The sequence below is a fragment of the Pseudomonas morbosilactucae genome (assembly GCF_023241715.1).
Taxonomy (GTDB): Bacteria; Pseudomonadota; Gammaproteobacteria; order Pseudomonadales; family Pseudomonadaceae; genus Aquipseudomonas; species Aquipseudomonas morbosilactucae.
In genome coordinates this window covers 56,110-138,860 of the sequence record NZ_JALQCW010000032.1, presented here as the reverse complement: position 1 = coordinate 138,860, position 82,751 = coordinate 56,110, and the positions used below count along the sequence as shown (strand labels likewise).

Genomic DNA, 82,751 nt, shown 5'->3' with positions numbered 1-82,751 from the left:
CAGCTCCTACACAAAGCCTCACCGCCGTACCCTTGTAGGAGCCGGCTCGCCGGCGATAGAGCCTTGAAGCTTGAAGCTTGAAGCTTGCAGCTTGCAGCTCTCGGCGCTATTGAACTCGCCATCGCTGGCGAGTTGTAGTCCTGACCGGCGGGCGACCATAATGCCGCCGGTTCTCTCCCTCAGAAGGCTGGATATGCAGGACGATTCCCCCAAGACCGCCAAGGATGCCGCCCCCACCGGTACCCAGACACTGCTCCGGGGCCTGGGCGTGGTCCAGGCCGTGGCCAGCGGTGCCCGTGACCTCAAGGAGATCGCCCGGCTGATCGGCACCACCCGAAGCACCACCCATCGCCTGGCCAGTTGCCTGGTGGAGGAACGCTACCTGCGGGTGGTGCCGCAAGTGGGCTACCTGCTGGGGCCGAAGCTGATCGAACTGGGTTTCCAGGCACGGGAAGCGCTGCCCCTGGTGACCCTGGCCACACCGTTTCTGGACGAGCTCTCGGCCCTGACCGGCGACACCATTCACCTGGCGATCCGTGAAGACGACGACGTGTTGTACCTGCACAAGAACCCGGGGCGTAACGGCCCGGAAATGCGTTCGAGGGTTGGCCATCGCATGCCGTTGGCACGCACCGGGATCGGCAAGGCCTTGATGCTGGACGATGGGGTCGAGGATTGGCGCCGGCTGTATCAGATCAGCCTGCCGGTGGGGGGCAAGAATGCGTTGTGGCCGGACCACGTGGAGCCGACATGGGAGCAGTTCCAGCAGCGCATGCTGGAGTACGTCAAGGGGGGCTACGCCTTCGACCTGGAAGACAACGAACCGTCGATCCGCTGTGTGGCGGCGCCGGTGCGTGATGCCAGCGGCGCGATCGTCGCCGGCATCAGTATCGCCAGTACCTTGCCTTATATGCCCTTGGAGAAAATGGCCGAGCTGATCCCCCTGGTGAAGCAGGTGACCGCTCGGCTGTCCGCAGAGTTGGGCGCCAAGGCCTGAATCAGACCTTGAGGGTGGCCATGTCGATGACGAAACGGTACTTCACGTCGCCGTTGATCATGCGGGTGTAAGCCTCGTTGATGTGGCGGATGTCGAGCATCTCGATGTCGCAGGTGATGTTGTGCTCGGCGCAGAAATCCAGGACTTCCTGGGTTTCGGCAATACCGCCGATCAAGGAGCCGGCCAGTACCCGGCGGCTCATCACCAGCTTGCCGGCGTGCACCGGCGGGTCAACCGGTTCGATCAGGCCCACGAGGATGTGCACGCCGTCAAAGCGCAGGGTGTCCAGGTAAGGGTTGAGGTCGTGCTGCACCGGAATGGTGTCCAGCAGGAAGTCGAAATGCCCGGCCACGGCCTTCATCTGTTCGGCATCGGTGGAGACGATCACATGGTCGGCACCCTGGCGACGGCCTTCCTCGGCCTTGCTCGCCGAGCGAGTGAACAGGGTGACTTCCGCGCCCAGGGCCTTGGCGAACTTGATGCCCATGTGGCCCAGGCCGCCCATGCCGAGAATCCCGACCTTGTCGCCCGCCTTCACCCCGTAGTGCTTGAGCGGCGAGTAGGTGGTGATGCCGGCGCACAGCAGCGGCGCGGCACTGGCCAGGTCGAGCTTCTCGGGGATGCGCACCACGAAGTGCTCGCTGACCACGATGCTGTCGGAGTAGCCGCCCATGGTGTTGCTGCCATCGACCCGATCCGGGGTGGCGTAGGTCATGGTCGGGCCTTCCAGGCAGTACTGCTCCAGGTCCGATTGGCAGGCGGCGCATTGGCGGCACGAGTCCACCATGCAGCCGACGCCCACCAGGTCGCCCACCTTGTGCGCAGTGACGCTGGCGCCGACGGCCGTGACTTTGCCGACAATCTCGTGGCCCGGCATCAAGGGATAGACGGCGATCCCCCATTCGTTGCGTGCCTGGTGAATGTCGGAGTGGCACACGCCGCAGTAGAGGATCTCGATGGCGACGTCATCGGCACGTGGGCTGCGACGCTGGAAACTCATGGGGGCGAGGGGAGTGGTGGCCGACTGGGCGGCATAACCGATGGCGGTGTACATGAAGAACCTCGCAAAAGCGCTGAAAAGTGAGGCGGGCCATTTTCCCCATCGCGCCGGGGTGCGGCCATGGCGATTGCTCCGAGTCTTATGCCTAAAGCTCCGGGGGAGCCGCTGAAAGCGGCAAGCGACAAGCTGCAGGCTATAAACTGTGTGCCCACGCTCGCCGCTTGCGACTCACCGCTTGTAGCTTGCCGCTCTCCACAATCCGAGAAGTGCTCCAATGCTTTTGACCCGCCATGTCGATGCCAACGCCACGCTGGTTTCCCTGATCGAGGGGCTGACGCCCTGCGATGGTTTCTCGCCAACCCATTTGCCGGGCGTGCAGGTGCTGCGTGCCAGTTGCGACGTGGCGCGGGGGCCGCAGATCTACGAGCCGAGCCTGATGATCGTGGCCCAGGGCAGCAAGGTCGCGTACCTGGGCCCGCGCACCCTGGAATATGGCGCCGGGCACTACTTGATCCAGGCGATGCCGGTGCCCTTCGAATGCGAGACCTTTGCCTTGCCCAATGCACCCTTGCTGGGGGTGACCGTGGGCATTGATCGGGTGGTGTTGGGGGAGTTGGTAATGGCCATGGGCATTCAGGCTGGGCCACCGCCGGCGGCGCAGACCCTGGAGTCGATGAGTTCGGTGGTGCTGGATGACGCCATGCGCGGCTGCGTCGAGCGGTTGTTGCAGTGTTTGCACGATCCGCTGGAGAGCCGGATCCTGGGGCCGGCGCGGGTCCGGGAATTACTGTTCACCGCGTTGCGTGGACCCCAGGCCGATGTATTGCGGGCGTTGGTGGAGCAGCAGGGGCAGTTTTCCCGGGTGGCGACGTCGTTGAGCCATCTGCACGCCCATTACGCCGAACCCCTGAACATCGAAACCCTGGCGGGTTATGCGCACATGAGTGCCTCAACCTTTCATGAGCATTTCAAGCGCTGCACCTTGCTGTCGCCGGTGCAGTACCTCAAGCGCTTGCGGCTGCTCAAGGCCCAGCAGTTGCTGCTGGTGGACGGCATGGGCGTGGCACAGGCGGCGCACAGCGTGGGCTACCAGAGCACCTCGCAGTTCAGCCGCGAGTACAAACGTTATTTCGAGCGTAACCCTGGGGAAGAGCGCGTGGCGTAAGCCTTGATGTTGGCGGCTATCGCTGGCAAGCCAGCTCCTACGGGCGGGGGCGACGCGTTGGTTTTTTGTAGGCGCCGACTTGCCGGCGATGGAGTCTGCAAACATAAAAAGGCCCCCATATAGGGGGCCTCTCTTGGACGGTGGCGACTTACATGTTCGGGTAAGTCGGCCCGCCTGCACCTTCCGGGGTGACCCAGGTGATGTTCTGCGAAGGGTCCTTGATGTCACAGGTCTTGCAGTGCACGCAGTTCTGGGCGTTGATCTGGAAGCGCTTCTCGCCGTCTTCCTTGGTGATCACTTCATACACACCGGCCGGGCAGTAGCGCTGGGCAGGCTCATCGTACAGCGGCAGGTTCTTACCAATCGGGATGCTTGGGTCGGTCAGCTTCAGGTGGCACGGCTGTTCTTCTTCGTGGTTGGTACCAGAGATGAACACCGAGCTGAGTTTGTCGAAGCTGAGTTTGCCGTCGGGTTTCGGGTAGTCGATCTTCTTGCACTCGACCGCTGGCTTCAGGCACGCGAAGTCTGGCTTGGTGTCATGCAGGGTAAACGGCAGTTTGCCGCCGAAGAGGTTCTGGTCCACCCAGTTGAAACCGCCGCCGACGATAGCGCCGAACTTGTGGATCGCCGGGCCGAAGTTGCGGCTGGCGAACAGTTCTTCATACAGCCAACTGGCTTTGAAACCATCGACATAAGCGGTCAGTTCATCAGCGCCTTCGGAACCGGCGAACAGTGCATCGGCCACCGCATCGGCCGCGAGCATGCCGGACTTCATGGCGGTGTGGCTGCCCTTGATCTTGGCGAAGTTCAGGGTGCCCAGGTCGCAACCGATCAGGGCGCCGCCCTTGAATACCATCTTCGGCAGCGAGTTCAGGCCGCCTTTGCAGATGGCGCGGGCGCCGTAGCTGATGCGCTTGCCGCCTTCCAGGTACTGCTTGAGCACTGGGTGGTGCTTGAGGCGCTGGAATTCGTCGAACGGCGACAGGAACGTATTGCTGTAGGACAGGTCGACGATCAGGCCGACCACCACCTGGTTGTTTTCCAGGTGATAAAGGAAGGAGCCGCCGGTGTTCTCGTTGCCCATGATCTCCAACGGCCAGCCGGCGGTGTGGACCACCAGGCCCGGTTGGTGCTTGGCCGGATCGATTTCCCAGATTTCCTTCAGGCCGATGCCGTAGTGCTGGGCGTCAGCGTCACTGGCCAGGTTGAAGCGCTGGATCAGTTGCTTGCCGATATGGCCACGGCAGCCTTCGGCGAACAGGGTGTATTTGCCGCGCAGTTCCATACCGGGGGTGTAGAGGCCTTCTTTGGGTTGGCCTTCACGGTCCACGCCCAGGTCGCCGGTGATGATTCCGCGGACCACGCCGTTTTCGTCGAACAGGGCTTCCTGGGCGGCGAAGCCCGGGTAGATTTCCACACCCAGGTTCTCGGCCTGCTGGGCCAGCCAGCGGCACAGGTTGCCCAGGGAGATGATGTAGTTGCCTTCGTTGTGCATGGTCTTGGGCACAAAGAAGTCCGGAACCTTGGTGGCGCTCTCGGCGTTGCGCAGCACATAGATGTCATCGCGCTTGACCGGGGTGTTCAACGCGCGCCGAGTTCTTTCCAGTCCGGGAAGAGTTCGTTCAGGGCCCGTGGTTCGAACACCGCACCGGACAGGATGTGAGCACCGACTTCGGAGCCTTTCTCGACCACGCAGACGCTGATTTCCTTACCGGCTTCGGCGGCCTTCTGCTTCAGTCGGCAGGCGGCGGACAGGCCAGCGGGGCCGGCACCGACGATGACCACGTCGAATTCCATGTATTCGCGTTCCACTAGGCTATCTCCTACTCAAGGCTCTACGGTTTTTCTAATTTTGGAGGTTTGGCGGTATCGTCGCTTCGCACTGCTACGCAGGGGCGCGCGGGTGGCGAGTGACTCACCTTTCTCTCTGGGCGGCGCATTATATCTACACCACTGTCAGCGTCCAATACAAACGTTTGTTTGAAATTGCCGCAGGCCAGGTAAATCAAAGAGGGACGGCTTATAAGTGGCCGTTTTGCCGTATTGACCGGAAAAGGCGTTCCGGTCAAGATACGGTCGGTTTTGCGCTCGCCGTAGGCTGACTGTTGGTTTCAAGAGCACCTCTAAAGACAGGGCAAGGCAATAAAGGTGACGCAACGCGCAGCTGGGCAGTGCGCAGTTTACACGCCGCGATAATGAATGACTCGTCGGTCATCACTGACGAACGGTCATCACCCCGTGAGCAAGGTCATCCTTAATGACAAGCGCCAGCGTTTTTGGAGGTGCCCTTGTGCCGATGAGCATCAACCGCCAGGTTCTCGCCTAGGCGACTTTCTTTTCACCGGAGAGTAACGAGGAATCCATGAAGGTTCTTGTAGCTGTCAAACGCGTTGTCGATTACAACGTGAAAGTTCGCGTCAAGGCGGACAATTCCGGCGTCGACCTCGCTAACGTCAAGATGTCGATGAACCCTTTCTGCGAAATCGCCGTGGAAGAAGCCGTACGCCTGAAAGAGAAAGGCGTGGCGACTGAAATCGTCGTCGTCTCCATCGGTCCTGCTACTGCTCAAGAGCAACTGCGTACCGCCCTGGCACTGGGTGCCGATCGCGCCGTCCTCGTCGAATCCGCCGATGAATTGAACTCCCTGGCTGTGGCCAAGTTGCTCAAGGCCGTGGTCGACAAGGAACAGCCGCAGTTGGTGATCCTGGGCAAACAAGCCATCGACAGCGACAACAACCAGACCGGCCAGATGCTGGCTGCGCTGACCGGTTACGGTCAGGGCACCTTTGCTTCGAAAGTCGAAGTGAGTGGCGACAAGGTTGCCGTGACCCGTGAAATCGACGGCGGCGCGCAAACAGTCTCCCTGAGCCTGCCAGCCATCGTGACCACCGACCTGCGTTTGAACGAGCCGCGTTATGCGTCCCTGCCAAACATCATGAAAGCCAAGAAGAAGCCGCTTGAAGTGCTGACTCCGGATGCTTTGGGCGTTTCCACCGCCTCCACCAACAAGACCGTGAAAGTCGAAGCGCCGGCTGCACGCAGCGCGGGCATCAAGGTCAAGTCGGTGGCTGAACTGGTCGAGAAACTGAAAAACGAAGCGAAGGTAATCTGATCATGACTATCTTGGTAATCGCCGAACACGACAACAAGGTGCTGGCCCCGGCCACCCTGAACACCGTGGCCGCTGCCGCTAAAATCGGTGGTGATATCCACGTTCTGGTCGCTGGCCAAGGCGCTGGTGCCGTGGCTGAAGCTGCAGCAAAAATCGCTGGCGTGAGCAAAGTACTGGTTGCCGATAACGCCGCCTACGCTCACCAACTGCCGGAAAACGTTGCCCCTCTGGTAGCAGAGCTGGGCGCTGGCTACAGCCACATCCTGGCTGCCGCTACCTCCAACGGCAAAAACATCCTGCCGCGCGTTGCTGCGCAGCTGGACGTTGACCAGATCTCCGAGATCATCTCGGTGGAAAGCGCTGATACCTTCAAGCGCCCGATCTACGCCGGTAACGCCATCGCTACCGTACAGTCCAACGCTTCGGTAAAAGTCATCACCGTACGTGCAACCGGTTTCGACCCGGTGGCTGCTGAAGGTGGTTCGGCTGCTGTTGAAGCCGTTGCGGCTGCTCACGACGCAGGCACTTCGTCCTTCGTTGGCGAAGAGCTGGCCAAGTCCGATCGTCCTGAACTGACCGCTGCCAAAATCGTCGTTTCCGGCGGCCGCGGTATGCAGAACGGTGACAACTTCAAGCACCTGTACGCCCTGGCTGACAAGCTGGGCGCGGCGGTCGGCGCTTCCCGCGCTGCAGTCGACGCAGGCTTTGTGCCCAACGATATGCAGGTCGGCCAGACCGGCAAGATCGTTGCGCCACAGCTGTACATCGCCGTCGGTATCTCCGGCGCGATCCAGCATTTGGCCGGCATGAAGGACTCCAAAGTGATCGTCGCGATCAACAAGGACGAAGAAGCACCGATTTTCCAAGTGGCCGATTACGGCCTGGTGGCGGACTTGTTCGAAGCCATCCCTGAGCTGGAGAAGCTGGTCTAATCCAGCGGCTTCACTTATAAAGAGCCCGGCCTTTTGGCCGGGTTTTTTATTGTCTGCAATTTGTCGGGGAGACTGTGCTCATGGATCTGCGCCGCTTGAGTGGCTGGTCAGTGCTGTTGGGGCTGACGCTGTTGCCATCGTTGTCGATGGCGGCGGGCAAGTGCGAACGCCTGGTGGTGACCGGCAGCCCGGACGCGCCGCCCTATCTGTGGCGTGACCCGCAGAATCCCAAGCACTTGATGGGCGCCAGCGCCGACCTGTTGCAGCACGTAGCGGGTGAACTGGGAGTGAAGGTCGAGCTGCTGTACAGCGGCAAGCGCTCCGAAGCCCTGGACGAGGTGCGCAGCGGGCGCATGGACCTGCTGGCCGACGCGCCACTGACCCTGAGCGAGCTGGAGTCCCTGGACTACATTCATCCGGCCCTGGTGCAAAACGATTACCTGGTCTGGACCCGCAAAGACTCGACCCTGGTCTACAGCCAGATGGCCGACCTGCAAGGCCATGCCGGCGCCGTATCGGAAAAGGCCCGGCTGACCCAGCCCTTTGCTGCCTTGGCCAAGGAGCAACTGAGCCTCAAGCGCCTGCCCAACCTGACCCAGGTGTTCCAGAAGCTGCTGCTGGGGGAGGTGGAGTACGTGCTGGCCCCGCGTTATGCCGGCATGGCCATGGCGCAGTCCCTGGGCATGGCCAATGACCTGCAAGCCTTCCCCCAGGCGGTGGATAAACCCGGGCTGTTCCTGGCCATCTCTCACAACTCGGCCTGCAATGACCCCTGGTTGCGCGGACAGCTGGCGAAAAAGATGACAGAATTGCCCGCGTCCGGTCTGACGGAAGCCTTGCTGCAGCGCAATCTAGAGCTGTGGAAGGCGCAGTTGCAGCAACCCGTCAGCGCCCCAAAACAGTAGGAATCTTGTGTGAGTATTCGACCTCTTTTCGCTGCCCTGGCCGTTTTGGCTCTGGCGGGTTGTGCAGCCGATCCGGCGCCGAATGAACAATTGCGCCTGACCGAGCAAGCGCTGGAACAGGCCAAGGCGGTAGGCGCCTCGGCAGACGAAGTCCCGGAGTTGAAACTCGCCGAGGACAAGTTCACCCAGGCCCAGGCCGACATGCAGGACCAATCTTTCAAGGACGCGCGGATGCAAGCCGAACAGGCCGAGTTGGATGCGCGCTTGGCGGAAGCCCGGGTCCTGACCCTGAAAAGCCAGGAACAGTTGAAGGTGCTCAACACCCGCATCACTCGCCTGCGCAAGCAACTGGGAGATGCCCAATGAAGTTGATCAAGGGGGGAGTGGGCACAGCCCTGATTTTGGCGCTGGGCGGCCTTTATGGCTGCGCCGGCCAGCACGGCGACGCCGCCTTGCAACAAGCCAGCAGCGACTTCCAGAAGGTCAAGGAAGACGCCAATGTGCTGCGTATCGCGCCCAAGGACGTGATCCGCGCCGGTGAATCCCTGGCTCGCGCCGACCGTCTGTCCAGCTATTGGGGCAGTGGCGCCGACGTAGTGCATTACGCGTACCTGAGCCAGCGCTACAGCGAAATCGCCCGCGAGCACAGCGAGCAGGTGCTCAACCAGGAGCGTGCGACCAAGCTTGAACTGGAGCGCCAGCGCCTGCAGTTGGCCTTGCGCGAAGCCAAGTTGATCAGCGTGCAGCAGCAGGGCAAGTGGCTTGAAGAACAGATCATCAGCCTGGCCACCACCCAGACCGACCGCGGCCTGGTGATGACCCTGGGCGACGTGCTGTTCGACACCGGCGAAGCGGAGCTCAAGAGCTCGGCCAATCGCACCGTGCTCAAGGTGGTGCAGTTCCTGCAACTGAACCCCAAGCGCGTGGTGCGCATCGAGGGCTACACCGACAACACCGGCGACAAGCAGCACAATCTGCAACTGTCCCGTGATCGCGCGCAGTCGGTGGCGGATGTGCTGGTGGACCTGGGCATCGACGAGAAGCGGGTCCAGGTCGAAGGTTATGGCGACGATTACCCGGTGGAGGCGAATGCCTCGGAGCGGGGGCGGGCGCAGAACCGTCGGGTGGAGATTGTGTTCTCCGACGAAGCCGGCCAACTCGGCGCTGCCCGCTAAGGTTGGGGCGGTCAAAAAGACCCGGTTACCCTTGGCGGTGCCGGGTTTTTTAATGCCTGTGAAGAGCGTGGCAAAATCCAGCGGTTTTGCTTTTCACTGCACTGTATCCTCGACTATTGTAGAAACTGTCCCAGTACACTTCGTAACTGTTCCGGTATTGTTCCGGTATTGCTTCGCACAAAAATAAAATGCCCGTGAAACCGAGTGCCGCGTCATGACCAACCTCTTGCTCTATCAACGTATCGCCCAGCAACTGGCCGAAGACATCCGCCGTGGTGTCTATCAGCCCGGGGAGCGCGTGCCTTCCGTGCGCAAGATGAGCTCGCAGCTCAACGTCAGCCATGCCACGGTGCTTCAGGCCTACGCCAACCTTGAGGATCAGGGGCTGATCCGCGCGCGGCCGCAATCGGGTTACTACGTGCACCAGACGCCGGCGCTGACCGCGCCGACCCCGGACATCGCCCGGGTCGAGCGCCCGGGCCTGGTCACGCGTAGCAGCATCATCCAGCAGGTGCTGGTGGAGTCCCGGCGCGAAGGGGTGTTTCCTCTCGGGGCGGCGGTGCCCAGCGTGGATTACCTGCCCGTGCGGGCGCTGCACCAGCAACTGGCCAAGGTCACGCGGTTCCATAGCCCGCGGGCGTTCAGCTACATGTTCAGCCCGGGTTTCGAGCCGTTGCGCCGCCAAGTGGCGATTCGCATGCGCGATGCCGGCGTGGTGGTGGACCCGTCGGAAGTGGTGATTACCCACGGTTGTGTCGACGCCCTGCAGATGTCGCTGCGGGTTTTGACCCGCCCGGGCGACCTGATCGCCGCCGAGTCGCCGACCTATTACGGTTTGCTGCAACTGGCGGATCTGCTGGGTCTGAAGGTGATCGAGATCCCCAGTGACCCGGCCACCGGCATGAGCCTGGAGGCACTGCAACTGGCGGCCAACCAGTGGTCGATCAAGGCTTTGGTGCTGACCACGCGCCTGAGCAATCCCCTGGGCGGCACCATGCCCGAGGAGCGGCAGAAGCAGTTGCTGCGCCTGGCCTCGGATTTCGATATCCAGGTGGTTGAGGACGACATTTATGGCGAGCTGATGTTTGAAGTCGGCCGCACCAAGGCGCTGAAAGCCTACGACCGCCTGGACCGGGTGATCTATTGCTCGAGTTTTTCCAAGACCCTGTCGCCGGGCGTGCGGATCGGCTGGATGATTGCCGGTAAATATCAGCAGGAGATCCAGCGCCTGCAGACCTTCAGCACCCACTCCGCCTGCAGCGTGACCCAGATGGGCGTGGCCGCCTATCTGGAAAACGGCGGCTACGATCGGCACCTGCGGCATATCCGCCAGGAGTACCGCAAGAACCTCAGCGCCTTCCAGTTGGCGGTGCAGCAGTACTTTCCCGAAGGCACGCAGATCACTCGGCCCACCGGTGGCTTTATTCTCTGGGTCAGTTTGCCGGGGCGGGTCAACACCCAGGAACTGCATGTACGGGCCTTGCAGCAAGGCATCAGCATTGCCCCGGGGCTGATCTTCAGCAATACCGAGCAATTCAACCACTGCATCCGCCTCAATTGCGGCACCCCGTGGAATCGCGAGGCCGAGCGGGCATTGATGACCCTGGGCATGTTGGCCAGCCAATTGTGCCAGGAGGCGGCCGGCGGTTTTTAACGGGTCGGGTCTCAATGCTTGTCATGACGTCCGCAACGAGCGAGCATATGGCACCTTTGGTTGACCCTGCCTGTGTGTATGAACGTTTTTTCGCCTGCCTTATGGTTGTCGCTTTGCCTGCTCGGCGCCGTCAGTGCCGGCCCGGTACAGGCGGCGTCGGCCCAGGAAAAGACGCCAGCTCCCGCAGCGCAGCCGCAGCCATCGTCGAGCAGCCACTCCAGTGCTGCGAAGAAGGCCCCGGCAACCAAGGCTCCGGTGAAACCCAAGGCTAAGCCGGCCAAACCGGTGAAAAAGCGCGCGCCGATAGCCTCCAAGTCCAAATCCGCCAGCGAGATTGCCAAGACGCCTTTGCCGCCCGCCAAGCTCGATCTGAGCTTGCCTCAGGAGATGGTCAAGCACCTGCAGCCGATCGGTTCGGTCGATCTGCCCAAGCGTCAGCCATTGTTGCCGCAGATGTTTGGCGAGAAGCCCAAGGACACCAGTCCGTTTCAGCTCAACGGGCGCTTGTTGAGCAACGAAATGCAATTGCAGCTGCGTAACGAAGAGCGCCGTGATGTTGAAGGCGCGGCCCTGGATTTCGAGTTCAAACAGTAAAAATCCCCCTGAGTGTGACTGCCGGGACCGACACTTTGTCGGAGACTGATCAGTCACGCGTGGTTGAGCGCAAAAACCGTTCTTTGAGCAATTTAAAACGGCTGTTTTAGCGGTTACTCTTACTGCGCGTCATTCAACCCTTTGCCCGTCGCGAGGAGCTTTTCGCCATGAAATGCCGTGAAGGTTGTGGCGCTTGCTGCATTGCCCCCTCCATCAGTACGCCGATGCCCGGTATGCCCGATGGCAAGCCGGCCGGAGAACGTTGCATTCATCTCTCTGTCGAACACCTGTGTGCGTTGTTTGGCCGGCCCGAACGGCCTCCGGTGTGCGGGGCCTTTCAGGCGGACGTAGAAGTGTGTGGCGACAGCCGTGAAGAGGCCATCCGCTTGATCGGTTGGTGGGAGCAAGTGACGGCGGCCTGAGGTGTTGTCAATGAACGGAACTTCAACAATAAGGAATAAGACAATGGGTTCGTTGCATCGAGTGGCTGTGTTCTGTGGTTTGACCGTTCTGTTGGCGACCACGGCCCAGGCTGAAGACTGGCAAACCGCCAAGGATCAGGACGGCATCAAGGTCTCCTTGAGTGAAGTGGCCGGTTCCAAATACAAGGCTTACCGTGGTGTGACCACCATGAAAACCTCCATCGCCAAGCTGCGCAGCCTGCAGGACGATGTCGTTGGCGCCTGTGCCTGGATTCATGAGTGCAAGACGCAGAAGTTGCTCAAGCACGAAGGCGATCAAAGCTGGACTTACACCCAATTCAACACGCCCTGGCCGGTCACTGCCCGTGACTCGGTGCTGCATGTCACCACCACCCAGGGCGCCGATGGAAGCCTGACGCGCAAACTTGAAGGCGTGCCGACCTACATTCCGGAAGAGAGCGGTTTTGTCCGTGTGGCGCAGGTCGAGGGCTATTGGAGGTTCGTGCCCAAAGGCGCGGACCAGGTCGAAGTGACCTACCAGGTGCACACCGAGCCGGGTGGCAGCGTGCCGTCCTGGCTGGCCAACAAGTTTGTGGTCGATGCTCCGTTCAATACGCTGAAGGCGCTGAAGGAGCGTGCCGAGAAGCCTTGATCGGTATTGTGCTGTGCCCTGAGAGGCCACCTGCGGGTGGCCTTTTTATTGCCGGCAGATGAGGGGCGCGGAACGTTTGCCAGGGGCCCAGGGTCGAGATGTTGTGAGCCCATTCAGGGGCTTTATCGAGGAGGCACCGATGCAAAAGTGGCAAGTCACTTTCGTTGACGATCATGGCGTCCAGTCCGTGGAAGAGTTCGAGTGCGAACAACAACCCGACATGGAGCATGCGGCGCAACTGATCCGGGCCAAGCTGTTGCCGGTTCCGGCGACCCTGGATCTGAATGATCTGGAGGGCCGTACACTGGAGCCGACGGTCAAGAGCCTGAAAGATCAGAACAGTATTCAAATCCTCAGCATCACGCCGATTTAGTCACTTCTCTTGTTGGCCTCAAAGCAGTTCTTGGCAGCGCCCCATTCTTGGCGCTAATCTGCGAACGAGATCAGCGAACCCATCGCTAACCTCTGATCTTCTCAGCGACATGCTTGTTTCCTGGCGGCGATGTTCTCGCCGTATTGCCTGCACCGTTCGGTTGCAGGCAAGGGAGTACGGAAAGTCTATCCATCGGTTTTAGGAGGACGTTTCATGAGCACAGCCCATCAAGAAGACATCAGCAGCAACGTGCTGCGCCGCATGAAAGAAGGCGGCTTCGACTTTTCACGATTCCATCCCATCGAGTTCTACGCCATTTTCCCGGATGAGGAGCGGGCGCGCAGGGCGGCAGGACAATTTCGCGGTGAATCCTTGAATGCCCAGGTCAGTGCCCGTGATGACGGCGCCTGGTACTTGGAACTGAGCAAGGTGATGTACGCCACCTACGGCGGCATCGGGGATTTTGAACAGGACTTTGAGGCAGTGGTCGAACCCTTGGGTGGAATTATCGAAGGTTGGGGCGTGAAACAGGAGGTTCGAGGGCGGCCCATGTAAGCCTTTGGATCGGTAGTGCTGTTGATGATTGGCTGACCTTCGGGTCGGCCAATTTCGTTTCTGCGGGGTAAAAAAAGGCCACCTGCTTAGGGTGGCCGAAAGGGAAGAGCGTTGAAATCGGTGGCGCGGCGGGTAACGGGCAACCTGGGAAGTCAGTGCCAGCCATGGGGGGCTGGCTGTTCGAGGTGCGGCACGAGCCCGGTTATTTCGGGTTACGAAGTTTCTGCGCGATGGGGCGGATTATCGACAGCTTTGCCCGGGCAGTGAAATCAACTCTGACTATGCTGGTGATAGCCATGGCCTTTGCTTCGCAATGAAGCATGGGTGAACACCGTGGGGAGTTTGCTGCACAGCTCCGGTGCGTGGCCTTTGGGGACGTTATCCAACTGTCTGATATCAAAGCGTTTATGCCGATGGCACGGGCCTTGCGAAGCCTAGATGTCCGGGTGACAAGGAGTACGGCATGATCCGCACCTTTTATGACGAGATGTACGATTCCGGCGGCGTGGTTCGCCCGCATTACCGGGAGTTCGCCCGTTGGCTGGCAAGCACGCCCGACGAGCTCCTGGCGCAGCGCCGGCGTGAGGCCGACCTGCTCTTTCATCGTGCAGGCATCACCTTCACGCTCTATGGCGATGAGCAGGGCACCGAGCGGCTGATCCCGTTCGACACCATCCCTCGCAGCATCCCCGCCAGCGAGTGGCGGATTGTCGAGCGTGGCTGCATCCAGCGGGTCAAGGCGCTGAACATGTTTCTCGCCGACCTCTACCACCAGCAACGCATTATCAAAGCCGGGATCATCCCCGCCGAGCAGGTGCTGGCCAACGAGCAGTACCAGCTGGCGATGCAGGGCCTGAACCTGCACCGCGACATCTACTCGCATATTTCGGGCGTTGACCTGGTACGCGATGGCGACGGCACCTATTACGTGCTCGAAGACAACCTGCGCACCCCCAGCGGCGTGAGCTACATGCTCGAAGACCGCAAGATGATGATGCGTCTGTTCCCCGAGCTGTTCGCCGCCCAGCGCATCGCACCAATCGACCATTACCCCAACCTGTTGCTCGACACCCTGAAAAGCTCCAGCCCCCTGGATAACCCCAGCGTGGTGGTGCTGACCCCCGGGCGTTTCAACAGCGCGTTCTTCGAACATGCGTTCCTGGCCCGTGAAATGGGCGTCGAGCTGGTGGAGGGCGCCGACCTGTTTGTGCGGGATGAGCGGGTGTTCATGCGCACCACCGACGGGCCCAAGGCGGTGGATGTGATCTACCGCCGCCTCGACGATGCCTTCCTAGATCCCCTGGCCTTCAACCCACAATCGATGCTGGGCGTGCCCGGGCTGTTGTCGGCCTACCGCTCGGGCAATGTGGTGCTGGCCAACGCCATTGGCACCGGGGTCGCCGATGACAAGTCGGTGTACCCCTTTGTCACCGAGATGATCCGTTTCTACCTGGATGAAGAGCCGATCCTGAAAAACGTGCCCACCTGGCAATGCCGCAACCCCTCCGAGCTGTCCCATGTGCTGGCCCACCTGCCGGAGCTGGTGGTCAAGGAAACCCAAGGCTCGGGCGGCTACGGCATGCTCGTGGGCCCAGCGGCCACCACCGCGGAGATCGAAGCCTTCCGCGAGCGGATCAAGGCCAAGCCCCATGCCTATATCGCTCAGCCGACCCTGTCCCTGTCCACCTGCCCGACCTTTGTCGAGAACGGTATTGCCCCGCGCCATATCGATTTGCGGCCCTTTGTCTTGTCTGGCCGGGAAACCCGTGTGGTGCCGGGTGGTCTCACCCGTGTGGCCCTGCGTGAAGGCTCCCTGGTGGTGAATTCCTCCCAGGGCGGCGGAACCAAGGACACCTGGGTGGTCGAGGATTAAGGAAGCCTGTCATGTTGAGTAGAACTGCCTCGGATTTGTATTGGATGTCGCGGTATCTGGAGCGGGCGGAAAACCTCGCGCGGATGCTCGACGTCAGTTATTCGCTGTCGCTGATGCCCCAGGATGGGCGCGGTGACGGCCTGCACGAACTGGCCATGCCGCTGCTGATTACCGGCACCCTGGATGATTACCTGGAACGCCACGGCGAGCTGCACGCCGAGCGCCTGTTGCACTTTTTTGCCCTGGATGCCGCCAACCCGGCCAGCATCTACAGCTGCCTGGGCTCGGCCCGCGCCAGTGCCCATGCGGTGCGCGGGCGAATCACCGCCGACATGTGGGAAAACATCAACGCCACCTGGCTGGAGATTCGCGGCATCGCCGAGCAGGGCCTGAGCCGCTATGGCATGAGCCGTTTCTGCGAGTGGATCAAGGAGCGCTCCCACCTGTTTCGCGGGGCCACCTACGGCACCATCATGCGCAACGACGCCTTTCGCTTCATTCGCCTGGGGACCTTTATCGAGCGCGCCGACAACACCCTGCGTCTGCTCGATGCCCGTTATGAAATGGCCGGCGACCAGGCCGACGTGGTCAGCGATGGCACCGCCCATGCCTATTACCAGTGGAGCGCCTTGCTGCGAGCCCTGTCGTCCTTCGAGGCCTACACCGAGATCTACCGCGATGCCCCGGGCTCACGGCAGGTCGCCGAGCTGCTGCTGTTGCGCGCCGATGTGCCGCGCTCCCTGCGCGCCTGCACCGAGGAAATCGACCAGATCCTTGGCAGCCTGCCCGGAGCCAACGGTCGCCCGGCCCAGCGCCTGGCAGCGGAACTGGACGCACGCCTGCGTTACACCGGCATCCACGAGATTCTCGACGAAGGCTTGCACGCCTGGCTCACCGAATTCATCCCACTGGTGCGCCAGTTGGGCAACGCCATCTACACGTCGTACCTGGAGGCAGTATGAGACTCTCCATCAGCCATGAAACCGCCTATCACTATGAAGACCAGGTGCGCGCCAGCATCCAGTACCTGCGCTTGACGCCCCATGACAGCGAGCGTCAGCACGTGCTCAGTTGGCAACTGGACTTGCCGCGCCCGGTGCGTGCGCAGATCGATCCCTTCGGCAATATCTTCCATGTGCTGACGGTGGACGAACCCCATGAAGCGATCATCATCGGTGCCCGCGGCCAAGTGGACATCGACGAGTTGCGCGAGGCTGAACACGAAGATCGATCGGCGTTGCCTTTCCTGCGCTTCACTCGCCTGACCGAGGCTGACCCAGCGTTGCGCGCCTTTGCCGAGCAGCAGTGCCGCCAGCGTCGGGACCGCACCGGGTTGATCGACTTGATGCATGGGTTGAACCAGCACATGGTTTACCAGCCGGGCTCCACCGAGATTGAAACCAGCGCCGCCGAAGCCTTTGCCGGCGGTGCCGGGGTGTGCCAGGACCATACCCATGCCTTTCTCGCCTGCGCCCGCAGCCTGGGCATTCCCGCCCGGTTCGTCTCGGGTTACCTGTACAGCGAAAACAGTGAACACCTGGCCAGCCACGCCTGGGCGGAAGCCTGGCTGGACGACGCTTGGTACAGCTTTGACGTGACCAACGAACTGGCCCGGCCTGAGCGCCACTTGAAGCTGGCGGTGGGCCTGGATTACCTGGATGCCTGCCCGGTGCGGGGCATGCGGCGCGGCGGCGGGGGCGAGCAGATGCACGCCAAGGTGCGGGTGGCGCCAGCCATTGCGGTGCAGCGCCAGTAAGCTGCTTGCGTAACGAACGGCCGAGCTACGGGGCGCTTTGTTTGCGCCCTGCCATGTGCTTCAGGTACGCCACCAGCCGGTCCAGTTCAGGGTCGGTCAGCACGCTGCTGGAGAACCCTGGCATCTTCGCCTGGGGCCAGCGGCGCAGGCTCTGTGGGTCGCGGATGTAGCGCTTGAGGAAGTCGCCGCCGAAGTACTCGGTGGGGCTGTAGGGGATGTTCAGGTCCGGGCCGAATTGCGAGTCGCCTGCGCCATTGAGGCGATGGCAGGCCAGGCAGTTTTTCTGAAACAGTGCAAAGCCCAGGTTCACCGGATCGTCGGCCGCCAGTTGCGGGGCCGGGCGCAGTGCCGGGAAGCGTTCGGCCACCGGCGCCAGGCGCTTGATGCTGGCGACCTCGAAGGGCCATTGTTCGGGGCTGATGTGCCCGGCCTGGGGGTTGCTCCAGACCAGGTAGAACGGCCCTGCGCTGTGTTTGCCTTCACCGAGTGCCGGCCAGGGCTGGGCCGGGTCTTCAATCGCCAGCCAGGCTTGTGCGCCTTGGCGATTGAGCAGTGGCCCGGCGCTGAGTTCGGCGGCAAAGCCGTCCAGGGCAACCGCCTGCAGATGGTCTTCTGCCTTGATCCCATTGAGCAAGACGGCGATCGGCACCGCGCGATATTGCATGTCGCGTTTGTAGGAGACGTCATCCTTGATGCTGATGGTCCGGGCTTCGGGGTGCTTGAGCAGTTCTTCGGTCTGCCAGGTACGGCTGCCGGCCCCTAGGTCGATGACCAGTTGCGCGGCTGACAGGGAAGGGCTGAGGAGCAGGGCTGTGCAGAAAAGTAGAGGTTTCAATTGATCGCCGTCACATCGTCGTCGGTGGGTTCGTCGCCTGGCAGCACATCAATGGGTTGGGAGACGTGATCGAACAGGGCGTCTCGCAACTCTTCGTAGTTGCCGCCGTTGACGATACCGAAGTAGCCATGTTTGATCAGGGTGTCTTCGGCCTCGAGGGCGTGCTGGTTGGTGTCGCTGTAGATGACCACCGTGGCGTTGGGGTCCAGCACCATCTTGCGCAACTGGTAGGCCAGGCCCTCGGCGCTGATGCCGGTGCCGTCCTCCAGTTCAAGGTCGACCTGCAGTGAGTTGTGCACGTTGCCGGCGGCAAAGTCGCTGTTGTTGCGCAAGTCCAGGATCAGCGCGCCATCATTGATCTCGTCCACTGCACGGTTGACGTCAACGATGCCCGCCTGGGCGGTGAGGCAGCTGCAGAGTGCTGCGAGTGCAAGCCAATGGCGCATGAATCTTCCCCGTTCGATGGTGCAGGAAGACTGGCACACAAGTCCGTACCCCGGTAGTTGGCCGGGGTAAAAAGTTGCCGAAGTGGATGCAAGACCTGCCAGGCCCTAGCCAATCACCTTGGTGAGATTGGGCAAGATCAGCAGCAGTGTGGTTGCAAAAAGAATGAGCCCCGCCTGACGTACTTTCGAATGTTTAAACATGGCTGAGTGCCTTTTGTTGTTATTCCTGAGCATCTGATTCATGTCGCTCTACTTCACTATGAGCCGCCCATGTGTCCTTTTTCTTACGCGTTCCCCATAAAAACTCTTTCCAACATGCCGCCTTTCTACCTTAGGGGCCTTGTATCCTCTGGCTTAGATCCATTTCATATGAATTTATAAATCTAACTGCTTAAAAAGGCATGAGGCCTATTGCCACCTTCTTGGCCAGCCTTTGGCTAGACACTTTGCCGAGTGCCGCGCAGGGATCTGTTAGCCGGCTACCGTTCGTCTGAGCGTGACCGTCAAGGCCACTGAGCGTATCGGTCATTGAATCCACGGCGCTCGCGCTCAAAAGTGACGACTCGCCTTTCCCCCCCTGCACAGCGGTTCGAGGACGTCATGACCCAAGCGTTGATATTCGATGCGTTACGCACCCCCCGTGGCAAAGGCAAGGCCGATGGCGCCTTGCACGGCGTCAAACCGGTGAACCTGGTGGCCGGCCTGCTCGGCGCGTTGCAGCAGCGCACCGACCTCGATACCAGCCAGGTGGACGACATCGTCCTGGGCTGCGTGACCCCGGTGGGCGACCAAGGGGCGGACATCGCCAAGACCGCAGCGCTGGTGGCTGATTGGGATGTCAGCGTGGCTGGGGTGCAGATCAACCGTTTCTGCGCGTCGGGGCTGGAGGCGGTCAACCTCGGAGCAATGAAGGTGCGCTCCGGGTTCGAGGAACTGGTGGTGGTCGGGGGCGTCGAGTCGATGTCACGGGTGCCCATGGGCAGCGACGGCGGTGCCTGGGTGCTGGACCCGCAGACCAATCTGCACAGCCACTTCACGCCCCAGGGCATCGGCGCCGACCTGATTGCCACCCTGGAAGGCTTCAGCCGCGAAGACGTCGATAGCTTTGCCCTGCATTCCCAGCACAAAGCCGCCCGTGCGCGGGCCGCAGGCGCGTTCAGTAAGTCCCTGGTGGCGGTGCGGGACCAGAATGGCTTGGTGTTGCTGGACCATGATGAGTTCATTCGCGCTGACAGCTCCCTTGAAGGCCTGGGCAAGCTCAAGCCGAGTTTCGAGATGATCGGGCACATGGGTTTCGACGCCACCGCGTTGCGGGTCTACAGCCATGTCGAGCGCATCGACCATGTGCACACCCCGGGCAACAGTTCTGGGATCGTCGATGGTGCGGCCCTGATGCTGATCGGTTCCGAAGCCAAGGGCCGCGAACTGGGGCTCAAGCCGCGGGCACGGATCGTAGCCACGGCGGTGACCAGCACCGACCCGACCATCATGCTCACCGGCCCTGCGCCCGCCACGCGCAAGGCCTTGGCCAAGGCTGGATTGAGGGTCGAGGACATCGACTTGTTCGAGGTCAACGAAGCCTTTGCCTCGGTGGTGCTCAAGTTCATCAAGGACATGGCCATCGACCGGCCCGGGTCAACGTCAATGGCGGTTCCATCGCCATGGGCCACCCCTTGGGCGCCACCGGTTGCGCGATCCTCGGCACCCTGCTCGACGAACTGGAAGTCCGCCAGCAGCGCTATGGCCTGGCGACCCTCTGTGTCGGCGGCGGCATGGGCATCGCCACCATTCTCGAACGCCTCTGAGCCCCGACTTCAAGGACCTTTGTCATGACCGCAGCCATCCGTTACGAAAAAGGCCAGGACCAGATCGTGGTGCTGACCCTCGATATGCCGGGCCAGAGCGCCAACACCATGAATGCCGTGTACCGCGACGCCATGGCCGCCACGCTGGCGCGGCTACAGGCCGAACAGGCGTCGATTGCCGGGGTGATCATTACCTCGGCGAAAAAGACTTTCTTTGCCGGCGGCGACCTCAATGAATTGATCAAGGTGGGCAAGCCCGAGGCCCGTGCGTTCTACGACCATGTGCTGGACCTCAAGGGCCAGTTGCGCACCCTAGAAACCTTCGGCAAGCCGGTGGTGGCGGCGATCAATGGCACGGCCCTGGGTGGTGGTTGGGAAATCTGTCTGGCCTGTCATCACCGAATCGCCCTGGACGACAGCGGGCTGCGAATCGGGCTGCCGGAAGTCACCCTGGGGTTGTTGCCGGGCGGCGGCGGTGTGGTGCGCATGGTGCGTTTGCTGGGGCTGGAAAAGGCCCTGCCTTATCTGCTGGAGGGCCGGAAGGTACGGGCGCAGCAGGCGCTGCAGGCCGGCTTGATCGATGAGTTGGCGGCGGATCGCCCAGCGTTGCTGGATCAGGCGCGGGCCTGGATCCTGGCCAATCCCCAGGCCAGACAGCCTTGGGACATCAAGGGTTATCAGATCCCCGGCGGTACGCCTGCCCAGCCGAAAGTTGCCCAGATGCTGGCCATTGCGCCGTCGATCCTGCGGGCCAAAACCCAGGGCTGCTTTCCGGCACCGGAGAAGATCCTCTGCGCGGCGGTGGAGGGGGCTCAGGTGGACTTCGACACCGCGCAGTTGATTGAGGCCCGCTACTTCACCGAACTGGTCACGGGCCAGGTGGCGAAGAACATGATCGGTGCCTTCTGGTTCCAGCTCAATCAGGTCAATGCCGGCAGTTCTCGTCCCCAGGGCGTGGCGCCTTATGTGACGAAAAAGGTCGGGGTGCTGGGTGCCGGCATGATGGGCGCGGGGATCGCCCATGTCAGCGCCGTGGCCGGTGTTGAGGTGGTGCTCAAAGACATCAGCCTGGCGGCGGCCGAGAAGGGCAAGGCGCATTCGGCGGCCCTGCTGGACAAGCAAGTCGCCCGTGGCCAGTTGAACCAAGCGCAGCGCGAAACGACCCTGGCTCGCATTCACTGCAGCGAGGACGATGCGGACCTGGCGGGTTGCGACCTGATCATCGAAGCGGTGTTCGAGGACCGGGCGCTCAAGGCCAAGGTTTCGGCGGCCGCACGGGAGGTGGTAGGCGCGGAGGCGGTCATGGCCTCCAATACGTCGACCCTGCCCATTACCGGCCTGGCGACGGCGGTGCCCAACCCCGACAAGTTCATCGGCCTGCACTTCTTCAGCCCTGTGGAAAAAATGCCCCTGGTGGAAATCATCAAGGGCGCCCAGACCAGCGACGCGACCCTGGCCCGGGGCTTCGACTTTGTCCGGCAGATCAACAAGACGCCGATCGTGGTCAACGACCGCCGTGGTTTCTTCACCTCACGGGTGTTCGGCACCTTTACCAATGAAGGCATCGCCATGCTGGGCGAGGGAATTGCAGCGCCGATGATCGAGACCGAGGCGCGCAAGGCTGGCATGCCCGTCGGCCCCTTGGCGATTTCCGATGAGGTGTCGCTGAGCCTGATGAGCCATATCCGCGAGCAGACGACCAAGGACCTGCATGCCGAAGGCAAGGAGGCCACCCGTCACCCGGCCTTTGCGGTGATCGATGCGCTGGTCCATGAGTACCAGCGGCCCGGTAAAGCCGCGGGCGCTGGCTTCTACGATTACCCGGCGCCAGGCCAGAAACACCTGTGGCCAACCTTGCGCACGCGCTTTTACCAGGCCGATGCGCAGATCCCGCCCCAAGATGTACGGGACCGGCTGCTGTTCGTGCAGGCCATTGAAACCGTGCGCTGCCTGGAGGAGGGGGTGTTGCAGTCGACGGCCGACGCCAATATCGGTTCGATCCTCGGCATCGGCTTTGCCGCCTGGACCGGGGGCGCCTTGCAGTTCATCAATCAGTACGGGCTCAAGGACTTCATCGCGCGCGCGCAGTATTTGGCCGAGCAATATGGCCAGCGTTTTGCCCCACCGGCGCTGTTGCTGGAAAAGGCCAGCCAGGGCCTGTTGTTCTGACCTCGAAGGGCACAGAGTGATGCAGTGCGGGGCTTGCCTTGACGTGGCGTTTCAAGGCAGGCTCTGGGCGTTCATTTTTCCCTTCATCGTGTCAGGTATTTTTTATGTCGCTACGCATCTGCATCCTGGAAACCGACATTCTGCGCCCCGAGCTGGTCGATCAATATCAGGGTTACGGGCAGATGTTCCAGCGCCTGTTCTCGCGGCAACCGATCGCCGCCGAGTTCAGCATCTTCAACGTGATGCAAGGCGACTACCCGAGCGATGAGTTGAGCTTCGACGCTTACCTGGTGACGGGCAGCAAGGCCGACTCCTTTGGCAGCGATCCGTGGATTCAGACCCTCAAGACCTATCTGCTGGCGCGCTACGAGCGTGGCGACAAGCTGCTGGGCATCTGCTTCGGTCACCAACTGCTGGCGCTGTTGCTGGGTGGCAAAAGCGAGCGCGCGACCCAAGGCTGGGGTGTGGGTACCCACAACTATCAACTGGCCGCCAAGGCGCCGTGGATGAACCCGGTGGTGGAAGAATTGACGCTGTTGATCAGCCACCAGGACCAGGTGACGGCGTTGCCGGAAAACGCCACGGTGATTGCCTCCAGCGACTTCTGCCCGTTTGCCGCCTACCACATCAACGACCAGGTGCTGTGCTTCCAGGGCCACCCGGAATTCATTCACGACTACTCCCGGGCGTTGCTGGATATCCGCCAGCAGCACCTGGGGGAGCAGATTTACCAGAAGGGCATGGCCAGCCTTGAGCATGACCACCACGGCACCACGGTGGCGGAGTGGATGATGCGGTTCGTGGCCCACAAGCCCGAAGCCAAGTCGGCCTGACCTTGCGCCCGCTCCCTTGGCCGGGGCGGGCGTTTGAACCCTACAGCCAGCCGGAACGCTTGAAGCTGGCCCACAAGCCGATGCAGCCTACACCGATGAACCCCAGCACGCCGAAGTAGCCGTAGTGCCAGCTCAGCTCCGGCATGTTCTGGAAGTTCATCCCATAGATCCCCGCCACTGCGGTGGGGAACGCGAGGATCGCCGCCCAGGCGGCGAATTTGCGTTGCACCACACTTTGTCGCGAGGCTTCCAGCAGCACGCCGATCTCGATGGTCTGGCTGGCGATGTCGCGCAGGGTAGAAAGGTCCTCCATCTGCCGGGTCACGTGGATCTGCACATCGCGGAAATACGGGCGCATGTTTTTGTCGATAAACGGGAAGCTGAGCTTCTGCAGCTCTTCGCTGATTTCTACCATCGGCGCCACATGGCGACGCAGGCGCAACACATCGCGGCGCAGGCCGTGAAGGTGCTGGACATCCCGTTCGTTGAGTGAGTTGCACAGCACGTTGCGCTCCAGTTCGTCGATCTCGGCGTGAATGGCTTCGCTGACCGGCTGGTAGTTCTCGGTGACGAAATCCAGCAGCGCGTAGAGCACAAAATCTTCCCCATGCTCCAGCAGCAGCGGTCGCGCTTCACAGCGTTGGCGCACATAGCCGTAGGATTTGGAGTGACCGTTGCGGGCCGTGATGATGTAGCCGTTGCCAGCAAAGATATGGGTTTCGATGAACTCCAGCTTGCCGCCTTCGCGCACGGGCGAGTAGGTGACGATAAACAGCGCGTCGCCGAAGGTTTCCAGCTTCGGCCGGCTGTGTTTTTCCAGGGCATCCTCGATGGCCAGTTCGTGCAGGTTGAACTGGCGTTGCAGATTGGCCAACTCGTGGGCATTGGGCTCTTCAAGGCCGATCCACACAAAGTGCCCGGGCTTGGCCGCCCAGGCCGCGCCTTCATCCAGGGTGATATCCGTAACTTTCTTGCCCGCGCTATAAACGGCAGCAGCAACAACTCTACCCATGGTTCCGATTCGCTTCTTCTTATCAATATGAGGGTGACAGGCCTTGAGCAGCTTAGCCTGCAATGCCTGATCAGAGTCAGTGCGCGTGCAAGAGTTCGGGGCAATAAAAAACCCGCCAGCGGCGGGTTTGATCGACGAACAGTGGAATCAGGCGCCTTGCAACTGCCGATCCATGGCGGCGATGCAGTCGCGCATCTGCTCGCGGCACTGGGCCATCAGCTGCGGCATGTCGTCCATGCTCAGCCCAGCGGTAGGGATGGCGGGCAGTGAGCGAATCAGAATCTTGCCAGCGCGCCAGCGGTTCAGGCGCATGTGCTTGATGTAGGTGCTGGCGCACACAGGAATGATCGGCACACCGGCGGCGATTGCCATTTGGAACGCGCCCTTCTTGAGGGGCAACAGCTCCTCGCCGAGGTTGCGGGTGCCTTCAGGGAAGACCCAGATCGACGTCTCTTTGTGCTGCAGCGTGTGGGTGGTGGTCAGCATCGAGCGACGCGCCTTTTGCGCATTGCCGCGGTCAATCAGCACGTTGCCCGCCAGCCAGAACAACTGGCCAAAAAGTGGTACCCACTTCAGGCTCTTCTTGCCGATACACACGGTACGCCGCGGCACCACGTTGCCGAACACGAACAGGTCGTAGTTGGACTGGTGGTTGGCGATGATCACGCAGCCGTTTGGCTTGTCCATCAAGGGCCCGACTTCGGCCTTGACCCGCAGGCCGAGGAAGCACATCGCCGGCAACGCATAAAAGCGGGCGCACAGGCGGCTGTTGTCAGGGTTGAAGGGGCGGCACAGCCCGAGCAGCACGCCGAGCACACCGGCGGCGATAAAATGCAGGCCCATCAACAACATGCGAAACAGATACAGCATTTACAGGCCCACCGAGGCAAAAGGTGGCGCAGTGTACGGATGTGCACTATTTTCGGCAATTACCGCGAGTAGGGCGCAGATGGCCGATATTTAAGGGCATGTTTCCGAGGGCAATCGCAGCCCTGATCTAGAGCGGCGGGAGATGTGTGGCGAGTACCGGGCACAAAAAAGCCCCGCACATGGGGCGGGGCCTGTGGGTGCCGCCCTTACTTTCTCCTGGGCTGGGCTTTGGGGAAAAACAACGAACCGCTGACGACGGGCATTGCCCCTGAACGACTCTTGCCTGCTGAAGACCTGCTTGGCCGCTCTTCAACATTGTCTTCGAAAGCCGCTTGGCCGCAGCGCACCAGGTTGTTGATTGGGAACTCATCCCCGTTGTCCTCGATATAAGGAGTACTCATATCCCTGTTCCCTCCAACAACCGACCAGTACCGGCAAGCACCTGATTGCCTGGGTAATACTGGCCGTCACAGCTTTTGAGACTAGACGGTCATTTACAGACTTGCCGACCGCTCGGGCAAAGGCCGACGAATGGCGGCGAATTCAACAGGAGCGGCACGGGGCTCGAGTGGCGTTAATCGTTACCTGCCAACGCGCCCACTCTGAAATAATCGCCACTTTCAGGTCGGCCCCACTCCACAAGGATGAGTCCCATGCAATGCGTTCCCTTGATCGATGCCAGTGCCGAGGTACAAGCCCAGGTACGTGCGCTGCGCAACCAGGCGGATGTGCGCAAATACATGTACACCTCCCATGAAATCAGCGAACAAGAGCACGCCAATTGGTTGAACTCACTGGCAGGCAATCCGCGCCAGGCGGTTTTTGTGGTGATGCTGGAAGGGCAGGCCGCCGGTGTGGTTTCGCTGAACGCCATCAACCCGCAGCAGAGAACCGCCGACTGGGCGTTTTACCTGGACACGCAGTTACAAGGCAAAGGCCTGGGCAGCCTGGTGGAGTTCTGGATGCTCGACTATGCCTTCAATACGGCGCAGTTGGAAAAACTCAACTGCGAGGTCCTGGAAACCAACCCGGCGGTGATCAAGATGCACCAGAAGTTCGGCTTCCTGATAGAAGGCGTGCGGCGTCGCAATGTCATCAAGGACGGCCAGCGCATCGACGTCACCCTGCTGGGCATCACCCGGGACGAATGGGCCAGCAAGCGCCCGAGCCTGGAACCGCTGATTGCACGCTTGGGCGGACTCGGTCGAGGCTGATCGACAGGCAACAAAAAACCCCTGAGGCTTTGACGCCTTCAGGGGTTTTTTGTACATCGAATATGGCGGTGAAGGAGGGATTCGAAACTACCCGTGAGCGATTTTCGGAACCAGGCCCCCCGGTTTACAAGGGCTGTAGCCCAGCGGCTCGCATAGGATCTGTCCCATGGCGGTCCCATGGCTTAAATGCACCAGGTTGCAGAATGTGGTCGTATCAGGGGTTTTTCCCGTTTTATGTTGAGCCCTGGGAAAAAGGTAATTTTGGTAATGCGCTTTCAAAGTAGGGGATAAACCCCAATAAAATCAGGTGGTTGGTAGGTTTTTGTAGAGGTAATAATAAGGTAATAAGATGGTTAGAAAATTACCTTTAGCATGAGTAATACCGAGTCACCGCCAGGCCCAGTAAAATAAGGGCTTGAACAAAATATTACCTTTCGCCTTACCTAAAATTACCCTCTGAGGTAATGCCTGGAAGCCACGATTTACAAGGGCTCCAGCCGGTTTTCATCCATCGATTACCAAAATTACCTTTTTCCCAGCCCTCGTTTGGAAAATGCCCAGGCGATATTCGCTTTTCCGTCTTTTTCACAGGGGCGAAATAGGTACTGAGTGCCAGCAGATCTGTGGTGATGCGGTGCAATGACGAGAAACACCGGAGAGCCTTATGGGCCGCGCCTCACAGTGGTTTTTTCTATCTGATTGTGCTGTCTCTGAATCGCACCTGGTGAGAGCCGTTCCAAAAATGAAAACCTCGTCTTTCGCTAGTTTTCGCAGCTGTACCCCATGTAAACCGGGCGTCTCATCAATCTGACCATTTCCCCTTCGCCCCGTGCCGCTGTGTAAGGCCACTGCACTCCGTTGCAAAACCTTGCACTCAGTGCAAAGGGGATAAAGCTCACAGACCCCGCAGCGGGCTTGGGCGGGAGCATGATTTGCACCACCATCTGGCTTTGCACAAAAAAGGGACGCAAAGCCCGTCGGCGGGAGGGGGATAAGTGCTTTTTCAGATGATTTTTTATTCGCCAACGATTTTTCATAACCTGGCGGGACAGCATTTCATCAGGTCGCCGCCACTGCATCCAGAGCAGTACGTATACTGGTTGTGCGTACAGTGCTTTGCCGACCCATCAAGGGCTTAGGTTATGACCGAAATGAAAAACGAGTGTGGCGCTCTGAACGTGACTTCTACAGGCGCCTGGTACGTTCTCCTGCAGGACCAGGAGGCCCTGCTAAGAAATCCCGGTGCTCACCATAAAGCGCTGCTCACAACGGCCAATGAGCTGCATAGGGCCCAAGTGATTGACCGTGACGGACTCAGCGATCTACTCGAGCAAGCAGATGGCGCGCTTGCGTTCGCGGTGGAAGAACTGCTTGATTCGCGCTGCGGCGAATAGGGAGGGACATCCTATGTTCGTATTGGTAACCCCGATGCGCATCAAGGGCGTGGCTTTGGATCCCAACGAAAGAAGGCGTTACCCGGCAATACGGGGAGATGTTCGAGTGCGTGCACGAGTCGAAGAACAGCTTGGTCGCAGCTCAAATGTTGCGTACGTGCTGGGCAGCATGCCCCTCGATCCCGAACCTTTACCTCGGCTGCTGGATGCAACCTTGTCTGGTATGGCGCCTACAGGTTTTGTGTTGAGTGGCGTCGAGATCATCGACGGATGTGCCTATGCGCAATCATGGTGGTGTCGCTTGGCATAACCAAAAAATCTAGAGTGCGCCGCTAATCTATTGATTGTAGTACTCAAAGTACTTTCATAAGGCAATATGGCTCTAGAGTCTGTTTATTAGTTTTGCCGTTGTCGATATTGGAATGCCAATAGTTTCGAGTAACGCCATTACCAGCAGCCCTTCAATAAAATCACATTTATTACTTAGGTTTTCTTCCGTCTCAAAATATTCGTTCGCATGACTAATATCATTGCGAAGCTTGCAAACTGACGTTATATCTTTAGCAGCAAGAAGTAAGCCGCCTCTTAGCTCCTCTGGTATCTTTTTGTAAAACTCCAAAATGCACTTGGCAGTATTATATTTTGAGTTATTTAAGCGAGGTATTCCACTGAGAAGGCCTTCAACATCTTTTTTAGATCCGAAGAACTTTATCATTATAGGCTTAATTCTGCTGATGGAAGCCTCAAGACGCTTTTGGTCTAAATATCCTTTTTTTACTGTGGTTAAAGATTCCAGCTGTCTAAAATACCCAAGAAATCGATCTTCAACATTTATCATTCTTCGGTATTTTATATATTTTTCCCATTTCTCAGAAAAGTTATATGTTTGAGAAAAGTATTTACCAATAGAGTCAAGCGGGAGTTTTGGAAGCCCTAAACTATCCATCCTGAGCCCATTCCCCAAGGGAAAAAAACTGTAAGATTGAAATTGATAGTTCTTGAGTTTTGGCTGGGAGTAGTAAAGTGTTGCATCATTAAATATGGAGTTATTTACTATCAGTTTAATACGTTCAACTGGAAAGTCTGACCCGTGAAGAGTGCTTAAAAAAGCGTAGACCTTTTGATATAGGTTCATGATGTCTTTCTTTTCTACGCGCTCCTCAGTAATGACTTTAAAGGACGGCGGGAATTTCACTCCAACGTTGAACTCAAGAGGGGAAGCGGACGCCTGTATGTTATACCAGACCCCAACCTTTCCTAATCCATCAACGTCCAAGCTGAATTCAGCTGCGTCTATCGCATCTAGAGGTGCATGAATACCAACCCTCTGGCCTGCTACTTGATCTCTTACAATTTCTTCTTGTTTTTCGGTATAGCCAATCCAGTGTTCCAGGACGGGGGAAAGTAATTCCAGTCCATATAGCTCAACATCTCCCTTTAAAATCAACGCGTAGGAAGCGATATACTCCGCTTCATAATGACAATTGTATTCAGGCTTATAATCTAGAGCGCTTACAAAATGTTCAACGCAGTGAAGGTCGTACAACAAGTAAACTCTATCGAAGCCATTGCACTCTAATACGTCTAGTTTCCACTCAGTATTGCCAAACTGACGCCCTGCGTTCATATCTCCGCTGATTCTCAAAGTGATGTTTTGGGGTGAAAGCACCAACCTTCCGAAAAAAACACCACTTTCGCCAGTGACGGTGACCTTTACATCATAGCTTTTATCAAGATCATACTGAATTTTTTTTCCTAAGCGCATATTTCATCCTTGTTAAATGTGAATTTGTTCGCACTCCCCTGTATTCCAGGTGAGCAATACAATTGCTCATAAGTTTGAAGCAGTCAACGGTTTAATTGGTCCGCCGGTATGCTACTAAGCAGTTATCAGGCCGAGTTTTTTATACAAAATGTTAGCTTTAACTTCATTCGTAGTGAATGCAGCTGCGTTATTCGGTGGCGGTGTTGGCCCGTGATTATGTCCGGCCAACTGGGTATTCATCTCTTGCACTAAGTCGAGCAAATCACACAGCACCTGCAGCACGTTGACCGACTCCGACCCCAACCAGGTCTTGGGCGCCTGTAGACGCTGGCTGATCCCGGCCACGCTCTTGCGTAGGCCCTGGATCTGCTCCTGCATGTCGCCGCGCACCGTCGCGTTGTGCTTCTGACCCACCACCAGGTTCAGGTCGCGGCCGGTGGCCTGGTGCAGGTCATCCACGGCCGCGAGGCTTGCGGACCCACCCGACAGCAGCTTCATGGCGCCCAGCGCCTCGATCTTCTTGATCCCACCCACTGACTCGGTCGAATGGTCGTCCACCGTCCTGGTGTGGTTCTGGAAGCTCTCGGTGTTCTCCAGGGCTTCCACCTCGCGCTCGATCGCTTTGTCCTGGATCTTGCCATCTGTCTGGCGTAGCCAGTTGCCGTCGGCATCGACCCGTTGCTGGCAGGCCTCGCTGTGCTGCCACACCTGGTCGCCTTTCGGCACCCGGGGCAGGCTCAGGCCATGCGGCAGGATCTGGGTGATAAAGGGCTTATGGGGCAGGCCATAAGCGAAGCTGACCACCACCGTGGTGCCTTCCTCGGGGAAGCCGAACATGCCAGCTTCCTGGCCACCCATCGGCGCCGGCAGCGGCAGGCCGGTCAGGATCGGCAGTGCCGGATCTGGTTCACCATCGGGCAGCAGCACTTCGACGTCGACGCCGAAGCGTGGCCGGAAGTCGTCGCACAGCCCGGGCGACGCCGGCGCATCAGGCACGGCCACCACCCGGCCAAAGCGTGGCAGGTGGTAGCCGCCGGTGAGTTCGGGGAACTGGCGCTCTACGCTGCGCCGGATTGCGTCTTCCATTTGATTGCCATCTGGTTGCCGGCGAGGGTCACGCTGGTGATCCGCTCGCCCTGGTTGAAGGTGGCGCCCGGGCGAAGTCCTGGAAGAACCGCGATCATGGCGCTCTGATTGCCCTGGTACCGAGGGCCTAATGGTCCGTCTGCCCGATCCCGAGGCCCCCGATCCATTCACCAGGGCGGAGATCAAACAAATTCTCGAAACACCGACCAGCCGCACGCAAGAGCTGCTGATGGTTCAGTTCATGATGTGGGCCGGGCCCCGGGTATCCGAGACCATCGCCTTGGCTTGGGAGGATGTCGACCTGGAGCAGGGCACTGTGACCTTCCGTAGGTCAAAGGTGCGCGGTGCATACCGGGTGACGAAAACCCGTCGATCAACACGCAAGGTTCGCCTACTTGCACTCGCCTGGGATGCGCTGCAGAAGATCGATGCACTGAATCGGAAAAGGAAGGCTGAAACGGTCGACATCGTGGAGCGGGACAACAAGACGGTGCGGCAACACAAACTGCATTTTGTCTTCCTGAACACAAAAAACGGCCAGCCCCACGTCAACGACTTTGTGGTACGTGACAGGTTCTTCAAGGCTCACCTGCTCGCGGCCGGTGTTCGTTATCGTGGACCCGGTCAGTGCCGGCATACGTACGCCAGTCAGTTGCTGACCACTGGCGTAGCCTCAATCGACTGGATAGCCGAGCAGATGGGTCATACCAACGGGAACATGATCCGCCAGCACTATGGGATGTGGATTAATGAGGACGGACCAGATGTCATAGGAATGTTGCAACTGGCATTGAAGCTTGATCCGGATGTAGCCGCCAATTAGACCCAGTGGCTATTAGCTTCAACCGGTATCCAGATGGTTGAAAGCCCCCATACCCAGCTTAGCTGTGGAGGCTTTCATTTATTTAGCAGGCATTTTCAGATGCTCAACTCGTAACGGCCTTACTAGCTAACTCACATCCAAAGCCAAACGCCGCCGGCTGCGATGAGAATAGTTGACGCGATGATTACGATGATTGAGCCACGCTTGCCGCCTTGAAGCGTCTCTCCCACGCCCGCGTCCATGATGAGGTGTCTGACTCCTGCTACCAGGTGATAGATCAGCGCCGAATAAAGGACCCAAGCAATCATTTTGCCGAGAGGAGACGAAAGCAGATCTTTAATTTCGTTGAAGCCTTCCTCTGAGCTTAATGACTTACCCAAGGCGTAAAGCATTACAAAAAGACATAAGAAAAGCAGTATCCCGGACATGCGATGCAGAATCGAGGTTAGCGCCGTGACAGGGTACTTCATAGATTTTAGGTCGAGATTGACTGGCCGTTTTTTGTTCATATTCCCTCCAAATTTCTAATTTCGCGTCAGGCTGTCAGTTGTCAGCACGGTCGGTTTGGCAATGGTTAACTATCTGCCAGCGATTGATTTTAAACTAAACCACTCGGACTAGTTTAGGTTTTGGTACGTGGCGCATAGCTGATGATCTAAGATGGGAAAATTTTTCATCGAGACCGTTAATGCGAACAAAATCCGAGGCGCGACGAACCGCCATCCTCACCGCTGCTGGACAGATTTTTCACGATCAGGGTTTTGACGGGGCGTCCATGGCGCAAATTGCGCTGAGCCTCGGCTGCTCAAAGGCCACTCTTTATTCTTACTTTGAATCCAAGGAGGTGCTGTTTTACGAGGCGCTGATGGCAGCAGCGGGGGCGCAGATGCGTGAGACTTTTGCCGCAATTGAAAATTTGTCTTTACCGATTGCTGAATCCCTTCAGTCTCTGGGAGAGCAAGTGATATCTCTGCTTTATTCAGAAGAGGTAATGGCTGTCCGTCGGCTCTTGTTATCAGCTGCCGGCCGAAAGGCTGGACTGGGCAAGGCTTGCTATGACGCTGGGCCTGCACAATTTTTGGAGGTTATGTCCTCCTTGCTTAAACAGTACATGGATGAAGGATTACTTCGGAAGGCTGATCCTCAGGTGGCTGCCCTCCACCTACGTGCTCTTCTGGAGTCCGAGTGGCTCGACCTATTCTTGTTCTCCACCATGCAGGGTTTTGATCAAACCTTTTGCAAAGAAACCGCAAGTAGGGCTACACAGACTTTTTTAGCTGCCTACGGCACTGATTAACAGTTCGAACTCATAGAATCCAGGTGGGCCAGCGTTGGCCCATTCCGTGGTGCTCTCGCGACAAGGCTGGAAGCTCTCAAACCACCCTCCAGTCCCATATCTGTCCCATATCGTCCTTTTTCAGACTCCAGAAACCACAAACCCCCGACTTTCTCTAGGAAAATCAGGGGTTTGCGTTTTTCAAATATGGCGGTGAAGGAGGGATTCGAACCCTCGATACAGTTTCCTGTATACACACTTTCCAGGCGTGCTCCTTAAGCCTCTCGGACACCTCACCGTATCTCGTCAAACTTATTCAGTCTGTCGAGGCGCGCTAATGTAGTCGAAGTTCCTTTTGATGGCAAAGGTTTTTTTCAGAATTTTCATGCGCTTAAGGGATTTATTGATTTGGCGCCCGGCCGGCGAGGGGGCGGGGCAGGGCAAACCCGCCAATCTTCGGCCTTGAAACCGTCTATATAGAGAAGGCAATCACGGTGCGCCGTGGCTGGGCGTGCGGGTCGGGCGGTAAAAGCCTGACTCACCAGTCAGTCACCGCGCTTTACCTGATCTACGGCGCTGGGTAACGTCTGCTCCACTTCAATACAAGGAATTGCGTCATGAGTGAGTTGATTTCCTACCGCCTCGAAGACGGTATCGCGACCCTGACCTTGAGCAATGGCAAGGTCAATGCCATTTCCCCCGACGTGATTGCCGCTTTCAATGCCGCGCTGGATCAGGCCACGGCCGATCGCGCGGTGGTGATCATCACCGGCCAGCCGGGCATTCTGTCGGGGGGGTATGACTTGAAGGTGATGACCGCCGGGCCGAAAGAGGCCGTGAGCCTGGTAACGTCGGGTTCGACCCTGGCCCGCCGCCTGTTGTCCCACCCGTTCCCGGTGATCGTTGCCTGCCCCGGGCACGCCGTGGCCAAGGGGGCGTTCCTGCTGTTGTCCGCCGACTATCGGATTGGCGTCGAGGGTCCGTTCAGCATCGGCCTGAACGAAGTGCAGATTGGCATGACCATGCACCACGCCGGCATCGAGCTGGCCCGTGATCGCCTGCGTCGCTCGGCTTTCCATCGTTCGGTGATCAATGCCGAGATGTTTGACCCGGTGAGTGCCGTAGACGCGGGCTTCCTCGACAAGGTGGTCAGCGCCGAGCAATTGCAGGACACCGCCCTGGCTGCCGCGCGACAGTTGAAGAAGATCAACATGACGGCCCACAAGAACACCAAGCTGAAGGTTCGCAAGGCGCTGCTGGAAGCCCTGGACAACGCGATCATCCAGGACCAGGAATATCTGGGATGAGCCTTGGCGTTTCCACCTGCCCAGGCTCTTCACGAAACCTTCACATTTGATTGAGTAGTGTGAAGGCATCCGTTAAAGCAAAACTCCCTGCCCGTTCCCCAGCGGGCTTTTTTTTGCCTGGCTTAAAACTCTTGCGCAATTTGTGGTCCAATTCCCCCGAAGCGGCTGGGGCCGGTTGTGCCCGAGACTCGCTTCATTCCCTTTTTGTGACGCCGCCGCTGGCGCTGTCCGGTTTTCTTTTTTGAGGTTCATCTCATGCGTTTAACCCTGCCTGCCCTGATTGTTGGGCTTTTGGTCGCTCAAGGTGCGATGGCTGCTGGTGACGGTACGGCAGCTATCGGTGGCGGCCTGGGCGGCGTCCTGGGCAATGTGGTCGGTCAACAGATCGGCGGCAGCACCGGCGCGGCGATTGGCGCCGGCGTGGGCGGTGCGGCGGGCAGTGCGGTGGGGGCACGCAAGGGCAGCCGGACTCAGGCGGCCATCGGCGGTGGCTTGGGGTCGGCCGGCGGCTCGGTGATCGGCAACAAGCTGGGCGGCAGCACCGGTTCGACCATTGGTGCCGGCCTGGGTGGCGCTGCCGGCGTGCCTTGGGCAGCAACATGGGCAACGACAGCAACAAGCATTCCGGCAAGGGCCACAAGCGCAAGCACAAACATCGTTGAGGCAGCGCGCCCGACCTACAAGCCCGGCTGATTGCCGGGTTTTTTGTGGGTGAACGTTTTATGTATTTGCCCTCTCGAACCTTGTGTAGCCCTTCGCGATGGATGAGGCCGTGATGAAACCTGAGCCCCCCGATAAGAAAGAACCCGCCCCGACTGAGCCGCTGGTGATCAACGACCCGGGCAATGAAGACCCTGGCTCGCTCATGGACGATGCGCAAGTGCCCCTCAGGGAGCCCGAGGAAGACACCCCCGAGAGTGTGAAGCCTGGCCACTGAGATTGCCGCTGATCCGTATGCGCCGTTATGCTGCCCAGCCTCTTGATTGAACGATCAGGCGAGGGCGGTGGCTGCGCCGCTCCCGGACGTTTTCTTGTTAACGGATCAGATGCCATGAATGCACAGTTGAAGGATTTACCCCCGATCAAGGCGGTGATTTTCGATATGGACGGCTTGCTCCTGGACACCGAGGGCATCTATACCGAAGTCACCCGGTTGATCGCCGAGCGTTATGGCCGAACCTACGATTGGAGCATCAAGCAGCACATCATCGGCCGTGCGCCACGGACTTGGCGCGTTATGTGGTCGAGGCCCTGGACCTGCCGATCAGCCCGGAAGAGTTCCTGGTGATTCGCGAGCCGTTGATGCGTGAACGCTTTCCCCGGGCCCAGGCCATGCCGGGGGCGCAGGAGTTGGTGCGGCACCTCAAGGCCCATCAGGTGCCGATTGCCGTAGGCACCAGTTCGTCGCAACTGTCCTTTGGTCAGAAAACCACCCAGCACGGGGACTGGTTTGCCCTGTTCGACACTATCGTCACCGCGGATGACCCGGAGGTGGGGGCGGCCAAGCCGGCGCCGGACATTTTCCTCACCGCGGCGCGGCGCCTGGGCGTGGCCCCTGAGCATTGCCTGGTGTTCGAGGATTCGCCCTTCGGCGTGACTGCGGCCAAGGCGGCGGGGATGACCGCGATTGCCATTCCGGACCCGGCCATGGCCGACAGCAAGTTTGCCCATGCCGACGGGATTCTGCGGTCGTTGAAGGGGTTCCACCCGGCAGCCTGCGGTTTGCCGCAGCTTGAGTGGTCCTGAACGGCACCGGTGATTGCCTCGCGTCTGGCGGATACAACAACGCCGAGCGTCCTTTGACAGGGGCTCGGCGTTTTTTTTTGGCTGCGGTTCAGGCGCCGAAACCACCGTCGATGGTCAGGCTGGCACCGGTGATGTACGCCGCCTCCGGCCCCGCCAGATAGGCGACAAACCCGGCGATTTCTTCGACCTTGCCATAGCGACCCACCGCCATGAGCCCCATCAGGCTTTCCGCGAATTCGCTGTCGGCGGGGTTCATGTCGGTGTCCACCGGGCCGGGCTGCACGTTGTTGATGGTGATGCCCCGTGGGCCGAGGTCACGGGCCAGGCCTTTGGTCAGGCCCACCAGGGCGGCCTTGCTCATCGCATAGGGCCCACCACCGGCAAAGGGCATGCGGTCGGCATTGGTGCTGCCGATGTTGATGATGCGCCCACCGTTGCCCATGTGCTTGGCGGCTTCCTGGGTGGCGATAAACACGCTGCGCACGTTGATGGCCAGGGTCTGATCGAAGTCTTCCAGTTTGAAGTCTTCCAGTGGCGCCACCGCCAGCACGCCGGCGTTGTTCACCAGGATGTCCAGGCCACCGAAGGCGTCCACGGTGGCCTGGACGGCGTTACGGATGGCCTCGGCATCGGCGCTGTCGGCCTTGATCGCCAGGGCGTGGCCGCCGTTGGCAATGATGCTGTTCTGCAGGGCTTCGGCCTTGGCGGCAGAGCTGACGTAGGTGAAGGCGACGCGGGCGCCCTCGGCGGCCAGGCGTTGCACGATGGCGGCGCCGATGCCGCGGGAACCACCTTGAATCAGAGCGACTTTGCCGTTGAGGTGTTGAGTGGTCATGGTGATCTCCAAGTGTCCAAGGCGAGAGTGCCTTGTGGTTGGAGGAGAGTATCGACCGTTAATTACCCGGTGATTAGTGGGTAATCGAGATAGTCTGTGTAAACCAAAAGTTTAGAGTTGGGTGTCATGGACGCTTTCAGCAGCATCGATTGTTTTGTACGCAGCGCCGAAGTCGGCAGCTTTGCCGAGGCGGCGCGACGCCTGAGCCTGACCCCGGCCGCCGTCGGCAAAAGCGTGGCCAAGCTGGAGGCGCGCCTGGGCGTTCGCTTGTTTCAGCGCAGCACCCGGCGCCTGACGTTGACCGAAGCGGGCCAGCTGTTCCTGGATGAGGTCAGTGACAGTCTGCACACCATCCAGAATGCCGTGGCCAACCTGGCCAGTGTCCAGGGGCTGCCGGCGGGCACCTTGAAGGTCAGCATGGGGACGGTATTCGGGCGCCTGTTCGTGGTGCCGTTGTTGGCCGACTTTCTTCGCCGTTACCCGGCCATCAGCCCGGATTGGCATTTCGATAACCGCCAAGTGGACCTGATCGGCCAGGGCTTCGATGCGGCCATTGGCGGTGGTTTTGAATTGCCCCAGGGCGTGGTTGCTCGCAAGTTGACCCCGGCCCATCGGGTGTTGGTCGCGTCCCCGGCGTACCTGGCGCAGGGCGCGGTGATTGCCGGGCCCGAGGACTTGCGCAATCACGACGGCATCTTGATTCGTTCGCCGCAGACCGGGCGGGTACGTTCCTGGCAATTGACCAGCCGGACCCAGCAACAAAGCCCCCTTGAACTCAAGGCACGGATGACCATGAGCGACTCGGATGCCGCCTGTGCCAGCGCCGTCCAAGGCCTGGGAGTGGCCCTGGTCAGCCTGCCGTTTGCACTGGCTTACCTGCGGGCCGGCACCCTGCAGCGGGTATTGCCCGACTGGTACGTGGATGACGGCCACATTTCGATCTACTACGGGGAGCACAAGTTGTTGCCGGGCAAGACTCGAGCCTTTGTCGAGTTCGTGATCGAGCAGTTTGCCGAACAAGGATGGGCCCGGGCCTTCAGCGCCTTATAAGGTGATCCGGGCGATCGAGCGCGCCGTGGGCTAGCGGCCAAAGCGCCCCGGCCAGCCGACAATGGTCTTCGGCCGTGGCGTCGCGTAGGTGCGCACCTTGGAGGTGGACAGCCCCAGGCGTACCAGGGATTCGGCAATGGTCACGGCAGCCGTCACCCCATCCACCACCGGCACCCCGGTGCGCTGGCGGATCTGCTCGTCGAGCCCGGCCATGCCGCCGCAGCCCAGGCAGATCACTTCGGCCTTGTCCTGGCTGACCGCCAGTTCGGCCTGGCGCACGATGGATTCCACCGCGCGCTGCGGGTCTTCCTCCAGCTCCAGTACCGCCAGGCCGCTGGCCCGGACCGAGGCGCAACGATCGTAGAGGCCGGAAAGTTTCAGGCGGTCTTCGATCAGTGGCACGGTGCGGTCCAGGGTGGTCACCACCGAGTAGGCGTGGCCGAGGAACATCGCGGTGCTGGCGGCCGCGTCGGTGATGTCCACCACCGGCACATTGAGTAACTCCTGCAGGCCTTCGCGGCCATGTTCGCCGTAGCCGGCTTGAATCACGGCGTCGTAGGGCTGGTCGTAGGCCAGTACCCGGTCCATCACGGCGATGGCGGCCAGGTAGCTCTCGAAATTGCCTTCCACGGACTCGGCGCCGAAGTACGGGGTGAGCCCGACGATTTCGGTGCCCGGTGCGGCCACGCTTTGTGCCTGGCGGGCAATGGCCTGGGTGATGGAGTCGGTGGTGTTGACGTTGACCACGAGAATTCGCATGGGTGTTCCTTACAGGTTTGGCAATACAAAGGCCCGGCGGACCGGGCCGTTCACAATCAGTGGCTGACGTTGTCCACGGCGATGGACTCGCCGCTGACCTCTGCGTAATGGGGTTGGCGCTGGGCGATGATCAGGTACAGCAAGCCTGCAATACCGGCGCCAATCAGCCAGGAGAAGGGCGACACGCTGGCAAAGCCCGGCACCAGGGCCAGCACGATGGCGATCAGCGCCGAGGGCACAAAGGCGGCCACGGCCCGCAGGTTGACGCCGCGGCTGTAGAAGTAGGCGCCCTTGGGGTCTTCGCTGTACAGCTCGGGCACATTGACCCGGCCTTTGCGGATGATCCAGTAGTCCACCATGATCACCCCGTACAGCGGCCCCAGCAGGGCGCCGAGCCCGGACAGAAAATACACGATCACCAGCGGGCTGTTGTAGAGGTTCCACGGCAGGATCAGTACCGCGATCGCCGCGCTGATCAGCCCCGCCCGGCGGAAGGTCAGGTACTTGGGCGCCAGGTTGCTGAGAACAAACGCCGGGGCGACGAAGTTGGCCATGATGTTCACCGCAACGGTGACGATCAGGAAGGCCAGGCAGCCCAGCACCAGGAAGAAGGTGTTGGGGATCGACGCGATGATTTCCGTGGGGCTCTCGATGATCCGGCCATTGATCTGGAACTGCGCGCCGCACAGCAGCACGGTGATGGTGGCGAACACCAGGATGTTTACCGGCAGGCCCCAGAAGTTGCCGACCTTGATGGTTTTGCTGCACGGCGAGGAGCGGGCGAAATCGCAGAAGTTGAGGATCAGGGTGCCGTAGATTGCCAGCCACAGCGCGCCGCCGGCGAAGATCTGCCGCCACATTTCACCGCCGCTCAGGGGCTCGCGAATCGACCAGGCAATGGTCGCGTCGGCTTGGACGTACATCCAGGCGGCGAGGGCCGCCACCGTGACCAGGATCACCGGGCCGGCAAAGGCTTCGTAGCGACGGATCATTTCCATGCCGTAGGCGAGGATCACCAACTGCACCAGCCAGATGGTCACGAAGCAGGCCCAGCCCAGGCTCGACAGGCCGAGGATGGCGTTCTGGTCATAGTCGGCGAAGCCGGGGTGGATTGCCGTGAGCAGCACGCGAAACACCACCGAGGCCAGGTAGGTCTGGATGCCGAACCAGGCGATGGCGATCACCGCGCGAATCAGCGCCGGAATCTGTGCGCCGTGGATGCCGAAGCTGATGCGGCTGATGACCGGGAAGGGCACGCCGGTTTTCTGCCCCATAAAGCCGGAGAGGTTCATGAGGAAGTACACCAGGGCCGCGCCTATGCCCAGGGACAGGAGAATCTGCCAGCCGCCCAGGCCAAGGGCGTACAAGCCGATGGCAAAGGAGTAGTTGGCGATGTTGTGCACGTCGTTGGTCCACAGGGCAAAGATGCTGTAGCCGCCCCAGCGCCGCCCCTCGACCTTGGTCGGGGCCAGGTCTCGGTTGTGCAGGCGCGGGCTGAGGGCGACGCTGCCCGGGTGGGTATCGGCCACGGGTTGTTGAACGTTGTGTGAATGCAGCGCAGTGGGCAGATCCAGTGGGATGTCATTAGAAGGGCGGGTGTGCATTCCGGCATGCTCCTGATTCCGGCCCTGGATGACTGTGCTTGAGCGTGCGGCTCGACAATCTTCGTCGCAGGTGGGAATCACTGGGTTCGGGGCATCTGCAGCCTGAGTCGCAGGACTTGGCGTGCGGATATTAAGTGTATGTATGTTGTCGATGTTTTTGTATACAAAACACGAGTTCACTCAAGCCACTTCTATGCCAGTTTTGCAGCTATTAATCGGGCCGCTGATTTCGTTTTGTTATTGGTTTGGCGTAACTGTTTGAATTGGCGCTATTAAAAATTGACCAATCGAACAGGTATTTATTTTTCATTGAGAAAGGTGAGGAGCGGAGCGGGCGAGCGGCTGTAACCTTTTGGGGCGTAACAGGCGTCAAGTGCACACAAAAATGGCACCGATGGTGACATTTATGTGTACAGAATTTTTCGAGGGGGGCGCTGGCGTCAGCTAGGGCGCCAGCGGTGTTGAGGGGCGTTCGCCGGCAAGCCGGCTCCTGCAGGCGGGGTCAGGCTTTGCTGATGATGTTGCCGGCGTGCAGGCCGCATTCTTTCTGGGTGGCTTCTTCCCACCACCAACGGCCTTCGCGTTCGTGCTGGTTCGGCAGCACCGGGCGAGTGCAAGGCTCGCAGCCGATGCTGATAAACCCGCGCTCGTGCAGGCTGTTGTACGGCAGTTCAAGCATGCGGATGTAGCCCCAGATCTCTTCGCTGCTCATCTGTGCCAGGGGGTTGAACTTGTACAGCGTGCGCTCCGGGGTGGAGAAGGCGCTGTCGATTTCCAGTGCCGCCACCTGGCTGCGGGTGCCTGGGCTCTGGTCACGGCGCTGGCCGGTGGCCCAGGCGCTGACGGTGGACAGCTTGCGCCGCAGGGGCTCGATCTTGCGGATGCCGCAGCACTCGCCGTGGCCGTCCTTGTAGAAGCTGAACAGGCCCTTTTGCTTGACGAAGGGTTCGAGCTTGCTGTGGTCCGGCGAGATCAATTCGATGTCGATCTTGTAGTGCTCGCGCACCTGGTCGATGAACCGGTAGGTTTCCGGGTGCAGGCGGCCGGTGTCGAGGCTGAAGACTTTGACCTGCTTGTTGAGCTTCCAGGCCATGTCCACCAGCACCACGTCTTCGGCACCGCTGAAGGAGATCCACAGGTCGTCGCCGAACTGGGCGAAGGCCAGTTTGAGGATGTCCTGGGCAGATTTATTGGCATAGGTCGCGGCGAGCTCAGCGACGTCGAACGATGGGTTCATCAGGGCGGTTTCCTACAGGTCTATGGCGCTGGGCGCTCTATATGGCGGCGATGGTAACAAAATCTGTCGCCCCCTGGCGCACTCCTCTGCGTTGCGTGAGGGGTGGCGAGTCGCTAGAGTTCGGCAGTCTTTTTACTCGCTCAACTCAATAATCAAAGCAATGGGAGTGTCTTGTGGAAATTGCCTGTCTCGATCTGGAAGGTGTGCTGGTCCCGGAAATCTGGATCGCCTTTGCCGAAAAAACCGGGATTGAATCCCTCAAGGCAACCACCCGGGATATTCCCGATTACGACGTGTTGATGCAGCAGCGCCTGCGGATTCTCGACGAGCACGGCCTGAAGCTCTCGGACATTCAGGAAGTGATCGCCACCCTCAAGCCCCTGGACGGCGCCATCGAGTTCGTCGATTGGCTGCGCGAGCGCTTCCAGGTGGTGATTCTCTCCGACACCTTCTATGAATTCTCCCAGCCGCTGATGCGTCAGCTGGGTTTCCCGACCTTGCTCTGCCATCGCTTGATCACCGATGACAGCGGTCGGGTGACCGGCTATCAATTGCGCCAGAAAGACCCCAAGCGCCAATCGGTGCTGGCCTTCAAGAGCCTGTACTACCGAGTGATCGCTGCGGGGGACTCCTACAACGACACCACCATGCTCGGTGAAGCCGATGCGGGCATTCTGTTCCATGCGCCGGACAACGTGATTCGCGAGTTCCCGCAGTTCCCGGCGGTGCACACCTTTGCCGAGTTGAAGCAGGAATTCATCAAGGCTTCCAATCGCCCCCTGAGCCTGTAAACCGGTTCGCCGGCAAGCCGGCTCCTACAATCCTGGTAGGAGCCGGCTTGCCGGCGAAGACGCCCTAAAGCCCCTGCAATGTCTCCAGCAACACCCGCACCTTGGTGATGGACTCCTGATACTCCGCCTGCCAGTCCGAATCCGCGACGATCCCGCCCCCGCCCCAGCAGCAGACTTGCCCGTCCTTGACCAGCAGGCTGCGGATGGCAATCGAGCTGTCCATCTCTCCGCGTACGTCCAGGTACAGCAATGAACCGCAATACAGGCCCCGGCGCGTGGGCTCCAGTTCGTCGATGATCTGCATCGCGCGAATTTTCGGTGCGCCGGTGATGGAGCCGCCGGGGAAGCTGCCGGCAATCAGGTCCAGGGCATCTTTGTCCTGCGCCAGTTCGCCGGTCACGCTGCTCACCAGGTGATGCACGTTGGGGTAGCTCTCCAGGCTGAACAACTCCGGCACCCGCACCGAGCCGATGCGGCAGGTGCGGCCCAGGTCATTGCGCAGCAGGTCGACGATCATCAGGTTTTCCGCGCGGTCCTTGGGGCTGGCCAGCAGCTCGGCGGCGTTGGCCTGATCTTCTTCGGCGTCCCGGCCCCGGGGGCGGGTGCCTTTGATCGGGCGGGTTTCCACCTGGCCCTGGCTGACTTTGACAAAACGCTCCGGCGACAGGCTGAGGATCGCGCTGCCGTCGGGCAGGCTCTGGAAGCCCGAGAAAGGTGTCGGGCAGGCTTGGCGCAGTGCGCCGTAGGCCGCCCAGGGGTCGCCCTGGCAACGGGCGCGAAAGCGCTGGGTCAGGTTGACCTGATAGCAGTCGCCGGCCTGGATGTAGCGCTGGATCTGCTCGTGGGCCCGGTGGTAGTCCTCGGGGCTGAGGTCCGGCTGCATGGCGCCATTGAGCTTGAAGTCGCTCGCGTGCACGGGGGGTATCTGGCTGAACAGGTTCAGCAGGCGCTGGCGTTCGTCAGCCGCCAACTGCGGATGGAACACCAGTTGGCTGGTGCGTTCCTGGTGATCGCTGATCAAGGCCCAGGCGTACAAGCCCAGTTGGGCGTCCGGCAGTTGCAGGTCATCCAGCGCGCGGCTGGGCAGGCGCTCCAGGTGCCGGCCGAAGTCGTAGCTCAGGTAGCCGATCAGGCCGCCGGCAAAAGGCAGCGGACAGTCCGCGGGCAGGGCGGCCGGGCCCAGTTGCTTGAGGCTGTCGCGCAGGCGTTGCAGGAACTGGGCGCCGCTTTCGTCGGCCTGGGCCGTCAGTTGGGCCAGGGGCCAGGCGCTGAGCAGGTCGAAGCGGCCGCGCTCGGCACTGGGGCGGCCGCTGTCCAGCAGCACGGCGCCGGGGGCATGGCGAAGCGCCGCAAAATAGTCGGCGGGGTCGGGGCGATAGGGCAGCGGGTGCAGGGAGCAGGTCAACATGCGGGGCGGATCAGCCATGGGGAGCGCGGCTGGCGATTGTAGTCCTCTGCAAGGGGCGCTCCTAGGGGGATCTTGCGGGATGTCGGGCAGAGGCAAGGGCTGGGTCGGTGGCGAGGTCGTGAGGGCCTTCGCCACCTGGCGCGGTCAGCCTTCTACCGGGGGGATGTGGCCGAACAGCTCCTGGGCGAACTTCACCCGGTCCTCGACGGATTCGCTGATGCCCTTGGCTTTCAGTGTTTCCAGATGGGCTTCGACGGCGTGGGTGCGCAGGGTCAGGCCGCAGTCGTTGGCAATCTGGATGTTCAGGCCGGGGCGGGCATTGAGTTCAAGGATCAACGGGCCCTTTTCCTGGTCCAGGACCATGTCTACACCGATGTAACCCAGGCCGCACAGCTCGTAGCAACCCGCCGCGAGCTTCATGAAGCCGTCCCAGTAGGGCAGTTGCACGCCGTCCACGGCGTTGGTGGTGTCGGGGTGCTTGGTGATGATGTTGTTCAGCCAGGTGCCGCGCAGCGTCAGGCCGGTGGCCAGGTCGACGCCCACGCCGATGGCGCCCTGGTGCAGGTTGGCCTTGCCGCCGGACTGGCGGGTCGGCAGGCGCAGCATGGCCATCACCGGGTAGCCCATCAGTACGATGATGCGGATGTCCGGCACGCCTTCGTAGCTGATGCTCTTGAAGATCTGGTCCGGGGTCACCCGGTACTCGATCAGCGCCCGGTCGCGGTGGCCGCCCAGGGAGTACAGGCCGGTGAGGATGCTGGAGATATGGTGCTCGATCTCTTCGTGACTGATGATCTTGCCCGACACCGTGCGATAGCGGCCCTCGAAGCGGTCGGCAATCACAATGATGCCGTCACCGCCGGCGCCCTGGGCCGGCTTGATCACGAAGTCGCTGCGCCCGCCGATGATTTCGTCGAGCTTGTCGATTTCCTTCTCGGTGGAGATCACCCCGTACAGCTCCGGCACATGGATGCCGGCCTTGATCGCCCGTTCCTTGGTGATGATCTTGTCATCCACGATCGGGTACAGGCTGCGCTTGTTGTACTTGAGCACGTAGTCGGCATTACGCCGGTTGATGCCCATGATTCCTCGGGCTTCCAGGGCTTTCCAGGTTTTCCACAGGCCGAACATCAGGAATCAGCCTTGACGAAGGCTTTGAAACGCACCAGCTCCGTCAGGCGGTAGCCGCGGTAGCGACCCATCGCCAGCATGAAGCCCACCAGAATCAGCAGCATCGCCGGGAAGGTGAAGACGAAGTACACCAGCTCCGGCACGCTCATGATCAGGTGCGCCAGGGACGCAGCGAACAGGGTGCCGATGGCGACTTTCATCGCATGGCCGCCGCCACGTTCTTCCCAGGTGATGGACAGGCGTTCGATGGTCATGGTCAGGATTACCATCGGGAACAGCGCCACCGAGAGCCCGCGTTCCAGGCCCAGCTTGTGGCTGAACAGGCTGATGGCGGCGATCAGCACCACGACGAAGGTCAGCACCACCGACAGTCGCGGCAGCATCTGCAGCTTCAGGTGTTCCAGGTAGGAGCGCAGCGACAGGCCCAGGGCAGTAATCACCGTGAACAGGATGATGCCGAAGCCCAGTTGGGTTTCGCGGAAGGCCAGGGCGATCAGCACCGGGGTGAAGGTGCCCAGGGTCTGCAGGCCGATCAGGTTGCGCAGGATCAGGATCACCAGCACGCCAATCGGGATCATCACCATGATCATGAAGGTCTGCTGGGTCTGCAGTGGCAGGCCGTACAGCGAGTATTCGAGGAAGTTGGCGTCGGTGTTCTCGTCGGTCAGCTTGGCCAGGCGAATGGCGTTCATTTCGCTGTTGTTGAGGCTGAAGGTGACGTTGGCTTTCTTGCCGCCATCGACGGTGATCAGGTTGTCGTCACCGGTCCACCACAGCAGGCGGTCGCTGGGCATGCCCTGCTCGCCGGTTTCCGGGTTGAAGTACAGCCAGTCATTGCCGTTGAAGCTGCGCAGCCAGAGTTCCGGGGTTTGCGGCTGGTCGGCCACCAAGCGAATGGTGTGGACCTTTTCCACCGGCACGTGGGCGATGGACAGCAGCAGTTCGACGATCCGCGCCTTGTGGGCGGTGGACGGGTCGCCGGCGAGCAACAGCTTCACATTGTCGTCATTGAGGTTGTTGACCCGCTTGATGGCTTCGCCGATGAAGGTCTCGACGTCGGCCGAGTGCTGGCGGATCGGCGCCAGCAGGGCTTCGGCGGCGATTTTTTCCGGGCCTTCGACGGCGATGCTGTCGCGGAAGGTCGGCCCCTTGACCTTGGTTTTCTCGGCGCTGTAGCGCTTGGTCAGCACCAGGCGGTAGTACAGGGTCTGGTTGCCCTTGGCCCGGCGTGCCGACCAGGTGACCTTGCGGTTGCCGTCGACGCGGTTCACCGCGACCCCGTAGTTATTGGAGATGAAACTCTCGTTCAGGCTCACGTAGTCGCGGCTCAGCGGCGGCACGAACATCTGGATCTTGATCGGGTCCTTGCCGTTGGCGACGAACTCGACCTTGGCGTCGATGTTCCACAGGTCGTCGGTGGCGTCTTCGGTCACGGGAATGCCGAGCACGAAAATCTGATAGGCCGTGATCGAGATGCCCAACACCACCAGGACGGCGATCAGGATTTTCAGATGAAGGGTAAGAGAGCGCATTGGAATTACTCTGCGGTTTGAACGTTGATGGCGCAGGCGGGTTTGCCAGCAGCGTATTTAAGACTGGGGTCGACCAGCGCATCGAAGCGTTTCAGGGCTTCGGAGCCGATCAGCAGCGGGTATTGGAAGGCACTGCGGTCGGTCAAGTTCACTTCGATGCTGCGCAGCGCGGTGCCCATGCACACATCGAGGGTGATGACCGGACGGGCGGTGTACTTCTTGTCGTCTTCGGCATCGATGTCGCCGGCACGGCGCTTGATCTTGCTGACCCGGGCCAGCGGCCGTTCGATCGGGTGGGAGTGCGCGGCGTCGATGGCCAGGTAGAAACGTACCCAGGATTCGCCATTGCGCTTGAAGCGCTTGATGTCGCGGGCGCTGAGGGAGGCAGTCTTGGCCCCGGTGTCGAGCTTGGCCGCGACCTCCAGGTCGATGCCCGCCAGCCTCGCGTACTCATTGAGGCCGTACACGGTCTTGTCGGCGGCAGCGCTCATGCCGGGCAGGCAAAGGAGGCAGAGTAATGGGGGAAAGGCCTTGAGTCTCATAGATCCTGGTGCGTTGCATGGGTTCTTCAGTTCAAGGCGACTGGCATTGCTGCGCAAGCTCCCTCGTATGCCTGCCATATAAAGATGACAGGCAAATGCGGGCGGCATTCTAGCATGCTGGTTTTATGGCGCCAGCGTTGGGGGTTTGGGCTTTTGGGCGGTGACCTAACCTGGGGTTATTAGACGATTGTCGACAATGTCTATTTTTCCTTTGACTGCATGAGCTGATTTGGCTAGTTTTTGTCACATTGATTTTAAAGGTGTCGACAATATGCTGGATCAACTCGATCCCCCAGCGGTGGCGCAAGACGATTCCGAGACCTTATCCGAGAATGTCTTCCGTCGTATCCAGGCGGCCATCGTCAAGGGCGAGATCGCCCCGGGCAGCAAGATCTCCGAGCCGGAACTGGCGCGCACCTACGGCATCAGCCGCGGGCCGCTGCGCGAGGCCATCCACCGCCTGGAAGGCCAGCGCCTGCTGGTGCGGGTGCCTCATGTGGGCGCCCGGGTGGTGTCGCTGAGCCATGCCGAGCTGATCGAACTCTACGAAATCCGCGAATCCCTGGAAGGCATGGCCTGTCGCCTGGCGGCGGAGCGCATGACCACGGAAGACATCGACGAGCTGCGCCGGGTGCTCGATACCCATGAACGCGATGCCGCGTTCCAGGCCGGGGTCGGTTACTACCAGCAAGAAGGCGATTTCGACTTTCACTACCGGATCATCCAGGGCAGCGGCAACCGCACCCTGACCCAGATGCTCTGCGGCGAGCTGTATCAGCTGGTGCGCATGTACCGCATCCAGTTTTCTGCCACGCCCAACCGTCCACGCCAGGCCTTTGCCGAACACCACCGGATTCTCGATGCCATTGCCGATCGTGACGGCGAACTGGCCGAGCTACTGATGCGCCGCCACATCGGCGCGTCGAAACGCAACATTGCGCGTCACTTTCCAGAGTGCGCGCCCTAGAGAGGTGAGTCATGAGTTCCAATAACAAAAGCACTCCAGGCCAGCGTTTCCGCGATGCGGTCGCCAATGAACATCCACTGCAGGTGGTCGGTACCATCAACGCCAACCACGCGTTGCTGGCACAGCGCGCCGGGTTCAAGGCGATTTACCTGTCGGGTGGCGGAGTGGCGGCCGGCTCACTGGGCGTGCCGGACCTGGGCATCACCGGGCTGGATGATGTGCTGACCGACGTCCGCCGCATCACCGATGTCTGCGATTTGCCGCTGCTGGTGGACGTGGACACTGGCTTCGGCTCGTCGGCGTTCAACGTGGCGCGCACCGTGAAGTCGATGATCAAGTTCGGCGCCGCGGCGATCCACATCGAGGACCAGGTCGGCGCCAAGCGCTGTGGTCATCGTCCGAATAAAGAGATCGTCTCCCAGCAGGAAATGGTCGACCGCATCAAGGCCGCGGTCGATGCGCGCACTGATGACAGCTTCGTGATCATGGCGCGGACCGACGCCCTGGCAGTGGAGGGGTTGGAGTCGGCCCTGGATCGTGCTGCCGCGTGCATCGAGGCCGGTGCCGACATGGTGTTCCCGGAAGCCATCACTGAACTTGAGATGTACAAGATTTTCGCCGACCGGGTGAAAGCCCCGATCCTGGCCAACATCACCGAATTTGGCGCTACCCCGCTGTACACCACCGAGCAGCTCGGCTCCGTGGGCGTGTCCCTGGTGCTGTACCCGCTGTCGGCGTTCCGCGCCATGAACAAGGCGGCGGAAAATGTGTTCACCGCGATCCGCCGCGACGGCACCCAGCAAAACGTCATCGACACCATGCAAACTCGCATGGAGCTGTACGACCGCATCGACTACCACGTCTTCGAGCAGAAGCTCGATGCGCTGTTTGCGCAGAAGAAAGGCTGATCCGCGAACCACGACCTAACCGTTGATGAAGTTGCCAAGTCCCTAATAAATTCAAGATTGGAGAGAGCAATGGCCGAAGCAAAAGTATTGAGTGGCGCTGGCCTGCGTGGCCAGGTGGCCGGACAAACCGCATTGTCCACCGTGGGCCAGGCCGGTGCCGGGTTGACCTACCGCGGCTATGACGTGCGTGAACTGGCTGCCGACGCGCAGTTCGAAGAAATCGCCTACCTGCTGCTGTACGGCGACCTCCCGAGCCAGGCGCAACTGAGCGCTTACCAGGACAAACTCAGCACCCTGCGCGACCTGCCCCAGGCATTGAAAGAAGTGTTGGAGCGCATTCCTGCCCAGGCGCACCCGATGGACGTGATGCGCACCGGCTGCTCGTTCCTCGGCAACCTCGAACCGGAGAAGGACTTCTCCGAGCAACACGACGCCACCGACCGCCTGTTGGCCGCGTTCCCGGCGATCATGTGCTACTGGTACCGCTTCAGCCACGAGGGTGTGCGCATCAACTGCACCAGCGACGAGCCGTCCATCGGTGGTCACTTCCTGCACCTGCTGCATGGCAAGAAGCCCAGCGACTTGCATGTGAAGGTGATGAACGTGTCGCTGATCCTCTATGCGGAGCACGAGTTCAACGCCTCGACCTTTACCGCCCGGGTGTGCGCTTCGACCCTGTCTGACTTGTACTCCTGCGTCACTGCGGCCATCGGCTCGTTGCGCGGCCCGTTGCACGGCGGCGCCAACGAAGCGGCCATGGAAATGATCGAGCGCTTTGCCTCGCCGCAAGAAGCCGTCGAGGGCACCCTCGGCATGCTGGCGCGCAAGGACAAGATCATGGGCTTCGGTCACGCGATCTATAAGGACAACGACCCGCGCAACGAGGTGATCAAGGGCTGGTCGAAAAAGCTCGCCGACGAAGTGGGCGACACCGTGCTGTTCCCGGTGTCCGAAGCCATCGACCAGACCATGTGGGAGCAGAAGAAGCTGTTCCCCAACGCTGACTTCTACCATGCCTCGGCGTACCACTTCATGGGCATCCCGACCAAGCTGTTCACGCCGATTTTCGTCTGCTCGCGCTTGACCGGCTGGGCCGCCCACGTGTTCGAGCAGCGGGCCAACAACCGCATCATCCGTCCTAGCGCCGAGTACACCGGCGTTGAACAGCGCAAGTTCGTGCCAATCGAGCGTCGCTGAGCGGTATGACTCGCCCCTTGCAGGAGCTGGCTCGCCAGCGATAGGCCCAAGCGATTGCGTCAAGTCCTGAGACGTCATCGCCAGCCAGCTCCTGCAACGCCCATGGGTCGTACCTGAAACCTACCGTGACCGAGCCTTGACCATGAACACTGAATTTCGCAAAACGCTGCCCGGCAGCGCGCTGGATTATTTCGATGCCCGCGCGGCGGTCGACAGCATCCAGCCCGGCGCCTACGACACCTTGCCCTACACCTCACGGGTCCTGGCGGAGAACCTGGTGCGTCGCTGCGACCCGGCAACCCTGACGGATTCCCTGAAGCAGTTTATCGAGCGCAAGCGCGACCTCGATTTCCCTTGGTTCCCGGCGCGCGTAGTCTGCCATGACATCCTCGGCCAGACCGCCCTGGTGGACCTGGCGGCCTGCGCGATGCCATCGCCCTGCAAGGCGGTGATCCGGCGCAGGTGAACCCGGTGGTGCCGACCCAGTTGATCGTCGACCACTCCCTGGCGGTCGAGTCCGGCGGTTTCGATCCTCAGGCGTTCGAGAAAAACCGCGCCATCGAAGACCGGCGCAATGAAGACCGTTTCCACTTCATCAACTGGACCAAGAAGGCCTTCAAGAACGTCGATGTGATCCCGCCGGGCAACGGCATCATGCATCAGATCAACCTGGAGAAAATGTCCCCGGTGATTCAGGTGCGCGACGGCGTGGCCTTCCCGGATACCTGCGTCGGCACTGACAGCCACACCCCCCACGTCGATGCGCTGGGGGTGATCGCCATCGGCGTGGGCGGCCTGGAAGCGGAGAGCGTGATGCTCGGCCGCGCCTCGTGGATGCGCCTGCCGGAAAGCGTCGGCGTCGAGCTGACGGGCAAGCTGCAACCGGGCATTACCGCCACCGACATGGTGCTGGCCCTGACCGAATACCTGCGCAAGCAAAAAGTCGTCGGCGCTTGGCTGGAGTTCTTCGGTGAAGGTGCTGCGGCCCTGACCCTGGGCGATCGCGCGACCATCTCCAACATGGCCCCGGAATACGGCGCCACGGCGGCGATGTTCTACATCGACCAGCAAACCATCGACTACCTCAAGCTCACCGGCCGTGAAGACCAGCAGGTGCGCCTGGTGGAGCAATACGCCAAGCAGACCGGGCTCTGGGCCGACAGCCTGAAGGGCGCGCAATACGAGCGCGGCTTGAGCTTCGACCTGTCCTCGGTGGTGCGCAACATGGCCGGGCCGAGCAACCCGCACGCCCGGGTCGCCACCGCGGACCTCGCTGCCCAGGGCATTTCCGGCCACTGGGACGAAGTGCCGGGGCAGATGCCCGACGGCGCGGTGATCATCGCCGCCATCACCAGTTGCACCAACACCAGCAACCCGCGCAACGTGATTGCCGCCGGCCTGCTGGCGCGCAACGCCAACCGTCTTGGCCTGACCCGCAAACCCTGGGTCAAGTCGTCCCTGGCGCCGGGCTCCAAGACCGTGGCGCTGTACCTGGACGAAGCCGGCCTGACTTCTGAGCTGGAGCAGTTGGGCTTTGGCGTGGTGGCCTTTGCCTGCACCACGTGCAATGGCATGTCCGGCGCCCTGGACCCGGTGATCCAGCAAGAGATCATCGACCGCGACCTGTACGCCACGGCGGTGTTGTCGGGCAACCGCAACTTCGACGGGCGGATTCACCCCTATGCCAAGCAGGCGTTCCTCGCCTCGCCGCCATTGGTGGTGGCTTATGCGATTGCCGGGACCATCCGTTTCGACATCGAAAAAGACGTGTTGGGCGTGGACGCCTCCGGCGCTGAAATCCGCCTGAAAGACATCTGGCCCAGCGACGAAGAGATCGACGCAGTGGTCAAGTCTTCGGTCAAGCCGGAGCAGTTCCGCCAGGTCTACATCCCGATGTTCGCGATCCACGAAGACACCGGGCCGAAGGTCGCGCCGCTCTACGACTGGCGCGAGATGAGCACCTACATCCGCCGTCCACCGTATTGGGAAGGCGCCCTGGCCGGGGCTCGGCCGCTCAAGGGCATGCGCCCGCTGGCGGTGCTGCCGGACAACATCACCACCGACCACCTATCGCCGTCCAACGCCATCATGCTTGACAGCGCGGCGGGCGAATACCTGGCGAAAATGGGCCTGCCCGAGGAAGACTTCAACTCCTACGCCACCCACCGTGGCGACCACCTGACGGCGCAACGGGCGACCTTTGCCAACCCGAAACTGTTCAACGAAATGGTTCGGGAAAACGGCCAGGTCAAGCAGGGTTCCCTGGCACGGATCGAGCCGGAAGGCCAGGTCACGCGGATGTGGGAAGCCATCGAAACCTACATGGAACGCAAGCAGCCGCTGATCATCATCGCCGGCGCCGACTACGGCCAGGGCTCGTCCCGCGACTGGGCGGCCAAGGGCGTGCGGCTGGCGGGGGTGGAGGCGATTGCCGCTGAAGGGTTCGAGCGCATTCACCGGACCAACCTGGTGGGCATGGGCGTGCTGCCCCTGGAGTTCCTGCCGGGCACCGATCGCAAGACCCTGGGCATCGATGGCACCGAGACCTTCGATGTGCTCGGTGAGCGCACGCCGCGGGCGACGCTGACCCTGGTGATCAACCGTCACAACGGTGAACGCCTGGAAGTGCCCGTGACCTGCCGCCTGGATACCGCGGAAGAGGTGTCGATCTATGAAGCCGGTGGAGTGTTGCAACGTTTCGCCCAGGACTTCCTCGAATCGGCTGTTGCCAGTTAAGTGACGTACCGCGAGCGGGCCGCCAGGTGCCGCTCCCGGTCTTTATCAGGACCAGACATCCATGGCTTTTGTAGCGCAGATCAAGATTCCCGCCACCTACATGCGTGGTGGCACCAGCAAGGGCGTGTTCTTCCGCCTGCAGGATTTGCCCGAGGCGGCCCAACTGCCCGGCGCGGCCCGGGATGCCCTGCTGTTGCGGGTGATCGGCAGCCCCGACCCTTATGACAAGCAGATCGACGGCATGGGCGGCGCCACGTCCAGTACCAGCAAGACGGTGATCCTGTCGAAAAGCATCAAGGCCGATCACGATGTGGACTACCTGTTCGGCCAGGTCGCCATCGACAAGGCCTTCGTCGACTGGAGCGGCAATTGCGGCAACCTGTCGGCGGCGGTCGGCTCCTTCGCCATCAGCAGCGGCCTGGTGGACCCCAGCCGGATTCCCCAGGACGGCGTGGCCGTGGTGCGTATCTGGCAGGCCAACATCGGCAAGACCATCATTGCCCATGTGCCGATCACCCAGGGCGAGGTTCAGGAAACCGGTGACTTCGAGCTGGACGGCGTGACCTTTCCGGCCGCCGAAGTGCAGCTGGAGTTCATGGACCCGGCCGCCGAAGAGGAGGGCGCCGGCGGTTCGATGTTCCCCACCGGCAACCTGGTGGACGACCTGGAAGTGCCGGGTGTCGGCACCTTCAAGGCGACCCTGATCAATGCCGGGATCCCGACGATTTTTATCAACGCCGGCGATGTCGGTTACCAGGGCACTGAATTGCAGGGCGCCATCAACGGTGACCCCAAGGCCTTGGCAATGTTCGAGACCATTCGTGCCCACGGTGCCTTGCGCATGGGCCTGATCCAGAATCTGGAACAGGCCGCCCAGCGTCAGCACACGCCGAAAGTGGCCTTCGTCGCGGCCCCCGCCGATTACCAGGCGTCCAGCGGCAAGGCGGTCAAGGCGGCGGAGGTGGACTTGCTGGTGCGGGCCCTGTCCATGGGCAAGCTGCACCACGCGATGATGGGCACGGCGGCGGTGGCCATCGGCACGGCGGCGGCGATTCCCGGAACCCTGGTTAACCTGGCCGCCGGCGGCGGTGAGCGCAGCGCGGTGCGCTTCGGCCATCCATCGGGCACCTTGCGCGTCGGCGCCGAAGCCAGCCAGGCCAATGGCGAATGGCGCGTGCGCAAAGCCATCATGAGCCGCAGCGCCCGGGTGTTGATGGAAGGCTGGGTGCGAGTGCCCGGCGACAGTTTCTAAGGTTCCAACGCGACCTCCCTGACCAGGGCCGGCACGCCGGCCCTGGCGCACATAACGATAATCTGATCAGCCTGACCCCGAGGATTTCACCCACACCCAAACCCTTGCTGGAGTGAACCGAACATGAGCGCCAACGTTGACCTGAACAACCGCCCTGACTACGACCCGGTGCTGCAGGGCATTGCCGATTACGTCCTCGACTACCGCATCGACTCCCGGGAAGCCCTGGACACCGCCCGCAACTGCTTGATGGACACCCTGGGCTGCGGCTTGCTGGCCTTGCGCTTTCCCGAGTGCACCAAACATTTGGGACCGCTGGTGGAGGGCACCGTGGTGCCGTTCGGCGCCCGGGTGCCCGGCACCAGCTACCGCCTGGACCCGGTCAAGGCGGCCTGGGACATCGGCTGCATCGTGCGCTGGCTGGATTACAACGACACCTGGCTGGCGGCAGAGTGGGGCCACCCTTCGGACAACCTTGGCGGCATTCTCGCAGTGGCCGATCACCTGTCACAAAAACGCGTGGCCAATGGCGAAGCACCGTTGACCGTGCGCGCGGTGCTGGACGCCATGATAATGGCCCACGAGATCCAAGGCGTGATGGCCCTGGAAAACTCCTTCAACCGTGTCGGGCTCGACCATGTGCTGCTGGTGAAAGTCGCCTCCACCGCGGTCACGGCCAAGTTGATGGGGGCCAACCGTGAGCAATTGCTGGCGGCCCTGTCCCACGCCTTTGTCGACGGCCAGGCGCTGCGCACGTATCGGCATGCGCCCAACGCCGGGTCGCGCAAGTCCTGGGCGGCGGGGGATGCATCCAGCCGCGGTGTGCGCCTGGCGGACATCGCCATGCGCGGCGAAATGGGCATTCCCGGCGTGTTGAGTGCGCCGCAATGGGGCTTCTATGACGTGCTGTTCAGTCACACCAACAAGGACCTGGCGCTCAAGCCTGAAGAGCAGCGCCGGTTCAGCCTGTCGCAGACGTACGCCAGCTACGTGATGGAAAACGTGCTGTTCAAGATCAGCTTTCCGGCCGAGTTCCACGCGCAAACCGCCTGTGAGGCAGCGGTGACCCTGCATCCGCTGGTGCGCAATCGCCTGTCGGAGATCGAGCGGATTGTCATCACCACCCATGAGTCGGCGATCCGCATCATTTCCAAGGTCGGGCCCCTGGCCAATGCGGCCGACCGTGACCACTGCCTGCAGTACATGACCGCCGTGCCCCTGGCCTTTGGCAACCTGGTGGCCGAGCACTACGAAGACAGCTTCCACAGGGCGCACCCGATCATCGACCAGCTGCGCGAGAAGATGGTGATTGTCGAAGACCCGCGCTTCACCCGGGAATACCTGGAAGCCGACAAGCGCTCCATCGCCAACGTGGTGCAGGTGTTTTTCAAGGACGGTTCCAGCACCGAGCAGGTGGTGGTCGAGTACCCCATTGGCCATCGTCGGCGCCGGGCCGAAGGCATCCCGTTGCTGGAGGACAAGTTCAAGGCCAACCTGGCGACGCGGTTTACCGCCCAGCGTTCGGCGCAGATCTTTGCCCTGTGCAAAGACCCGGAGCAACTAGAGGCCACGCCGGTGCAGCGCTTTGTCGACCTGCTGGTGATTTGACCGCCGCGCCTGCAACAAGAAAGCCCGCATCAGCGGGCTTTTTTTCGTCTGGCGGTCAGCGTTCGCGACGCTTGAAGCGCCAGGTTTCCGCCGGCAGCTTGGTGATGGCGAACCCTGCCAGCAGCAGGCTGGAGTAGATCAGCAATTCCTGCGACAGGGCCTGGCCTTCGTACCAGGCGCCGATGATCACGGCGAACACCGGGAAGATGATGAACACGAAGGACAAGATGATCGGGCTCAAGCGCTTGAGCAGCATGAAGTACACGATAAAACCGCCCACCGACGCCACCAGCCCCAGGTACAGCAGGGCGCCCCACGAGCGCTGGGTGATGGCGTGGACGTCGGGGGTTTCCAGAAACCAGCCGGCGACAAACAGCATCAGCCCGGCGATGCCGATGGGCAGGGTGTTGTAGGTAATGACGCTGATGGCGCTGCCCTGTTTTTTGGTCATCACGTAGCACAGGGCATGCAGCACCGCGGCGGCGAGGATCGCCAGCACGCCGAAGAACTCCGCGTGATCCAGGCGCAGGCCCTGGCTGCGCAAAATCAGGTAGAGGCTGGTAAAGCCGATGGCGATGCCGAGCACTTGCGAGGCGTGGATTTTTTCCCGCAGAAAGATCGCCGAGAACATCAGGATAAACACCGGCATGCAACTGAACAGCAAGGCGGTGAGGCCGGAAGAAACATGCATTTCCCCGTAGTTCAGCAGGTAGTAAGGCACGCCGAAGTAGCACAGGGTGACGAACACCAGGAACCCGCGCTGTGGCCGGGGAAACATCAGCGGCTCGCGGCGCAGCAGGGCGAAGCCGAGGAACAGCGGAAAGGCGATCAGGAAGCGCAGGCCGGCAGCCGTCAGGGGTGGCACGCTTTCCACGGCGATCTTGATCCCCAGCCAGGTGGTGCCCCAACTCAGGCAGACCACCAGGAACAGCAGGCTGGTCACCAGCCCGGCCAGCGCCGGTCTGGAGCGACGGATCGTGCTGGGTTGGGCGGTTGAGGCGGTCATCCGACATTCCTTTCGTGGGGCGGAATTGACCTCTATATTGAGCGGGTCTGTTCCGGAAATTGAACCTGAAACCCACGCTATTAGGGAAAATGATGGCTGTCAAAGTAAGTATTGACACGGTGTCAATGATGCGCGCCGAGCTGCTCCAGGGTGTGGGCGCCAAGTACAAACGCCTGGCCCAGGCGATTGAAAAAGCCATCGCCGAGGGCACGTTCGAGCCCGCGGCCAAACTACCGCCCCATCGCTGGTTGGCGGATAAGCTGGGCGTGACCATCGGCACCATCAGCCGCGCCTACGCCGAGCTGGAGCGCCTGGGCCTGGTGGTGGCGCGGGTCGGCGACGGCACTTATGTGCGGCATTCAGGTCAGCAGCGCCCACGTGACAGCGGCTTTCGCAATGTCAGTGACGAGCCGCAGCCGTACTTCGACATGAGCCGCAACACCCATATCCCGGGCCCGGAAATTCGCTTCATGGCGCAGAGTCTGCACGCCCTGGCGGAGCAGCCGCAGCAGCTGCAGGAGATCAGCCGCTACAGCGACGAGGCTGGCCTGGGGTCTCACCGGGCGGCCGGTGCGCGCTGGCTGTCACAGGAGAATTTTGTCGCCCAACCTGAGCAGGTGATTTGCGTCAATGGTGCCCAGCATGGGCTGCACATTTCCCTGCTGGCGCTGCTCAAGGCGGGGGACACTCTGGTCACCGAGCAATTGACCTACCCCGGGTTGATCAGCACTGCACGGATGCTTGGCATCAAGCTGATCGGCCTGGCGATGGACGAGGAGGGCTTGTTGCCGGCGGCGCTGGACGAGGTGTGTCGCCAGCATCGGGTGGCAGCCTTGTTTTGCACCCCGACCATCCAGAACCCCACGGCCGCGGTGCAGTCACCGGCCCGGCGCGAGGCCATTGCCGAGCTGTGTCGCCAGCACAACCTGTTGATTCTGGAAGATGAAACCCATGCGCTGCTGGTGGATCGGCGCCCGGCGCCCCTGAGTCATTTCGCCCCCGAGCGCACGGTGCTTATCAGCAGCTTGAGCAAGGCGGTGTCGGCGGGGTTGCGAGTGGGGTTTGTGCATGGCCCGCTGCCCCTGGTCGGGCGGCTGGCGGCGGCGTTGCGCGCCACCTGCTGGATGGCCACGCCCCTGAGCCTGGAGCTGGCCACCCACTGGATCGACAGTGGCGTGGCCGAGCAGTTGCGGCAGGCGCAAATCAGCGAGATCGGCCGGCGCAAGGCGCTGGTCAGTGACCTGTTGGCGGGCTTCGAGTGGCGTAGCCCGCCGGGCAGTCCGCATTTCTGGATCAGGGTGCCCGAGCCGTGGCGGGCCTCGGAAATCGAGGCCGAATTGAAGCGCAATCACTACCTGGTGGCCACGGCTGAAGCCTTTGCCGTGGGCCAGGCCGCCGTGGCGCAGTACATTCGCGCCAGTGTCTGCAACACCCAGGCGGACGATGCTCGGCTAGAGGAAGGATTTGCGGCCCTGAGTCGGGCGTTGGCGCCTTTGTAGGCGCGGTTTTGCTGGTGAGGGGATTAGGGCGGGGCGGTTATTTGAAGCGCCGTTCCACGCCTTTTTCCACGAGGATCTTCGCCGAAATCTCTTCCACGGAAAAATGCGTGGAGTTGATGTGGGGAATGTTCTCGCGGCGGAACAGATTCTCCACTTCCCGCACTTCGAATTCGCACTGGGCGTAGCTGGAGTAGCGGCTGTTGGGCTTGCGCTCGTTGCGGATGGCGGTGAGGCGGTCCGGGTCGATGGTCAGGCCGAACAGCTTGTGCTGGTGGGCGCGCAGGGCTGCGGGCAATTGCAGGCGCTCCATGTCGTCTTCGGTCAGCGGGTAGTTGGCCGCGCGGATACCGAATTGCATGGCCATGTACAGGCAGGTCGGGGTCTTGCCGCAGCGCGATACGCCCACCAGGATCAGGTCGGCCTTGTCGTAATAGTGGGTGCGGGCACCGTCGTCGTTGTCCAGGGCGAAGTTCACCGCCTCGATGCGCTCCATGTAGTTGGAGTTGTGGCCGATGGAATGGGACTTGCCCACCGAGTACGACGAGTGCTCGGTCAGTTCCTGCTCCAGGGGCGCGAGGAAGGTGGAGAAGATGTCGATCATGAAACCATTGGAGGTCGCGAGGATCTCACGGATGTCTTGGTTGACGATGGTGTCGAAGATAATCGGCCGAAATCCGTCTTTTTCGGCGGCGATATTGATTTGTTGTACCATGGCCCGCGCTTTTTCCACGCTGTCGATGTAGGGCCGCGTGAATTTGTTGAAGGTAATGTTTTCGAACTGCGCCAACAGGCTTTGGCCCAGGGTTTCGGCTGTGATGCCGGTGCCGTCGGAAATAAAGAAAGCAGATCGTTTCATTTGCGGCTTGGGCCTTAAGCTGGTGACGATTCTTGGATATGATAGGCGCGATTTGTCGGCCGGGAATGGCCCGCATTCTCACTTATTTTCCAGGTCCAGGCCATACAGCGGGCGAACGCTCCAACGAGCAGCCCGCTTCTGAGCTTTTCCAACACAGTTAGTGGAGAGATCACCTTGGTAGAGTACGTAGTTTCCCTCGATAAGCTCGGCGTCCATGATGTAGAGCATGTGGGGGGCAAGAACGCATCCCTCGGCGAGATGATCAGCAACCTCGCGGGTGCGGGCGTATCGGTCCCTGGTGGCTTTGCCACGACGGCTCAGGCTTATCGTGATTTCCTCGAGCTGAGCGGCCTCAACGACCAGATCCACGCCGCGCTCGATGCGCTGGACGTCGACGACGTCAACGCCCTCGCCAAGACCGGCGCCCAGATCCGCCAGTGGATCATGGAAGCCGAATTCCCCGAGCAACTGAACGCCGAAATTCGCACTGCCTTCGCCGCGCTGTCGGCCGGCAACCCTGACATGGCGGTGGCCGTGCGCTCCTCGGCCACCGCCGAAGACCTGCCAGACGCTTCCTTTGCGGGCCAGCAGGAAACCTTCCTGAACATCCGTGGCGTCGAGAACGTCATCCGCGCGGCCAAGGAAGTGTTCGCTTCCCTGTTCAACGATCGGGCCATTTCCTACCGCGTGCACCAGGGCTTCGACCACAAACTGGTCGCCCTGTCTGCCGGCGTGCAGCGCATGGTGCGTTCGGAAACCGGCACAGCCGGCGTGATGTTCACCCTCGACACCGAGTCGGGCTTCCGTGACGTGGTGTTTATCACCGGCGCCTACGGCCTGGGCGAAACCGTCGTACAAGGCGCGGTCAACCCGGACGAATTCTACGTTCACAAAAACACCCTGGAAGCCGGTCGCCCTGCGATCCTGCGCCGCAACCTGGGCAGCAAAGCCATCAAGATGATCTACGGCGACGAAGCCAAGGCCGGCCGTTCGGTGAAAACCGTCGACGTCGACAAGGCTGATCGCGCCCGTTTCTGCCTGACCGACGCTGAAGTCAGCGAACTGGCCAAGCAGGCGATGATCATCGAGAAGCACTACAAGTGCCCGATGGACATCGAATGGGCCAAAGACGGCGATGACGGCAAGCTGTACATCGTCCAGGCCCGTCCTGAAACCGTGAAGAGCCGTACTTCGGCCAACGTTATGGAGCGCTACCTGCTCAAGGAAACCGGCACGGTGCTGGTGGAAGGCCGTGCCATCGGCCAGCGCATCGGCGCGGGCAAGGTGCGGATCATCAGGGACGTGTCGGAAATGGACAAAGTCCAGCCCGGCGACGTACTGGTTTCCGACATGACCGACCCGGACTGGGAACCGGTGATGAAGCGTGCCAGCGCCATCGTGACCAACCGTGGCGGTCGTACCTGCCACGCAGCGATCATCGCTCGCGAGTTGGGGATCCCGGCTGTTGTAGGTTGCGGCAACGCCACCCAACTGCTGAAGGATGGCCAGGGCGTGACTGTGTCCTGCGCTGAAGGCGACACCGGTTTCATCTTCGAAGGCGAACTGGGCTTCGACATCAAGCAGAACTCGGTGGATGCCATGCCGGACCTGCCGTTCAAGATCATGATGAACGTCGGCAACCCTGATCGTGCCTTCGACTTCGCCCAGTTGCCGAACGCCGGGGTGGGCCTGGCCCGTCTGGAGTTCATCATCAACCGCATGATCGGTGTGCACCCCAAGGCCTTGCTGAACTACGCCGGGCTGCCGCTGGACATCAAGGAAAGCGTCGACAAGCGCATTGCCGGCTACAACGACCCGGTGGACTTCTACGTCGACAAGCTGGTGGAAGGCATCAGCACCCTGGCTGCGGCATTCACGCCGAAGAAAGTCATCGTGCGCCTGTCGGACTTCAAGTCCAACGAATACGCCAACCTGATCGGCGGCAAGCTCTACGAGCCGGAAGAAGAAAACCCGATGCTGGGCTTCCGTGGTGCGTCGCGTTACATCAGCGAGTCCTTCCGTGACTGCTTCGAACTCGAGTGCCGCGCCCTCAAGCGCGTGCGCAACGAGATGGGCCTGACCAACGTCGAAATCATGGTGCCGTTCGTTCGTACCCTGGGCGAAGCCAGCCAAGTGGTGGATCTGTTGGCCGAGAACGGCCTCAAGCGCGGCGAAAACGGCCTGCGCGTGATCATGATGTGCGAGCTGCCGTCCAACGCGATCCTCGCCGAAGAGTTCCTCGAGTACTTCGACGGGTTCTCCATCGGTTCCAACGACCTGACCCAGCTGACCCTGGGCCTGGACCGTGACTCCGGGATCATTGCCCACCTGTTCGATGAGCGGAACCCGGCGGTGAAGAAGCTGCTGGCCAACGCCATTGCTGCCTGCAACAAGGCCGGCAAGTACATCGGCATTTGCGGCCAGGGCCCTTCGGACCACCCGGACCTGGCCAAGTGGCTGATGGAGCAGGGCATCGAAAGCGTTTCGTTGAACCCGGACTCCGTGTTGGAAACCTGGTTCTTCCTGGCTGAAGGTCAAGCCGCAGGCTGATCCGTGGAGCAAGTGCCGGTCGGTCTGAGCGCTGACCGGCACTTTACGATTCAAGCAGGGCGAGCTCCTTCCGGGTGCCGCCCTTTTTTGTGCAAGAAGATTATGCAAAGCAGCAGTGATTTGTTTCCCGTCGCCTTGATCAGTGCAGAACGTCGAGGCGACCTGAGTGAAGACGTCTACCGTCTGAAACCCGGCAACAGCCCGGACCCTTCTGTGGAGCTGGCCGTTACCCGTCTGGGCCTGGCCGATGAGCCCGAAGCCCGCGGGATTCCGGTGATTTTGCTTCACGGCAGTTTTTCCAACCGGCGCTTCTGGTATTCGCCTAAAGGGCTGGGGCTGGGGGCTTACCTGACGCGCGCCGGTTTCGACGTGTGGATTCCAGAGATGCGCGGTCATGGCCTGTCCCGGCGCAACGCCGATTACCGCAAGAATCGCGTGGCCGACTACGCCCGTTACGATTTGCCGGCCATCGGCGCCTTTGTGCGCGAGCAGAGCGGGCAGGTTCCCCACTGGATCGGCCATTCCCTGGGCGGCACCACCTTGGCCGCGGCCCTGGGCGGGCATTACCTGGGTGAGCCGGCTGTGGCGTCGGCGGCGTTTTTCGGCAGCCAGATCAGCCGTACTTACTGGCCGTTGAAAATTCCGCCGGTGGAATGGGGCGGGCGCTTGATCCTCAAGCGGTTTGCCCAACTGTCGGGGTCACGGCTCAAGCGCGGCCCGGAGGACGAGCCCATTGGCCTGGCCCTGGAAAGCATGCGCTGGCACGGCTTGTTTGGCCGCTTCGGCGACGCGCAGAAGGATTGGTGGGCGGGCTTGGCCGAGGTGACGGTTCCGGTCCTGGCAGTCAGTGCAGCCGGCGATCACCAAGACCCGACCTGGGCCTGCCGCAAGCTCTTCGAGCAGATGGGGGCCGAGCACAAGCAGTTCATCTGCCTGGGGCGTGAGCAGGGTTTCAGCGGTAATTTCGGTCATGTGGAGATGTTGGTGAGCAAAGAGGCGCAGACTGAGGTGTGGCCGCTGGTCGCGCGCTGGCTGCAGGAGCCACAGGTGCCGCTGTTGGCGACAGCCGTGGAGCAGCCGTTAACGGTTTGAGGCGAAGGCTCTGACAAGGGCATTTCGCTCTGTTCGGCTTGCGGCTAAGATATGACGCGTTACGCTTTTCTGGTCATATTCAGTTGTTTTGGCAACATTCTGTTCGTTCTTAAAGGGTGACGCCGGAGATCTACCTCACTTTCTATCGTGTTCTTTCTGCTACAGGAGTTTCTCGATGAACCATTACCTGACACCTGACCTGTGCGACGCCTACCCGGACCTGGTGCAAGTGGTTGAGCCCATGTTCAGCAACTTTGGTGGCCGCGATTCCTTTGGTGGCGAAATCGTCACCATCAAGTGCTTCGAGGACAACTCCCTGGTCAAGGAGCAGGTCGAGCTCAAGGGCAATGGCAAGGTGTTGGTGGTCGATGGCGGAGGCTCCCTGCGGCGGGCCTTGCTCGGCGACATGCTGGCCGAGAAAGCGGCGAAGAACGGTTGGGAAGGGCTGGTGGTCTATGGCTGCATTCGCGACGTGGACGTGATCGCTCAAACCGACCTGGGGGTCCAGGCCCTGGCTAGTCACCCGATGAAGACCGACAAGCGCGGCATTGGTGATCTGAACGTGGCGGTGACCTTTGCTGGTGTGACCTTCCGTCCGGGCGAGTATGTCTACGCCGACAACAACGGGGTGATTGTGTCGCCCAGCCCCCTGAAAATGCCTGAATAAACAGTCGACCTAGCAAGGGATGAGGATGTTCGAGGAAGAAAACGCGCAGTGGGGGCTGGTGCATGCCCTGGTGCTGGATGGTAAAGGCGGTGCGCGTTCGATTGCCCGGACTGAGCTCGACGATCTGCAACTGCAAGCCCATGAAAGCCTCTGGTTGCATTGGGATCGCAGTCATCCGCAAACCCAGACCTGGCTGCGCCGCTCCAGTGGCCTGAGTGCCTTCAGCTGTGACTTGCTGCTTGAGGAAAACACCCGGCCGCGCCTGTTGGCGTTGCCGGACTCCGAACTCTTGCTGTTCTTGCGCGGGATCAACCTCAACCCGGGGGCCGAGCCGGAAGACATGGTGTCGGTGCGTATCTTCGCCTCCGCCCAACGGGTGATCTCCCTGCGTTTGCGTCCCTTGCGCGCCACGGACGAATTGCTGGTGCAACTGGCCGAAGGCAAGGGGCCGAAAAACGCATCTGAACTCATCCTTTATATGGCTGAATACCTGACCCACAAAGTGCAGGATCTGGTCAGCGACCTGTCTGAAGTGGTCGATGAAGAAGAAGAAAAGCTGGACGCCGACGAACGGTATACCCCCGAGCACGGGAGCATTTTGCAGATCCGTCGTCGGGCTGCCGGACTCAAGCGCTTCCTGGCCCCGCAGCGGGATATTTTTGGTCAGTTGAGCCGCAGCAAATTGCCTTGGTTCGCCGATGACGATGGCGACTATTGGAACGAATTGAACAACAGCCTGACCCGCTACCTGGAAGAGCTGGAACTGACCCGAGAGCGCGTGGGGCTTGCGCTGGAGGCCGAAGACCGACGTTTGAGCGTGCGCATGAATCGCACCATGTACCGTTTTGGGGTAATCACCGGGATCTTTCTGCCGATGAGTTTTCTCACCGGTTTGTTGGGGATCAACGTGGGCGGTATTCCGTTCTCTTCGAGCCCCTACGGTTTTGCCATTGCCTGCCTGATGATGGTTTCGGTGGCGCTGGGGCAGTGGTGGTTATTCCGTCGTTTGCGCTGGGTCTGACACATGAGCCATGTGACCCGAATAAATTTGATCGCGTCTTTCACAGACATCACGAGAGGTGCGTATGCACGATCCGTTTGAACAGTCTTTGCGTGACATGCTCAAGGCCACGCCGTCCAGCCGCGACGACGATGCTTGCCTTGGCCGCGTACTGAAAACCGCCAACCGCCAGGTGGGTGCAGGCGACCTGTTCAGCTTGCTGGGCCGCTGGCTGCCGGCGCTGATGATCGCCCTCAATAACGGCTCGGCCCATATCGCGCCGGTGTCCCGTCGTAAACCTACTGCTCGCACTGCTGATAAGGCTGATTGAATATGGAACTTGATCTCTGGACTCAGAGCCTGGTCACTGCGATGACTGCCTTGTGGACCAAGGTGGCGAACTTCATTCCCAACCTGTTTGGCGCCCTGGTAGTGCTGCTGCTGGGCTTTGTCGTGGCCAAGCTGCTCGACACCTTGCTGTCCAAGCTGCTGGCCAAGTTGGGCCTGGATCGCCTGATGGGAGGCACCGGCTTGACCAAGCTGCTGTCGCGCGCCGGCCTCAAGGTGCCGATTTCCACGTTGATCGGCAAGATCGTGTATTGGTTCGTGTTGCTGATTTTCCTGGTTTCCGCTGCCGAATCCCTTGGTCTTGAGCGCGTTTCGGCTACGCTCGATATGCTCGCGCTGTATTTGCCGAAGGTTTTCGGCGCTGCGCTGGTGCTGCTGGTGGGTGTTTTGCTGGCGCAATTGGCCAATGGCCTGGTGCGCGGCGCGGCTGAAGGGGTAGGGCTGGACTACGCCAGCGGCCTGGGGCGAATTGCTCAGGGGCTGGTGATCATCATCAGTATTTCTGTAGCGATCAGTCAGTTGGAGGTCAAAACCGACCTGCTCAACCACGTGATCGTGATTGTGTTGATTACCGTTGGTCTGGCGGTTGCGCTGGCGATGGGCTTGGGAAGTCGGGAAATTGCCGGGCAGATTCTTGCCGGGATCTATGTGCGTGAGTTGTACCAGGTTGGGCAACAAGTGCGAGTTGGCGAGGTCGAAGGCCAGATCGAAGAGATCGGCACGGTTAAAACTACATTGCTGACCGACGAGGGTGAGCTAGTCTCTCTCTCCAATCGGATCCTGCTGGAACAGCATGTAAGTAGCCGCTAACCCGGCAAACCCTGCTAATGTATGCCGCCGCAAAAATGCCCCCCACCGGGCTGCGGCGGACATTGACCTGACTGTCGGCACGACTCGTTTTGAATAAAGCTCAATCGCTATCCACGCGCTACGACCCCCGCGAGCTCTCTGATGAGGAGTTGGTTGCGCGCTCGCATTCCGAGCTGTTTCACGTCACCCGCGCCTATGAAGAGTTGATGCGGCGCTATCAGAGAACCCTGTTTAATGTTTGTGCGCGTTATTTAGGGAACGATCGCGATGCGGACGATGTCTGTCAGGAAGTGATGCTGAAGGTGCTGTATGGCCTTAAGAACTTTGAGGGTAAATCGAAGTTCAAGACATGGCTATATAGCATCACCTACAACGAATGCATCACGCAGTATCGAAAGGAACGGCGCAAGCGTCGCTTGATGGACGCTTTAAGTCTTGACCCCCTCGAGGAGGCCTCTGAAGAAAAGGCGCCGAAACCTGAGGAAAAGGGCGGACTTGATCGCTGGTTGGTGCATGTCAACCCGATTGATCGGGAGATTCTGGTGCTACGTTTTGTCGCAGAGCTGGAGTTCCAAGAGATCGCGGACATCATGCACATGGGTTTGAGTGCTACAAAAATGCGTTACAAACGTGCTCTAGATAAATTGCGTGAGAAATTTGCAGGCATTGCTGAAACTTAGTTCGGCGCAAATATCTCTTACGTCTAGGTGAGTTCTGATAGACTTGCCGCCGAGTTGTCCCCCGGTATGTGGGACTGCTTTACAATCACCAGATGGGGATTTAACGGATGAAACTGAAAAACACCTTGGGCATTGCCATTGGTTCTATTGTTGCCGTGACTTCGTTCGGCGTTCTGGCGCAAGGCCAAGGCGCGGTCGAGGGTGAACTGTTTTACAAAAAACAGTACAACGACAGCGTTAATCACGTTGAAGACGGCTTCAACCCAGGCGCATCGATCGGTTACTTCCTGACCGACGACCTGTCGTTGAATGCTACCTACGACAAGACCAACCACACCCGTTCGAACGACGGTACTGGTAACCAGAAAATCAAGGGCGACAACTTCGGCCTGAACGCTCAGTACCACTTTGGTACCGTGGGTGACGCTCTGCGTCCATACGTTTCCGGCGGTGTTGCTCACAAGAGCATGACCAACGTGATCGCTGACGGTCACAGCGGCCGCGACCAGTCGACTTTCCTGACTGCAGGCGCCGGTGTTAAGTACTACTTCACCGACAACCTGTTCGCCCGCGCCGGTGTTGAAGCTGACTACAAACTGGACAACGGTAAGTGGGACTACGCTCCTACCGTTGGTCTGGGTGTGAACTTCGGCGGCAGCGGTGGCAAGGTTGCTCCAGCACCTGCCCCAGCACCAGCTCCAGTAGCTGAGCCAGCTCCAGAAGCTCCAGTAGCTGAAGTGGTTCGTGTTGAGCTGGACGTTAAGTTCGACTTCGACAAGTCCGTCGTTAAGCCTAATAGCTACGCTGACATCAAGAACCTGGCTGATTTCATGAATCAGTACCCACAAACCACCACCGTTGTTGAAGGTCACACTGACTCCGTCGGTCCTGACGCTTACAACCAGAAGCTGTCTGAGCGTCGCGCTAGCGCCGTTAAACAAGTTCTGGTCAACCAATACGGTGTTGGCGCTAACCGCGTTCAATCCGTTGGTTACGGTGAGTCCCGCCCAGTTGCTGACAACGCAACTGAAGCTGGCCGCGCTGTTAACCGTCGCGTAGAAGCGTCGGTAGAAGCTCAAGCTAAGTAATTAGCCTGCAGCTCTGAAAAACCCGGCCTAGGCCGGGTTTTTCTTTGCCTGAAATTTGGTCTCCAGGGCGCTGCGGGTGCGGCGCTGGGCTGGCTCAGGCAGACTGCATCGCCTCGGTCAGCGGCAGTGCCTGGCTCGCGGTCTCGGCCGCTACGGCACCGATCACCAGGATGGCCGGGCTCTTGAGTTGGAAGTGCAGCGCATCCTGCTCCATGGCTGTCAGGTCGCTGCGGCATTCCCGTTGGTGGGGCAACGAGGCGTTCTCGATCATCGCCACCGGGGTATCGGCCGCCAGGCCGCCTTTAAGCAGTTCCTGACGAATCTCCGCGAGTTTCGCCACCCCCATGTAGATCACCAGCGTCGTGCCGCTTTGCGCCAGTGCTTGCCAATTCAGGCTGCTGTCGTCCTGGGTGTGGGCGGTGACCAGGGTCACCCCGCGAGCGACCCCGCGCAGGGTCAGGGGAATATCGCAGCGGGTGGCGCCCGCCAACCCGGCAGTGATGCCGTTGACCAGTTCTACCTCGATGCCTTGGGCTTTCAGCCACTGGGCCTCTTCACCGCCGCGGCCGAAGATGCACGGGTCGCCGCCCTTGAGACGCACCACCGACTTACCCTGGCGGGCATAACGCAGCATCAGGCGATGGATGAACGCCTGGGGCGTGGAACGGCAGCCTCCGCGCTTGCCCACAGGAATGATCCGCGCGCCCTGGCAATGGCTCAGCACCTCGGTGTTCACCAGGTCGTCTACCAGCACCACGTCGGCTTCGTTCAGGGCGCGTACCGCTTTGAGGGTCAGCAGTTCGGGGTCACCCGGGCCTGCGCCCACCAACCAGACTTTTGCACTCATGTTCAGGTCCTCTCGACGGTGTATTCCGGGCCGGGTGCTGTTGGCGCACAAACAAAAAAGGCGTCCCGCCAGTAATCTAGCGAGGACGCCTTTGTCCGGTCCCGTGTTCGGGAACGCCCGTCCTTCGTCGTTGAAGGCCGGGCTTTATGTGTGTTGGTAATGCAGATGCAGCGCTTGTGCCAACCTGCACAGGGCAGGGTTTTTCTGTGTATTGGCCAGGTTTTATTCAGGTTAAAGGAACGGTTTTGCACCGTTTTGACGCGCGCTGCCTGGTTATCGAGCGAGGCTCCGAGTTGCCGTTAGCCTTGATGCAGCAGCGCGTACAGCAACAGCAGGTTGATCAGCAGCGAGCCCAGGGCCAGGGTGCGCCAGACTTTCAGCGGTTCCCGTTCCAGCAGCGGCCGGGGGCGCACGCTGAGGCTGTGGCGCTCGCCTTTCTCCAGTACCAGCAACCACTCTTCCGACGTTTCAAAGCGCTGCCCTGGGTCGGCGTTGACGGCCCGCTCCAGGCTGCGTTCCAGCCAGTCCGGCAGGTCCGGCCGATAGCGGCTAGGGCTGATGGGTTGGGCAAAGCGCGGGCGTTGGAAGGCTTCGATCTCGCCAAAAGGGTAATGCCCGGTCAGCAGGTAATACAGGGTCACGCCCACGCTGAAGAGGTCTTGCTGTGCGGTTGGCGCCTCGCCGTTAAAGGCTTCGGGTGCAATGTAACTGGGAGTGCCGGGCAGCAGATGGGCCTGGTCTTCCGACAGCCCCGGGCAGTAGGCGAGGCCGAAATCCAGCAGGCGCAATTCACCGTCGTCGCCCAGCAGCAGGTTGTCCGGCTTGATGTCGCGGTGGAGGATTTGCCGTCGGTGCAGCAGGCCCACTGCGCGCAGCAGGCGCTCGGCCACGTTCTGCCATTGCGGCAAGGGCAGTGGCCCGCTTTGCTTGAAAATATCGGCCAGGGTGGTGCCCGGGTATTCGCGCATCACGTAGTACAGGTGCTGGCGCGTGAGGGCCGAATGCACCTCGGGAAAATGGCGCCCTGCGACCCGCCGTAAAAACCACTCTTCTGACAGCAGGCTTTGCCCGGCGTGTGGGTCGTCGTGCAGGTGTTCGGGCAGGGTCTTCAGCAGCCAGGGCTGTTGCTGGGCATCACGTACCCGGTAGAGCAGCGATTGCTGGCTCTGGCCCAGCAGGCTTTCGACCTGCCAGCCCTCAAAGTCCTGGCCCGGTTTCAGCGCGGGTGGCAATGGCCATTGTTGCAGGTGGATCAAGGCGTCGCCGATGGTGCCCTCGCCGAGGGCGTCGACCTGTATCAGCAGCGCGCTGGCATTGTCCTGGCTGCCGGCCAGGTGGGCGGCGTTGACCAGGGTCTGCACTGCGCTGTCGAGGTCGGGCTGGTCCCGCAGAATGGCAGCGATGGCGGTGTCGCCCAGGGTGGCCCAGACACCGTCGCTGAGCATCAGGAAGCTCTCATCCTGGCGCAGTTCGCCGTCGAGGAAGTCCACCACCAGATGCTGATCCAGGCCCAGGGCGCGCTTGAGCACATGCTGCATGCCCTGTTGCTCCCAGACGTGGTCCACGCTGATCCGTTGCAACTGGTCGGCATGCCAGCGGTAAACCCGACAGTCGCCTACATGGGCCAGGGTAAAGCGCCGGCCACGCAGGATCAGGGCGCTGACGGTGGTCAGCAGAGGCTGGCCGCCGCCATTGGCCTGGAGCCAGCGATTCTGCGCCAGCAGCAGGCGTTCCAAGGCTTGGGCCACGCCCCAGGTTTCCGGGGTGGCGTAGTAATCCAGGGCCAGGGCTTGCAAGGTCGAACGGGCGGCCAGGCCGCCATCGGCGCATTGGCTGACGCCATCGGCGATGGCAAACAGCAGCCCTTTGCTGGCCGCCAGCCCCGGCTCGGGGGTCACCAGGCGCAGGGCGTCCTGGTTTTCCGTGCGGGGGCCAATGGCACTGGCCTGGGCGTGACGCAGTTGCAGGCTCATCGAAGGTTCAGACCCGCGCTGCGGTGACGGCGGCCGAGCCCCAAGTGGTTCTCCAGCGACGTTTCACCCCGTGCAGGCCGAACCAGGCCAGGATGCCCAGGGCGGCGAACAGCCACAGGGCCACTTGGTAGCTGCCGGTGCTTTGTTTGATCGCACCCATGCCCGCTGCCAGGGCGAAGCCACCGATGCCGCCAGCCATGCCGATCAGCCCGGTCATTACCCCGATTTCCCGGCGGAAGCGCTGCGGTACCAGTTGGAACACCGCACCGTTGCCGGCACCCAGGCCGAGCATGGTGCAGACGAACAAGGCCAGGGCCGCGTAGGAACTCGGCAGGTTGAAACCCACTGCGGCAATGCAGATCACGGCCACGCTGTACATCGCCAGCAAGGTGCGGATGCCACCGAAACGATCCGCCAGGGCGCCGCCCAGCGGGCGCATCAGGCTGCCACCAAAGACACAGGCAGCGGTGTAATAGCCGGCGGTCACCGGGCTCAGGCCGTATTGGTCGTTAAAGTAGCCGGGCAGGGCGCTGGCCAGGCCGATAAAGCCGCCGAAGGTCACGCAGTAGAAGAACATGAACCACCAGCTGTCGCGGTCGCCCAGGGCCTTGAAGTAATCAGCCATGGATTTGGCCTTGGGGCGTTCCGGGGCATTCTTGGCCAGCCAGGCAAACACGATCAGGGTCAGGATCAGCGGGATCAGGGCGAAACCGAACACGTTGCTCCAGCCGAAGGCGGCCGCCAGCACCGGGGCGATCAGCGCGGCCAGCACGGTGCCCGAGTTACCGGCGCCGGCGATGCCCATGGCCTTGCCCTGGTGCTGTGGCGGGTACCATTGCGACGCCAGGGGCAGGGCCACGGCGAAGGAGGCACCGGCCATGCCGAGGAATACCCCCAGCAGCAACGCTTGCTCGTAGCTGTGGATCCCCAGTTTCCAGGCGCCGAACAGGGCGCAGATGACAATCACCTGGCCGATCAGGCCGGCGGTCTTCGGCGACAGACGATCGGCCAGCAGGCCCATGGCGAAGCGCAGGATGGCGCCGGCGAGGATCGGCGTGGCCACCATCAGCCCGCGTTGCTGGGTGGTCAGTTGCAGGTCGGTGGCAATTTGTACGGCCAGCGGGCCGAGCAGGTACCAGACCATGAAGCTCAGGTCGAAGTACAGAAAGGCCGCGAACAGGGTCGGGGTATGGCCGGATTTCCAGAAGCTTGAATTCATCGCGCACCTCAGCTGATAAAAGTCTCGTAGGGAGTCATGAGCTTTCAGGTGGAGCGCCTTGGCGGCCGCACCACCGGCCCCGTTCTCTGGGGCCAAAACAAAAAAAACGCCGCAACCCGATTCGCCTGGGCGAGAAGGGTGTGCGACGTCTTTGTCGTAGGTGGGGCAACCGCCGTTGGTTACCTGTGAGGTTTACTTAGCAAGAGCTGAGCCAACAGCGTTGGTTAGCCGAGCAGCTCGCTCATGGCGATGATCTGCTCCGCCACCTGGATCAGCTTCTGCTGCCGGCTCATGGCCTGGCGACGCATCAGGGTGTAGGCCTGTTCTTCGTTGCAGTCTTTCATTTTCATCAGCAGCCCCTTGGCCAGCTCGATGCGCTTGCGCTCGGCCAGTTGCTGGTCGCGGGCCTGCAGCTGGGCGCGCAGGGCCTGGTCGCTTTCGAAGCGGGCCATGGCCACGTCGAGAATGGGTTGCAGGCGGTCGGCCTGGATGCCTTCGACTATATAAGCGCTGACCCCGGACTTGATGGCCTGGCGCATGACGCCGGGGTCGTGCTCGTCGGTGAACATCACGATCGGGTGCGGTTGGTCGCGGCTGACCAGCACCACTTGCTCCAGCACATCGCGGCTGGGTGACTCGGTATCGATCAGGATCACGTCCGGACGCACCGTTTCGACTCGCGCCGGCAGGTCGATGGTCAGGCCTGACTCGTCGATCACTTCAAAACCGGCTTCCACCAGAGCGGCCTTGAGACGGCCGACTTTCTTTGCGGTGTCGTTGATCAGCAGGATACGCAACATGGTCACAGGCTCCTGTCAGCGGCTGGCGAGCAGCGGGGTGCTGTCGTTCAAAGCGTGGAGCTTGAAGCTGCGGGCATAGGCGGCGGGGTCGCTGCCGTCCCAGACCTTGCCGTCGATCAATTGGCTGCTGCGCAGGTCTTGGCTGCCCGGGGCGACGCCGACCGCCGTGGCGGCTTCCCGATACAGTGGCAATTGCTGCACCTGCCGGGCCACGGCCAGGTAATCCGGGTCCTCGCGCAACAGGCCCCAGCGGCGGAACTGGGTCATGAACCACATCCCGTCGGACAGGTACGGCAGGTTCACCGCGCCGTCGTTATGAAAGCGCAGGGCGTGGGGGTCTTGCCACTGGTTGCCGAGGCCGTCGAGGTAGTGCCCGAGCAGTCGCGGCTCAATGCTCTCCAGCGGTGCATCCAGGTATTGGCTGGCGCTCAGCAACTGGGCGGTGCTCCGGCGGTTTTCCTGGTTTTCTTCGATAAACCGACTGGCCTCCAGAATCGCCATCACCAAGGCTCGGGCGGTGTTGGGGTATTGCTCGACAAAGGCGCGGGTGCAGCCCAGGACCTTTTCCGGGTGATCGGGCCAGATGGCCTGGCTGGTGGCCAAGGTGAAGCCCAGCTCCTGGTTCACCGCGCTGGCGCTCCAGGGCTCGCCCACGCAAAAGCCATCGATGCGTCCCGCTTGCAGGTGGGCGACCATTTGCGGCGGCGGCACCACCACGCTGTCGACATCCTGCAGCGGGTGAATACCCTGGGCGGCGAGCCAGTAATACAGCCACATGGCGTGGGTGCCGGTGGGGAAGGTCTGGGCGAACGTCAGCTTTGCCCTGCTTTGGCGCACGTGGCGATCCAGTGCTTCAGGACTGGTCACGTTCCGGCCCTGCAGCTCCCGGGACAGGTTGATGCTCTGGCCGTTCTGATTCAGCCCCATCAGCACGGCCATGTCGCAGGGGTTGACCCCGCCGATGCCCAGGTGCACGGCGTAGATCAGGCCGTACAGGCTGTGGGCGGCGTCCAGTTCACCGCTCACCAGTTTGTCCCGCAGGGTGGCCCACGAGGCCTGGCGCTTGAGGTTCAGGGTCAGGCCGTAAGGCTGGGCGAACCCCTGGGTTGCGGCGACCACCACCGAGGCGCAGTCGCTCAGGGCCATGAAACCGAGATTGATCTCGGTCTTTTCCGGGGCATCGCTGCCATTGACCCAAGCCAGTGGGCTGACGGGTAATTCATTCATGGGGTAGGCACCTTGCAAAAAAAAAGCGCCGCAGCCGGGCATCGGGTAATCCCAAGCCGGTGACGACGCCATTGTCCTCTTTCGTACAGCGAGAGACTCATGCCGTCGTTGGCATGAGTGTTGATGAGCAAGGTTGGTGCAAGGCATATGCCATTCAACGCTGATTTCACCCGGCGCCTCGCCTGGAGCCCTCGGGCCCGGCTATAATCACCGCCTCATTTCGCCGCCTACCGAGTCAATCCCGCCCATGTATACCCTGGCCCGCCAGCTGTTGTTCAAACTCTCCCCGGAAACTTCCCACGACCTGTCCCTGGACCTGATCGGTGCGGGCGGGCGCCTGGGGCTTAACGGTTTGCTGTGCAAGGCGCCGGCGCAGGTGCCGGTGAAGGTCATGGGCCTGGAGTTTCCCAACCCGGTGGGCTTGGCGGCCGGCCTGGACAAGAACGGTGCGGCCATCGACGGTTTCGCTCAGTTGGGTTTCGGCTTTGTCGAGATCGGCACCATCACCCCGCGTCCGCAGCCGGGCAACCCCAAGCCGCGGATTTTCCGCTTGCCCCAGGCTGAAGCCATCATCAACCGCATGGGCTTCAACAACCTCGGTGTGGACCACTTGCTGGCCCGTGTTGCCGCCGCCAAATACAAGGGCGTGCTGGGGATCAACATCGGCAAGAACTTCGACACGCCGGTGGAGCGTGCAGTGGACGACTACCTGATCTGCCTGGACAAGGTCTATGCCCACGCCAGTTACGTGACGGTCAACGTCAGCTCGCCCAACACCCCGGGCCTGCGCAGCCTGCAGTTCGGTGAGTCGCTAAAGCAATTGCTGGCGGCCTTGAGCGAGCGGCAGAAGGTCCTGGCCCTGCAACACGGCAAACACGTGCCCCTGGCGATCAAGATCGCCCCGGACATGACCGATGAAGAAACCGTTCAAGTGGCCCAGGCCCTGATTGAAACCGGCATGGACGCGGTCATTGCCACCAACACCACGTTGAGCCGGGTGGGTGTCGAAGGCATGGAGCATGGCGACGAGGCGGGCGGCCTGTCCGGCGCGCCAGTGCGCGACAAGAGCACCCACACGGTCAAGGTCCTGGCGGCGGAGCTGGGCGGGCGTTTGCCGATCATTGCCGTGGGCGGTATCACTGAAGGCAAGCACGCGGCAGAGAAAATCGCCGCCGGTGCCAGCCTGGTGCAGCTGTATTCGGGTTTTATCTACAAGGGCCCGGCGCTGATTCGCGAGTCGGTGGACGCCATTGCGGCGATGCGCTGAGGCTCGGAAGGGCGACTTGAATCGCAGGCATTAAAAAGGGCTCCTTGAAGGAGCCCCTGGGCCGAAGCCCGCCGCCCGGATAGGACGCGCATGGTTGATCGTTGTAACGCTTCAGAGGTAGGTGTCGGGATTGTTGCCCTGATTAGCCGACAGCACGAAGTTCGTTGAGTCTGTGGATGCCCGCAGTGCCTGTCATACCGTCCCAGTTGTCGCCGCGTCCTTCTCGCCAGCCGTTAATCCAGGCTTGGCGTACCGACGGTAGAGTAAATGGGCAAAGCTCACGGGACTTGCCGTTAACGCCATACTGATATCCGCGTAAAAATGCTCTTTCCAACGGATCACGCTTTAGTCTTCTCATAGGGTGTTTCCCTCACTTGTTGACTGTCTTATGTCCTGTCGACCTTCGCTGAGGTCGGGCAGATTGCTTCTGCCGTTGGTGCTCGCTGCCGGCGTCGCGAGCCTGATCGTTGACGTCATTGCGGCGTCAACCTGAGGTGAGTTCTAACCAATAGGTCACAGCAAGTGAATGATCGTTTTGTCATAAGGACGTCACGATTTGCGTGGTAAGGCCATAAGAATGGCGTGCCCCGGCACCGTGTTTTTTGCCCAAACCCCGCTATTATCAGCCTCTCGCTGGGATGGTAGGGTTAATGCTTTAGTGAGAATGGCGACCGCCTGCACTCGAGTACTATTCGACGAAGGGTCGAGTTATGACCATTTGTTGCGCTGACTTTTTTATCTGTTCCGGCCTCTAAGCTCTTTTGACCCGTGCGGTCGTGAGTTGGCCGGGGTGGGACGGCACAGTTTCGTGCCACGCGAGCGCTCTTGCAGAAAAGCGCTTGATTGAAAACCGAACGGGCGATGCGTTGCCCGTTCATTTATTGCCAAAGGCCCTGGAATTCCCATGTCGGATCGTTACGAACTCTTCCTCACTTGCCCCAAAGGCCTCGAAGGCCTGCTGATCGAGGAAGCCGTCGGGCTTGGCCTTGAGGAAGCGCGCGAGCACACCTCCGCTGTGCGCGGCATGGCCGACATGGAGACCGCTTATCGCCTGTGTCTCTGGTCGCGCCTGGCCAACCGCGTGCTGCTGGTGCTTAAACGCTTCCCGATGAAGGATGCCGAGGACCTCTACCACGGCGTACTGGACGTGGAATGGCAGGATCACATGCTGTCCGATGGCAGCCTGGCGGTGGAGTTCAGCGGCCATGGCTCGGGCATCGACAACACCCACTTCGGCGCCTTGAAGGTCAAGGACGCCATCGTCGACAAACTGCGCACGCCGTCCGGCGAGCGCCCGTCCGTGGACAAGCTCAACCCGGACCTGCGCATTCACCTGCGCCTGGACCGTGGCGAAGCCATCCTGTCCCTCGACCTCTCCGGCCACAGCCTGCACCAGCGCGGTTACCGCTTGCAGCAAGGCGCGGCGCCGTTGAAGGAAAACCTGGCGGCGGCGATCCTGATTCGCGCCGGTTGGCCGCGCATTGCGGCCGATGGCGGCGCACTGGCTGACCCAATGTGCGGTGTGGGCACCTTCCTGGTGGAAGCGGCGATGATCGCGGCCGACATGGCCCCCAACCTCAAGCGCGAACAGTGGGGCTTCACCGCCTGGCTCGGCCACGTGCCGGCCCTGTGGCGCAAGCTGCACGACGAGGCTTCGGCCCGGGCCCAGGCCGGACTGGCCAAGCCACCGCTGTGGATTCGTGGTTACGAGGCTGACCCGCGGCTGATCCAGCCGGGCCGCAACAACGTCGAACGTGCCGGCTTGAGCGAGTGGATCAAGATCTACCAGGGCGAAGTGGCGACCTTCGAGCCGCGCCCTGACCAGAACCAGAAAGGCCTGGTCATCTGCAACCCTCCGTACGGCGAGCGTCTGGGTGACGAGGCCAGCCTGCTGTACCTCTACCAGAACCTCGGCGAGCGCCTGCGCCAGGCCTGCCTGAACTGGGAAGCCGCGGTGTTCACCGGCGCCCCGGACCTGGGCAAGCGCATGGGCATCCGCAGCCACAAACAGTATTCGTTCTGGAACGGCGCCTTGCCTTGCAAGCTGCTGTTGATCAAAGTGCTGCCCGATCAGTTCGTCACCGGCGAGCGTCGCACCCCGGAACAGCGGCAGATCGAGCGCGAGCAGGCCCAGGCCGAGGCTGAGATCCAGGCCGCCCCGCAAGAGCGCCAGTACAACAAGAACGGCAACCCGATCAAACCCACGCCGGTGCCGGCACCGGTGGTGGAGCAGGCGCGCCTGAGCGAGGGCGGCCAGATGTTCGCCAACCGCCTGCAGAAGAACCTCAAGCTGCTGGGCAAGTGGGCCAAGCGCGAAGGCGTCGAGTGCTACCGCGTGTACGACGCCGACATGCCTGAGTACTCCCTGGCCATCGACCTGTATCACGATTGGGTGCATGTCCAGGAGTACGCTGCGCCCAAGTCGGTGGACCCGGAGAAGGCCCAGGCCCGTCTGTTCGACGCCCTGGCTGCCATCCCCCAGGCCCTGAACGTCGACAAGAGCCGCGTGGTGATCAAACGCCGCGAGCGCCAGAGCGGCACCAAGCAGTACGAGCGCCAGAGTGCCCAGGGCAAGTTCACCGAGGTCACGGAAGGCGGGGTCAAGCTGCTGGTCAACCTGACCGACTACCTGGACACCGGGTTGTTCCTCGACCACCGGCCAATGCGCATGCGCATTCAGAAAGAGGCGGCCGGCAAGCGCTTCCTCAACCTCTATTGCTACACCGCCACCGCCAGTGTGCACGCGGCCAAGGGCGGGGCGCGCAGCACCACCAGCGTCGACCTGTCGAAAACCTACCTGGACTGGGCGCGGCGCAACTTCTCCCTGAACGGCTTCTCTGACAAGAACCGCCTGGAGCAGGGCGATGTGATGACCTGGCTGGACAACTGCCGCGACGAGTTCGAGCTGATCTTCATCGACCCGCCGACCTTCTCCAACTCCAAGCGCATGGAAGGTGTGTTCGACGTGCAGCGCGACCACGTGCAATTGCTCGACCTGGCCATGGCTCGCCTGGCGCCAGGCGGCGTGCTGTACTTCTCCAACAACTTCCGCAAGTTCCAGTTGGATGAAAACCTCGAGGCCCGTTACGCCGTTGAGGAGATCACTGCAAAAACCATCGACCCGGACTTTGCCCGCAACGGCAAGATCCACCGTGCCTGGAAAATCACCCCGCGCTGAGTGGGGCTGCAACCACGGAACCTTGATTTTTCAAGGCTCCGTGGCCTGTTTGAGCTGGTCAAATTAATGGCCAATAGCTATAACTCACACAAAGCTAACGTGATGCCCAAACTCTCTGGCGTTGTGAGTTCTGCCTATGCCGCTGCACGTGATGCGCCCGAAAATACTGGGTTTCATTAGCGAAGAGGTCTCGGCCTGGTTGGTCGCGGTGCTGGTATTGCTGGCCGGCGGCGTGCTTACCGGGCTATTGGCCTGGTCGACCTCCGAGCTGTATCACCAGCAATTGCGCCAGCGTTTTCAATTGCTCGCCAATGAGCGCTACAGCCGTATCGAAGAACGTTTTCAGGACCAGGAGCAACGCCTGGACAGCCTGCGGCGCTTCTTTACCAATTCCGATTTCGTCACCCGCCAGGATTTCGACGGCTATACCAAGGCCTTGCTGCGTCGAACCCAAGCCTATTCCTGGGCCCCATTGATTACCCGTGAGCAACGCCCGCTGCTTGAGCAGACGGTGCGTGAGCAGGGCATTGCCGATTTCACCATCCGTCAGTTGAACGCTGCGGGCCAGTTGGAACTGGCCGATGAGCGCGATCAGTACGTGCCCGTCCTGTACAGCCAGACCCAAAGCCCCCTCGGCTCGCCCTTGGGTTATGACCTGCTGGCCCAACCCTTGCGCCGTGCGACCCTGGAGCGCGCTCGGCGCCTCAATGCCCAGGCGGTATCCCAGCCCTTGCACCTGGTGGGTGTGGACCCAGCCTATGCCTTGGGCGTGCTGTTGGTGGCGCCGGTCAGCGCGCCGGCGGCCGAGGGTCGTCCTGACGAGCCCTATGGCTATGTCCTGGCGGTGATCAGCTTGCGTCAGTTGGTGGCGGATGGTTTGTCCCAGCAGCTCAATGACAACCTCGCAGTGCGCATTCTCGACTTGTCCACCGATGGCCAGCATGAAGTGCTCTATGAATCGAGCAACCAGCCGGTCGACAGCAGCTTGGCGGCCACCCGCCTGCTGCGCCTGGCGGACCGTGATTATCAGGTCGATGTGCAGCCCAGCCAGGCGTTCCTGCAGGCCAATCATTCATCCCTGAGCAGCCTGGTGGTGCTCGGCGGTTTGCTCAGTCTGTTGCTCAGCGCCTTGCTGTACGTGCTGGTCAGCCAGCGCCAGCGCGCCTTGAAACTGGTGGAGCAGCGCACCGAGGAGCTGCGTCTCAGGGAGCTGGAGTTGCGCGGCACCCACGGGCAACTGCGCAGTGTGTTGAATGCCGCCACCCAGGTGGCAATCATCGCCACCGACTTGCGCGGGGTGATCAGCACCTTCAATGCCGGCGCCGAGCAGATGCTGGGCTACAGCGCCGCTGAAGTGCTGGGCCGCCTGACCCTGGAAAGCCTGCACGTGCCCAGGGAGCTGGAGGTGCGGGCCCAAGTGCTGAGTCGGCGCCTGGGCAAGTCGATTCCGCTGTGCCAGGCGATGCTGGTGAGCGAGGGTGAGGAGGGCAACCATCAAACCCTGGAGTGGACCCTGGTGCGGCGTGACGGCAGCCACCTGACGGTGAACATGCTGGCGACCCCGGTGCTGGACGATCAGGGGCTGTGGGTCGGGCACCTGGCAATCTGCATCGACATCACCGAGCGCAAGCGGGTGCACGAAGCCCTGGCGGCTCGGGATCAACTGCTGAAAAAGCTCACGGCCCACGTTCCCGGCGGCATCTACCAGTTCAAGCTCGACGGCGAGGGGCATGCCAGCTTTACCTACGCCAGCGATGGCATCCGCGAGATCTATGAGATCGAACCCGAATTGCTGCAGACCGATGCCAGTGCGGTATTCGAGCGTATTCACCCGGATGACCTGCAACGGGTGCGCGCCTCGATCCAGTTGTCGGCCAAGCTGCTCAGCCCCTGGCGCGAGGAATACCGGGTGCTCTTGCCCCAGCGTGGCCTGCGCTGGATGCGCGGCGCGGCGACTCCGGAACACTTGCCGGGCGGCGGCGCGCTCTGGCACGGCTACATCTCGGACATCTCCGACCTCAAGCGGGTGGAGGAAGAGTTACGGGCCTTGTCGGTGACGGACGCCCTGACCGGGATTCACAACCGGCGCTATTTCCAGGAGCGCCTGCAAGCCGAGATGGCCCGCCTGGAGCGCGGGGGCGGGGAGATGGCGATCATCATGCTCGACATCGACCACTTCAAGCGTATCAACGATCAGCATGGCCACGGCGTCGGCGATCAGGTGCTCAAGGGCGTGTGTGAACGCATCAGCCATCGCCTGCGGCGCACCGATGTGTTCTGTCGCCTGGGCGGTGAGGAGTTCATGGTGCTGTGCCCTGACACCGACGGTCAGCAGGCCTTCAGCCTGGCGCAGGAGCTGTGGCAGGGCCTGCGCAGCTCGCCGATCGACGGCGTGGGCGTGGTCACGGCCAGTTTCGGCATCGCCAGTTGGCGTGAGGGCGAGGGTGCCGACGGGCTGTTGTTGCGGGCTGATTCGGGGGTGTACGCGGCCAAGCTGGCCGGGCGTGATCGGGTCGAGTCGGAGTTGCGCTAGGCACAGGAGGCAGCGTCGGGCGCTGCCTCCTGTGCGCCCGTATTACAGCGCCGAAGCCGTGGCGGCCAGGCGTGGCTGGCGGTACAGGTCCAGTAGCACCTGGTCGAGCACCGAAGAGGCGCCGAACGGTTTCGGGTCATTGAGGATCGCCACCACGGCCCAGGTGTTGCCGTTGCTGTCGCGGCTATAGCCGGCGATGGCGCGTACGGTGTTCAGGGTGCCGGTCTTGACGTGGGCTTCGCCGGACATGGCGGTGCGCTTCAGGCGTTTACGCATGGTGCCGTCCATGCCGGCAATCGGCATTGAGCTGATGAACTCCGCGGAATACGGGCTTCTCCAGGCCGCCTGCAGCAGGCCGGCCATTTCCCGCGCGCTGACCCGCTCGGCACGGGACAGGCCAGAGCCGTTCTCCATCACCAGGTGCGGTGCGGTGATGCCTTTCTTCGCCAGCCATTGGCGGACCACGCGCTGGGCCGCCTTGGCGTCATCGCCATCGGCCTCGTTGCGGTACTTGGCCCCCAGGCTCAGGAACAGCTGCTGGGCCATGGTGTTGTTACTGTATTTGTTGATGTCGCGGATGATTTCCGCGAGGTCGGGGGAGAATGCCCGGGCCAGCACTTTGGCGTCTTTGGGCACTGTGGCCAGGCGATCCTGGCCCTGGATGCTACCGCCCAGCTCGTCCCAGATCGCGCGAACGGCGCCGGCGGTGTAGGTGGCGTGGTCGAGCAGGGACAGGTAGGTCTGGGAGCTGCAACCGTCGCCCAATTGACCGCTGACCGTCACGCTGACGCTGCCATCGGCTTGCGGCACCGGGTTGTAGCGCACATCCCCGGAGCATTGCTTGCCGGGCAGGGCTTTGACCTGGTTGTCGATACGGATCTTGGCGATCGGTGGCTCCACCGAAACCAGCACCCGCCCGGAATCATTGCGCGCCACAAAGCGCAGGGCCTTGAGGTTGACCATCAGCGAGTCAGGCTTGACCAGGAATGGCTTGTTCTCGTCGTTGCCGTCGTCGTTGAACTCCGGCAGTTGCGGTTGCAGGAAGTAGTTGCGGTCCAGCACCAGATCGCCGGTGACTTGGCGCACGCCGTTGGCCCGCAGGTCACGCATCAGCAACCAGAGTTTCTCCATATTCAGCTTCGGGTCGCCGCCACCTTTGAGGTACAGGTTGCCGTTGAGGATGCCGCCGCTGAGGGTGCCATCGGTGTAGAACTCGGTCTTCCACTGATAGGTCGGGCCGAGCATTTCCAGGGCCGCGTAGGTGGTCACCAGCTTCATGGTGGAGGCCGGGTTGACCGACACGTCCGCGTTGAAAATTGTTGGGGTGCCTGGGCCGTTGAGCGGCAACATGACCAGCGACAAGGCGTTGTCTTGCAGCTTGCTGGCCTTCAGGGCTTGTTGGACTTTGGGGGACAGGGTGGTGTTGACGGGGTTCGCAGAAACCGGGAGTGCCAGGGGCAGAAGAAAGCTGGCGAGTAATAGAGGGCGTAAAGATTTGATCATATGAACTAAAACCCTGCAGTCGAGGGGAAAAAAGACGAGGGCATGAAGATAAAATCCCTCAGTGGTCAAGAAAGTGTCGGCATTATGCCCCAAGGTATAGCGGCTTGTGCCTTGCCTGGCGTGGCTAATCCGGTATTTTTTTTGCCAATGGCTAGCGGGCGTCCTCATAGAGTCAGGCAATCGCCCGGCTAAACTGTTAAAGTGCCGCCCGTTATTACTTATGAGGATTGTTCCATGGCCACTAACCGTTCCCGCCGTCTGCGCAAAAAACTCTGCGTAGATGAATTTCAGGAGCTGGGTTTTGAGCTGAACCTGGATTTCAAAGAAGATCTGGCTGAAGAAGCTATTGACGCTTTCCTCGACGCGTTCCTCAAAGAAGCGATGGAAGCCAACGGTCTGGGCTATGTAGGCGGCGATGACTTCGGTCTGGTTTGCCTGAGCAAGCGCGGTTCCGTCAGCGAAGCACAACGTGCCGCTGTTGAAGCCTGGCTCAAAGGCCGCACCGAGCTGACCAGCGTTGAAGTCAGCCCGCTGCTGGACGTTTGGTACCCGGACAACGCGATCAACCCAGTCGCGTGATGTCATGCATAAGCGGCCCGTTCGGGCGCTTATGCGTTGCTGCCCTAGTGCAGCAACATGTCGAAATTTCCCTGTTTGCTGTTTCTGCCGCGGGCTTGTCCGGGGTTTTGCCGTGGGCGTCATTCGCCAATCGCCGGCGAGCCGGCGACTAGGGGTGTCAGGCATTGCGCCAATTTAGAATCATCAGGGTGACCACGCCGGCGACGATGCCCCAGAACGCTGAGCCGATGGAAAACAGCGTCAGCCCCGAGGCCGTGACCATAAAGGTGATCAGCGCCGCTTCGCGTTCCTTCACTTCGCTCATCGCAATGCTCAGGCCGTTGATGATCGAGCCGAACAGCGCCAGCGCGGCAATCGACAGCACCAGTTCCTTGGGCAAGGCGGCGAACAGCGCAGCCAGGGTCGCGCCAAAGACACCGGCAATGCCGTAGAAAATGCCGCACCAGACCGCCGCCGTGTAGCGCTTGTTGCGGTCTTCATGGGCGTGGGGGCCGGTGCAGATGGCGGCGCTGATGGCCGCCAGGTTGATCCCGTGGGAGCCGAACGGCGCCAGCAGCAGCGAGGCGATGCCGGTGGCGGTGATCAACGGCGACGCTGGCACGTTGTAGCCGTCGGCCCGCAGCACGGCGACCCCGGGCATGTTCTGCGAGGTCATGGCCACCACAAACAGCGGAATGCCGATGCTGATGGTCGCCGCCAGGGAGAAGTGCGGCGTGGTCCAGACCG

At 61.1% G+C, this 82,751-nt stretch carries 71 protein-coding genes, 1 tRNA gene and 6 pseudogenes (1 of these 78 running past the window's edge); 49 read left to right on the top strand and 29 right to left on the bottom strand.

Features of this window, described 5'->3' with window-relative positions; genetic code table 11:
• Positions 1-193: 193 nt before the first annotated feature.
• Positions 194-997, top strand: a complete 804-nt coding sequence (locus M1B34_RS14780) for an IclR family transcriptional regulator (protein ID WP_123330419.1) — start codon at positions 194-196, stop codon at positions 995-997.
• Between the two features lies 1 nt (position 998).
• On the opposite strand, the gene M1B34_RS14775 is transcribed toward M1B34_RS14780, so the two are convergent.
• Positions 999-2,051, bottom strand: a complete 1,053-nt coding sequence (locus M1B34_RS14775) for an NAD(P)-dependent alcohol dehydrogenase (protein WP_123330421.1) — start codon at positions 2,049-2,051, stop codon at positions 999-1,001.
• A gap of 220 nt (positions 2,052-2,271) precedes the next feature.
• Here M1B34_RS14775 and M1B34_RS14770 point away from each other — a divergent pair, with 220 nt between their 5' ends.
• Positions 2,272-3,162, top strand: coding sequence for an AraC family transcriptional regulator (locus M1B34_RS14770; RefSeq protein WP_268263759.1), 891 nt, complete (start codon positions 2,272-2,274; stop codon positions 3,160-3,162).
• Positions 3,163-3,310: 148 nt separating this feature from the next.
• Here the strand turns inward: M1B34_RS14770 and M1B34_RS14765 are convergent.
• Positions 3,311-4,974, bottom strand: a pseudogene (locus M1B34_RS14765) (electron transfer flavoprotein-ubiquinone oxidoreductase).
• Between the two features lie 550 nt (positions 4,975-5,524).
• On the opposite strand from M1B34_RS14765, the gene M1B34_RS14760 reads away from it, so the two are divergent.
• The 14 genes from M1B34_RS14760 to M1B34_RS14695 all read left to right on the top strand — a co-directional run bounded on the left by M1B34_RS14760 (position 5,525) and on the right by M1B34_RS14695 (position 17,165).
• Positions 5,525-6,274 (top strand): electron transfer flavoprotein subunit beta/FixA family protein, encoded by a 750-nt coding sequence (locus M1B34_RS14760; RefSeq protein WP_123330428.1) that lies wholly within the window; start codon positions 5,525-5,527, stop codon positions 6,272-6,274.
• A gap of 2 nt (positions 6,275-6,276) precedes the next feature.
• Positions 6,277-7,206 carry an electron transfer flavoprotein subunit alpha/FixB family protein gene (locus tag M1B34_RS14755; RefSeq protein ID WP_123330430.1) on the top strand — a complete coding sequence of 310 codons (930 nt, stop codon included), beginning with the start codon at positions 6,277-6,279 and terminating at the stop codon, positions 7,204-7,206.
• 80 nt (positions 7,207-7,286) lie between these two features.
• Complete coding sequence (locus tag M1B34_RS14750) at positions 7,287-8,111, top strand: substrate-binding periplasmic protein (protein WP_268265509.1); 825 nt, start codon at positions 7,287-7,289, stop codon at positions 8,109-8,111.
• Between the two features lie 9 nt (positions 8,112-8,120).
• The gene (locus tag M1B34_RS14745) at positions 8,121-8,477 is read left to right on the top strand and encodes a DUF4398 domain-containing protein (RefSeq protein ID WP_123330434.1); all 357 of its coding nucleotides are present in this window, start codon (positions 8,121-8,123) and stop codon (positions 8,475-8,477) included.
• On the top strand, positions 8,474-9,286 hold the full coding sequence (locus M1B34_RS14740; protein ID WP_123330436.1) for an OmpA family protein: 813 nt from the start codon (positions 8,474-8,476) through the stop codon (positions 9,284-9,286). The genes M1B34_RS14745 and M1B34_RS14740 overlap by 4 nt, the downstream gene beginning before the upstream one ends.
• A gap of 214 nt (positions 9,287-9,500) precedes the next feature.
• Entirely contained in the window at positions 9,501-10,940 is a 1,440-nt protein-coding gene (locus M1B34_RS14735; protein ID WP_123330438.1) for an aminotransferase-like domain-containing protein, read from the top strand.
• Positions 10,941-11,018: 78 nt separating this feature from the next.
• Positions 11,019-11,534, top strand: a complete 516-nt coding sequence (locus M1B34_RS14730; protein ID WP_268265508.1) for a translation initiation factor 2 — start codon at positions 11,019-11,021, stop codon at positions 11,532-11,534.
• 167 nt (positions 11,535-11,701) lie between these two features.
• Complete coding sequence (locus M1B34_RS14725) at positions 11,702-11,956, top strand: YkgJ family cysteine cluster protein (protein WP_123330442.1); 255 nt, start codon at positions 11,702-11,704, stop codon at positions 11,954-11,956.
• Positions 11,957-11,999: 43 nt separating this feature from the next.
• Complete coding sequence (locus M1B34_RS14720; protein WP_268265507.1) at positions 12,000-12,608, top strand: START domain-containing protein; 609 nt, start codon at positions 12,000-12,002, stop codon at positions 12,606-12,608.
• A 139-nt stretch (positions 12,609-12,747) separates the two neighbouring features.
• Positions 12,748-12,981, top strand: a complete 234-nt coding sequence (locus M1B34_RS14715; protein WP_123330446.1) for a hypothetical protein — start codon at positions 12,748-12,750, stop codon at positions 12,979-12,981.
• Positions 12,982-13,194: 213 nt separating this feature from the next.
• Positions 13,195-13,536: a ribonuclease E inhibitor RraB gene (locus M1B34_RS14710; protein WP_123330448.1), complete on the top strand. Its 342-nt coding sequence runs from the start codon at positions 13,195-13,197 to the stop codon at positions 13,534-13,536.
• Between the two features lie 463 nt (positions 13,537-13,999).
• Positions 14,000-15,409, top strand: a complete 1,410-nt coding sequence (locus M1B34_RS14705; RefSeq protein WP_268265506.1) for a circularly permuted type 2 ATP-grasp protein — start codon at positions 14,000-14,002, stop codon at positions 15,407-15,409.
• An 11-nt stretch (positions 15,410-15,420) separates the two neighbouring features.
• Entirely contained in the window at positions 15,421-16,371 is a 951-nt protein-coding gene (locus M1B34_RS14700; RefSeq protein WP_268264000.1) for an alpha-E domain-containing protein, read from the top strand.
• Positions 16,368-17,165 (top strand): transglutaminase family protein, encoded by a 798-nt coding sequence (locus M1B34_RS14695; RefSeq protein ID WP_123330454.1) that lies wholly within the window; start codon positions 16,368-16,370, stop codon positions 17,163-17,165. The genes M1B34_RS14700 and M1B34_RS14695 overlap by 4 nt, the downstream gene beginning before the upstream one ends.
• Before the next feature lie 25 nt (positions 17,166-17,190).
• Here M1B34_RS14695 and M1B34_RS14690 read toward each other — a convergent pair whose 3' ends face one another.
• Both M1B34_RS14690 and M1B34_RS14685 read right to left on the bottom strand, forming a co-directional pair.
• On the bottom strand, positions 17,191-18,000 hold the full coding sequence (locus M1B34_RS14690; protein ID WP_268265505.1) for a c-type cytochrome: 810 nt from the start codon (positions 17,998-18,000) through the stop codon (positions 17,191-17,193).
• Positions 17,997-18,446 (bottom strand): rhodanese-like domain-containing protein, encoded by a 450-nt coding sequence (locus tag M1B34_RS14685; protein WP_123330458.1) that lies wholly within the window; start codon positions 18,444-18,446, stop codon positions 17,997-17,999. Before M1B34_RS14685 ends, M1B34_RS14690 begins: the two co-directional genes overlap by 4 nt.
• Positions 18,447-19,046: 600 nt before the next feature.
• On the opposite strand from M1B34_RS14685, the pseudogene M1B34_RS14680 reads away from it, so the two are divergent.
• The 3 genes and pseudogenes from M1B34_RS14680 to M1B34_RS14670 all read left to right on the top strand — a co-directional run bounded on the left by M1B34_RS14680 (position 19,047) and on the right by M1B34_RS14670 (position 23,253).
• Positions 19,047-20,251: pseudogene (locus M1B34_RS14680) on the top strand (acetyl-CoA C-acetyltransferase).
• A gap of 24 nt (positions 20,252-20,275) precedes the next feature.
• The gene (locus tag M1B34_RS14675; RefSeq protein ID WP_268265504.1) at positions 20,276-22,420 is read left to right on the top strand and encodes a 3-hydroxyacyl-CoA dehydrogenase NAD-binding domain-containing protein; all 2,145 of its coding nucleotides are present in this window, start codon (positions 20,276-20,278) and stop codon (positions 22,418-22,420) included.
• Positions 22,421-22,524: 104 nt separating this feature from the next.
• Entirely contained in the window at positions 22,525-23,253 is a 729-nt protein-coding gene (locus tag M1B34_RS14670) for an amidotransferase (protein WP_268265503.1), read from the top strand.
• Positions 23,254-23,293: 40 nt separating this feature from the next.
• Here the strand turns inward: M1B34_RS14670 and M1B34_RS14665 are convergent, their stop codons facing one another.
• The 3 genes from M1B34_RS14665 to M1B34_RS14655 all read right to left on the bottom strand — a co-directional run bounded on the left by M1B34_RS14665 (position 23,294) and on the right by M1B34_RS14655 (position 25,536).
• Positions 23,294-24,265, bottom strand: coding sequence for a magnesium and cobalt transport protein CorA (locus M1B34_RS14665; protein WP_123330466.1), 972 nt, complete (start codon positions 24,263-24,265; stop codon positions 23,294-23,296).
• A 147-nt stretch (positions 24,266-24,412) separates the two neighbouring features.
• A complete protein-coding gene (locus M1B34_RS14660) occupies positions 24,413-25,135 on the bottom strand; it encodes a 1-acylglycerol-3-phosphate O-acyltransferase (protein ID WP_123330468.1) in 723 nt (240 codons plus the stop codon).
• A 206-nt stretch (positions 25,136-25,341) separates the two neighbouring features.
• The gene (locus M1B34_RS14655; protein ID WP_123330470.1) at positions 25,342-25,536 is read right to left on the bottom strand and encodes a hypothetical protein; all 195 of its coding nucleotides are present in this window, start codon (positions 25,534-25,536) and stop codon (positions 25,342-25,344) included.
• A 252-nt stretch (positions 25,537-25,788) separates the two neighbouring features.
• On the opposite strand from M1B34_RS14655, the gene pseH reads away from it, so the two are divergent.
• The 3 genes from pseH (at position 25,789) to M1B34_RS14640 (ending at position 28,053) form a co-directional block, all read left to right on the top strand.
• The gene (gene pseH, locus M1B34_RS14650; protein WP_268265502.1) at positions 25,789-26,349 is read left to right on the top strand and encodes a UDP-4-amino-4,6-dideoxy-N-acetyl-beta-L-altrosamine N-acetyltransferase; all 561 of its coding nucleotides are present in this window, start codon (positions 25,789-25,791) and stop codon (positions 26,347-26,349) included.
• 1,142 nt (positions 26,350-27,491) lie between these two features.
• Positions 27,492-27,743, top strand: a complete 252-nt coding sequence (locus M1B34_RS14645; protein ID WP_425273517.1) for a hypothetical protein — start codon at positions 27,492-27,494, stop codon at positions 27,741-27,743.
• A gap of 13 nt (positions 27,744-27,756) precedes the next feature.
• Positions 27,757-28,053: a hypothetical protein gene (locus tag M1B34_RS14640; RefSeq protein ID WP_268265501.1), complete on the top strand. Its 297-nt coding sequence runs from the start codon at positions 27,757-27,759 to the stop codon at positions 28,051-28,053.
• 72 nt (positions 28,054-28,125) lie between these two features.
• On the opposite strand, the gene M1B34_RS14635 is transcribed toward M1B34_RS14640, so the two are convergent.
• Positions 28,126-29,508, bottom strand: coding sequence for an ApeA N-terminal domain 1-containing protein (locus M1B34_RS14635; RefSeq protein WP_268265500.1), 1,383 nt, complete (start codon positions 29,506-29,508; stop codon positions 28,126-28,128).
• A gap of 114 nt (positions 29,509-29,622) precedes the next feature.
• Positions 29,623-30,594 (bottom strand): hypothetical protein, encoded by a 972-nt coding sequence (locus tag M1B34_RS14630; RefSeq protein ID WP_268265499.1) that lies wholly within the window; start codon positions 30,592-30,594, stop codon positions 29,623-29,625.
• 118 nt (positions 30,595-30,712) lie between these two features.
• On the opposite strand from M1B34_RS14630, the pseudogene M1B34_RS14625 reads away from it, so the two are divergent.
• Positions 30,713-31,417 (top strand): annotated as a pseudogene (locus tag M1B34_RS14625) (site-specific integrase); the annotation flags it as partial.
• Positions 31,418-31,548: 131 nt separating this feature from the next.
• On the opposite strand, the gene sdhC reads toward M1B34_RS14625, so the two are convergent.
• A complete protein-coding gene (sdhC, locus tag M1B34_RS14620) occupies positions 31,549-31,926 on the bottom strand; it encodes a succinate dehydrogenase, cytochrome b556 subunit (protein ID WP_268265498.1) in 378 nt (125 codons plus the stop codon).
• Between the two features lie 179 nt (positions 31,927-32,105).
• On the opposite strand from sdhC, the gene M1B34_RS14615 reads away from it, so the two are divergent.
• Positions 32,106-32,714, top strand: a complete 609-nt coding sequence (locus M1B34_RS14615) for a TetR/AcrR family transcriptional regulator (protein WP_268265497.1) — start codon at positions 32,106-32,108, stop codon at positions 32,712-32,714.
• Between the two features lie 187 nt (positions 32,715-32,901).
• Here M1B34_RS14615 and M1B34_RS14610 read toward each other — a convergent pair.
• A tRNA-Ser gene (locus tag M1B34_RS14610) sits at positions 32,902-32,991 on the bottom strand.
• 319 nt (positions 32,992-33,310) lie between these two features.
• Here M1B34_RS14610 and M1B34_RS14605 point away from each other — a divergent pair.
• The 4 genes and pseudogenes from M1B34_RS14605 (at position 33,311) to M1B34_RS14590 (ending at position 35,746) form a co-directional block, all read left to right on the top strand.
• Positions 33,311-34,000: a crotonase/enoyl-CoA hydratase family protein gene (locus tag M1B34_RS14605; RefSeq protein ID WP_123330486.1), complete on the top strand. Its 690-nt coding sequence runs from the start codon at positions 33,311-33,313 to the stop codon at positions 33,998-34,000.
• 255 nt (positions 34,001-34,255) lie between these two features.
• A pseudogene (locus tag M1B34_RS14600) lies at positions 34,256-34,662 on the top strand (glycine zipper domain-containing protein).
• A 113-nt stretch (positions 34,663-34,775) separates the two neighbouring features.
• Entirely contained in the window at positions 34,776-34,937 is a 162-nt protein-coding gene (locus M1B34_RS14595) for a hypothetical protein (protein ID WP_185039167.1), read from the top strand.
• A gap of 114 nt (positions 34,938-35,051) precedes the next feature.
• Positions 35,052-35,746, top strand: a pseudogene (locus tag M1B34_RS14590) (HAD-IA family hydrolase).
• Between the two features lie 88 nt (positions 35,747-35,834).
• Here M1B34_RS14590 and M1B34_RS14585 read toward each other — a convergent pair.
• Positions 35,835-36,581, bottom strand: coding sequence for a 3-oxoacyl-ACP reductase family protein (locus M1B34_RS14585; protein ID WP_268265496.1), 747 nt, complete (start codon positions 36,579-36,581; stop codon positions 35,835-35,837).
• A 126-nt stretch (positions 36,582-36,707) separates the two neighbouring features.
• On the opposite strand from M1B34_RS14585, the gene M1B34_RS14580 reads away from it, so the two are divergent.
• Entirely contained in the window at positions 36,708-37,631 is a 924-nt protein-coding gene (locus tag M1B34_RS14580) for a LysR family transcriptional regulator (protein ID WP_123330494.1), read from the top strand.
• 30 nt (positions 37,632-37,661) lie between these two features.
• Here M1B34_RS14580 and M1B34_RS14575 read toward each other — a convergent pair whose 3' ends face one another.
• The 3 genes from M1B34_RS14575 to M1B34_RS14565 all read right to left on the bottom strand — a co-directional run bounded on the left by M1B34_RS14575 (position 37,662) and on the right by M1B34_RS14565 (position 41,231).
• A complete protein-coding gene (locus tag M1B34_RS14575) occupies positions 37,662-38,390 on the bottom strand; it encodes an aspartate/glutamate racemase family protein (RefSeq protein ID WP_268261760.1) in 729 nt (242 codons plus the stop codon).
• A gap of 56 nt (positions 38,391-38,446) precedes the next feature.
• The gene (locus M1B34_RS14570; RefSeq protein ID WP_123330497.1) at positions 38,447-39,994 is read right to left on the bottom strand and encodes an NCS1 family nucleobase:cation symporter-1; all 1,548 of its coding nucleotides are present in this window, start codon (positions 39,992-39,994) and stop codon (positions 38,447-38,449) included.
• Between the two features lie 502 nt (positions 39,995-40,496).
• Positions 40,497-41,231: a phosphoadenylyl-sulfate reductase gene (locus M1B34_RS14565; protein ID WP_123330499.1), complete on the bottom strand. Its 735-nt coding sequence runs from the start codon at positions 41,229-41,231 to the stop codon at positions 40,497-40,499.
• Between the two features lie 173 nt (positions 41,232-41,404).
• Here M1B34_RS14565 and thrH point away from each other — a divergent pair, with 173 nt between their 5' ends.
• Positions 41,405-42,022: a bifunctional phosphoserine phosphatase/homoserine phosphotransferase ThrH gene (thrH, locus tag M1B34_RS14560; RefSeq protein WP_268261761.1), complete on the top strand. Its 618-nt coding sequence runs from the start codon at positions 41,405-41,407 to the stop codon at positions 42,020-42,022.
• 64 nt (positions 42,023-42,086) lie between these two features.
• Here the strand turns inward: thrH and pabB are convergent, their stop codons facing one another.
• The 4 genes from pabB to rloA all read right to left on the bottom strand — a co-directional run bounded on the left by pabB (position 42,087) and on the right by rloA (position 46,635).
• Positions 42,087-43,430: an aminodeoxychorismate synthase component I gene (pabB, locus tag M1B34_RS14555; RefSeq protein WP_268265511.1), complete on the bottom strand. Its 1,344-nt coding sequence runs from the start codon at positions 43,428-43,430 to the stop codon at positions 42,087-42,089.
• Positions 43,431-43,574: 144 nt separating this feature from the next.
• Positions 43,575-44,561 (bottom strand): alpha-L-glutamate ligase-like protein, encoded by a 987-nt coding sequence (locus M1B34_RS14550; protein WP_123330505.1) that lies wholly within the window; start codon positions 44,559-44,561, stop codon positions 43,575-43,577.
• Positions 44,561-46,093: an osmotic stress tolerance membrane protein RloB gene (gene rloB / locus M1B34_RS14545; protein ID WP_123330507.1), complete on the bottom strand. Its 1,533-nt coding sequence runs from the start codon at positions 46,091-46,093 to the stop codon at positions 44,561-44,563. The genes M1B34_RS14550 and rloB overlap by 1 nt, the downstream gene beginning before the upstream one ends.
• Before the next feature lie 5 nt (positions 46,094-46,098).
• Positions 46,099-46,635: a retropepsin-like aspartic peptidase RloA gene (gene rloA, locus M1B34_RS14540; protein WP_123330509.1), complete on the bottom strand. Its 537-nt coding sequence runs from the start codon at positions 46,633-46,635 to the stop codon at positions 46,099-46,101.
• Between the two features lie 271 nt (positions 46,636-46,906).
• Here rloA and M1B34_RS14535 point away from each other — a divergent pair, with 271 nt between their 5' ends.
• The 6 genes and pseudogenes from M1B34_RS14535 (at position 46,907) to prpD (ending at position 55,303) form a co-directional block, all read left to right on the top strand.
• Complete coding sequence (locus M1B34_RS14535) at positions 46,907-47,602, top strand: GntR family transcriptional regulator (RefSeq protein ID WP_123330511.1); 696 nt, start codon at positions 46,907-46,909, stop codon at positions 47,600-47,602.
• Between the two features lie 11 nt (positions 47,603-47,613).
• On the top strand, positions 47,614-48,510 hold the full coding sequence (gene prpB, locus M1B34_RS14530; protein WP_123330513.1) for a methylisocitrate lyase: 897 nt from the start codon (positions 47,614-47,616) through the stop codon (positions 48,508-48,510).
• 69 nt (positions 48,511-48,579) lie between these two features.
• Positions 48,580-49,707, top strand: a complete 1,128-nt coding sequence (prpC, locus tag M1B34_RS14525) for a bifunctional 2-methylcitrate synthase/citrate synthase (RefSeq protein WP_123330515.1) — start codon at positions 48,580-48,582, stop codon at positions 49,705-49,707.
• Between the two features lie 142 nt (positions 49,708-49,849).
• Positions 49,850-52,443, top strand: a pseudogene (gene acnD / locus M1B34_RS14520) (Fe/S-dependent 2-methylisocitrate dehydratase AcnD).
• Between the two features lie 61 nt (positions 52,444-52,504).
• A complete protein-coding gene (gene prpF, locus M1B34_RS14515; protein WP_268265495.1) occupies positions 52,505-53,695 on the top strand; it encodes a 2-methylaconitate cis-trans isomerase PrpF in 1,191 nt (396 codons plus the stop codon).
• A 123-nt stretch (positions 53,696-53,818) separates the two neighbouring features.
• Positions 53,819-55,303, top strand: a complete 1,485-nt coding sequence (gene prpD, locus M1B34_RS14510; protein ID WP_268265494.1) for a 2-methylcitrate dehydratase — start codon at positions 53,819-53,821, stop codon at positions 55,301-55,303.
• 55 nt (positions 55,304-55,358) lie between these two features.
• On the opposite strand, the gene M1B34_RS14505 is transcribed toward prpD, so the two are convergent.
• A complete protein-coding gene (locus tag M1B34_RS14505; protein WP_268265510.1) occupies positions 55,359-56,258 on the bottom strand; it encodes a DMT family transporter in 900 nt (299 codons plus the stop codon).
• Between the two features lie 143 nt (positions 56,259-56,401).
• Between M1B34_RS14505 and M1B34_RS14500 the strand changes: the two genes are divergently transcribed.
• Entirely contained in the window at positions 56,402-57,808 is a 1,407-nt protein-coding gene (locus M1B34_RS14500; RefSeq protein ID WP_268265493.1) for an aminotransferase-like domain-containing protein, read from the top strand.
• A 37-nt stretch (positions 57,809-57,845) separates the two neighbouring features.
• Here M1B34_RS14500 and ppsR read toward each other — a convergent pair whose 3' ends face one another.
• Positions 57,846-58,664, bottom strand: a complete 819-nt coding sequence (ppsR, locus tag M1B34_RS14495; RefSeq protein WP_123330525.1) for a posphoenolpyruvate synthetase regulatory kinase/phosphorylase PpsR — start codon at positions 58,662-58,664, stop codon at positions 57,846-57,848.
• Positions 58,665-58,838: 174 nt separating this feature from the next.
• Between ppsR and ppsA the strand changes: the two genes are divergently transcribed.
• The 8 genes from ppsA (at position 58,839) to M1B34_RS14455 (ending at position 66,899) form a co-directional block, all read left to right on the top strand.
• Positions 58,839-61,214 (top strand): phosphoenolpyruvate synthase, encoded by a 2,376-nt coding sequence (gene ppsA / locus M1B34_RS14490; RefSeq protein ID WP_268261767.1) that lies wholly within the window; start codon positions 58,839-58,841, stop codon positions 61,212-61,214.
• A 102-nt stretch (positions 61,215-61,316) separates the two neighbouring features.
• Positions 61,317-62,306, top strand: coding sequence for an alpha/beta fold hydrolase (locus tag M1B34_RS14485; RefSeq protein ID WP_268265492.1), 990 nt, complete (start codon positions 61,317-61,319; stop codon positions 62,304-62,306).
• 175 nt (positions 62,307-62,481) lie between these two features.
• Positions 62,482-62,973 carry a ribonuclease E activity regulator RraA gene (gene rraA, locus M1B34_RS14480; RefSeq protein WP_123330531.1) on the top strand — a complete coding sequence of 164 codons (492 nt, stop codon included), beginning with the start codon at positions 62,482-62,484 and terminating at the stop codon, positions 62,971-62,973.
• A gap of 25 nt (positions 62,974-62,998) precedes the next feature.
• Complete coding sequence (locus M1B34_RS14475; protein WP_123330533.1) at positions 62,999-63,994, top strand: zinc transporter ZntB; 996 nt, start codon at positions 62,999-63,001, stop codon at positions 63,992-63,994.
• Between the two features lie 64 nt (positions 63,995-64,058).
• A complete protein-coding gene (locus tag M1B34_RS14470; protein WP_123330535.1) occupies positions 64,059-64,304 on the top strand; it encodes a CrfX protein in 246 nt (81 codons plus the stop codon).
• A 2-nt stretch (positions 64,305-64,306) separates the two neighbouring features.
• Positions 64,307-65,131 (top strand): mechanosensitive ion channel family protein, encoded by an 825-nt coding sequence (locus M1B34_RS14465; RefSeq protein ID WP_123330537.1) that lies wholly within the window; start codon positions 64,307-64,309, stop codon positions 65,129-65,131.
• A gap of 89 nt (positions 65,132-65,220) precedes the next feature.
• Positions 65,221-65,811: an RNA polymerase sigma factor SigX gene (sigX, locus tag M1B34_RS14460; RefSeq protein WP_123330539.1), complete on the top strand. Its 591-nt coding sequence runs from the start codon at positions 65,221-65,223 to the stop codon at positions 65,809-65,811.
• Positions 65,812-65,918: 107 nt separating this feature from the next.
• The gene (locus tag M1B34_RS14455) at positions 65,919-66,899 is read left to right on the top strand and encodes an OmpA family protein (RefSeq protein WP_123330541.1); all 981 of its coding nucleotides are present in this window, start codon (positions 65,919-65,921) and stop codon (positions 66,897-66,899) included.
• Between the two features lie 94 nt (positions 66,900-66,993).
• Here the strand turns inward: M1B34_RS14455 and cobA are convergent, their stop codons facing one another.
• From cobA to M1B34_RS14430, 5 genes are all read right to left on the bottom strand, one after another.
• Entirely contained in the window at positions 66,994-67,746 is a 753-nt protein-coding gene (gene cobA, locus M1B34_RS14450; RefSeq protein WP_268263064.1) for a uroporphyrinogen-III C-methyltransferase, read from the bottom strand.
• A 299-nt stretch (positions 67,747-68,045) separates the two neighbouring features.
• A complete protein-coding gene (locus M1B34_RS14445) occupies positions 68,046-69,719 on the bottom strand; it encodes a bifunctional protein-serine/threonine kinase/phosphatase (protein WP_268263065.1) in 1,674 nt (557 codons plus the stop codon).
• Between the two features lie 7 nt (positions 69,720-69,726).
• On the bottom strand, positions 69,727-70,938 hold the full coding sequence (locus M1B34_RS14440; protein ID WP_123330547.1) for a nitrate/nitrite transporter: 1,212 nt from the start codon (positions 70,936-70,938) through the stop codon (positions 69,727-69,729).
• Between the two features lie 224 nt (positions 70,939-71,162).
• A complete protein-coding gene (locus tag M1B34_RS14435; RefSeq protein ID WP_123330549.1) occupies positions 71,163-71,738 on the bottom strand; it encodes an ANTAR domain-containing response regulator in 576 nt (191 codons plus the stop codon).
• A 15-nt stretch (positions 71,739-71,753) separates the two neighbouring features.
• Entirely contained in the window at positions 71,754-72,965 is a 1,212-nt protein-coding gene (locus M1B34_RS14430; protein ID WP_268265491.1) for a CmpA/NrtA family ABC transporter substrate-binding protein, read from the bottom strand.
• Between the two features lie 247 nt (positions 72,966-73,212).
• On the opposite strand from M1B34_RS14430, the gene M1B34_RS14425 reads away from it, so the two are divergent.
• A complete protein-coding gene (locus M1B34_RS14425) occupies positions 73,213-74,232 on the top strand; it encodes a quinone-dependent dihydroorotate dehydrogenase (RefSeq protein ID WP_268263066.1) in 1,020 nt (339 codons plus the stop codon).
• 142 nt (positions 74,233-74,374) lie between these two features.
• Here the strand turns inward: M1B34_RS14425 and rmf are convergent, their stop codons facing one another.
• The gene (gene rmf / locus M1B34_RS14420; RefSeq protein WP_016965693.1) at positions 74,375-74,590 is read right to left on the bottom strand and encodes a ribosome modulation factor; all 216 of its coding nucleotides are present in this window, start codon (positions 74,588-74,590) and stop codon (positions 74,375-74,377) included.
• Positions 74,591-75,136: 546 nt separating this feature from the next.
• Here rmf and rlmKL point away from each other — a divergent pair.
• The gene (rlmKL, locus tag M1B34_RS14415) at positions 75,137-77,410 is read left to right on the top strand and encodes a bifunctional 23S rRNA (guanine(2069)-N(7))-methyltransferase RlmK/23S rRNA (guanine(2445)-N(2))-methyltransferase RlmL (RefSeq protein WP_268265490.1); all 2,274 of its coding nucleotides are present in this window, start codon (positions 75,137-75,139) and stop codon (positions 77,408-77,410) included.
• A gap of 136 nt (positions 77,411-77,546) precedes the next feature.
• The gene (locus M1B34_RS14410; RefSeq protein ID WP_268265489.1) at positions 77,547-79,943 is read left to right on the top strand and encodes a sensor domain-containing diguanylate cyclase; all 2,397 of its coding nucleotides are present in this window, start codon (positions 77,547-77,549) and stop codon (positions 79,941-79,943) included.
• Between the two features lie 42 nt (positions 79,944-79,985).
• Here the strand turns inward: M1B34_RS14410 and dacB are convergent, their stop codons facing one another.
• A complete protein-coding gene (dacB, locus tag M1B34_RS14405; RefSeq protein WP_123330560.1) occupies positions 79,986-81,446 on the bottom strand; it encodes a D-alanyl-D-alanine carboxypeptidase/D-alanyl-D-alanine endopeptidase in 1,461 nt (486 codons plus the stop codon).
• A 234-nt stretch (positions 81,447-81,680) separates the two neighbouring features.
• On the opposite strand from dacB, the gene M1B34_RS14400 reads away from it, so the two are divergent.
• Positions 81,681-82,025: a YggL family protein gene (locus M1B34_RS14400; RefSeq protein WP_102863834.1), complete on the top strand. Its 345-nt coding sequence runs from the start codon at positions 81,681-81,683 to the stop codon at positions 82,023-82,025.
• Positions 82,026-82,182: 157 nt separating this feature from the next.
• Here M1B34_RS14400 and M1B34_RS14395 read toward each other — a convergent pair whose 3' ends face one another.
• Positions 82,183-82,751: the 3' end of a benzoate/H(+) symporter BenE family transporter gene (locus M1B34_RS14395; protein ID WP_268263069.1), read on the bottom strand. 622 nt of this gene lie beyond the right edge of the window; the window shows 569 of its 1,191 coding nt (coding positions 623-1,191); its start codon lies off the right edge, out of view; it ends in the stop codon at positions 82,183-82,185.

Excerpts from the sequence above, each read along its gene's own strand:
- M1B34_RS14780 (WP_123330419.1), top strand. The coding sequence starts at position 194 with ATGCAGGACGATTCCCCCAAGACCGCCAAGGATGCCGCCCCCACCGGT.
- M1B34_RS14775 (WP_123330421.1), bottom strand. The coding sequence starts at position 2,051 with ATGTACACCGCCATCGGTTATGCCGCCCAGTCGGCCACCACTCCCCTC.
- M1B34_RS14770 (WP_268263759.1), top strand. The coding sequence starts at position 2,272 with ATGCTTTTGACCCGCCATGTCGATGCCAACGCCACGCTGGTTTCCCTG.
- M1B34_RS14760 (WP_123330428.1), top strand. The coding sequence starts at position 5,525 with ATGAAGGTTCTTGTAGCTGTCAAACGCGTTGTCGATTACAACGTGAAA.
- M1B34_RS14755 (WP_123330430.1), top strand. The coding sequence starts at position 6,277 with ATGACTATCTTGGTAATCGCCGAACACGACAACAAGGTGCTGGCCCCG.
- M1B34_RS14750 (WP_268265509.1), top strand. The coding sequence starts at position 7,287 with ATGGATCTGCGCCGCTTGAGTGGCTGGTCAGTGCTGTTGGGGCTGACG.
- M1B34_RS14740 (WP_123330436.1), top strand. The coding sequence starts at position 8,474 with ATGAAGTTGATCAAGGGGGGAGTGGGCACAGCCCTGATTTTGGCGCTG.
- M1B34_RS14735 (WP_123330438.1), top strand. The coding sequence starts at position 9,501 with ATGACCAACCTCTTGCTCTATCAACGTATCGCCCAGCAACTGGCCGAA.
- M1B34_RS14730 (WP_268265508.1), top strand. The coding sequence starts at position 11,019 with ATGAACGTTTTTTCGCCTGCCTTATGGTTGTCGCTTTGCCTGCTCGGC.
- M1B34_RS14725 (WP_123330442.1), top strand. The coding sequence starts at position 11,702 with ATGAAATGCCGTGAAGGTTGTGGCGCTTGCTGCATTGCCCCCTCCATC.
- M1B34_RS14720 (WP_268265507.1), top strand. The coding sequence starts at position 12,000 with ATGGGTTCGTTGCATCGAGTGGCTGTGTTCTGTGGTTTGACCGTTCTG.
- M1B34_RS14715 (WP_123330446.1), top strand. The coding sequence starts at position 12,748 with ATGCAAAAGTGGCAAGTCACTTTCGTTGACGATCATGGCGTCCAGTCC.
- M1B34_RS14710 (WP_123330448.1), top strand. The coding sequence starts at position 13,195 with ATGAGCACAGCCCATCAAGAAGACATCAGCAGCAACGTGCTGCGCCGC.
- M1B34_RS14705 (WP_268265506.1), top strand. The coding sequence starts at position 14,000 with ATGATCCGCACCTTTTATGACGAGATGTACGATTCCGGCGGCGTGGTT.
- M1B34_RS14700 (WP_268264000.1), top strand. The coding sequence starts at position 15,421 with ATGTTGAGTAGAACTGCCTCGGATTTGTATTGGATGTCGCGGTATCTG.
- M1B34_RS14695 (WP_123330454.1), top strand. The coding sequence starts at position 16,368 with ATGAGACTCTCCATCAGCCATGAAACCGCCTATCACTATGAAGACCAG.
- M1B34_RS14685 (WP_123330458.1), bottom strand. The coding sequence starts at position 18,446 with ATGCGCCATTGGCTTGCACTCGCAGCACTCTGCAGCTGCCTCACCGCC.
- M1B34_RS14675 (WP_268265504.1), top strand. The coding sequence starts at position 20,276 with ATGACCGCAGCCATCCGTTACGAAAAAGGCCAGGACCAGATCGTGGTG.
- M1B34_RS14670 (WP_268265503.1), top strand. The coding sequence starts at position 22,525 with ATGTCGCTACGCATCTGCATCCTGGAAACCGACATTCTGCGCCCCGAG.
- M1B34_RS14665 (WP_123330466.1), bottom strand. The coding sequence starts at position 24,265 with ATGGGTAGAGTTGTTGCTGCTGCCGTTTATAGCGCGGGCAAGAAAGTT.
- M1B34_RS14660 (WP_123330468.1), bottom strand. The coding sequence starts at position 25,135 with ATGCTGTATCTGTTTCGCATGTTGTTGATGGGCCTGCATTTTATCGCC.
- M1B34_RS14655 (WP_123330470.1), bottom strand. The coding sequence starts at position 25,536 with ATGAGTACTCCTTATATCGAGGACAACGGGGATGAGTTCCCAATCAAC.
- pseH (WP_268265502.1), top strand. The coding sequence starts at position 25,789 with ATGCAATGCGTTCCCTTGATCGATGCCAGTGCCGAGGTACAAGCCCAG.
- M1B34_RS14645 (WP_425273517.1), top strand. The coding sequence starts at position 27,492 with ATGACCGAAATGAAAAACGAGTGTGGCGCTCTGAACGTGACTTCTACA.
- M1B34_RS14640 (WP_268265501.1), top strand. The coding sequence starts at position 27,757 with ATGTTCGTATTGGTAACCCCGATGCGCATCAAGGGCGTGGCTTTGGAT.
- M1B34_RS14635 (WP_268265500.1), bottom strand. The coding sequence starts at position 29,508 with ATGCGCTTAGGAAAAAAAATTCAGTATGATCTTGATAAAAGCTATGAT.
- M1B34_RS14630 (WP_268265499.1), bottom strand. The coding sequence starts at position 30,594 with ATGGAAGACGCAATCCGGCGCAGCGTAGAGCGCCAGTTCCCCGAACTC.
- sdhC (WP_268265498.1), bottom strand. The coding sequence starts at position 31,926 with ATGAACAAAAAACGGCCAGTCAATCTCGACCTAAAATCTATGAAGTAC.
- M1B34_RS14615 (WP_268265497.1), top strand. The coding sequence starts at position 32,106 with ATGCGAACAAAATCCGAGGCGCGACGAACCGCCATCCTCACCGCTGCT.
- M1B34_RS14605 (WP_123330486.1), top strand. The coding sequence starts at position 33,311 with ATGAGTGAGTTGATTTCCTACCGCCTCGAAGACGGTATCGCGACCCTG.
- M1B34_RS14595 (WP_185039167.1), top strand. The coding sequence starts at position 34,776 with ATGAAACCTGAGCCCCCCGATAAGAAAGAACCCGCCCCGACTGAGCCG.
- M1B34_RS14585 (WP_268265496.1), bottom strand. The coding sequence starts at position 36,581 with ATGACCACTCAACACCTCAACGGCAAAGTCGCTCTGATTCAAGGTGGT.
- M1B34_RS14580 (WP_123330494.1), top strand. The coding sequence starts at position 36,708 with ATGGACGCTTTCAGCAGCATCGATTGTTTTGTACGCAGCGCCGAAGTC.
- M1B34_RS14575 (WP_268261760.1), bottom strand. The coding sequence starts at position 38,390 with ATGCGAATTCTCGTGGTCAACGTCAACACCACCGACTCCATCACCCAG.
- M1B34_RS14570 (WP_123330497.1), bottom strand. The coding sequence starts at position 39,994 with ATGCACACCCGCCCTTCTAATGACATCCCACTGGATCTGCCCACTGCG.
- M1B34_RS14565 (WP_123330499.1), bottom strand. The coding sequence starts at position 41,231 with ATGAACCCATCGTTCGACGTCGCTGAGCTCGCCGCGACCTATGCCAAT.
- pabB (WP_268265511.1), bottom strand. The coding sequence starts at position 43,430 with ATGTTGACCTGCTCCCTGCACCCGCTGCCCTATCGCCCCGACCCCGCC.
- M1B34_RS14550 (WP_123330505.1), bottom strand. The coding sequence starts at position 44,561 with ATGTTCGGCCTGTGGAAAACCTGGAAAGCCCTGGAAGCCCGAGGAATC.
- rloB (WP_123330507.1), bottom strand. The coding sequence starts at position 46,093 with ATGCGCTCTCTTACCCTTCATCTGAAAATCCTGATCGCCGTCCTGGTG.
- rloA (WP_123330509.1), bottom strand. The coding sequence starts at position 46,635 with ATGAGACTCAAGGCCTTTCCCCCATTACTCTGCCTCCTTTGCCTGCCC.
- M1B34_RS14535 (WP_123330511.1), top strand. The coding sequence starts at position 46,907 with ATGCTGGATCAACTCGATCCCCCAGCGGTGGCGCAAGACGATTCCGAG.
- prpB (WP_123330513.1), top strand. The coding sequence starts at position 47,614 with ATGAGTTCCAATAACAAAAGCACTCCAGGCCAGCGTTTCCGCGATGCG.
- prpC (WP_123330515.1), top strand. The coding sequence starts at position 48,580 with ATGGCCGAAGCAAAAGTATTGAGTGGCGCTGGCCTGCGTGGCCAGGTG.
- prpF (WP_268265495.1), top strand. The coding sequence starts at position 52,505 with ATGGCTTTTGTAGCGCAGATCAAGATTCCCGCCACCTACATGCGTGGT.
- prpD (WP_268265494.1), top strand. The coding sequence starts at position 53,819 with ATGAGCGCCAACGTTGACCTGAACAACCGCCCTGACTACGACCCGGTG.
- M1B34_RS14500 (WP_268265493.1), top strand. The coding sequence starts at position 56,402 with ATGGCTGTCAAAGTAAGTATTGACACGGTGTCAATGATGCGCGCCGAG.
- ppsR (WP_123330525.1), bottom strand. The coding sequence starts at position 58,664 with ATGAAACGATCTGCTTTCTTTATTTCCGACGGCACCGGCATCACAGCC.
- M1B34_RS14485 (WP_268265492.1), top strand. The coding sequence starts at position 61,317 with ATGCAAAGCAGCAGTGATTTGTTTCCCGTCGCCTTGATCAGTGCAGAA.
- rraA (WP_123330531.1), top strand. The coding sequence starts at position 62,482 with ATGAACCATTACCTGACACCTGACCTGTGCGACGCCTACCCGGACCTG.
- M1B34_RS14475 (WP_123330533.1), top strand. The coding sequence starts at position 62,999 with ATGTTCGAGGAAGAAAACGCGCAGTGGGGGCTGGTGCATGCCCTGGTG.
- M1B34_RS14470 (WP_123330535.1), top strand. The coding sequence starts at position 64,059 with ATGCACGATCCGTTTGAACAGTCTTTGCGTGACATGCTCAAGGCCACG.
- M1B34_RS14465 (WP_123330537.1), top strand. The coding sequence starts at position 64,307 with ATGGAACTTGATCTCTGGACTCAGAGCCTGGTCACTGCGATGACTGCC.
- M1B34_RS14455 (WP_123330541.1), top strand. The coding sequence starts at position 65,919 with ATGAAACTGAAAAACACCTTGGGCATTGCCATTGGTTCTATTGTTGCC.
- cobA (WP_268263064.1), bottom strand. The coding sequence starts at position 67,746 with ATGAGTGCAAAAGTCTGGTTGGTGGGCGCAGGCCCGGGTGACCCCGAA.
- M1B34_RS14445 (WP_268263065.1), bottom strand. The coding sequence starts at position 69,719 with ATGAGCCTGCAACTGCGTCACGCCCAGGCCAGTGCCATTGGCCCCCGC.
- M1B34_RS14440 (WP_123330547.1), bottom strand. The coding sequence starts at position 70,938 with ATGAATTCAAGCTTCTGGAAATCCGGCCATACCCCGACCCTGTTCGCG.
- M1B34_RS14435 (WP_123330549.1), bottom strand. The coding sequence starts at position 71,738 with ATGTTGCGTATCCTGCTGATCAACGACACCGCAAAGAAAGTCGGCCGT.
- M1B34_RS14430 (WP_268265491.1), bottom strand. The coding sequence starts at position 72,965 with ATGAATGAATTACCCGTCAGCCCACTGGCTTGGGTCAATGGCAGCGAT.
- M1B34_RS14425 (WP_268263066.1), top strand. The coding sequence starts at position 73,213 with ATGTATACCCTGGCCCGCCAGCTGTTGTTCAAACTCTCCCCGGAAACT.
- rmf (WP_016965693.1), bottom strand. The coding sequence starts at position 74,590 with ATGAGAAGACTAAAGCGTGATCCGTTGGAAAGAGCATTTTTACGCGGA.
- rlmKL (WP_268265490.1), top strand. The coding sequence starts at position 75,137 with ATGTCGGATCGTTACGAACTCTTCCTCACTTGCCCCAAAGGCCTCGAA.
- M1B34_RS14410 (WP_268265489.1), top strand. The coding sequence starts at position 77,547 with ATGCCGCTGCACGTGATGCGCCCGAAAATACTGGGTTTCATTAGCGAA.
- dacB (WP_123330560.1), bottom strand. The coding sequence starts at position 81,446 with ATGATCAAATCTTTACGCCCTCTATTACTCGCCAGCTTTCTTCTGCCC.
- M1B34_RS14400 (WP_102863834.1), top strand. The coding sequence starts at position 81,681 with ATGGCCACTAACCGTTCCCGCCGTCTGCGCAAAAAACTCTGCGTAGAT.